Origin of the sequence: Streptomyces sp. NPDC088785 (assembly GCF_044750685.1) — a bacterium.
Classification (GTDB): domain Bacteria; phylum Actinomycetota; class Actinomycetes; order Streptomycetales; family Streptomycetaceae; genus Streptomyces.
The window spans coordinates 111,397-226,739 of sequence record NZ_JBIVKH010000011.1 but is presented as its reverse complement, the minus strand read 5'-3'; the positions used below and the strand labels follow the sequence as shown (position 1 = coordinate 226,739).

The 115,343-nt window shown below is 73.8% G+C and carries 81 protein-coding genes, 1 other RNA gene and 1 pseudogene (1 of these 83 running past the window's edge); 59 read left to right on the top strand and 24 right to left on the bottom strand.

The window, feature by feature from the left end; all coding sequences use genetic code 11:
* Positions 1-159 precede the first annotated feature (159 nt).
* The 3 genes from ACIP5K_RS26845 (at position 160) to ACIP5K_RS26835 (ending at position 2,944) form a co-directional block, all read left to right on the top strand.
* Positions 160-915 (top strand): ComF family protein, encoded by a 756-nt coding sequence (locus ACIP5K_RS26845; RefSeq protein WP_401413456.1) that lies wholly within the window; start codon positions 160-162, stop codon positions 913-915.
* 335 nt (positions 916-1,250) lie between these two features.
* Positions 1,251-1,946 (top strand): ribosome hibernation-promoting factor, HPF/YfiA family, encoded by a 696-nt coding sequence (hpf, locus tag ACIP5K_RS26840; RefSeq protein WP_401413454.1) that lies wholly within the window; start codon positions 1,251-1,253, stop codon positions 1,944-1,946.
* A 245-nt stretch (positions 1,947-2,191) separates the two neighbouring features.
* Positions 2,192-2,944 (top strand): response regulator, encoded by a 753-nt coding sequence (locus ACIP5K_RS26835; RefSeq protein ID WP_401413452.1) that lies wholly within the window; start codon positions 2,192-2,194, stop codon positions 2,942-2,944.
* Between the two features lie 76 nt (positions 2,945-3,020).
* Here the strand turns inward: ACIP5K_RS26835 and ACIP5K_RS26830 are convergent, their stop codons facing one another.
* Together ACIP5K_RS26830 and ACIP5K_RS26825 are read right to left on the bottom strand one after the other, a co-directional pair.
* Positions 3,021-4,202 carry a winged helix-turn-helix domain-containing protein gene (locus tag ACIP5K_RS26830; protein ID WP_401413450.1) on the bottom strand — a complete coding sequence of 394 codons (1,182 nt, stop codon included), beginning with the start codon at positions 4,200-4,202 and terminating at the stop codon, positions 3,021-3,023.
* A 69-nt stretch (positions 4,203-4,271) separates the two neighbouring features.
* Positions 4,272-4,844: a GNAT family N-acetyltransferase gene (locus ACIP5K_RS26825; RefSeq protein WP_401413448.1), complete on the bottom strand. Its 573-nt coding sequence runs from the start codon at positions 4,842-4,844 to the stop codon at positions 4,272-4,274.
* 198 nt (positions 4,845-5,042) lie between these two features.
* On the opposite strand from ACIP5K_RS26825, the gene secA reads away from it, so the two are divergent.
* Positions 5,043-7,847 (top strand): preprotein translocase subunit SecA, encoded by a 2,805-nt coding sequence (gene secA / locus ACIP5K_RS26820; RefSeq protein ID WP_401413446.1) that lies wholly within the window; start codon positions 5,043-5,045, stop codon positions 7,845-7,847.
* A gap of 48 nt (positions 7,848-7,895) precedes the next feature.
* Here the strand turns inward: secA and ACIP5K_RS26815 are convergent, their stop codons facing one another.
* The gene (locus tag ACIP5K_RS26815; protein ID WP_401413444.1) at positions 7,896-8,333 is read right to left on the bottom strand and encodes an Rv3235 family protein; all 438 of its coding nucleotides are present in this window, start codon (positions 8,331-8,333) and stop codon (positions 7,896-7,898) included.
* A gap of 306 nt (positions 8,334-8,639) precedes the next feature.
* Here ACIP5K_RS26815 and ACIP5K_RS26810 point away from each other — a divergent pair, with 306 nt between their 5' ends.
* The 6 genes from ACIP5K_RS26810 (at position 8,640) to ACIP5K_RS26785 (ending at position 20,520) form a co-directional block, all read left to right on the top strand.
* Positions 8,640-9,155 carry a DUF6912 family protein gene (locus ACIP5K_RS26810; protein WP_401413443.1) on the top strand — a complete coding sequence of 172 codons (516 nt, stop codon included), beginning with the start codon at positions 8,640-8,642 and terminating at the stop codon, positions 9,153-9,155.
* 34 nt (positions 9,156-9,189) lie between these two features.
* Positions 9,190-9,888, top strand: a complete 699-nt coding sequence (locus tag ACIP5K_RS26805; RefSeq protein ID WP_401413441.1) for an HAD family hydrolase — start codon at positions 9,190-9,192, stop codon at positions 9,886-9,888.
* A gap of 110 nt (positions 9,889-9,998) precedes the next feature.
* Positions 9,999-12,290, top strand: coding sequence for an ATP-binding protein (locus ACIP5K_RS26800; RefSeq protein WP_401413439.1), 2,292 nt, complete (start codon positions 9,999-10,001; stop codon positions 12,288-12,290).
* A gap of 717 nt (positions 12,291-13,007) precedes the next feature.
* Complete coding sequence (locus ACIP5K_RS26795; protein WP_401413437.1) at positions 13,008-17,939, top strand: NAD-glutamate dehydrogenase; 4,932 nt, start codon at positions 13,008-13,010, stop codon at positions 17,937-17,939.
* A gap of 260 nt (positions 17,940-18,199) precedes the next feature.
* Positions 18,200-19,003 carry a polyprenol monophosphomannose synthase gene (locus ACIP5K_RS26790; RefSeq protein ID WP_401413435.1) on the top strand — a complete coding sequence of 268 codons (804 nt, stop codon included), beginning with the start codon at positions 18,200-18,202 and terminating at the stop codon, positions 19,001-19,003.
* Entirely contained in the window at positions 19,000-20,520 is a 1,521-nt protein-coding gene (locus ACIP5K_RS26785) for a hypothetical protein (RefSeq protein ID WP_401413433.1), read from the top strand. Before ACIP5K_RS26790 ends, ACIP5K_RS26785 begins: the two co-directional genes overlap by 4 nt.
* 18 nt (positions 20,521-20,538) lie before the next feature.
* On the opposite strand, the gene ACIP5K_RS26780 is transcribed toward ACIP5K_RS26785, so the two are convergent.
* The 4 genes from ACIP5K_RS26780 to ACIP5K_RS26765 all read right to left on the bottom strand — a co-directional run bounded on the left by ACIP5K_RS26780 (position 20,539) and on the right by ACIP5K_RS26765 (position 26,344).
* Complete coding sequence (locus ACIP5K_RS26780; protein WP_401413432.1) at positions 20,539-22,215, bottom strand: glycosyltransferase family 2 protein; 1,677 nt, start codon at positions 22,213-22,215, stop codon at positions 20,539-20,541.
* Positions 22,215-24,434: a CDP-glycerol glycerophosphotransferase family protein gene (locus tag ACIP5K_RS26775; protein ID WP_401413430.1), complete on the bottom strand. Its 2,220-nt coding sequence runs from the start codon at positions 24,432-24,434 to the stop codon at positions 22,215-22,217. Before ACIP5K_RS26775 ends, ACIP5K_RS26780 begins: the two co-directional genes overlap by 1 nt.
* Positions 24,435-24,555: 121 nt before the next feature.
* On the bottom strand, positions 24,556-25,434 hold the full coding sequence (locus ACIP5K_RS26770; RefSeq protein WP_401413429.1) for an ABC transporter ATP-binding protein: 879 nt from the start codon (positions 25,432-25,434) through the stop codon (positions 24,556-24,558).
* Positions 25,427-26,344, bottom strand: a complete 918-nt coding sequence (locus ACIP5K_RS26765) for an ABC transporter permease (RefSeq protein WP_401413427.1) — start codon at positions 26,342-26,344, stop codon at positions 25,427-25,429. The genes ACIP5K_RS26770 and ACIP5K_RS26765 overlap by 8 nt, the downstream gene beginning before the upstream one ends.
* A gap of 156 nt (positions 26,345-26,500) precedes the next feature.
* On the opposite strand from ACIP5K_RS26765, the gene ACIP5K_RS26760 reads away from it, so the two are divergent.
* Positions 26,501-27,136, top strand: a complete 636-nt coding sequence (locus ACIP5K_RS26760; RefSeq protein ID WP_401413425.1) for a TetR/AcrR family transcriptional regulator — start codon at positions 26,501-26,503, stop codon at positions 27,134-27,136.
* A gap of 51 nt (positions 27,137-27,187) precedes the next feature.
* The gene (locus ACIP5K_RS26755; RefSeq protein ID WP_401413424.1) at positions 27,188-28,615 is read left to right on the top strand and encodes a threonine/serine exporter ThrE family protein; all 1,428 of its coding nucleotides are present in this window, start codon (positions 27,188-27,190) and stop codon (positions 28,613-28,615) included.
* A 61-nt stretch (positions 28,616-28,676) separates the two neighbouring features.
* Here ACIP5K_RS26755 and ACIP5K_RS26750 read toward each other — a convergent pair whose 3' ends face one another.
* The 3 genes from ACIP5K_RS26750 to ACIP5K_RS26740 all read right to left on the bottom strand — a co-directional run bounded on the left by ACIP5K_RS26750 (position 28,677) and on the right by ACIP5K_RS26740 (position 35,700).
* The gene (locus ACIP5K_RS26750; RefSeq protein ID WP_401413483.1) at positions 28,677-29,654 is read right to left on the bottom strand and encodes an ABC transporter ATP-binding protein; all 978 of its coding nucleotides are present in this window, start codon (positions 29,652-29,654) and stop codon (positions 28,677-28,679) included.
* A gap of 98 nt (positions 29,655-29,752) precedes the next feature.
* A complete protein-coding gene (locus ACIP5K_RS26745; protein WP_401413422.1) occupies positions 29,753-32,575 on the bottom strand; it encodes an FtsX-like permease family protein in 2,823 nt (940 codons plus the stop codon).
* Positions 32,572-35,700, bottom strand: a complete 3,129-nt coding sequence (locus ACIP5K_RS26740) for an FtsX-like permease family protein (protein WP_401413420.1) — start codon at positions 35,698-35,700, stop codon at positions 32,572-32,574. The genes ACIP5K_RS26745 and ACIP5K_RS26740 overlap by 4 nt, the downstream gene beginning before the upstream one ends.
* A gap of 244 nt (positions 35,701-35,944) precedes the next feature.
* On the opposite strand from ACIP5K_RS26740, the gene ACIP5K_RS26735 reads away from it, so the two are divergent.
* Positions 35,945-36,685 carry an ABC transporter ATP-binding protein gene (locus ACIP5K_RS26735; protein WP_401413419.1) on the top strand — a complete coding sequence of 247 codons (741 nt, stop codon included), beginning with the start codon at positions 35,945-35,947 and terminating at the stop codon, positions 36,683-36,685.
* Positions 36,686-36,788: 103 nt separating this feature from the next.
* Here the strand turns inward: ACIP5K_RS26735 and ACIP5K_RS26730 are convergent, their stop codons facing one another.
* Positions 36,789-36,953 (bottom strand): hypothetical protein, encoded by a 165-nt coding sequence (locus tag ACIP5K_RS26730; RefSeq protein WP_401413418.1) that lies wholly within the window; start codon positions 36,951-36,953, stop codon positions 36,789-36,791.
* 851 nt (positions 36,954-37,804) lie between these two features.
* Between ACIP5K_RS26730 and ACIP5K_RS26725 the strand changes: the two genes are divergently transcribed.
* Positions 37,805-38,245 carry a hypothetical protein gene (locus ACIP5K_RS26725; RefSeq protein ID WP_401413417.1) on the top strand — a complete coding sequence of 147 codons (441 nt, stop codon included), beginning with the start codon at positions 37,805-37,807 and terminating at the stop codon, positions 38,243-38,245.
* Positions 38,242-39,099 (top strand): helix-turn-helix domain-containing protein, encoded by an 858-nt coding sequence (locus tag ACIP5K_RS26720; RefSeq protein ID WP_401413416.1) that lies wholly within the window; start codon positions 38,242-38,244, stop codon positions 39,097-39,099. The genes ACIP5K_RS26725 and ACIP5K_RS26720 overlap by 4 nt, the downstream gene beginning before the upstream one ends.
* A gap of 263 nt (positions 39,100-39,362) precedes the next feature.
* Here ACIP5K_RS26720 and ACIP5K_RS26715 read toward each other — a convergent pair whose 3' ends face one another.
* Positions 39,363-42,017 carry a helix-turn-helix domain-containing protein gene (locus ACIP5K_RS26715; protein WP_401413415.1) on the bottom strand — a complete coding sequence of 885 codons (2,655 nt, stop codon included), beginning with the start codon at positions 42,015-42,017 and terminating at the stop codon, positions 39,363-39,365.
* 118 nt (positions 42,018-42,135) lie between these two features.
* Between ACIP5K_RS26715 and ACIP5K_RS26710 the strand changes: the two genes are divergently transcribed.
* On the top strand, positions 42,136-42,333 hold the full coding sequence (locus ACIP5K_RS26710) for a hypothetical protein (protein ID WP_401413413.1): 198 nt from the start codon (positions 42,136-42,138) through the stop codon (positions 42,331-42,333).
* 91 nt (positions 42,334-42,424) lie between these two features.
* Here ACIP5K_RS26710 and galE read toward each other — a convergent pair whose 3' ends face one another.
* From galE to ACIP5K_RS26695, 3 genes are all read right to left on the bottom strand, one after another.
* Positions 42,425-43,387, bottom strand: a complete 963-nt coding sequence (galE, locus tag ACIP5K_RS26705; protein WP_401413411.1) for a UDP-glucose 4-epimerase GalE — start codon at positions 43,385-43,387, stop codon at positions 42,425-42,427.
* Between the two features lie 84 nt (positions 43,388-43,471).
* The gene (locus tag ACIP5K_RS26700; RefSeq protein ID WP_401413409.1) at positions 43,472-45,067 is read right to left on the bottom strand and encodes a glycosyltransferase family 2 protein; all 1,596 of its coding nucleotides are present in this window, start codon (positions 45,065-45,067) and stop codon (positions 43,472-43,474) included.
* 95 nt (positions 45,068-45,162) lie between these two features.
* Positions 45,163-45,630, bottom strand: coding sequence for a MarR family winged helix-turn-helix transcriptional regulator (locus ACIP5K_RS26695; RefSeq protein WP_401413407.1), 468 nt, complete (start codon positions 45,628-45,630; stop codon positions 45,163-45,165).
* Between the two features lie 126 nt (positions 45,631-45,756).
* On the opposite strand from ACIP5K_RS26695, the gene ACIP5K_RS26690 reads away from it, so the two are divergent.
* The 6 genes from ACIP5K_RS26690 to ACIP5K_RS26665 all read left to right on the top strand — a co-directional run bounded on the left by ACIP5K_RS26690 (position 45,757) and on the right by ACIP5K_RS26665 (position 53,069).
* Positions 45,757-46,170, top strand: a complete 414-nt coding sequence (locus ACIP5K_RS26690; protein ID WP_401413406.1) for an organic hydroperoxide resistance protein — start codon at positions 45,757-45,759, stop codon at positions 46,168-46,170.
* 138 nt (positions 46,171-46,308) lie between these two features.
* Entirely contained in the window at positions 46,309-47,859 is a 1,551-nt protein-coding gene (locus tag ACIP5K_RS26685) for a glycosyltransferase family 39 protein (protein ID WP_401413404.1), read from the top strand.
* A 113-nt stretch (positions 47,860-47,972) separates the two neighbouring features.
* Entirely contained in the window at positions 47,973-49,064 is a 1,092-nt protein-coding gene (locus ACIP5K_RS26680) for a DegT/DnrJ/EryC1/StrS family aminotransferase (protein WP_401413403.1), read from the top strand.
* Positions 49,064-50,083 carry a Gfo/Idh/MocA family oxidoreductase gene (locus ACIP5K_RS26675; RefSeq protein ID WP_401413400.1) on the top strand — a complete coding sequence of 340 codons (1,020 nt, stop codon included), beginning with the start codon at positions 49,064-49,066 and terminating at the stop codon, positions 50,081-50,083. The genes ACIP5K_RS26680 and ACIP5K_RS26675 overlap by 1 nt, the downstream gene beginning before the upstream one ends.
* Positions 50,084-50,208: 125 nt before the next feature.
* Entirely contained in the window at positions 50,209-51,792 is a 1,584-nt protein-coding gene (locus ACIP5K_RS26670; RefSeq protein ID WP_401413398.1) for a glycosyltransferase family 4 protein, read from the top strand.
* Positions 51,774-53,069: a nucleotide sugar dehydrogenase gene (locus tag ACIP5K_RS26665; RefSeq protein ID WP_401413396.1), complete on the top strand. Its 1,296-nt coding sequence runs from the start codon at positions 51,774-51,776 to the stop codon at positions 53,067-53,069. The genes ACIP5K_RS26670 and ACIP5K_RS26665 overlap by 19 nt, the downstream gene beginning before the upstream one ends.
* A 43-nt stretch (positions 53,070-53,112) precedes the next feature.
* Here the strand turns inward: ACIP5K_RS26665 and ACIP5K_RS26660 are convergent, their stop codons facing one another.
* A complete protein-coding gene (locus tag ACIP5K_RS26660) occupies positions 53,113-53,730 on the bottom strand; it encodes an acyltransferase (protein ID WP_401413394.1) in 618 nt (205 codons plus the stop codon).
* A gap of 40 nt (positions 53,731-53,770) precedes the next feature.
* Here ACIP5K_RS26660 and ACIP5K_RS26655 point away from each other — a divergent pair, with 40 nt between their 5' ends.
* From ACIP5K_RS26655 to ACIP5K_RS26625, 7 genes and pseudogenes are all read left to right on the top strand, one after another.
* Positions 53,771-55,387 (top strand): glycosyltransferase family 2 protein, encoded by a 1,617-nt coding sequence (locus tag ACIP5K_RS26655; protein ID WP_401413392.1) that lies wholly within the window; start codon positions 53,771-53,773, stop codon positions 55,385-55,387.
* A 56-nt stretch (positions 55,388-55,443) separates the two neighbouring features.
* A complete protein-coding gene (locus ACIP5K_RS26650) occupies positions 55,444-57,315 on the top strand; it encodes a hypothetical protein (protein ID WP_401413390.1) in 1,872 nt (623 codons plus the stop codon).
* Positions 57,315-58,448 carry an acyltransferase family protein gene (locus ACIP5K_RS26645; protein WP_401413388.1) on the top strand — a complete coding sequence of 378 codons (1,134 nt, stop codon included), beginning with the start codon at positions 57,315-57,317 and terminating at the stop codon, positions 58,446-58,448. Before ACIP5K_RS26650 ends, ACIP5K_RS26645 begins: the two co-directional genes overlap by 1 nt.
* 59 nt (positions 58,449-58,507) lie before the next feature.
* Positions 58,508-59,314 carry a TylF/MycF/NovP-related O-methyltransferase gene (locus tag ACIP5K_RS26640; protein WP_401413386.1) on the top strand — a complete coding sequence of 269 codons (807 nt, stop codon included), beginning with the start codon at positions 58,508-58,510 and terminating at the stop codon, positions 59,312-59,314.
* A gap of 213 nt (positions 59,315-59,527) precedes the next feature.
* Complete coding sequence (locus ACIP5K_RS26635) at positions 59,528-63,037, top strand: CDP-glycerol glycerophosphotransferase family protein (RefSeq protein ID WP_401413385.1); 3,510 nt, start codon at positions 59,528-59,530, stop codon at positions 63,035-63,037.
* A complete protein-coding gene (locus ACIP5K_RS26630) occupies positions 63,034-65,757 on the top strand; it encodes a CDP-glycerol glycerophosphotransferase family protein (RefSeq protein ID WP_401413383.1) in 2,724 nt (907 codons plus the stop codon). The genes ACIP5K_RS26635 and ACIP5K_RS26630 overlap by 4 nt, the downstream gene beginning before the upstream one ends.
* A pseudogene (locus ACIP5K_RS26625) lies at positions 65,754-66,920 on the top strand (glycosyltransferase); the annotation flags it as partial. The gene ACIP5K_RS26630 and the pseudogene ACIP5K_RS26625, both read left to right, overlap by 4 nt.
* 110 nt (positions 66,921-67,030) lie before the next feature.
* On the opposite strand, the gene ACIP5K_RS26620 reads toward ACIP5K_RS26625, so the two are convergent.
* The 5 genes from ACIP5K_RS26620 to ACIP5K_RS26600 form a co-directional block, all read right to left on the bottom strand.
* On the bottom strand, positions 67,031-69,232 hold the full coding sequence (locus ACIP5K_RS26620) for a CDP-glycerol glycerophosphotransferase family protein (RefSeq protein ID WP_401413381.1): 2,202 nt from the start codon (positions 69,230-69,232) through the stop codon (positions 67,031-67,033).
* 160 nt (positions 69,233-69,392) lie between these two features.
* Positions 69,393-70,274 (bottom strand): carbohydrate ABC transporter permease, encoded by an 882-nt coding sequence (locus tag ACIP5K_RS26615; protein ID WP_401413379.1) that lies wholly within the window; start codon positions 70,272-70,274, stop codon positions 69,393-69,395.
* The gene (locus tag ACIP5K_RS26610; RefSeq protein WP_401413377.1) at positions 70,271-71,725 is read right to left on the bottom strand and encodes a carbohydrate ABC transporter permease; all 1,455 of its coding nucleotides are present in this window, start codon (positions 71,723-71,725) and stop codon (positions 70,271-70,273) included. Before ACIP5K_RS26610 ends, ACIP5K_RS26615 begins: the two co-directional genes overlap by 4 nt.
* Before the next feature lie 7 nt (positions 71,726-71,732).
* The gene (locus ACIP5K_RS26605) at positions 71,733-73,100 is read right to left on the bottom strand and encodes an ABC transporter substrate-binding protein (protein ID WP_401413375.1); all 1,368 of its coding nucleotides are present in this window, start codon (positions 73,098-73,100) and stop codon (positions 71,733-71,735) included.
* Positions 73,101-73,769: 669 nt separating this feature from the next.
* Entirely contained in the window at positions 73,770-76,934 is a 3,165-nt protein-coding gene (locus tag ACIP5K_RS26600; protein ID WP_401413373.1) for an FHA domain-containing protein, read from the bottom strand.
* A 410-nt stretch (positions 76,935-77,344) separates the two neighbouring features.
* On the opposite strand from ACIP5K_RS26600, the gene ACIP5K_RS26595 reads away from it, so the two are divergent.
* The 4 genes from ACIP5K_RS26595 (at position 77,345) to ACIP5K_RS26580 (ending at position 83,214) form a co-directional block, all read left to right on the top strand.
* Positions 77,345-78,988, top strand: coding sequence for a serine/threonine-protein kinase (locus ACIP5K_RS26595; RefSeq protein ID WP_401413371.1), 1,644 nt, complete (start codon positions 77,345-77,347; stop codon positions 78,986-78,988).
* Between the two features lie 130 nt (positions 78,989-79,118).
* Complete coding sequence (locus ACIP5K_RS26590; protein ID WP_401413369.1) at positions 79,119-80,354, top strand: serine/threonine-protein kinase; 1,236 nt, start codon at positions 79,119-79,121, stop codon at positions 80,352-80,354.
* A gap of 589 nt (positions 80,355-80,943) precedes the next feature.
* Positions 80,944-82,047: a peptide chain release factor 2 gene (prfB, locus tag ACIP5K_RS26585; RefSeq protein WP_401413367.1), complete on the top strand. Its 1,104-nt coding sequence runs from the start codon at positions 80,944-80,946 to the stop codon at positions 82,045-82,047.
* 315 nt (positions 82,048-82,362) lie between these two features.
* Positions 82,363-83,214: an LPXTG cell wall anchor domain-containing protein gene (locus tag ACIP5K_RS26580; protein ID WP_401413366.1), complete on the top strand. Its 852-nt coding sequence runs from the start codon at positions 82,363-82,365 to the stop codon at positions 83,212-83,214.
* A 122-nt stretch (positions 83,215-83,336) separates the two neighbouring features.
* Here the strand turns inward: ACIP5K_RS26580 and ACIP5K_RS26575 are convergent, their stop codons facing one another.
* Positions 83,337-83,528, bottom strand: coding sequence for a hypothetical protein (locus tag ACIP5K_RS26575; RefSeq protein ID WP_401413365.1), 192 nt, complete (start codon positions 83,526-83,528; stop codon positions 83,337-83,339).
* Between the two features lie 322 nt (positions 83,529-83,850).
* On the opposite strand from ACIP5K_RS26575, the gene ftsE reads away from it, so the two are divergent.
* The 6 genes from ftsE (at position 83,851) to dacB (ending at position 89,610) form a co-directional block, all read left to right on the top strand.
* Positions 83,851-84,540, top strand: a complete 690-nt coding sequence (gene ftsE, locus ACIP5K_RS26570; RefSeq protein ID WP_207829163.1) for a cell division ATP-binding protein FtsE — start codon at positions 83,851-83,853, stop codon at positions 84,538-84,540.
* A 39-nt stretch (positions 84,541-84,579) separates the two neighbouring features.
* Positions 84,580-85,497 carry a permease-like cell division protein FtsX gene (gene ftsX / locus ACIP5K_RS26565; protein ID WP_401413363.1) on the top strand — a complete coding sequence of 306 codons (918 nt, stop codon included), beginning with the start codon at positions 84,580-84,582 and terminating at the stop codon, positions 85,495-85,497.
* A 78-nt stretch (positions 85,498-85,575) separates the two neighbouring features.
* Entirely contained in the window at positions 85,576-86,829 is a 1,254-nt protein-coding gene (locus ACIP5K_RS26560; protein ID WP_401413361.1) for a S41 family peptidase, read from the top strand.
* A 31-nt stretch (positions 86,830-86,860) separates the two neighbouring features.
* Positions 86,861-87,400, top strand: a complete 540-nt coding sequence (gene smpB, locus ACIP5K_RS26555) for an SsrA-binding protein SmpB (protein WP_401413481.1) — start codon at positions 86,861-86,863, stop codon at positions 87,398-87,400.
* Between the two features lie 106 nt (positions 87,401-87,506).
* Positions 87,507-87,894, top strand: a transfer-messenger RNA (tmRNA) gene (gene ssrA / locus ACIP5K_RS26550).
* A gap of 102 nt (positions 87,895-87,996) precedes the next feature.
* A complete protein-coding gene (gene dacB, locus ACIP5K_RS26545; RefSeq protein WP_401413360.1) occupies positions 87,997-89,610 on the top strand; it encodes a D-alanyl-D-alanine carboxypeptidase/D-alanyl-D-alanine-endopeptidase in 1,614 nt (537 codons plus the stop codon).
* On the opposite strand, the gene ACIP5K_RS26540 is transcribed toward dacB, so the two are convergent.
* A complete protein-coding gene (locus ACIP5K_RS26540; protein ID WP_401413359.1) occupies positions 89,611-90,843 on the bottom strand; it encodes an MFS transporter in 1,233 nt (410 codons plus the stop codon).
* A gap of 83 nt (positions 90,844-90,926) precedes the next feature.
* Between ACIP5K_RS26540 and ACIP5K_RS26535 the strand changes: the two genes are divergently transcribed.
* The 14 genes from ACIP5K_RS26535 (at position 90,927) to ACIP5K_RS26470 (ending at position 108,429) form a co-directional block, all read left to right on the top strand.
* The gene (locus ACIP5K_RS26535) at positions 90,927-91,910 is read left to right on the top strand and encodes a LysR family transcriptional regulator (RefSeq protein WP_401413358.1); all 984 of its coding nucleotides are present in this window, start codon (positions 90,927-90,929) and stop codon (positions 91,908-91,910) included.
* A gap of 145 nt (positions 91,911-92,055) precedes the next feature.
* Positions 92,056-92,844, top strand: a complete 789-nt coding sequence (locus ACIP5K_RS26530; protein ID WP_401413357.1) for a hypothetical protein — start codon at positions 92,056-92,058, stop codon at positions 92,842-92,844.
* Positions 92,845-93,040: 196 nt separating this feature from the next.
* Entirely contained in the window at positions 93,041-95,245 is a 2,205-nt protein-coding gene (locus ACIP5K_RS26525; protein WP_401413355.1) for a glycosyltransferase, read from the top strand.
* Positions 95,242-96,681, top strand: coding sequence for an acyltransferase (locus ACIP5K_RS26520; protein ID WP_401413352.1), 1,440 nt, complete (start codon positions 95,242-95,244; stop codon positions 96,679-96,681). Before ACIP5K_RS26525 ends, ACIP5K_RS26520 begins: the two co-directional genes overlap by 4 nt.
* 102 nt (positions 96,682-96,783) lie before the next feature.
* Positions 96,784-97,626 (top strand): hypothetical protein, encoded by an 843-nt coding sequence (locus tag ACIP5K_RS26515; protein WP_401413350.1) that lies wholly within the window; start codon positions 96,784-96,786, stop codon positions 97,624-97,626.
* A 147-nt stretch (positions 97,627-97,773) separates the two neighbouring features.
* Positions 97,774-99,153: a nitrate/nitrite transporter gene (locus ACIP5K_RS26510; RefSeq protein WP_401413348.1), complete on the top strand. Its 1,380-nt coding sequence runs from the start codon at positions 97,774-97,776 to the stop codon at positions 99,151-99,153.
* A gap of 128 nt (positions 99,154-99,281) precedes the next feature.
* Positions 99,282-100,454, top strand: coding sequence for a uroporphyrinogen-III synthase (locus ACIP5K_RS26505; protein ID WP_401413346.1), 1,173 nt, complete (start codon positions 99,282-99,284; stop codon positions 100,452-100,454).
* Positions 100,455-100,889: 435 nt separating this feature from the next.
* Entirely contained in the window at positions 100,890-101,432 is a 543-nt protein-coding gene (locus ACIP5K_RS26500; RefSeq protein WP_401413344.1) for a GNAT family N-acetyltransferase, read from the top strand.
* Positions 101,433-101,457: 25 nt separating this feature from the next.
* A complete protein-coding gene (locus ACIP5K_RS26495) occupies positions 101,458-102,063 on the top strand; it encodes a CGNR zinc finger domain-containing protein (RefSeq protein WP_401413342.1) in 606 nt (201 codons plus the stop codon).
* Positions 102,064-102,163: 100 nt separating this feature from the next.
* Positions 102,164-102,769, top strand: coding sequence for a sigma-70 family RNA polymerase sigma factor (locus tag ACIP5K_RS26490; protein WP_401413341.1), 606 nt, complete (start codon positions 102,164-102,166; stop codon positions 102,767-102,769).
* A complete protein-coding gene (locus ACIP5K_RS26485) occupies positions 102,766-103,578 on the top strand; it encodes a zf-HC2 domain-containing protein (RefSeq protein ID WP_401413339.1) in 813 nt (270 codons plus the stop codon). The genes ACIP5K_RS26490 and ACIP5K_RS26485 overlap by 4 nt, the downstream gene beginning before the upstream one ends.
* Positions 103,579-103,652: 74 nt before the next feature.
* Complete coding sequence (locus ACIP5K_RS26480; RefSeq protein ID WP_401413338.1) at positions 103,653-106,079, top strand: HelD family protein; 2,427 nt, start codon at positions 103,653-103,655, stop codon at positions 106,077-106,079.
* 335 nt (positions 106,080-106,414) lie between these two features.
* Positions 106,415-107,848, top strand: a complete 1,434-nt coding sequence (locus tag ACIP5K_RS26475) for an NAD-dependent malic enzyme (protein WP_401413337.1) — start codon at positions 106,415-106,417, stop codon at positions 107,846-107,848.
* 299 nt (positions 107,849-108,147) lie between these two features.
* The gene (locus ACIP5K_RS26470) at positions 108,148-108,429 is read left to right on the top strand and encodes an HU family DNA-binding protein (RefSeq protein ID WP_016645140.1); all 282 of its coding nucleotides are present in this window, start codon (positions 108,148-108,150) and stop codon (positions 108,427-108,429) included.
* A 200-nt stretch (positions 108,430-108,629) separates the two neighbouring features.
* Here ACIP5K_RS26470 and murA read toward each other — a convergent pair whose 3' ends face one another.
* Positions 108,630-109,976, bottom strand: a complete 1,347-nt coding sequence (gene murA / locus ACIP5K_RS26465; protein WP_401413334.1) for a UDP-N-acetylglucosamine 1-carboxyvinyltransferase — start codon at positions 109,974-109,976, stop codon at positions 108,630-108,632.
* 253 nt (positions 109,977-110,229) lie between these two features.
* Between murA and ACIP5K_RS26460 the strand changes: the two genes are divergently transcribed.
* From ACIP5K_RS26460 to ACIP5K_RS26435, 6 genes are all read left to right on the top strand, one after another.
* Positions 110,230-110,799 carry a YqgE/AlgH family protein gene (locus tag ACIP5K_RS26460; RefSeq protein ID WP_401413332.1) on the top strand — a complete coding sequence of 190 codons (570 nt, stop codon included), beginning with the start codon at positions 110,230-110,232 and terminating at the stop codon, positions 110,797-110,799.
* A 52-nt stretch (positions 110,800-110,851) separates the two neighbouring features.
* Positions 110,852-111,145 (top strand): DUF3039 domain-containing protein, encoded by a 294-nt coding sequence (locus ACIP5K_RS26455; protein WP_401413330.1) that lies wholly within the window; start codon positions 110,852-110,854, stop codon positions 111,143-111,145.
* A gap of 172 nt (positions 111,146-111,317) precedes the next feature.
* Entirely contained in the window at positions 111,318-112,619 is a 1,302-nt protein-coding gene (locus ACIP5K_RS26450; RefSeq protein ID WP_401413329.1) for an extracellular solute-binding protein, read from the top strand.
* The gene (locus tag ACIP5K_RS26445; protein ID WP_401413327.1) at positions 112,616-113,509 is read left to right on the top strand and encodes a carbohydrate ABC transporter permease; all 894 of its coding nucleotides are present in this window, start codon (positions 112,616-112,618) and stop codon (positions 113,507-113,509) included. Before ACIP5K_RS26450 ends, ACIP5K_RS26445 begins: the two co-directional genes overlap by 4 nt.
* Positions 113,506-114,336 (top strand): carbohydrate ABC transporter permease, encoded by an 831-nt coding sequence (locus ACIP5K_RS26440; protein ID WP_401413326.1) that lies wholly within the window; start codon positions 113,506-113,508, stop codon positions 114,334-114,336. The genes ACIP5K_RS26445 and ACIP5K_RS26440 overlap by 4 nt, the downstream gene beginning before the upstream one ends.
* Positions 114,337-114,341: 5 nt before the next feature.
* Positions 114,342-115,343 carry the 5' portion of a beta-N-acetylhexosaminidase gene (locus tag ACIP5K_RS26435; protein WP_401413324.1) on the top strand. 624 nt of this gene lie beyond the right edge of the window, so only the first 1,002 of its 1,626 coding nucleotides appear in the window; the start codon lies at positions 114,342-114,344; its stop codon lies beyond the right edge, outside the window.

The window sequence follows — 115,343 nt, the reverse complement described above, 5'->3', positions numbered from 1 at the left end:
GGCGGGGTGGCGTGCTGCCCTGCAGTGCTGCTTCGTGGCCGGTCGAGCGGCGGGCGGGCGGTAGGTGCCGGTCGGTGGTGGCGCGTTCTCCACAAGGGTTTTCCACAGGGGTTTTCCACAGGGGTGGTCGCCGAGCGGGCGAGTGGGCACAGTGGAGGCATGCGGGGGTGGTGGCAGGACCTCTCCGACCTGGTGCTGCCCACCCAGTGCGCGGGCTGCGGCAGGTCGCGTACGCCGCTGTGCGCGAGGTGCGCACAGGCGGTGCGGGGCGCCGGGCCGGGACGGGTGCGGCCCACGCCGCCGCCGGCCGGGCTGCCCGTCGTGCACGCGGCGGCGCCCTACGACGGAGCGGTGCGGGCCGTGCTGCTCGCGCACAAGGAGCGTGGCGCGCTGGGGCTGGCCCGGCCGCTGGGCGAGGCGCTGGCCGGGGCCGTGCGGGCCGGGCTGCCCCGGGGCGGCGCGGGCGCCGTGGCGCTGGTGCCGGTGCCGTCCGCGCCCCGGGCGGTGCGGGCGCGCGGCCACGATCCGACGCGGCGGCTGGCGTACGCGGCGGCGGCCGGACTGCGCCGGGACGGCGTCGCGGTCCGGGTCCTCGCCGTGCTGCGGCAGCGGCGCGCCGTGGCCGACCAGTCGGGGCTCGACGCGCGCCAGCGCCGGGCTAACGTCTCGGGTGCGCTGGAGGTGCTGGGCGGCGCGGACGGGCTGCTCGCGGAAGTTGGCCGGATCGTGCTGGTCGACGACCTCATGACGACGGGGGCGTCCTTGGCGGAGGCGGCACGCGCAATACGCGCGGCGACCCGTCCCGCGACGGCACCGGGAGAAGGCGCGACGATCCCCGCAATGGCAGGAACGGTCACGGTGGGGGCAGCCGTGGTCTCCGCATCTCCGGATTCCTTCGAAATAAACCGGAACTGACCAAGGACCTGCATCGTTGCAGGTAGAGAGAGGGTTCATCCACCTGAATGGTGGTACGCGTCAGTAGAGGGTGACGACATCCGTCCGGGCGAGATATGTTCAGTTGTGAGGAACTCGGCAGGAATGACAGAAGCCGTACCTCGCATATCGGAATGCCGTGCGTGTGATTGCGCAGAGTTTTTGACAATCACCCGTCACGGTGGGGTGGAGATCTCGTCCACGGGGGAGGAGGAGGTGGAAGTCACCGAGTCCGAGGCTCCGGAAGTGGCCGGAGTCGTGTGCAAGAGGGAGATGCTCCGCCGAGCGAGCGGAGCTATCCGGGAACGGAGTTCTGCGTGGACATCGTCGTCAAGGGCCGCAAGACCGAGGTACCGGAGCGGTTCCGCAAGCACGTGGCCGACAAGCTGAACCTGGAGAAGATCCAGAAGCTCGACGGCAAGGTGATCAGCCTCGACGTCGAGGTGTCCAAGGAGCCCAACCCCCGACAGGCCGACCGCTGCGACCGCGTGGAGATCACGCTGCGTACGCGCGGTCCGGTGATCAGGGCCGAGGCATCGGCGAACGATCCGTACGCGGCGCTCGACCTCGCCACGGAGAAGCTCGACGCGCGGCTGCGCAAGCAGCACGACAAGCGCTCGTCGCGGCGCGGCACGAAGCGGATCTCGGCCGCCGAGGTCGCCGAGGTCGTCCCGGACGCCGCCACGCTCAACGGGGACGGCACGATCGCCAAGGACGACACCGAGGACGACGGCGTGCAGACCACCAGGATCGGCTCGCTGGAGGTGCAGGGCGAGGGCCCGCTCATCGTCCGCGAGAAGACCCACGTCGCGGCACCCATGACGCTCGATCAGGCGCTCTACGAGATGGAGCTGGTCGGGCACGACTTCTACCTATTCGTCGACTCCGACTCCAAGGAACCCAGCGTCGTCTACCGGCGCCACGCCTACGACTACGGCGTCATCCACCTCAACAGCGATCCCATGGTCGCCGACGTGCGCAGCGCCGACGCCGGGGACGCCATCGGCGGCTAGGCCGCCCGGTCCGTCCCGCCGGCGGCCCGTCCGCCGGCAGGCTGTCCGAAAACCGACTCGCCCGGTGCCCCTGGAGTGCGCGTGCGCCCCCGGGGGCACCCTTGTGCGACCCCTTCGTGCACCGCTCCGCCGACGCGCGGAGGCCGGGGCATGAAATCATGGCCGGACCGGGTCAACCGGTGGGCCGGCGCCTCGGGTTGGCCCGGTACAGGAAGACGGGGCCACGGCCTTCAGGGGGAGGAACGATGGCGGACAGCTTCGGACCGATGCGGGGCGAGGGGGTCGGCACGGCCGACGCCGGCCTCGGCACGGGCCCGGACGAGGGTTCACCGCGCAAGGAGCCGATCCGGGTCCTCGTGGTGGACGATCACGCTCTGTTCCGGCGCGGTCTGGAGATCGTCCTCGCGGCCGAGGAGGACATTCAGGTCGTCGGCGAGGCGGGCGACGGCGCCGAGGCGGTGGACAAGGCGGCCGACCTGCTGCCCGACATCGTCCTCATGGACGTGCGCATGCCCAAGCGCGGCGGCATCGAGGCGTGCACCTCCATCAAGGAGGTGGCACCCAGCGCCAAGATCATCATGCTCACGATCAGTGACGAGGAAGCCGATCTCTACGACGCGATCAAGGCGGGCGCGACGGGATATCTGCTGAAGGAGATCTCCACCGACGAGGTGGCCACGGCCATTCGCGCCGTCGCCGACGGGCAGTCGCAGATCAGCCCCTCCATGGCGTCGAAGCTGCTCACCGAATTCAAGTCGATGATCCAGCGCACCGACGAGCGCCGGCTGGTGCCCGCGCCCCGGCTCACCGACCGGGAGCTGGAAGTGCTCAAGCTGGTCGCCACCGGGATGAACAACCGGGATATCGCCAAGGAACTGTTCATCTCGGAGAACACCGTGAAGAACCATGTGCGCAACATCCTGGAGAAGTTGCAGCTGCACTCCAGGATGGAGGCCGTGGTGTACGCGATGCGGGAGAAGATCCTCGAGATCCGCTAGCTCTCCCGCCCGCGACCGCGTCTGCGTATGTCTGTGTCTGTGTCTGCGTCTGCGTCCGAGGGGTGTCGGACAGGCCCTAGGCGAGCGCGGCGACGAGGTCCCGCTTGAGGGCCGGGTCCGCCATGCGCTCCACCCGTACGCTGTCGCAGCCCACCCAGCTCGCCGCTTCGAGCAGCGCCTGAGCCACCCCGGGGACCGCCTTCGGGCCGTCCAGGGAGACCTGCCGGGCGACCAGGGTGGTGCCCTCGCGCGCCGGGTCGACCCGGCCCACCAGCCGGCCGCCCGCGAGCACCGGCATCGCGAAGTAGCCGTGGATCCGCTTCGGCTTGGGGACGTACGCCTCAAGGCGGTGCGTGAACCCGAAGATGCGCTCCGCCCGGGCCCGCTCCCAGACCAGCGAGTCGAACGGCGACAGCAGCGTCGTGCGGTGCCGGCCGCGCGGCGCCGACTCCAGCGCCGCCGGGTCGGCCCAGGCCTGCTTCCCGCCCCAGCCCTCGACCGTCACCGGGACCAGGCCGGTGCCCTCGATCACGGCGTCGAACTGCTCGCTCCGCAGCCGGTGGTAGTCGGCGATGTCCGAGCGGGTGCCCACGCCGAGCGCCCGGCCGGCCTGGAGGACCAGGCGGCGCACGCACTCCAGGTCGTGCAGGTCGTCGTGGAGCAGGTCGGCGGGGATCGCCCGCTCCGCCAGGTCGTAGACCCGCTTCCAGCCGCGGCGCTCGACGCAGACCACCTCGCCGAACATCAGTGCGCGCTCGACGGCGACCTTCGAGTCCGACCAGTCCCACCACTCGCCCTTGTTCTTCGCGCCGCCCAGCTCGGTGGCCGTCAGGGGGCCCTCGGCGCGCAGCTGCTCGATCACCTGGGTGTAGGCGCCGTCGGGGAGGTGGTGGTTCCAGTGCGGGCGGTTGCGGTAGGCGCGGCGGCGGAAGGCGAAGTGCGGCCACTCCTCGATGGGGAGGATGCACGCGGCGTGGGACCAGTACTCGAAGGCGTGGGTCTGCGTCCAGTACGCCTGCTCGACCTTCTTGCGGCCCACCGCGCCCAGCCGCGCGTACGGGATCAGTTCGTGCGAGCGGGCCAGGACCGAGATCGTGTCGAGCTGGACCGCGCCGAGGTGGCGCAGGACCCCGCGGACGCCCGCGGCGCGGTTCGGGGCGCCGAGGAAGCCCTGGGCGCGCAGGCTCAGGCGGCGGGCCTCCGCGGCGGACAGGGGCACGGGGTGCGGCGGGGTGGGGCGTGGGGCGGTCGTCGGCATGGTCGAACGATAGGCGGCGGGACTGACAATCCCGGAGCCGCTCCAGGAGTGTCCGGGGCGCGCCGGGGGTCAGGGGCGGGACGGGAGGTAGGGGAGGGGGGTGGGGAGGGTCAGGTCCGAGGGGAGGAGGGAGGCCACCCAGCAGTCGCGCAGCACGCCCTTGTTCGGCAGGCCCGCGCGCAGCACGCCCTCCAGGGTGAAACCGGCCTTCTCGGCGACGGTGCGCGACCCCTTGTTGCCCACCTCGGCCCGCCATTCCAGGCGGGTGCAGGCCAGCCCGGTGAACGCCCAGCCGGCCACCCCGAGGACCGCCTCCGTCATGTAGCCGCGACCGCGGAACTCCTCGGCCGTCCAGAAACCCACCTCCCACGCACCCGCGCGCGGGTGGTGGAGACCGACGGCGCCGGCGATCGGACCGTCGTCGGCGGTGCGCACCGCGAAGGAGTACTCGGTGTCGTCGCGCCAGCCGTCCGCGACCACCCGCTCGATGAAGTATTCGGCGTCCACGCGCGCGTACGGCGACGGAATCGTGGTCCAGCGCTGGATGTCGGGATCCTGGCAGGCGGCGTACACCTCGTCGGCGTCGGCCGGGACGAAGGTGCGCAGCCTCAGGCGGGGGGTGGTCAGCGTGACGGGTTCCATCACCCGATTCTGCGCGGGGCGGGAAGGGCGCACCATCACTTTTCGTGGGGTATACCGGCACCTTCCGAGGCGCCTGTGCGTTGGACCTGATGGCAGACCTCCCGGCGCGGTGGGGTCCTCGCATACGATGGCCGTTGCTCAGGCCGTCGCCCGAGTAACCGACCGTGCCAGGCCCGACCGGCAAGGAGACCAACCCTCGTGTCCGTCCTCCAGAAGATCATGCGTGCAGGCGAAGGCAAGATCCTGCGCAAGCTGCACCGCATCGCGGACCAGGTCAACTCCATCGAAGAGGACTTCGAGAGCCTCTCCGACGCCGAGCTGCGCGCGCTTACGGACGAGTACAAGCAGCGCTTCGAGGACGGCGAGACCCTCGACGACCTGCTGCCCGAGGCGTTCGCGACCGTTCGCGAGGCCGCCCGGCGCGTCCTGGGCCAGCGCCCCTACGACGTCCAGCTGATGGGTGGCGCCGCGCTCCACCTCGGATATGTCGCCGAGATGAAGACCGGTGAGGGCAAGACCCTCGTCGGCACCCTGCCGACGTATCTGAACGCGCTGTCCGGCAAGGGCGTCCACCTGATCACGGTGAACGACTACCTGGCCGAGCGCGACTCCGAGATGATGGGCCGCGTCCACAAGTTCCTCGGTCTCAGCGTCGGCTGCATCCTGGCGAACATGACGCCGGCCCAGCGCCGCGAGCAGTACAACTGCGACATCACCTACGGAACGAACAACGAGTTCGGCTTCGACTACCTCCGCGACAACATGGCGTGGTCCCAGGACGAGCTCGTCCAGCGCGGCCACAACTTCGCCGTGGTCGACGAGGTCGACTCCATCCTCGTGGACGAGGCCCGTACGCCGCTGATCATCTCCGGTCCCGCGGACCAGGCCACCAAGTGGTACGGCGACTTCGCCAAGCTGGTCACCCGCCTCACCAAGGGCGAGGCCGGCAACACGATGAAGGGCATCGAGGAGACCGGCGACTACGAGGTCGACGAGAAGAAGCGCACCGTCGCCATCCACGAGCCGGGCGTCTCCAAGGTCGAGGACTGGCTGGGCATCGACAACCTGTACGAGTCGGTGAACACCCCGCTCGTGGGTTACCTGAACAACGCCATCAAGGCCAAGGAACTGTTCAAGAAGGACAAGGACTACGTCGTCATCGACGGCGAAGTCATGATCGTCGACGAGCACACCGGCCGTATCCTCGCGGGCCGCCGCTACAACGAGGGCATGCACCAGGCGATCGAGGCGAAGGAAGGGGTGGACATCAAGGACGAGAACCAGACCCTGGCGACCATCACCCTCCAGAACTTCTTCCGCCTCTACGACAAGCTCTCCGGCATGACCGGTACGGCGATGACCGAGGCCGCCGAGTTCCACCAGATCTACAAGCTGGGCGTCGTCCCGATCCCGACGAACAAGCCGATGGTCCGCAAGGACCAGGCCGACCTGATCTACCGCACCGAGGTCGCCAAGTTCGACGCCGTCGTCGACGACATCGCGGAGAAGCACGAGAAGGGCCAGCCGATCCTCGTCGGCACGACGTCGGTCGAGAAGTCCGAGTACCTCTCGCAGCAGCTCTCCAAGCGCGGCATCCAGCACGAGGTGCTCAACGCGAAGCAGCACGACCGCGAGGCGCCGATCATCGCCCAGGCCGGCCGCAAGGGCGCCGTCACCGTCGCCACGAACATGGCGGGCCGCGGTACGGACATCAAGCTCGGCGGCAACCCCGACGACCTCGCCGAGGCCGAGCTGCGCCAGGCGGGCCTCGACCCCGTCGAGCACGTCGAGGAGTGGGCCGCGGCGCTGCCCGCCGCCCTGGAGAAGGCCGAGCAGGCCGTCAAGGCCGAGTTCGAAGAGGTCAAGGACCTCGGCGGGCTCTACGTGCTGGGCACCGAGCGGCACGAGTCGCGGCGCATCGACAACCAGCTGCGCGGTCGTTCCGGCCGTCAGGGCGACCCGGGCGAGTCCCGGTTCTACCTCTCGCTGGGCGATGACCTGATGCGCCTGTTCAAGGCCCAGATGGTCGAGCGCGTGATGTCGATGGCGAACGTGCCGGACGACGTCCCGATCGAGAACAAGATGGTCACGCGGGCCATCGCCTCCGCCCAGTCGCAGGTCGAGCAGCAGAACTTCGAGACGCGTAAGAACGTCCTGAAGTACGACGAGGTGCTCAACCGCCAGCGCGAGGTCATCTACGGCGAGCGCCGTCGCGTCCTGGAGGGCGAGGACCTGCACGAGCAGGTGCAGCACTTCATGAACGACACCATCGACGCGTACATCGACGCCGAGACCGCCGAGGGCTTCGCCGAGGACTGGGACCTCGACCGGCTGTGGGGCGCCTTCAAGCAGCTCTACCCGATCAAGGTGACGGTGGAGGAGCTGGAGGACGAGGCCGGGGACCGCGCCGGGCTCACCGCCGAGTTCATCGGCGACGCCGTCAAGGACGACATCCACGCGCAGTACGAGGAGCGCGAGGAGCAGCTCGGCTCCGAGATCATGCGTGAGCTGGAGCGCCGGGTCGTCCTCTCCGTGCTCGACCGCAAGTGGCGCGAGCACCTCTACGAGATGGACTACCTCCAGGAGGGCATCGGCCTGCGCGCCATGGCGCAGAAGGACCCCCTGGTCGAGTACCAGCGCGAGGGCTTCGACATGTTCACCGCCATGATGGAGGGCATCAAGGAGGAGTCCGTCGGCTACCTGTTCAACCTGGAGGTCCAGGTCGAGCAGCAGGTCGAGGAGGTGCCGGTGGAGGACGCCGCGCCCACCACGTCGCTCGACAAGGAGGACGCGGTGCCGGCGCAGGTCCGTCCGGAGATCCGGGCCAAGGGCCTCGACGCCCCGCAGCGGCCCGACCGCCTGCACTTCCAGGCGCCGAACGCCGAGGGCGGCGTCGACGAGGGCGACTTCGTCACCGAGGGCGGGCCCACCCGGTCCACCGCGGACGGTCTGACGCGGGCCGAGCGCCGCAAGCAGCAGAAGGGCCGTCGCCGCAAGAAGTGACGGCGACCAGGTGACGTGAGGTGAGGGGCCGGACGGGCGTCCGGCCCCTCACCCGTGCCCGGGCCAGTACGTCTCCCGCGGCGGGCGCGTGTCGAGCTCCACGGCCGTGCAGCGCCAGCGGAGGTCCTCGGCGCGGGTCAGGCGGAACGCCAGGGCGTGCAGGCGCGGGCCCACCGCGATGCGGGCGAACACCTCGAAGGTGCCGCTGTCCGGCTCGTAGTGGCCGATGTCGTGGACGCGGGGGCTCGGGCCCGAGCGGTCCAGCGGGCGGTGGGCCAGGAGCCACAGCAGGTCCTCGAAGGCGTGGCCCTGGGCGTGCCGGGCGAACCAGACCGCCGGGCGGCGGCCGGCCAGGACCAGCAGGAGCAGGTCCGTGAAGCGCTCCGCGGGGTGCGGCGGCGCCTGCGGCCGGACCCGGGGCGGGCGCCGGGTGTCCCGGCGCGCCGGGGGACGGCTGGTCCGACGGGGGCCTCGCCTGGAAAGCACCTTCTGCACGTCGCCTCCGGATTGATACCAGTCGGTAACTCTTCGTGATCACCTTCTACGAGGTGGGTGAGCGGCCCCGCAAGAGCCGATGCCGGGCGCCGGCGGCCGGCCGGGATTCACTTATCCGGGTGACGGCGGGGTGCGGGAGGCCGGTGCGGCGGGGGTGGACCCGGGTGACGGGGCGGATCGGGGGTGACCGGGGGGAGCGAGGTGGGCGGCAGCCCGAAGGGGGACTCCCGCACGTATCCTGAAAGCCTCCGGGACGATCATCGACACCTCCGAAGACGACTACGAAAGCGGACCGTCATGCGCGTGTACGTACCTCTCTCCCTGCCGCGACTCGCTCAGGCGTACCGGGCGGGCGAGCTGGGACCCGCGCCGCTCACGGCCTTCGCCGTCACGCCCGCGCTGCGCGAGTGGTACCTGTCGGACGACATCGAGGAGCTGGAGTACGCGGCCCTGAACCGGGCCGGGCTCGCCTCCCTGCGGATGCTCGCCGGGGAGCCGGACGCGGCGCGGCGCCGGGTCGTCGTCGCCGTCGACGTCGCGGACCGGATCGCCGTCGCCGATCCCGACCTGGGACTCGACCCGGCCTCGCTCGGCGAGGTCTCCGTGCGCGAGGCGGTCCCGCTGGCCAGGGCCGCCGCCGTGCACGTGGACGCCGACGACGCGCAGGCCGACGTCGCGGCCGCCGCCGACGCGCTGGGCGCGGCCGACCACGGGGACGACGACGCCCAGTTCGTCGTGGACGGCGCCGAGGACCACGAGCTGCTGTGGTTCGCCACGCAGGAGATCCCGAACCTGATCGGTCAGGGCGACTGAGTCGGGGTGCGGCCGTGCGGGGTACGTTTCCCGCATGGGGAAGCACATAGCCGGGGGGCCGTTCGGTCCGTCCGCCGGACACATCGTCTGGGACTGGAACGGGACGCTGTTCCACGACACCGACGCCGTCATCGAGGCCACCAACGCCGCGTTCGCCGAGCTGGGGCTCGCGCCGATCTCGCTGGAGAGGTACCGGGCGCTGTACTGCGTACCGGTGCCGAAGTTCTACGAGCGGCTGATGGGCCGCCTGCCCACCGAGCACGAGTGGCTCGTCATGGACGAGGTCTTCCATCGGCACTACGCGCGCCACTCCGTGGACTGCGGGCTCGCCGAGGGGGTGGAGCCGCTGCTCGCCGGGTGGCAGGACGCCGGGGGCAGCCAGTCCATCCTGAGCATGTTCGGGCACGAGGATCTGGTGCCGCTCGTGCGCAGGTTCGGGATCTCCGAGCGGTTCGTGCGGGTGGACGGGCGGGTGGGGCCGTCCGGGGGCAGCAAGGCCGAGCACATGGTGCGGCACCTGGGGGCGCTCGCGGAGTCGTCCGGGGTCGCGCCGGAGCAGGTCGTGGTCATCGGGGACGCGGCCGACGACGCCGTGGCGGCGATGGCCGCCGGGGCGCGGGCCGTGCTGTACACCGGGGGGTCGCACGGGCGGGCCAGCCTCGAAGGGGTGGGGGCTCCGGTGGTGGACTCGCTCGCGGACGCCGTCCGGATGGCCGCCTCGGGGGAGCGCTAGGCCCCCCGCGCCCCCGTGTCCCCGGGCTCATCGTCGCTTCTCGCTCACTCTCCGGTCGTCGCTGCGTACGCTTGGTGGCAGTGGTGGCCGGGACAGTGGGGGAGTGGGGCATGGGGTTCGGGTTCGGGCAGCGGCGCGGTGGGCAGCTTCCGGTCGAGGTGACCCCGTTCGTCGGGCGGGTGGCCGAGCTGGCGCAGCTGCGGGCCGCGTTCGCGAGCGCCAGACTGGTGACGCTCGTCGGGCCCGGGGGCGTGGGCAAGAGCCGCACGGCGCTGCGCGGCGCGGCGGACCTCGCTGAGGGGTTCGCGGACGGTGTGGTGCTCGTCGAGCTGAGCGCGCTGCGCGATCCCGAGCTGATTCCGGTGACGCTCGCCGCGGTGCTCGAACTGCCCGAACAGGTGGGGATGGAGCCGCTGGACGCGGTCGTCGCCCACCTTCAGGGCCGGCGGATGCTCGTCGTGCTGGACACCTGCGAGCACCTGGTCGACGCGTGCGCGATGCTCGCCGACGTCCTGCTGCGCGAGGCGGCCGGGGTGCAGGTGCTGGCCACCAGCCGGCAGCCGCTCGACGTACCGGGCGAGCACTGCGTGCCCGTCGCGCCGCTGGAGCCCGACGACGCCCTGGAGCTGTTCGTGCAGCGCGCCGCCGCCGTCGTCCCCGGGTTCGCCGTGCACGACGGCAACCGGGAGCAGCTGACCGCGCTGGCCCGGCGGCTGGACGGGATCCCGCTCGCCCTGGAGCTGGCGGCGGTGCGGCTGCGGGCGGTCTCCCTGGAGCAGCTGGTGGAGCGGCTCGGACAGCGGTTCGAGGTGCTGACCGGCGGGCGGCGCACCGCGCTGACCCGGCACCAGACGCTGCGTACGGCCATCGGCTGGTCCCACGAGTTGTGCACCCCGCGCGAGCGGCTGCTGTGGGCGCGGCTCTCGGTCTTCGCCGGGTCGTTCGAGCTGCGGGCCGCCGAGTCCGTGTGCGCGGGCGGCGAACTGACCGGCGGCGAGGTGCTGGAATGCCTCATCGGGCTCGTCGACAAGTCCGTCGTGCAGCGGCTCGGCGTCGACGGCAGCCGCTACCGGCTGCTCGACACCATCCGCGAGTACGGCGCCGAGTGGCTGACGGAGTCCGGCCGCGCCGACACCGTGCGGGCCCGGCACTTCGCGTACTACCGGGATCTAGGGCAGCGCTACTGGGACGAGTTCCTGACCCCGGCCCAGCCCGTGCTGCTGCGGGCGCTGCGCACCGAGAGCGCCGACGTGCGGTGCGCGCTGGAGCACGCGTACGGCTCGGCGGAGCTGGCGCCGCAGGGACTGTGGCTGGCCTCGCTGCTCGGCCCGTACTGGCGGGCGCTCGGCGCGCTCTCCGAGGGGCGGTACTGGATCGAGAAGGGGCTCGCGCTCCTCGACGAGGTGGGGGAGGAGCAGGCCTGGGGGCGGTTCATGACCTCCCTGTTCTCGGTGTGGACCGGGGACCTGCCGACCGCGCTCGAACTGTTCCACCGCGCGCTGCGGACCGCCCGCGAGGCCGGCAACGACCGCGTCGAGCTGTTCTGCGAGGCGTACCTCGGCGGGCTGGGCGCCCTGTGCGGCGAGCCGGACGGGCTGGTCGCGCTGGAGGACGCCCGGCGGCGGATCCTGGCGCGCGGCGACGGGCTCGGCACGGCCGTCATCCACTACGAGGGCGCGCTGGTGCTCGGCGTGCTCGGCGACGCGGAGGCCGCCCTGGAGTGGTGCCGCACCGGGCTCGCGTACCTGGAGGGCACCGGGGAGCGGCAGATGTACGCCTCGACGCTGACCGTGCAGGGGCTGATCCTGTGGCTGTCCGGCGAGCGCGCGGAGGCCGTCGGGCTTTTGGGGCGAGCCCTGGAGGCCGCCGCGGAGATCGACGAGGTCCTGGTCGCCGCCATGTGCTGCCTGATGCTCGCCTGGTCCGCGTCGGTGGAGGAGCGGCACGTGCGGGCCGCCTGGCTGCTCGGCTACGCGGAGAACGCGCGGCGGCTGGGCGGTGGCGACCCGGTCGGCATGCTGCCCTCGCTCTTCGACGAGCAGGAGGCCGTGCGGGGGATGCTGCGGCGGGCGCTGGGCGACGAGGACTACGAGCGGTGGCACGCCGTCGGGGCGCGGCTCTCCGGGACGCAGGTGCTGGCCGCCGTGCGGGAGGGGGCCGAGGTGCCGGGGGACCGGGTGCCCGCGGCGCGGGGGGCCGGGGTGGACGCGCTGACCCGGCGGGAGCGGGAGGTGGCCGCGCTGGTCGCGCAGGGGTTGTCCAACCGGGAGATCGCGGAGCAGCTGGTGATCTCCAAGCGGACCGCGGACGCGCATGTGGAGCACATTCTGGCGAAGTTGGGGGTGGGGTCGCGCACGGAGGTCGCCGCCATCGCCACCGGCGGGTCGCGGGGGCCCCTTTAGGTATACGGAGAGGTGTGCGGCGCCCCTATGGGTATACCGGTCTCCCCGGATACCGATGGCGTCGGGTGTGGGGCGGCGGTTAGCTGTGGGGGTGCCGTGATTCTTCGGGGGAACGGTGCGGCGGGGTGCCGGGCAGCAAGGGTCGACTCCCTACGGCTGTCGTGGCAACGGCCCTCCGCCGTGGCGCCCGGGAAGCGGCACGTGCCGGTGGCTGTCCTCGTCGGCGGGGCAGCCACCGCGCAGCCCCGCGGCCCGGGAGGATCCGAGTGCCGTCGGTCACATGCCCGCGCGCCCGGGCGGGCGGCGCGGAGCGGATCCGCGGCGGGCGTGACCCGCCGCCGCCCGTGCGGGCGGGCGCGGGGCGCCGTTCTGTGCAGAGTGTCAAAGTTCGGCCACCGGATTTGTACACATGCGGCTCATGACGGGCCCCCCGTCGGGAGCGATAGCCTGGGGTCGTGATCAGCGCGATATCTCGCGGGGGCATCGTCGCCCCCTGCCCGCGCCGGGAGAAGTCGGACCGCCACAGCGGCCGCCCCCGGCGCCCGGACGCTGATCATTTCCGGCGGATGGCCAGTTCGTTGAAAATGGCGCATTACCGTCCGCTCTTCTCCCAATCCGGCATAACGTCGAAGCTGACCGGACACCCCGCGTCACGGCGTTACGTCGAGCCAGACATGTCTACGTCACGCAACGGCGCGCGACAGGAGCCAGAGGACAATGCAGACCAAGCTGGACGAAGCCAAGGCCGAGCTGCTCGAACGGGCCGCCCGGGTAGCTGAGAACAGCCCGGTAGGGGGGCACCTACCGACGGGCGAGAGCACTCCTGACCAGGACACGGTGCTCACGTTCCTCCAGCGCTACTACCTGCACACCGCGCCCGAGGACCTCGCCGACCGCGACCCGGTCGACGTCTTCGGCGCCGCCTACTCGCACTACCGGCTCGCGGAGAACCGGCCGCAGGGCACGGCGAACGTGCGGGTGCACACCCCCACGGTCGAGGAGAACGGCTGGACGTGCAGCCACTCCGTCGTCGAGGTGGTCACCGACGACATGCCGTTCCTCGTGGACTCCGTGACCAACGAGCTGTCCCGTCAGGGCCGCGGCATCCACGTCGTCATCCACCCGCAGGTCGTCGTGCGGCGCGATGTCACCGGCAAGCTGCTGGAGGTGCTGCCGGCGGGGACCACGGCCGAGGGCCACGACGTGCTCACCGAGTCGTGGATCCACGTCGAGATGGACCGCGAGACCGACCGCGCCGACCTCAAGCAGATCACCGGCGACCTGCTGCGCGTCCTGTCCGACGTGCGCGAGTGCGTCGAGGACTGGGAGAAGATGCGCGACGCCGCGCTGCGCATCGCCGACGAGCTGCCGGGCGAGCCCACCGCGGGCGACCTGCCCGACCAGGAGGTCGAGGAGGCCCGGGAGCTGCTGCGCTGGCTCTCCGCCGACCACTTCACCTTCCTGGGCTTTCGCGAGTACACCCTCACCGACGACGACTCGCTCTCCGCCGTGCCGGGCACCGGCCTCGGCATCCTGCGCGCCGACCCGCAGCACGGCGACGACCACCACCCGGTGTCGCCGTCCTTCAACCGGCTGCCCGACGACGCCCGCGCCAAGGCCCGCGAGCACCGCATCCTGGTGCTGACCAAGGCCAACAGCCGCGCCACCGTGCACCGGCCGTCCTACCTCGACTACGTCGGCGTGAAGAAGTTCGACGCGCAGGGGAACGTGGTGGGCGAGCGCCGCTTCCTCGGCCTGTTCTCCTCGGCCGCGTACACCGAGTCCGTGCGCCGGGTCCCCGTCGTGCGGCGCAAGGTCGCCGAGGTCCTGAGGGGCGCGGGCTTCTCGCCCAACAGCCACGACGGCCGCGACCTGCTCCAGATCCTGGAGACGTACCCGCGCGACGAGCTGTTCCAGACCCCGGCCGACGAGCTGCGGTCCATCGTCACGTCCGTGCTGTACCTCCAGGAGCGGCGCCGGCTGCGCCTGTACCTGCGCAAGGACGAGTACGGGCGCTACTACTCCGCCCTCGTCTACCTGCCCCGCGACCGGTACACCACCGGCGTCCGGCTGCGGATCATCGACATCCTCAAGGAGGAGCTGGGCGGCACCAGCGTCGACTTCACCGCCTGGAACACCGAGTCGATCCTCTCCCGGCTGCACTTCGTCGTCCGGGTCGCGCCGGGCACCGAGCTGCCCGCGCTGACCGACGCCGACTCCGACCGGATCGAGGCCCGGCTGGTCGAGGCGGCCCGCTCCTGGGCGGACGGCTTCGCCGAGGCGCTGAACGCCGAGTGCGGCGAGGAGCGCGCCGCCGAACTGCTGCGCCGCTACGGCCAGGCCTTCCCCGAGGGCTACAAGGCCGACCACTCGCCGCGCGCCGCCGTCGCCGACCTGGTCCACCTGGAGCAGCTCACGCACGGCGACCGCGACGGCAAGGACTTCGCGCTCTCGCTGTACGAGCCCGTGGGCGCCGCCCCCGGCGAGCGCCGCTTCAAGATCTACCGCACCGGGTCGCCCGTCTCGCTCTCCGCCGTCCTGCCGGTGCTCCAGCGCCTGGGCGTCGAGGTGACCGACGAGCGCCCCTACGAGCTGCGCTGCGCCGACCGTCCCACCGCCTGGATCTACGACTTCGGGCTGCGCATGCCGATGCCGGGCAGCGGCGGCGGGGGCGGCGAGCTGGGCGCCGAAGGCCGCGAGCGGTTCCAGGAGGCGTTCGCCGCGACCTGGACCGGGCTCGCCGAGAACGACGGCTTCAACGCGCTGGTCCTGGGCGCCGGGCTGAACTGGCGGCAGGCGATGGTGCTGCGCGCCTACGCCAAGTACCTGCGCCAGGCCGGCTCCACCTTCAGCCAGGACTACATGGAGGACACCCTCCGCACCAACGTGCACACCACGCGCCTGCTGGTGTCGCTGTTCGAGGCGCGGATGTCGCCCGGCCGCCAGCGGGCCGGCACCGAGCTGACCGACGGGCTCCTGGAGGAGCTGGACGGCGCGCTCGACCAGGTGGCCTCGCTCGACGAGGACCGGATCCTGCGGTCCTTCCTGACCGTCATCAAGGCGACCCTGCGCACCAACTTCTTCCAGAAGACGTCGGACGGCACCCCGCACGCGTACGTCTCCATGAAGCTCGACCCGAAGGCCGTCCCGGACCTGCCCGAGCCGCGGCCCGCGTTCGAGATCTGGGTGTACTCGCCGCGCGTCGAGGGCGTCCACCTGCGCTTCGGCAAGGTCGCCCGCGGCGGCCTGCGCTGGTCCGACCGGCGCGAGGACTTCCGGACGGAGATCCTCGGCCTGGTCAAGGCGCAGATGGTGAAGAACACGGTCATCGTGCCGGTCGGCGCCAAGGGCGGCTTCGTCGCCAAGCAGCTGCCCGACCCGGGCGTGGACCGGGACGCCTGGATGGCCGAGGGCATCGCCAGCTACAAGACGTTCATCTCGGCGCTGCTCGACATCACCGACAACCTCGTCGCCGGTGAGGTCGTGCCCCCGGCCGACGTCGTGCGCCACGACGAGGACGACACCTACCTCGTCGTCGCCGCGGACAAGGGCACCGCGTCGTTCTCGGACATCGCCAACGGGGTCGCGCAGTCGTACGACTTCTGGCTGGGCGACGCCTTCGCGTCCGGCGGCTCGGCCGGGTACGACCACAAGGGCATGGGCATCACCGCGCGCGGCGCCTGGGAGTCCGTCAAGCGGCACTTCCGCGAACTGGGCGTCGACAGCCAGTCCGAGGACTTCACGGTCGTCGGCGTCGGCGACATGAGCGGTGACGTGTTCGGCAACGGCATGCTGCTGTCCGAGCACATCCGGCTGGTCGCGGCCTTCGACCACCGGCACATCTTCATCGACCCGACGCCGGACGCGGCCCCCTCGTACGCCGAGCGCCGCCGGATGTTCGAGCTGCCGCGGTCGAGCTGGGAGGACTACGACCGGTCCCTGATCTCGGCCGGCGGCGGCGTCTTCCCGCGCACCGCCAAGTCGATCCAGCTCAACGCCCACATCCGCGAGGCCCTCGGCATCGCGTCCGGCCAGGCCAAGATGACCCCGGCCGAGCTGATGAAGGCGATCCTCCAGGCGCCGGTCGACCTGCTGTGGAACGGCGGCATCGGTACCTACGTCAAGGCGGCCTCGGAGTCGAACGGGGACGTCGGCGACAAGGCCAACGACGCCATCCGCGTCGACGGCCAGGACGTCCGCGCCAAGGTCATCGGCGAGGGCGGCAACCTCGGCGCGACCCAGCTGGGCCGCATCGAGTTCGCCCGCACCGGCGGCAAGGTCAACACCGACGCCATCGACAACAGCGCGGGCGTGAACACCTCGGACGTCGAGGTCAACATCAAGATCCTGCTCAACGGCCTGGTCTCCGAGGGGGACATGACCGTCAAGCAGCGCAACAAGCTGCTCGCCGCGATGACCGACGAGGTCGGCCACCTGGTGCTGCGCAACAACTACGCGCAGAACACCGCGCTGGGCAACGCCGAGGCGCAGTCGTCGTCCCTGCTCCACGCCCACCAGCGCTTCATGCGCCGGCTCGGCAAGCAGGGCCACCTCGACCGCGGCCTGGAGTTCCTGCCCAACGACCGGCAGATCAAGGAACTCCTCAACACCGGCCGCGGCCTGAGCCAGCCCGAGCTGGCCGTCCTCCTCGCCTACACGAAGATCACGGCCGCCGACGAGCTGATCCAGACGACGCTGCCCGACGACGCGTACCTGCGCCGGCTGCTGCACGCGTACTTCCCGCAGGAGCTGCGCGACAAGTACGGCGAGGCGATCGACGGGCACGCGCTGCGCCGCGAGATCATCACGACGGTGCTGGTCAACGACACGGTGAACACCGGTGGTTCGACCTTCCTGCACCGGCTGCGCGAGGAGACCGGCGCCTCCCTGGAGGAGATCGTGCGGGCGCAGCTCGCCGCGCGCGAGATCTTCGGCCTGAGCAAGGTGTGGGACGCGGTGGAGGCGCTCGACAATGTCGTCGCCGCCGACGTCCAGACCCGGATCCGGCTGCACTCGCGGCGGCTCGTCGAGCGCGGCTCGCGGTGGCTGCTGAACAACCGGCCGCAGCCGCTCCAGCTCGCCGAGACCATCGGCTTCTTCCAGGACCGGGTCGCCGAGGTCTGGGCCGCGCTGCCCAAGATGCTGCGCGGCGCGGACGCCGAGTGGTATCAGTCGATCTTCGACGAGCTGACCGGCGCCGGGGTCCCGGAGGAGCTGGCGCGGCGGGTCGCCGGGTTCTCCTCGGCGTTCCCGGCGCTGGACATCGTGCAGATCGCGGACCGCACGGGCAAGGAGGCGCTGGCCGTCGCCGAGGTGTACTACGACCTCGCCGACCGGCTCGGCATCACCCAGCTCATGGACCGGATCATCGAACTCCCGCGGGCCGACCGCTGGCAGTCGATGGCCCGTGCCTCGATCCGCGAGGACCTGTACGCGGCGCACGCGGCCCTGACCGCCGACGTGCTCGCGGCGGGCGACGGCACCGCCACGCCGGAGCAGCGGTTCAAGGCGTGGGAGGAGAAGAACGCGGCGATCCTGGGCCGGGCGCGCACCACCCTGGAGGAGATCCAGGGCTCGGACGCCTTCGACCTGGCGAACCTGTCGGTCGCGATGCGCACCATGCGCACCCTGCTGCGCACGCACTCGTGACGCGCCGCCGGGCCTAGCCCGTACGCACACCGGGGGCGCCCCGGGCCACGACGGCCCGGGGCGCCCCCGCGTCGTGCCCGGAACCGGGCCGTCCGCCGGGCGCCGCCGTATTCTGCCCCTGTTCTTGACGTGCTCTTGCCTGCTTCCTGACGTCGTCCGGCTTGATGGACTCCCTGCCCCTGGGGCCACGTCTCGGGGCAATGCGGGACATAACGTCTAAAGTGGACGCCGATTGTCTGATGACCCCTCAGGGAGAGCCGATGCCGCCGTCGAAGCCAGCCGATCCGCCGACGTCGCCGCGGACGGCGGACCGCGCCCTCGCACTGCCCGACACCTGGGCCGCGACCCCGCTCACCGTCGTGATGCCCACCTACAACGAGGCCGGCAACCTGCCCGGCATGGCCGAGGCCCTGATGGACCTCGACCTGGCCGGCCTGCGGCTGCTCGTCGTCGACGACTCCAGCCCCGACGGCACCGGGGACATCGCCGAGGAGTACGCGCGCCGCTACGGCGCCGACCGGATCGGCGTGCTGCACCGCGCGGGCAAGGAGGGACTCGGCCGCGCCTACGCGGCCGGCATGGGCCGCGCCGTCGCCGAGGGCGCCCGCTACGTCCTCCAGATGGACGCCGACGGCAGCCACCCCGTCGCCAAGGTCCCCCAGATGCTGGGCGTCGCCCTGTCCACCGGCGCCGGGGTCACCATCGGCAGCCGCTACGTCCAGGGCGGCACCCTCTCCGACGCCTGGGGCGCGCACCGCAGGCTGCTCTCCCACTGGGCCAACACCTACGCGGGCACCATCCTCGGCACCCGGGTGCGCGACATCACCGGCGGCTTCAACCTGTGGCGCGAGGACACCCTGCGCGCCATCGACCTGGCCTCCGTCGACAGCGCCGGCTACAGCTTCCAGGTCGAGATGAAGTACCGGGCGGTGCGCCGCGGCCACGGCGTCGTCGAGGTCCCCATCCACTTCGAGGACCGCACCGTCGGCGAGTCGAAGATGAACCTGATGGTGCAGCTGGAGTCGGTGGCCATGCCGTGGAAGCTGCGCGCGAGGGCCCGTTGACCGCTGCGGAGGCCACCCGCGAGGACCCGCTGGCCGCCGCGCCCGCCCGCGCCGCTGCCTGGGCCGGGGCGGGCTGCGTCCTGGTGCTGCTGCTCGCCGTCGTGGTGCGGCTGCCCTGGGCGGGCGACCTCGGCATCCACGCCGCGACCGTGGAGCGCCTGCGCCACGACCTGCTCGACCCCGGCGACCCGCTGGTCGCGGCCGACGCCGACAGCCCGTACTACAGCCCCTGGACGCTGCTGCTCGGCTGCGTCGCGAAGGTGACCGGCCTCGGGGTGTTCGTCGTGCTCCGCGTCGGGGCGCTGGTCTCCCTCGCGCTGCTGGCCGGCGGGGTGTGGGCGTTCACCGGCACCTTCCTGGAACGCGCGGCCGGGCGGTCGCGGCGGGCGGCCGTGGCGGGCCTGGTCCTGCTCTGCCTGGTCCTGCTGTGGGGCACGACCCTGTTCGTCTGGAGCGGCTACCTCGGCCTCAGCTCCCTGGCGCTGTGCGTCGCCTACCCGAGCACGTTCGCGCTCGGCGCCTCGTTCTGGCTGTGGGCGCTGCTGCGCCGGGCCACCGGGTGGGCGCACTTCCTGGGCGCCGGGGTGCTGTGGGCGGTGATCCTGCTCAGCCACCAGTTCACCGGGGTCGTCGCCTCGCTCGGCGCCCTCGCCATGGTCGTCGGCGCCCGCCCGTGGCCGGACCGGTCCGGGTGGCTGCGGCTCGCGGGCGGGCTCGCCACCGGGCTGGTCCTGATCGCGCTGTGGCCGTACTACTCCTTCTTCGCGCTGTTCGGCGCGGGTGAGAACCTGGAGGCCATCCACCGCTCCCTGTACCGGGACCTGCCCGCCCGGCTGTGGCTGGTCGCGCTGGTCGGCGCCGTCGCGCTCGGCCTGCGGTGGCGGCGCGAGCGGCGCGACCCGCTGGTGCTGTTCTGCCTGGCGGGGCTGGTCGTGTTCACGGCGGGCGGCCTCACCGGGCACTGGTCCTGGGGGCGGGCGCTGCCGGCCGTGCTGATCCCCGCGCAGGTCGCGGTGGGCCTTGAGGTGTTCCGCACGCCGCGCGGCGCGGTGCGCACCGGCCTCGGCTGGGCGGTGACGGCGGCGCTGCTGCTGGGGGCGTGGACCCAGTCCGGCACGCTCGGCCACGTGCTGCCGCGCGCGGTGCTGCCGCCGCCCGTCGCCGCCAAGTACCGCGAGCCGTGGGTCGGCTACCACTGGATCACGCCCTGGGTGGCGTACGGCGACGTGGTGCTCGCCAAGACGTTCCCGGCCCGGCAGATCCCCGCCTACGGGCCGTACACGGTCGCCCCGGGCTACCCGGACTTCTTCCTCGACGACGAGCGGGCGCGCGAGGCCGCCGTCGCGACGTACTTCGCGGCCGGCACCCCGCGCCGCGACCGGCTCGGGGTGCTGCGCCGCTACCGCGTCGGGTGGGTGGTGGCCTATCGCAGCGACGGCGGGCTGCCGCCCGGGGACCCGGCCCTGGAGCGGGTGGCCGTGGGGCCCCGGGGGCAGCAGCTGTACCGGGTGCGCTGAGCGGGCGCCCGGCGCGGCTCAGCGGGTGAGGGCGGACACCAGCCGCACGGCCCGCCGCACCTTCCGCGCCATCGGGGCGCGGCCCACCTTCCGGGCCACCGGCCGCACGAGACGGGCCGTCATCCCGACCGCCGCCCAGCGCACCTGGAGCCGGCCCGCGCCGCGCCCCTCCGGCTCGACCGTGACCCGGTGGTGGTGGAACTCGGCCGTGAACGACGGGAAGTCCAGCGGGGCGAGCAGCAGCCCCGTGTTGCGCAGTCCGCCCGGCGCCTGGAGCTGGAGGAGCGGGTGGCGGGTGCCGTCGAAGCCCTGCGCGGGCAGCGCGACCTGCGTCAGGTCCAGGTCGACGCGGCCCTCGAAGACACCCGGGCGCACCGGGTCCAGGCGGAAGCGGACCGTCGTGCGGCGCCGCCCGGGGGAGAGCAGCAGCGCGGCGACCTGCGGGCCGACCGGGAGGCGCAGCGCCGGGTCGTGGGTGCGGATGTGCAGGGCGAGCGAGGCCGGCCCGGCGTTGCGCCCGACCGAGACGATCTCGTGCCGGAACTGGGCGCCCGGGAACGGCCGGGTGTCCAGGGCCAGGTCGTCGAGGGCCAGCTCGCGGCGGGCCTCGGGCGTGGCGGGGAGCGTGCCGCCCCAGTAGAGGCTGCCGGTGTCGTCGGTGACCGCCTCGCGCGGGGCGACGCCGTGGCCGAGGCCGCGCGCGGCGGTCCTGGCCTCGTCGAGGCGGCCGTCGCGGACCAGCTGGAGGACGACGCGCTCGGCGCGCGGCAGCCGGGCGTAGGCGCCGGGGGCCAGCACGGCCAGGTACGGGTCGACGATCTCGGCGAACCCCGCGAGCCAGTCGTCGGACCGGTAGGGCAGGTCGCCCGCGTACATCCGGAAGTCGTGCTTGAGGAACTTGTAGTCCTTGGCCTCGCGGACCGCGTCGCCGAAGCCGCCGCGCGCCAGGAAGTCGTCGATGAGCCGCTGGACGTGCACGCGGTCGCGGACGTTGGCCAGCTTGTGCCGCTGGTTGGAGATGGAGGCGGCGGACTCGGCCGCGTACGGCGCGATGTACCAGCGGTAGACGGTGTCGGGCACCACCGTGAAGGAGTTCGCCAGGCCGTACGCCTGCGCGGAGAACAGCTGGTCCTCGTAGTGGATGCCCTCGGGGAAGCGCAGGTGGTGGCGGTCGAGGAAGGCGCGCGCGTACATCTTGCTCGTCGACAGGTGCTCGAAGAGCAGGGCCGGTTCGGCCTCGATGCCGGCGACCGTGCGGCGCTCGGCGACCAGGTGGGCCATCCAGGTCGAGCGCTGGCCGGTGTCGACCCGGACCCGCTGGACGGCGCCCATCGCGAAGTCGATCGCCGGGTTCTCGCGGTGGGCGGCGAGCAGCACCTCGACGGCGCGCGGCGGCAGTTCGTCGTCGCTGTCCAGGAACATCACGTACGGGGCGGTGGTGATGTCGAGGGCGCGGTTGCGCGGGGCGGAGCAGCCGCCGCTGTTCTCCGGCAGCCGCAGGTACGTGATGCGGTCGTCCTGCGCGGCCAGTTCCCGGGCCACCTCGGGGGTGCGGTCGGTCGAGTGGTCGTCGCTGATGACGATCTCGATGTTCCGGTGGGTCTGCGCCCGCAGCGAGGCGACGGCGCGCGGCAGCCGCTCGGCGTCGTTGAAGACGATCACCGTGATGGTCACGTCGGGGGTCTGCGCGGGCATCAGCCGGTCGCCTCCTCGGGCGTGGGAGCGGGGGTGCGGGACTCGACGGGGAGCACGGGCGGCAGGTTCTCCTCCGGCTCGCCGAGGAAGACGCGGCGCACGACGCGCTCGGCTGCCCGCCCGTCGTCGAACTCGCAGAAGCGGCGCCGGAAGTGGGCGCGGCTCTTCGCGGACGCCTCGTCGCGCCAGGCGTTCGTCGCGAGGATCTCCGTCAGCTCCTCCTCGGTGCGCGCCACGTGGCCCGGCGGTTCGGCGAGCAGGTCGAAGTAGGTGCCGCGGGTGCGCGCGTACGTCTCCCAGTCGTCGGCGAAGCTGATGATCGGCCGGTCCAGGTTCGCGTAGTCGAACATGATGGAGGAGTAGTCCGTGACCAGTGCGTCGGCGGCCAGGGCCAGCTCCTCCACCGGGTCGTAGGCGGAGACGTCGATGACCCGGCCGGTGCGCCGCAGGCCCGCCAGCGGGGAGGCGCCGCCGCCGTAGAAGTAGTGGCCGCGCACCAGCAGGACCGTGTCGTCGCCGAGCCGCTCGGTCAGCGCGGCCAGGTCCAGGCGGGGGGTCCAGCTCGCCTCGTAGTCGCGGTGGGTCGGCGCGTACAGGACGGCGCGGCGGCCCGGCGCGATGCCGAGGCGGTCGCGCACGGCGCGGATGTCGGCGGCCGTCGCCCGGTAGTAGACGTCGTTGCGGGGATAGCCGTGGTCGAGCGACACGTAGTGCGACGGGTAGGCGTGCTCCCACATCCGGGTGGAGTGGCTGTTGGCGCTGACGCTGTAGTCCCACCTGTCGACGCGGGCGAGCAGCGCGTCGAAGTCGAGGCCGCGGGAGACCGTCGGGTAGGCGCGCTGGTCCAGGCCCATCTTCTTCAGCGGGGTGCCGTGGTGGGTCTGGAGGTGGATCGCGCCGGGGCGCTTGACCACGGCGTTCGGGAAGTTGACGTTGTTGGTGAGGTAGCGGGCGCGGGCCAGCACCTCCCAGTAGCGGCGGGTGCCGGGCACGATGTGGTCGGTGCCGGGCGGGACGAGCGGCTCGGCCGCCTTCGACACCACCCACACCGGGTGGACGTGCGGGGCGAGTTCGGCGAGCTTCGCGGCGATCGCGGCCGGGTTGCAGGCGATCCCTCGGTCCCAGTAGGCGGAGAAGACGGCGAGGTCCGGGTCGACGGGCTCGCGCAGCGCCTTGCGGTAGTGGTGGTCGAGGACCTTGGCGCCCAGCTGCCTCCTGCGGGTGCGCAGGGTGCCGCGCAGTCCGCGCCGCCGCTGGTTGGCGGCCTGGAAGGCCCGGTACTTGGTGTACGCGTCCTCCTCCAGGAGCCTACGCCGCATCCCCTCCATGCCGCCGGGGCGCCGGTAACCGGCGGGCTTCCAGCGCACGGCCGCCGCCGAGGCGCGGTGGAAGAACTCGCGGGCCACCGCGTCGGGCATCGTCTCGCGCGCCACGACCCGCATCGTCTCGGTGGCCATCAGGTCGTACAGGACCGCGCGCGGCCGGGGCGCGGAGCCGCACCGGTGCAGCAGGCGCTGGAGGCGGTCGTAGGTCTCGACGAGTCCGTAGCGCTGCTCGGCGGTCACCGGGGGCAGGCTCTCGCGCCGCAACTCCCGTACGTCGACCACGACCTGGTCCAGGCAGGCGATCCGGTCGGCGAGCGCGAGGCCGGCCCGGGCGGCGAACATCTCGTCGGGGTCGGCCAGTTCCTCCTCGTGCGCGCGCCAGAAGGCGGCGCGCACGGCGCGCTTGGCGAGCAGCGGGGTGACGCGGAGCAGGTCGGGGGCCTGGTCGAGGGTGACCTCGCGGCGGGCCACCCGGGCGAGCCGGCCGGCGTCGGTGCCGCGGGCGCCGGTGGCGCGCCAGGTGGTGCGGACGTGGTCGGCGACCAGCACGTCGACCGCCGGGTCCAGCTCGGCCAGCCGGTCGAGCAGGGCCCGCACCGCGCCCGCGGGCAGCCGGTCCTTGGCGGGCAGGAACCACAGCCAGGTGCCGTGCGCCCGCTCGGCGCCCGCCGCGCGGGCCGCCGCGTCGCCGGTGCCGGCGGGCAGTGGCAGCACCGTGCCGCCGGAGCGCACCGCCACGTCCTGCGCGTCGTCCCCGACGGCCGCCGTCACCAGCTCGGCCTCCGGCGGGAGCTGGGCGGCCACGCTGTCCAGGCACACGCCGAGCAGCCCCTGCACGTCCCGCCCGTACACGATGATGCTGAGCAACGGCTCGCCGGTCCGGGTTGTCTGCACAGGGACTCCTTGTCCTCTTCCGATCACCGCCCAGACGCCCATACTGGCATTAAGCAGACAAAAGGGTAAGCGCAGTTGTGCCCACGCTGGGCCTCATGGGGGAAGAGGTGGGCCGACGGGGTCAGGTTCCCTTTGCTCCGCCCTTGTCGGCTTTGGGGGTCCGGGTGTTCCGGGCGTTCTTCGCCGGGCCGGTGAACTCCTCGTACGCGGCGAGGACCTCCTCGGTCGGCCCGTCCATCCGCAGCTCGCCGCGCTCCAGCCAGAGCACCCGGTCGCAGGTGTCCCGGATCGACTTGTTGCTGTGGCTCACCAGGAAGACGGTGCCCGCGCGCTCGCGCAGCTCCTTGATCCGCTGCTCGGAACGCTTCTGGAAGGAGCGGTCGCCGGTGGCCAGCGCCTCGTCGACGAGGAGGACGTCGTGCTCCTTGGCGACCGCGATGGAGAAGCGGAGCCGCGCGCCCATGCCCGAGGAGTAGGTGCGCATCGGCAGGGTGATGAAGTCGCCCTTGTCGTTGATGCCGGAGAAGTCGACGATCTCGTCGTAGCGGTCGCGGACCTGCTCGCGGCTCATGCCCATCGCGAGACCGCCGAGCCGCACGTTCCGCTCGCCGGTGAGGTCGTTCATCAGGGCCGCGTTCACCCCGAGCAGGGAGGGCTGGCCGTCGGTGAAGATGCGGCCGTTCTCCGTGGGCAGCAGCCCGGCGACGGCCTTGAGCAGGGTCGACTTGCCCGAGCCGTTGGTGCCGATCAGGCCGATGGCCTCGCCGCGGTAGGCGGTGAACGACACGTTCCGCACGGCGTGCACGGTGCGTACGCCCGCGCGCCGCTCGACCTTCGCGCGGCCGCGGACGATGCGGCTCAGGGCGGCGGTCGCGGTGCCGCGGCCCGCGCCGGTGCCGTTGACCCGGTAGACGATGTCGACGCCGTCGACGATGACGGTGGGGACGCGCTCGTCCTCGGGCCGCGGGGTCTCCTCGCGGAGCAGGGTCGTCTCAGTCACGGCCGTACGTCTCCTCTGCCTTCCAGAAGTAGATGAACCCGCCGACGCCGGCGAGCAGCGCCCAGCCCAGGGCGACGGCCCAGACGTGCGGCGGGAGGTTGTCCGCGGTGAAGCTGTCGATCAGGGCGAAGCGCATCAGGTCGATGTAGACCGCGGCCGGATTGAGCTGCACGGCGTGCTGGAGCACCGTCGGCAGGTCGGTCTTCGGCAGCTTGTCGCTGAGGCTGAACATGACGCCCGACAGGTACATCCACACCCGCAGCACGAACGGCATCAGCTGGTTGAGGTCGGGGGTGCGGGCGCCGAGCCGCGCCATGACCAGGGCCAGGCCCGCGTTGAACACGGACTGGAGGGCGAGCACCGGCAGCAGCAGGATCCAGGACGGCCCCGGCGGCACGCCGAACGCGAGCAGGATCACGAGGAGCGCGACCATCGAGAACAGCAGTTGCTGGAGCTGCTGGAGGCAGTACGACAGCGGCAGCGAGGCGCGCGGGAAGTGCAGGGCGCGCACCAGGCCCATGCTGCCGGAGATGGCCCGCACCCCGGACATCGCCGAGCTCTGGGTGAACGTCCACACGAACACCCCGGTCACCAGGAACGGGATGTAGTCCGGCACGCCCCGGGAGTTGCCCAGGATGATGCCGAAGATCAAGTAGTAGACCGCCGCGTTCAGCAGCGGGGTCAGCACCTGCCACAGCTGGCCCAGGCTCGACCGGCTGTACTGCGCCGTCAGCTTGGCGGTGGCGAAGGCGGTGATGAAGTGCCGCCGGCCCCACAGCTGCCGCAGATAGAGGGGGAACGCGGGGCGGGCGCCGCTCACGCTCAGGCCGTACCGGGCGGCGAGGGCCGCGGCGTCCTCGGCGACGGCCGGGGGCGCCGGCGTGGGGGGCGTGTCCAGAACCTGACTCACGTCCGCTGCTTCCTTCGGTGAATGGAGGGCGACGAGCGTTCACCTCCCGTTTACGTCGGGACGGGTCCGTATCGTCGTCACGTGATGGCGATGACGATAGGGGCGATCGACGTCGCAACGCAACCGTTTCGTCGTCACGCCCCTATGCTTTGCCATATGACGACCAACGCCGACCCCGCCCGGCCGAAGGCCAAGCCGACGCCTCGCCGGGCCCCCGCCGGGGCCGCCGTCCTGCGCGAGGACGTGACGGACGCGATCCGGGCCGCCGTCTTCGAGGAGCTGGCCTCCGTCGGCTACGCCCGCATGTCCATCGAGGGCATCGCGCGCCGGGCCGGGGTCGGCAAGACGGCCGTCTACCGCCGCTGGCGCTCCAAGCTGCACCTCGTGCTCGACCTGGTCTCCGCGATAGCGGTGCAGGGGCTGCCCGCCCCCGACACCGGCTCCCTCCAGGAGGACCTGCTGCTGCTCTACCGGGTCACCGCCCGGGCGCTGCGGCACCCCGTGGCCGGCCAGATCATCCCCGACCTCCAGGCGGAGGCGGCCCGCAACCCCGACATCGCCGAGGCGATGCAGAAGGCGCTGCGCGAGGGCCAGCACGGGGTGGCGAGCGGGATCGTGCGGGCGGCCGTGGAGCGCGGTGAACTGCGCGCGGGCCTCGACGAGGAGCTGGCCCTCGACCTGATCTCCGGCCCGCTGTACTGGCGCTCGGTCGTGGTGCGCGCCCCCGACCTGCCCAAGGACCATCTGCGGCGGCTCGCGGCGGCGACCGCGGCGGCGCTCGGGACGCTGTGACCGAATCAGCCCGAATGGGCTAAATGTCCGTTACGCTCGTTTCGTATGCCCGTGACGACCGACACATCGGCCGGCGCCTCCAAGGCTGCCCGCCACCGCGTCCCCCGTACCGACACCCCCTGGCTGAACCGGGCCCTGCCGCGGCTGCGCGGCCTCGAACCCACCCGAAGTTACGGCTACGCGGGCGAGTTGTTGCAGGACGACGGGCGCGCCGACATGACGGCCTACGGGGTCCGCGTCGCCGACCTCGCGGTCCGGCTCGGCGAGGCGCTCCTGGCGCACGGCGGCTCGGCCGAGGAGGCCGTCGCCGGGATGCTCGTCACCGCCGAGACCTACGGGGTCAGCTACTGCGAGCCGAGCGTCATGCTCGCCGAGGTCTCGCTGTCCGGGTACGCGCCCGGCGAACTCACCCCGCTGCACGCCCGCCGCGTCATCCGCAAGCACGGCATCGACTACAGCGCGCTCGGCCGGGTGCACCGGCTCGTGGACCGCATCGGCGCGCGGGAGCTCTCGCTGGAGGAGGCGCGGGCCGAGGCCGGGCGGATCCTCGACGCCCCGGCGGGCGGCGGCCGCCGGGCGCTCTACCGGGTGCCGGTGCAGACCGGGATCGTGGCGGCCGGCGCCGCGCTGGTCTTCGGCGGCGGCCTGCGCTCGCCGCTGTGCGCGTTCGTCGCCGGGCTGCTCGGGGCGCTGCTGAGCGGCTGGCTCGGACGGCACGGGGTGCCCGCGTTCTACCGGTTCGCCGTCGCCTCGATGCCGGCCGCCGTGATCGCCCTCGCGGTGAGCCGGGTCGCGCCGCCGACCGCGGTGCCGGCCATCGTGGTCGCCGGGGTGCTCGGACTGCTGCCCACCGTCACGTTCGTCAGCGCCGTGCAGGACACGCTGACCGGGCACTACCTCACCGCGCTCGGGCGGCTGTGCGACGCCGTGCTGGTGTTCGCGGCCGTCGTCACCGGCGTGGTCGTCGTGCTCGGCGCCGGGGACCTGTTCGGGCTCGGGGTGGCGCTGGTGCCGACGGTCAGCCGCGCCGAGTACCTGGGCACCCCGGTGGTGGGCGTCGTCGTGTTCGCCGTCGCGGTGGCGGCGCGGGCGCGGACGCCCCGGCGGGACTGGCCGACGGCCGCGCTGCTCGGGGTCGTCGGGTTCGTGGTGTCCGTCGAGTTCCGCGCGCTGGGACTGTCCTCGCTGGTCGGCACGGCGCTGGTCGCCACGGTCGTCGGCTGCGCCGGGCACTGGGTGGCACGACGGCGCCGGGAGCCCGCGCTGCCGCTGGTCGTGCCCGGGATCGCGCCGTTGCTGCCGGGCGGGGTGCTGTACGTGTCCCTGACCGCGCTCGCCTCCGGGCGGACCACGCAGGGCCTCGGGGGCCTGGTGCACGTGGCGGCCGTGACGCTGGCGCTGGCCGTGGGGGTGGGGCTGTCCGGTGAGGTGGGGCAGCTGGTGCGCAGGGTGCGGGCGGCGGGGGCCGGTCCGGGGTGAGGGGGCGGGGGCCGGTCCGGGGCGAGGGAGCGGAGGCCGGGATGCTCCGACCCCCGCCCTGTCACGGCTGGGGTTCGTCCGGCCAGACGCCGATGTGGTCCTGTTCCAGCTGGAGCAGGACGCGGTGTTCCATCGACAGGGAGTCGACGTACTCCGACGGCAGCTGGAGGCGGCCCGCGCGGTCGAGCATCGCGTACTCGCGGGCCTCGACCGAGGTGCGGCCGCCCTCGTCGACGGTGGTGCGGCGCAGCGTCTCGGTGGAGGTGCGGCCGTCGCGGATGGCGACGGTGCGGCGGACCTCGTCGGCCACGGCCTGGTCGTGCGTCACCACCAGCACGGTCGTGCCCAGTTCGTCGTTGGCCCGGCGGAACGCGGCGAAGACGTCGGCGGCCGTCGCCGAGTCGAGCTCGCCGGTCGGCTCGTCGGCGAGGAGCAGCGACGGGTCGTTGGCGAGCGCGACCGCGATGGCGACCCGCTGCTGTTCGCCGCCGGAGAGCGCGGCGGGACGGCGGTCGGCGCGGTCGGCGACGCCGAGGAGGGCGAGCAGGTCGTGCGCGCGCCGGGCCGCGGCGGCCCGGGCCCTGCGGCCGCCGCGGCCCGCGAGCCGGATGGGCAGCGCGACGTTCTGTGCCGCGTCCAGGTACGGCACGAGGTTGCGGGAGGTGCGCTGCCACACGAAGCCGACGGTCGCGCGCCGGTAGGCGAGACGGTCGCGCGAGCCCATGGTCAGCAGGTCGCGCCCCGCGACCCGGGCCGCGCCCGCGGTCGGCACGTCGAGGCCCGCGAGGATGTTCATGAGCGTCGACTTGCCGCTGCCGGAGGCGCCCACCAGGGCGGTCAGCTCTCCCTCGCGGACCAGGAGATCGAGGCCCTGGAGGGCCTGGACCTCGACGCCGTCGGCGGTGAAGACCCGTACGAGACGGTCGCAGACGACGAGCGCGTCCTGGCCGTGGGCGGGACGCTCCCGCCCGGCCCGCGCCTCCAGCTCGGCCAGGCTGCTGGGGCCGCGGGTGCCGTCCGGGGGCGGTGGCACGGTCATGAGGGCTCCCCTCTCGTCTTCGGCGGTCATGGCGTCTCCGGTGGCCCCGGCGTCTCCGGTGGCCCCGGCGGCTTCGGGGGCTCCCGCGGTTCCCGGGTTCACGAGGGCCGCGATTCCGTGGGAGCGGGCGGGGGCGGCGCGGCCGTGCGTGGGCGGCGGGTGGGGCGGTCGGACGGGTGGCGGGTGTGGAGGTACGTCACCGCCGCGGCGAGCACCAGCACGGCGACGGCGGGCAGCGCCAGCGCGGCCGGGTCGGCCGGCAGGGCGGGCTGGAACGTCTCCGGGACGGCCGCGCCCTCCTGCCCGGCGCGGGCCGGGCCGAGCGCGAGCAGCCGCAGATCGACCGCCGGGCCCGCGAGCGCGATCGCGGCCCACCCCGTGACGGCGCCGCCGACCGCCGCGGTCGCCGCGAGCGGTGCCGCCTCCAGCAGCGCGAGCCACCGGCCCTGCCGCACCCCGAGCCCCAGCGTGCGCAGGCGGCCGAGGAACGCGGTGCGGGCGGCGGCGTCGTGCAGCAGGGACAGCGCGAGGGCGAGCGCGGCGAACGCGCCGGCGGCGGCGACCGCGGCGGCGTAGACCAGGACGCTGCCCTTCTGCAACGGCGAGGACGCGTACCGCGCCCGCACGTCGGAGCGGAGCACGGCGCGCACCGGCGCGGAGGATCCGGCGCGGGCCGCCCGTTCGAGGGCCTGCGCGTCGGCCGGGGCGCCGGTGACCAGCAGACTCGTCACCCCGGCCGGTGCCGCCAGGCGGCTGCGGTCCAGGACCAGGAACGCGCCGTCGGGCACGGCGGGGGTGGTCGTCCGGGCCGCGGTGACGCGCACGGTGACGGTCCTGCCGAACGCCTCGATCTCGTGCGGCCCCGTCCCCAGCCGCCGGGCGAGCCCGGCCGAGGCGACGGCGCCCACCGCACCCGGCCGGGCCCCGAGGGCGGCCGGGGCGAAGCCGCCGAGACCGGTGGTACGGGCCAGGCGGGCGTACGCGTCGGCGGGGACGGCGACGGCGGTGAACGCGGCGTCCCCCGACCGCGCGTCACGGTCGGCGCCGACCGCCGTGACCGCCCGTACGCCGGGCAGCCCGGCGACGGCCCGGGGCGCCCCGGCGGCCAGCCGGCCCCCGCCCAGGACGTCGACGCGGGCGTCGGAACCGGTGACGAGCACCGCGGCCCGGTCCCGGGCCGCGGTGGTGCCGGCCAGCACGGACCCGCCGAACGCGGCCGTCGTCAGGGCGATCACGAGGGCGCAGAGCGGGAAGGCGGTGGCGGCGGGCGCGCGCCCGGCCCTGGCCAGCGCGAGGAACACCACGGAGCCGCGCAGCCGGGCCGCGGACCGCGCCGCACGGCGCAGCAGCGGCGGCGTCAGGCGCAGCAGCAGCAGCGCCCCGAGCAGCGCCGTGAGCACCGGCGCGACGGCGATCGCGGCGGTCGAGCCGGCGCCCGCCGTGCGCAGCGCCGCGAGCGAACCGGCCGTGAGCAGCACGGCCGTCGCCTCGACGACCAGCCGGCGGCGGCCCGGCCGGACGGCGGCGAGGTCCTCCCGCTCGTCGTGCACGCGCGGCACCCGGTGGCCGGCGAGGACGAGCAGGGGCGGCACCGCGCAGACCAGGACGGCGGCGGCCGTCACGGCGAGCACGGCCGGGCCGTCGCGCCCCTCGGGCAGCGCCAGCCGGGCGAGCAGCAGCCCGAGGGCCGCCGCGGGCAGCGCGCACACGGCCGTCTCGGCGGCGGTGCGGGCGGCCAGCGCGGCCAGCCCGGCACCCCGGGCGCGCAGCAGCGCCAGTTCGGCGGCGCGGCGGCGGGTCAGCACGGCGGCCGCTGCGGTCAGGACGAGGGCGGCGACCGCGGCGGCTCCGGTGAGACCGGCCGTGACCAGCGGGCGCAGCGTGTCGCGCAGCTGGGTGTGGCCGGTGACGACGGCGCCGAGCCCGGTGGTGACGGCGGCGGTGGGCCCCGCGACCGAGCGCAGCCGCAGGGCGGCCGGGCCGTTCTGCATCGACGCGGTGGCGCGGACAAGACCGGCGGCGTCGGCGCCGGTCAGCCCGGCGGTGTCGGGGGCGAAGCGCCAGACCAGTTCCGGCTGGGTCTGGGTGCCGAGCAGCACGGGCGCGGCCTGCGCGGGCAGCAGCAGCGCGGCGGACCAGTACAGCGACGGCGGCTTGCCGCTGGTGGCGGCGAGGCCGGGGGTGCGCAGCTGCGGATCGGCCGACCAGTACGGGCTGTCCGGTCCGCGGGGGCGCAGGATCCCGCTGATGGTGAACACGGGGCCGGGGGCGCCGTTCGCGTGGGCGGTGTGCACGGTGCTGCCGACGCGCAGGTGCAGGGCGCGGGCGGTGGCCTCGGTGACGGCGGCCTCGGCGGTGCGGGTGTTCTCGGTGGCGTCCCGGGGCGCGCGCGGCAGCCGGCCCGACGCCGCCCGCGCGTGCGCGGCGAGGCCGCTCAGCGCGTGCACGCTGAACTGCGGCGGCACGGCCTCCGGCCGGGGCAGGCCGGGATCGGTGCCGACGAGCTGGTCGGTGGTGCGGACCTCGGTGACGGTGCCGCCCGGGTCGGCGGCCAGCGGCGCGGGGAACAGTCCGGCGGCCCGCCGCGTCACGCGGGCGAGCGCGGCCGGGGCGACGGCCGCCGCCCGGTCCCGCGGCGAGAGCGCCAGCGACGGCTGCGGCGCCGTCAGTTCGATCGCGGTGCGCGCCGGGCCCGCCGTGTCGAGGGTGGAGCGCAGCGCCCGCGCCGTCACCGTGTCGTCGGCGCGCGGCAGCGCCGCGGCGAGGAAGGCGACCACGCCGACGAGCGCGGCGAGCACGAGGGCGGCCCGGGGCGCGGCCCGCAGCCGGGTCCGCAGCCAGGGCGCGGGCACCCGGTGGCCGCGCGCCGGGCGCGGCGGCGGCGCGGTGGCGGCGGGTTCCGCCGCGCGGTGCACGGTCATGCGGGCTCCGTTCCGGCGCCCGCCGGGGTGCGGGAAGCGTGGCGGGCGAGCAGGGCGGTGACGACGACGGGGACCGCGGCCACGGCGGCGAGCAGGACGAGGACGTGGGCGACGGGCAGATCCGTGACCGCCGTCGGCACCGGCCGCGCGCCGGTGGCGGTCCGCACGGTGTACGGGACCACCGCGTGGACCAGCAGCACGCCGAGGACGGTGCCGGTGACCAGGCCGGTCACCAGGTGCGCGGCGTTCTCGGCGGCGACCAGCAGCAGGGGCAGCCGGCGCGGCGCGCCGAGGGCGCTCAGCACGGCGAACTCCGGGCGGCGGACCCGGGCGGTGCCCGCGCCGGCCGCCGCGAGGCCGAGCGCGGCGAGGACGACCGCGGCGGCGGCCGTGGCCCACAGGGCGCCCCGCACCCCGCCGCTGAGCGGATCGGCGAGCAGCCGCGCGGCGACCTCGTCGCGGACGGTCACGGTGGCGCCGGGGACGGCGGCCCGCAGGCTCGCCGCCGCCTGGGCCGTCCGTCCCGGCGCGGGCGCCGCCCACCACTCGGTCGGGGTGAGCGGGTCGCGGCCGTGGGCGGCCAGCCAGACCTCGGCGGCGGCGAGGTCGACGACGAGGGCGCCCCTGGCGCCGGTGGTCGGGAAGGTGGGCGCGGTGGCGGCGATCCTGACCCGCAGCGACTCGCCGGAGAACGCGACGTCGACGGTGTCCCCGGCGTGGGCGCCGGTGGCCCGCAGGTACGCGTCGGTGGCGAGGGCGGGCAGGGCGGCGGGGGCGTGCGGCCGGTCGCCGGGGCGCAGCCGCACCGTGAGGGTGGCCTCGCCGAGATCGTCCGAGCCGGTCGGGTGGGAGAGCGTCACCGCGTCCCCGGCGGAGCGCGGGCGCAGGGTGCGGGCCGGGTCGTCGAGCGTGCCGCGGGTCACGGTGGACTCGGCGCTCCAGCTCCGGCCCGCGGGCAGCCGCAGCGCGCGGGAGCCGCCGCCCGCGCCGGTGGTGCGCAGCGCGTCGACGCGCAGGACGGCGGTGCCGCCGCGCACCGGTACGGCGCTCTCGAATCCGATCTCGGTGACGGTCAGCGGGCCCGCGGGGGTGAAGCGGGCGGCGTCGGCGCTGGTGTCGAGCGCGGCGCGGAGCCGGTGGGTGCGGCCGTCGGCGGCCAGTGCGCCCGCGGCGAGCCGGTAGGCGGTGCCGTGCCGGTCGGTGACGAGCACGCTCACCCGCGCGGCCGGGCCCCGGGCCCCCCGCGCCCCGGTCCTGGCGTCGATCAGGAGCGTACGGGCGTCCTTCGGGAGGGTGACGCGGGGGCCGTCGGCGGCGGGCCGGGCCCGGGTGAGCGGGGCGAGCGCGGTGTCGGCGGAGCCGGGGCCCGGCAGGACGGTGGCGCGCAGGGCGGCGGTGTCCGCGGCGAGGACGGTGGCGCGGGCGCCGCCGGAGAGGTCGGTGTCGGCGCGGTGCACGGGCGCCGCCGCCCGCAGGTTCCGTACGCCGTCGACGCGGCCGCTCTGGCCCGGGCCGCCCGGGCGCGGGTCGTCCAGGCGCAGCGGCGCGCCGGCCGTCTGGTCGGCCTGGGCGTGCTGCGAGGTGCGCCACGAGGCGTTCTGCCCGGTGGCGAGCAGCCCGGTGGCGACGGCGAGGGCGAGCAGCAGGACGGGCGCGGTGGCGACGGCCGGGCGCCGGGCGAACTGCCGTCCGGCGAGGGCGGCCCCGGCACCGCGGCGCCGGGCCGCGAGGTGCTCGGCGGCGCGGGCCGCCCACGGCAGGAGCCGCAGCATGAGCACGGTCCCGGCGAGGAGGGTGAGGGCCGGGGCGAACGCGGCGACCGGGGTGAGCCGGTCGCCGGAGCGCAGCGGGAGCCAGGCCGCGGCGGCGAGGACGGCGAGGGCGACGTCCGCGCCGGCCCGCACCGGCCCGGGCAGGGCACGGGCCCGCCCGCTCGCGCTCTCGTCCCGGGCCGGGGTGGCGGTGCCGAGGACGACGGCCGCCCCGGCGAGCGCGGTCCCGGCCGCGACGAGGACCACGGGGACGGTGAGCGGCGCGTGCGCGGCGTCGGCGGCGAACAGCCCGGCCAGCGGGCGCGCGGCGAGCACGGCGACGGCCGCCGCGGGCAGCGCCAGGCACCCCGCCTCGACGGCGGCGACGGCGGCCAGCCGGCGGGTGGAGGCGCCCCGGGCGCGCAGCAGGACGGTCTCCGCGGTGCGCCGCTCGCGCAGCAGCCGGGCGACGAGCAGCAGCACGCCGAGCGCAAGCACGACGAGGTGCACGGCGGCGGTGAGCAGCGAGGTCGCGGCCACCGAACGGGCCGTCGCCGCCTGGTCGAGCAGCGCGGGCAGCCCGGTCGTGACCTGGGCGGCGCCGCCCAGCGCGGGCGCCGTGCGCAGCGCCGCGCGGGCCCGGGCCACCCGGGTGCGCAGGTCGTCCGCGGCGGCGACGGTCAGCCGGCGGGTGTCGGCGGTGACGCTCCACGCGGTGCTGTCGGTGCCGACCCGGCCCGCGCCGAAGGCGGCGGCGGGGGCCAGCAGGGGCCCGTACGTGGTGAAGGAGACGGTGGCCGCGCCGCGCCCGCCGAGCGGGTCGAGCCGCCAGTACGGATCGGCCGTGTCCCGCGCCTCGTACACGCCGGTGACGGTGACCCGCAGCGGGCGGGAGTCCAGGCGGCCGGTCAGGGTCAGGGTGTCGCCGGCGCGCACGCCGAGGCGTTCGGCGGCGATCCGGGGGACGGCCACGGGGACGTCGCGGCCGGTCCCGGCCGACGGCAGCCGGCCGGAGACCAGGCGCACCCGGTCGGTGTCGAGGGTGGCGAGCCGGGCGAGGTCCGGGTGGTCGCGGTCGCCGCCGGGCAGCGCGTACGTGCCGGAGCGCTCGCTCTCCCGGACGGTGGCGGGCAGTCCGGCGAACGCGGCGCGGGCCTGCCGGGCCACGGTGGCGCGGGCGGCGCCGCGCTCGCCGTCGGGGACGTCGGCGGTGATCGTCAGTGCGGTGTCGACGCGGTGGTCGGGTGCGGCGAGCGTACGGCGCAGGGCGACGTCACCGGCGGCGGTCGAGAAGGCGGCCAGGGCGGTGAGCACGGTGGCCGCGAGCGTCACCGCGAGCACGGCGGCCAGGATCGGCAGCCGATGCGCGAGCACGCGCCGCACTCCCCAGGCCAGCACGCGGACCGCCCCCGTCCAGTCGTCGCGCCGCCGACCACCGTTCCCCGGACGGCAGTTCGATACGGAGCGCGAGGATCATAACCCTGGCCCGTCCGGACGATCGGGCGGCCGGGGGGTGCGTTGTCCCGGGCGGCGTGTCCGCATAGGGTGACCGCCCGTCCGGTGACGGGCGCACGAGCGTCCTCCGGGCGGAGGGCGACGGCCGCGACGGGGTGGGGCGATGACGGAGCACGGGGCGGAAGAGGGAACGGTGCGGACGGCTGTCGGGTCCGACGCCGCGGAGCCGATGGTGCGGGTGGAGGACGTGCACCGCAGCTACGGGCGCGGCCGGTCCGAGGTGCACGCGCTGCGCGGGGTGTCGCTGACGGCCCGGCGCGGGCGGCTGACCGCGGTGCGGGGGCGCTCCGGCGCGGGCAAGACGACGCTGCTGAACATCGTCGGCGGGCTCGACCGGCCGGACCGGGGCCGGGTGCTCCTGGACGGGGCCGATCTCTCCGGGCTGCCGGAGGCGCGGCTGCGTGAGCTGCGCCGGGACCGGATCGGGTTCGTCTTCCAGGGCTTCGGGCTGCTTCCCGTGCTCACGGCCGCCGAGAACGTCGGGGTGCCGTTGCGGCTGCGCGGGCTGCCGCGCGAGGAGCGGGCCGAGCGGGTCCGGGTCCTGCTGGGTCTGGTCGGGCTGGCCGATCACGCCAAGCAGCGGCCGGACGAGCTGTCCGGCGGGCAGCAGCAGCGGGTGGCCGTGGCGCGGGCGCTCGCCAACCGGCCCGCACTCCTCATCGCCGACGAGCCGACCGGGCAGCTCGACGCGCATACCGGGGTGGCCGTCATGGAGTTGCTGCGGGCCGTGGTGGACAGCGAGGGCGTGACGGCTCTCGTCGCCACCCACGACACGCGCCTGCTGGACCTGGCCGACGACATCTGGAACCTCACCGACGGCAGGGCGGCCCCGCTCCGCCCCTAGGGCCCGCCCGGTGAGTCGGCAGGGCCACCTCGCCTGCCTTCCAGGCTGGTGCCACGGACACCGGGCTCGCTCACGAGGAACGTGCCTTCATCGATTTTCGCCGCTACGCCCCGGATCCGAAGGAGCACGGGTGCGGGAGTGGGCGGATCCGCTCGGGGACGTGCTGCCCACCGCGCTGGAGGCGGATCTGCGGCAGGAGGTGTTCGCCCGCCTCGCCGCGGCCGATGGCGTCTACCACCTCGGCGAGCCCGGTGACGATGCGATTCATGCACCTCATGCGCATACGCAGCGTGGCCGTTTCTCAGAACCGGCATAAGGGATCACACGGGCTCGTACGCTGGCGTTTCACCCATGGTTCCGACTACCGGTGAGCACCCCATGATCGCCTCGGGTGATGAGGGGCCCCGCATCTTACAGCGCGTAGCCGCTTTCGCAATCTCGGGTCGGTGAACCGTTTGATCCCGCTTCGTCCAAATATTCGAAACGCGTGAGCGGGCCGGGCCGCAAGTGAGCGGTTGCTCAGCATCCGGACGAGCCGGGTGAATGCCCCTCGCGGGCCGGGTGCGGATTTCGTTGCCGCCCTCTGTCGTGAGCTGCGTATACGCCCGAGGCCCCGCCGATGGCGGGGCCTCTTTGACGATCCACATCAGGCCCCCGAAGGGGGCCAACCCCCCGGGTACGGCCCGATGGCGCTGAGCGAAGGCCAGTCCAGGGCCCGTTGTCCAGCACGGAGTATGTAACCGAAGTTCGCGGCCGGTTATGCCTTATCCAGAGGGATTTCCCGTGCAGTCGCCTCAGAAGCCGTACGTATAAGGCTTTCTTGACGGAGGGTTACCTCCCGAAGTGCCGGGCCCGACCCGTTATCGGACGTCTTGGCGCTCCCGAATTCCCTATCCCGAAGCGTTAGTTGGGCAGCCCCCAGCGGTTCGGTATCGTCCTGCGTCAACCGGTCAAGGATGCCCGAGTGGTGCCCGAACCCGGCTGCATGTTGAGCGAAGAACAGTCCAGTGGTTCCGGCACGTGTGCCGGGCTCGTTCTCCCTCCGGCTCGCCACCGGAGGGACCCGAGCAGCAGCCGCAGCCCCTGCGTCATCCGTCCGGCACCCCGGGAGCACAGCTCGTGTCCAACACGGCCCCGCTATTCGCCCTTTTGGCGATCTTCCTCATCGTCTTCGGGACGATCGTATTCGTCGTCCGGCGCTTCGAGTCCAGGCCGGTCCGCGTCGCCGCGCTCATCTCGGCGATCGCCGCCCTCATCACAGCCCTGGTGCCCATCACCCGGATCCTGATGGAGCGCCCGCCCGAGGCCGAGGCCCAGCAGGCGCTCGTGCGCCTCGTCGTCATCGTGGCGATCTACACGATCGTCTTCGGGACCATCGCCTACGTCGTCGACCGGCTGAAGTCCCGGCCGGCCCGCGTGGTCGCGGTCATCGTGGGCATCGGCACTCTCGTCGGTTCGCTGGTACCCATCGTGCGGATCATGAACGAGCCCATGATGCGGCCCGCCGTCCTCCACACCGTCGCCGCCCCGGCGCCCGTCGTGAAGGGGCACGCGCGATGAACGGCACCCGGCCGCCGGGCGAGGACCCCCAGCCGGTCGACGACGGCGTCCTTCCGGGCGGCAGGTCGTGGAGCCGTCCCTGGCGCGACTTCCCCGGGCCCGAGCCGCTGGCCGCCACCACGATGGTGGAGCCCCGCAACGGTCCCGGTGCGCGCGTCCTGAGCCACTACTACCTGCAACAGGGCCTCTCCCAGGACGTCGCCGACTCGCTGGCCCGCGTCAGCTCCCTGGTGCGCCACCAGCGCTCCTCCGGGCCCGAGCCGATCAGCTCCCAGTACATCGAGTTCGTACTGTTCGGCACCGTGCTGGTCAACGGCCGCATCTGGGGCGGCAACTACATACTGGGCAACCTCGACCTGTTCACCGACGTGCCTTCCCTCAACCGCCTGGAACAGATCGAGTTCCTGTCCGCGACCCGCACCGTCCGCATCGCGCGCGGCGCCCTGCGCTCCATCGCGGTGCGCAACCTCTCGGTCGTCCGCATGATTCACCGGCGGCTCATGAACTACGTCCAGGACTTCGAGGACCTGTACGGCATGGACCACATCAAGCCGATCCACCGCGTGGCCCGGCTCCTGCTCCACCTCGCCTACCAGCAGGACCTCGGCGCCGAGATCGTCATAGGAGCCCTCGACCCGAGCCTCGTCTCCGGCCCCACCCAGCGCCACTTCGCCCAGGCACTGGGCCTTGGCGTGTCCACCGTCGAGAAGGCGCTCAGGGAACTGCGCGCCCACGAAATCCTCGCCGAGACCAGCGCCGGCAGGCTCAACCGCAGCTACCGCGTCGTCGACTCCGCCCGGCTGCGCGCCGTCGGCAACGGAGCGAACCTTCCGCCGCTGGACACCGACGACTAGGCACCGGCGGCCGCGCCCGTTCGCTCCTGCGCTCCTGCGCTCCTGCGCTCCCGCGGGGGAACCGCGCGGCCGCCTCCGCCCGCGGAGGTTCACCCGCACCAGGGGACGGCGGGCGGCCCGGGAAGCGGGCGGGGTACGGGTAGGCGTCCCCTCCTCGCAGCCCTGGTGGCTCTCCCGGCCCTGAGCGCCGTCGGCTGCGAGACCGGCGACGGATCTCACTTCAGACCGGCCCCACGACCCAACACCGTTTCGACCGGTCGGGGTTATCGCTCAGCGACGGGCGGAGACGGTTGCCATGGACGTGTTGCTGTGCCGTCGGGGTCCAGGCCGTACGGCCACAGCACCTTCAAGCCGGGCCCGGCCCGGTGCACCTCGCCGGCTTCACCGAAGTCGGCGACTTGCCGGTAGAGGTCCCTGGCGCCGTCGTGGTCCCCGGCCTCCAGCCGCATCTGGGCCAGAACGTACAGGGCGTTGGTGTTGCCGAGGTCGGCGGTGCGCTGGGCCAGGTCCTCGGCCCCGTCACGGTCCCCGGCCTCCTCCCGCATGACGGCCAGGAGGTGCAGGGCGCCAGTGGCGCCGAGGTCTGCGGCGCGCCGGGCCAGGTCCTCGGCCCCGTCACGGTCCCCGGCCTCCTCCCGCCTCACGGCCAGGAGGTGCAGGGCGCCGGCGGCGCCGAGGTCGGCGGCGCGCCGGTAGAGGTCCTCGGCCCCCTCACGGTCCCCGGCCTTCTCCCGCGTCAGGGCCAGGGCGTACAGGGGGTCGGTGTTGCCGAGGTCGGCGGCGCGCCGGGCCAGGTCTTCGGCCCCGTCACGGTCCCCGGCCTCCTCCCGCATCACGGCCAGGAGGTGCAGGGGGCCGGGTTTGCCGAGGGCGGCGGTGCGCCGGGCCAGGTCTTCGGCCCCGTCACGGTCCCCGGCCTTCTCCCGCCTCACGGCCAGGTCGTGCAGGGCGAGGGTGCTGCCGAGGTCGGCGGCGCGCTGGTGGAGGTCCTCGGCTGCGTCACGGTCCCCGGCCGTCTCCCGTCTCATGGCCAGGATGTACAGGGCGTCGGTGCTGCCGAGGTCGGCGGCGCGCCGGGCCAGGTCCTCGGCCCCGTCGTGCTCCCCGGCCGTCTCCCGCCTCATGGCCAGGAGGTGCAGGGCGTCGGTGTTGCCGAGGTCGGCGGCGCGCCAGTAGAGGTCCTCGGCCCCCTCACGGTCCCCGGCCTCCTCCCACATCACGGCCAGGACGTACAGGGGGTGGGTGTTGCCGAGGTCGGCGGCGCGCCGGGCCAGGTCTTCGGCCCCGTCACGGTCCCCGGCCTCCTCCCGCATCACGGCCAGGATGTACAGAGGGCGGGTGCTGCCGAGGTCGGCGGCGCGCTGGTAGAGGTCCTCGGCCCCCTCACGGTCCCCGGCCTCCTCCCGCCTCATGGCCAGGACGTACAGGGCGTCAGTGCTGCCGAGGGCGGCAGCGCGCCGGCGGAGGTGGTGGCTCCATTCCAGGCGATAGTGATCTTGTGCCGCGCGGGCGAGGTTGTTGAGGTCGTCGGCGCGGGTGAGTTGAGTGTGGGCGGCATGCCAGAACGTTGCGGGTGGGCAGAAGCGGCGGCGGGCGGTGCGGCCGTGTTGTTCGAGGTAGTCGGCGAGGCGGAACACCGGTCCTGTGGGCTCGGGTGCGGGGGAGCCGGCGGTGGGGGCGGGTGGGCGTCGCGCGGGGCGCAGGGCGGTGCGGCGCAGGGGTGCTTGTTTGCCGTGGACCGGTTCGGCGAGTTCGGCGTAGGCCTGCACGTCCCAGTCCTCGGTGAGCTGGTCGTAGTCGGGTTCGCTGAGGTAGCCGGGGGCGGCGGCGGTCAGGAAGGACTGTGCGAGATGGAGGCCGACACCGAGTCGGCGCGCGTCCATCGCCGCTTCCAACAGGGCTCGCGCGGCGGGGCGGCCGGGTTGTTCGTAGCGGCGCAGGAGTTCGGGGGCTCCGGCCAGGTCCTGGGTGATCCGGCCGCTGTCCCGGCTGCGGGCGAGGGCGTCGGCCAACAGCAGGTCGCCCTGTTCGGCCAGGGTCGCGGCTGCGGCCGTGGCCGCGGCGTCGAAGTGGTCGGGGACGCTCACGGTCGCGCCGGCCAGCAGCTCCCGCACCTGGCTGAACCGGTCGGCTTCGCCGGACTTGGGCAAGGCGGTGTAGTCGTGGGCGTACTCGGGCCACAGCGTGCCCAGGACCAGGACCGGTCCGCGCTGCTCGTCGAGCAGAAGGTGGTGCACGGCGGCCACGATCCGTTCACCGAAGTCCCGGTCACCGAGGTAGTGCTGGGCCTCGTTCAGCCACACCACCGTCCGCGGCCCCACACGGCGCAGGTTCTCCAGGGCCGCTTCGGCACGGGTCGGATCGAAGGGATGCCACAACCGCCACCCCTCGGGCAGCCGCTGTACGGCCTGCCAGCACGCCCGGGTCTTGCCTGTCGAGGACGACCCCACCAGGAGCACGATCCTGCTGTGTCCCGCCGCTGCGGCCGCTACAGCGTCGTCGAGGATCCGGTCGTGCTCGCGCCGCACGTAGGCGGGCAGCACTCGTAGGCCGCGGGAAGCCGATCCGATCGGCTCGGGTCCGGCGGGGTGGATCTCCAGATCGTGCGGATCCCACTGCCCGACCGGTCGTCCTGGGCCCGCCGCCTCGGGCGAGGCCGTGCCCGACTCCTCGGCCGCGGCACGCCGCATCTCCAGCAGTTCGCCGACCGGTAGACGCAGCGCATGGGCCAGCCGGGACACCGTGTCCTTCGAGGGCACGCCCCCCTTCGCGGTGAGTGCCTTCGACACCGTCGACCGCCCCAGGACCGCTTTCGTGGCGAGCTGCTGCTGGTTGAGGCGGCTCCGGGCCCGACCCTCTTCGAGCCTCGTGCGCAGCACGTCCAGCGCGGACCGCCGATCGTCCGGCTCTTCAGGCATGCGGTCGTCCCCCGACGTGGTGAGTGTCCGTGTTCATCATCGTGCGCGGAGCCCATGGCACACAGAGATTCGGCGAACTTGTCCCTGCCAGCACCCCACCGTGTTCAGGGAGTCCACCGTGACCGTCGCTCTGGTTCTGCTCACCTCCGCGTTCGTGCTCCTCATCGCGCTGCTGTCCTGCGTCGGAGCCGGAACGCTCGCCCGGATCGACGGCGCCACCTGGCCGGCAGCAGTCCTCCGCGCCGCCCGCTGCTTCGCCGCCGTCCTCGCCCTCGCCGCAGGTATCACCGCGGCCGTCGCGCCCTTCCTCACCTGACAGACAGCCGGCTTCGAAGCACCCCGGCAGGTTGCCGGCACGGCGCCTCCGACACGGCCGACCACGACGTCCGAGGTTCGAAGACGGGTTCTCAGGAGCGCGGCCGAGCAGCCCAGGCCGAGGTGACCATGTCGGCGACGTCCCGCTTCGCCGACCACCCCAACTCCGCCCCCACCCGCCCCGCGGCAGCGACCACCCGCGCCGGATCACCCGCCCGCCGCCCCTGCACGACCGCCGGGACGTCGAGCCCCGTCTCCCGTCCGATCACGTCGATCATCTCGCGGACCGACACCCCCACCCCGCGCCCGATGTTGAGCGTGAGATCGGTCCCCGGCGCCGCCCCGGCGAGCCGCTGGGCGGTGGCGACGTGCGCCTCGGCCAGATCGGCGACGTGGATGTAGTCGCGGACGCAGGTGCCGTCCGGCGTCGGATAGTCGTCCCCGAAGATGCGCGGCGCGTCCCCCGACGCCAGCCGTTCGAAGACCATCGGGACGAGGTTGGAGACGCCGGTGTCGGCGAGCGCGGGCGCGCCGGCGCCCGCGACGTTGAAGTAGCGCAGGGAGGCGGTGGCGAGGCCCGTGGCCCGGCCCGTCGCCCGGACCAGCCACTCGCCGGCGAGCTTGGTCTCGCCGTAGGGGGACATCGGCACGCACGGGGTGTCCTCGGTGACCAGGTCGACGTCCGGCATCCCGTACACGGCGGCGGAGGAGGAGAACACGAAGGCGCGGACCCCGGCCCGGGTCACCGCGTCGAGCAGCACCCGCAGCCCCTCCACGTTCTCCCGGTAGTAGTGCAGCGGCCGCTCCACCGACTCCGCGACCTGCTTCTTCGCGGCGAGGTGGACGACCCCGGTGACGGGGCGCCCGGCGAGGGTGCGCTCCAGGAGGGCGCCGTCCAGGGTCGAGCCGACGACCAGTTCCACGTCGGACGGCAGCCGGCCGGGGACCCCGGTGGACAGGTCGTCGTAGACGAGCGCCCGCTCGCCCGCCGCGCGCAGCGCGTGCACCACGTGGGCACCGATGTAACCGGCCCCGCCGGTGATCAGCCAGGTCATGTCGGAGAGATCCCCTCGCGCAGAGAACAGGAACGAAGACAGGAGCCCCAGGAGAAGCAGAGGGAGGAGCGGGCGCCGTCGCCGTCAGTGAAGCAGGCGGCGTACCCGGCGCCGAAGCACCGACACCGCCCCGCGCAGACCCGGCGCGGTGCGCAGGGCGAGCGCGCCGGAGTGCGTGGCGTACGGCTGGGCGAGCAGCACGCCGTGGCGGCGGCTCGGGACGGCGACGCGGCGCAGCAGCCCCGGGCCGTGCACGGCGTGGGCGGTGGTGTCGCGGGCCCGGCCGTCGGCGAAGTGCAGCCGCAGCCGGATGTCCCAGGTGCCGGAGCGGCCGAGCGCGGACAGGTCGAGCAGGACGGTCGTCGTCCACAGCCCGCCGGGCAGCGCGGTGACGGCGCCGCCGCGGCGCTGGACGACGCGGCCGGAGCGCCGGTCGACCAGCTCCACGTCCATCGCGCGCGGCCCGGCCTCGGCGACCCGCCCGTACAGCTCGTGCAGGCGCAGGGTGAGCCGGGTGCCGCGGGCGCCGGGCCGCAGCTCGCCCTCGACGGCGACCGGGAGCAGGTGCACCGGCCGGTGCAGCAGATGGCCGAGCGTGACCTGGGGGAGCCGCGCGGACCAGGCGGGGGTGCCGTCGGGCGCGTACGCGTACGGCGGCAGGAGCCGGGCCGGGCGCGCGGCGAGTTCCTTGACCCGGGGCAGGTCGCACGGTTCCGCGGTGGCCTCGACGATCCGGCCGACGACCCGGCCCGGCGCGGGCGCCAGCTCGAAGTCGGCGGTCTCGAAGGTCTTCAGGTAGGCGCGGGTCCTGGTCCACCACTCGGTGCGGTACCCGGGCGTGCGCAGATCGAGTTCACGCGCGTACATGCGCAGCGAGTGGTCGAGGAAGTGGGCCCGCGCCGCCCGCGCGAGCCCCTTCTGCTCCGCGCCGAGCAGGATGTCGACGGCCGTGCGGTGCGCGTCGAGGCGGGCCTGCCAGTTGTCGATGCGGTCGCGGTCGAGGGAGAGGGAGAGCCGGTCGGCGGCGCGGCGCACGTGCCACACGTAGACCGGGTCGGGGACCAGGGCCAGGCGCGGGGCGGCGGCGAGCACCCGGGCGGTGAACACGAAGTCCTCGTAGACGTGGCGGCCGTCGGGGAAGCGGATGCCGTGCCCGCGCAGGAAGTCCGTCCGGTACAGCTTGTTGACGCACAGCGTGTCCTGGACCAGGCGCCTGCGCCGCGCGGGATGCGTGACGACGGCGGGCCGCGCGTACAGCTCCGGCTGCCAGGGGACCTCGCGGCCGGACGGCAGCTCGCGCCGCACGCACAGCCCGGCGGCGACCTCCGTGCTGTGCCGCTCGGCCGCGCCGAGCAGCGCGTCCACCGCGCCCGGCGGCAGTTCGTCGTCGCTGTCGAGGAACATCACGTACGGGCGGGTGACGCGGGCCAGGCCGTCGTTGCGCGGGGTGCCGCAGCCGCCGCTGTTGTGCGGGCGGTGCACGACCGTCAGCCGGGGCTCCCCGGCGGCCAGTTCGTCGAGGAGGGCGCCGCTGCCGTCCGTCGAGCAGTCGTCGACGGCGATGACCTCGGCCACGGCGGGCCCCTGGGCGAGGGCCGAGCGCACCGCGCCGGCGACATGGGCGGCGTCGTCGAAGCCGATCACGACGACCGCGGCGGCGGGAGGTGGCGAGATCTTCACAGCTGAATCTTAGGTGTTATTGGTAAATATCCGGTAAGCCGGAAGTTTTACCTTTCCGTTCCGTTGCGGAGGGAACGGAGTGCCGCGGAAATCCCTCACTCGCCCAGGGGCTGGAGCTCGGCGCCGTCCAGGGCCTCGGTCAGCCGGTTGAGCCGGGCCCGCAGGTCGTCCAGCTCCGCCAGGTCGAACCCGGTGGCGGCGCCGATCGCGCGCGGCACCCCGGCCGCCCGCTCCTTCAGGGTGACGCCCGCCGCGGTGAGCGTGACGACCACCGACCGCTCGTCGCGCGCGCTGCGCTCCCGGCGCACCAGGCCGTTCGCCTCCAGGCGCTTGAGCAGCGGCGAGAGGGTGCCCGAGTCGAGCCGCAGCCGCTCGCCCAGCCCCTTGACGGGCAGGCCCGCGCCGTCGGTCTCCCAGAGCGCGAGCATCACCAGGTACTGCGGATAGGTGAGGCCCAGGTCCTTGAGGAGGACGCGGTAGACGCCGCCGAACGCACGCGACGCGGCGTTCAGCGAGAAGCAGATCTGCCGGTCGAGGCGGAGGTACTCGTCGCGCTGGGTCATGGCACCAGGGTAATCCCTCGGGCGATTCAGTTGTGCACAATTGAATTGCGTGCTCTACTTGGGGTCGTAAGAAGGCGGCGCCCGCCGCCGCCGGACACGCATCAGCTCTCGAAGGGCAGGCCCCTCATGGACGCCATCTACACCGCTGTCGCCACCGCCACCCACGGCCGCGACGGCCGTGCCGTCTCCTCGGACGGCGTCATCGACCTCCAGCTCGGCATCCCCACCGCGATGGGCGGCAACGGCCAGGGGTCGAACCCGGAGCAGCTCTTCGCCGCCGGTTACGCCGCCTGCTTCGGCAGCGCGCTCGGGCTCGTCGGCCGCGGCGCCCAGGTGGACGTCACCGACGCCGCCGTCACCGCCGAGGTCTCCATCGGCAAGCAGGGCGAGGGCTTCGGCCTCGCGGTCGTGCTCCGCGTGGAGCTGCCGGACAGCGTGGACGCCGAGACGGGCCGCAAGCTCGTCGAGCAGGCCCACCAGGTCTGCCCCTACTCGAACGCGACCCGGGGCAACATCGACGTCCAGCTCGTCGTCGAGTAGCCCCCCGGGCCGGGCGGCCCGCGCGGGCGGCGGCCGAGTAGACGCCGACCGGGTCATCCCGCGTAGGAACGGGTGACGTTGTGCGGCGCGTGCCGCACGCTCGGCGGGATGCGCGGGCCCGTCGTACAGGCTCGGCACATGTCGCTGATCACGCACCCCGGGCCGGCGCGCGCCCGCGCCCTGGCCGTCGCCGTCCCCGGTGCCGTGGCCCTCGCCCTCGGACTCTGGGGGCTCGACCGGGGCACGATGTGGCGCGACGAGGCGGCCACCGTCATGGCCGCGTCCCGGTCCCTGCCGCAGCTGTGGCACCTGCTGGGCACGATCGACGCCGTGCACGGCCTCTACTACCTGCTCATGCACGTCCTGCTGCCGGCGCACCCGGGCGAGGTGCCGCTCCGGCTGCCCTCCGTGTGCGGCGCCGCCGCGGCCGCCTCGCTGGTCGCCGCCACCGCCACCCGTCTGGCCCGCCCCCGGACGGGCCTGTGGGCCGGACTGCTGTACGCCGTCGCGCCGTTCACCCAGTACTACGCGCAGGAGGGCCGCTCCTACGCGCTCGTCGCGGCCGGCGCCGCCGCCGCGACGCTCCTGTGCGTACGGGCCGTGCGGGAGCCGACGGGCCGGAACTGGGCCGGGTACGCCGTGGCCGTCGCGCTGACCGCCTGGCTGCACGAGTTCGCGGTCCTCGTGCTCCCCGCGCACGCCGTGACCCTGGCCGTCAGCCGCGTGCCGGGGCGCGTGTGGCGCGGCTGGGCCGCGGCCGCCGCGGCCGCCGCCGTCTCGCTGCTGCCGCTGGTCCTGGTGACCCACGCGCAGAGCGCGCAGGTCGGCTGGATCCGCCGGCCCGACCGCGCCGACGCCGAGGCGCTGCTGCGCACGGCGGCCGGCGGGCACGGGCTGCTGTTCGCGGCGACGCTCACCCTCGTCGCGGTCGCCGTCTCCCGCCCGCCGGCCCGCACCGCGCGGGGCGGCTGCGGCCTGGTCGCGACCGCGCTGCCGCTCGCCCTGCTGCCGCCGCTGACCCTGCTGACGCTCTCCCAGTGGCATCCGCTGTACGCGCCGCGCTACGCGTTCTTCGCCTTCGCCGGAGTGCCGCTGCTGGTGGCGGCGGGCGCCGAGGCGCTCGTGGCGCGGCTGCCGCGCCCGGCCCCCGCCGCGACCCTCCCCGCGCTCGCCGGCCTGGGCCTGATCGCGGCCGCCTTCCTCGCCCAGCTCCCGCTCCAGGAGCAGCAGCGCTCGGCGCACGCCCGCCGCGACGACCTCGGCTCGGTCGCCCGCATGCTCACCGCCCGGCTGCGGCCGGGCGACCCGCTGCTGTACGTCCCCAAGACCGGACGCAAGTACGCCGCCGCCTACCCGGCCTCCGTCGCCGGGACCCGCGACGTGTCGCTGCTCGCCTCGGGCGCCCGCTCCGGCACCCTCTACGGCCGCGACGTCGACGCCGCCGCCCTGCGCGCCCGCATGGCCTGCCTGCCCCGGCTGTGGGTCTACTTCGACGCCGAGGCCGCCCGCCCCGGCTGGCACCCGCGCACCCGCACCGACGCGGCCAAACTCGACGTGCTGCGCGAGGACTTCAGGCCGGTGCGCCAGGACGGGCGGCGCAGCGGCGCCGTCCGGCTGTACGAGCGGGTGGGCGGCGCCGCGCCGGAGTGCTCGGCGGCCGCGGGCGCGCCCGGCCGTCCCCGGAAGTAGCCTTATCCGACACATCAGCCGATGGGGTGATTGCGGCAAGCGCCGGAAAACTCCGGTCTGTCCGTCGGAGTTGACCTCGCGCCACGTTGTCACCTCCGGACGGAGTGATGTCCATGAGCGGGATTCCCGCACCGATCCCGCCCGCGCGCCCCGTCATCGGGGAGGCCGAGATCGAGGCGGCCGTGCGCGTCCTGCGCAGCGGCCGTGTCGTCCAGGGCCCCGAAGTGGCCGCGTTCGAGGAGGAGTTCTCCGCGCTCGTCGACGGGCGGGCCTGCGTCGCGGTCAACTCCGGCACCTCCGCACTCCAGTTGACGCTGCTCGCGCTCGGCATCGGCGGCGGCGACGAGGTGATCGTCCCCTCCTTCTCCTTCGCCGCGACCGCCAACGCGGTCCGCCTGGCCGGGGCCGAACCCGTCTTCGCCGACATCGACCCGCGTACGTACTGCGTGGACCCGGACGCGGTCGCCGCGCTGGTCGGCCCGCGCACCGCGGCGATCATGCCGGTCCACCTCTACGGGCACCCCGCCGCCATGGACCGGCTGACCCCGCTCGCCCGGCGGCACGGCCTCGCCCTCGTCGAGGACGCCTGCCAGGCGCACGGCGCGACCCTGCACGCCCGCCCGGCCGGCGCGCACGGCGTCGCGGGCTGCTTCAGCTTCTACCCGACCAAGAACATGCACGCGCTGGAGGGCGGCATGGTCACCACGGCCGACCCCGACCTCGCCCGCACCCTGCGCCTGCTGCGCAACCAGGGCATGGAGCGGCAGTACGTCAACGAGATCGTCGGCGCCAACATGCGCATGACCGACGTGAACGCCGCCGTCGGCCGGGTCCAGCTCGGCCGGCTCGACGAGTGGACCGAACGCCGCCGCGCCAACGCCAAGCGGCTCGACGCCCTCATCGGCGCCCCCGCCGTGACCACCCCGTACGTCGCCGACGGCGCCCGGCACGTCTACCACCAGTACACGCTGCGGGTGCCCGGGCGGGACCGGTTCAGGGCGGAGCTGGCCGCGCGGGGCGTGGGCAGCGCCGCCTACTACCCGACGCCCATCCACCGCCTCGCCCCCTTCAGCAGCGGCGACCGGCTGCCCGAGACGGACCGGGCCGCCGCCGAGGTGCTGTCGCTGCCGGTGCACCCGTCGGTCACCGACTCCGAGATCGAGCGGATCGCGGACGCCGTCGACACCGTCGCCGGGACCCTGTGATGGGCGGCGCCCGGCTGCGCGCCGGCCTCATCGGGCTCGGCGCCATGGGCCGCAACCACGCCCGCGTCCTCGGCCTCCTCGACGGGGTCGACCTCGTCGGCGTGGCCGACCCGGCGGGCGGCACCCTCGCCGACGGCACCCCGGTCGTCCCGACACTCGGCGAACTCCTCGCGCTGCGCCCGCACTACGCCGTCGTCGCCTGTCCGACGGCCCTGCACGAGGAGACCGGCATGGCGCTGGCCGCGCACGGCGTCTGCGCCCTGATCGAGAAACCGCTGGCGCACTCGGTGGTCGCCGCCCGCCGGCTGGTCGACGCGTTCGAGGCCCGGGGCCTGGTCGCGGCCGTCGGGCACATCGAGCGCTTCAACCCCGCGCTCCAGAGCCTGCGGTCCCGCCTGGAGGCCGGCGAACTCGGCGAGGTCTTCCAGGTCGTCACCCGCCGCCAGGGCCCCTTCCCGCACCGCATCGCCGACGTCGGCGTGGTCAAGGACCTCGCCACCCACGACATCGACCTCACCGGCTGGGTGACCGGGCAGGAGTACGCCTCGGTGTCCGCCCGCACCCTCAGCAAGAGCGGCCGCGCCCACGAGGACATGGTCACCGTCACCGGCGACCTCACCGACGGCACCCTCGTCAGCCACCTCGTCAACTGGCTCAGCCCGCTCAAGGAGCGCTTCACCGCGGTGACCGGGGAGCGCGGCTGCCTCGTCGCGGACACCCTCACCGCCGACCTGACCTCCTACGCCAACGGCGCCGTCACCACCGAGTGGGAGGCGCTGCGCGCGTTCCGCGGGGTCAGCGAGGGCGACATGATCCGCTACGCGATCCCCAAGCGGGAGCCGCTCCTCGTGGAGCACGAACGCTTCCGCGACGCCGTGGCGGACCGGGACACCACCGGCGTCGTCACCCTGCGGGAGGGCCTGCGGACGGTGGAGGTCGCCACGGCCGTCCTGGAATCGGCCCGCGACCACCGCTCGGTACGCCTCCCCGCGGCCCGCAGGGCACCGGCCCGCCCCTGACCGCTGCCGGACCGGGCACCCGGGACTGCTCCACCCGGGTGACGCCGCACCCGTCCGCGTAGCGGCACCGTGGCGGCGTCGTTGGAACGAGCGGCCCCGCCCCAGCGAGGAAACAAGGACTGAGCGTGCGACACGACACGGCCCCCGGACCGGCCGGGCACACCGAGGGCGGCGGCCGCCGCGTGGTGATGCTCGTCGACAATGCCGTCGACGGGGACTCCCGGGTACAGAAGGCGGCCCGTTCCATGGCCGACGCGGGCTGGCGGGTGACGCTGCTCGGGCAGTCCCCGGACCGCAGGCCCCGCCAGTGGCGGCTCGGCGACGCCGAGGTCCGCCTGCTCCCGCTGGAGCGGCACCTGGGGCGCCGCCGCCACGAGTTCCGCCGCCCCTCCCCGCGCCACCCGCTGGCCTACCGCCCCGGCGGCATCGGCGCCTACCGCGAGCAGCAGGCCCGCGCCTGGCGCGCCGACCTGCTGGTGCGCCGCACCGTCGAGGGCCGCGGCCTGCTCCTGCGCCGGCTCGCCGCCCGGCTGCTGGTGCGCTGGACCGGACTGCGGCACGGCCAGCTCAAGCGCGCGCAGGCCCGCCGCAAGCACCTCGACACCCTCGGCGACCGGCTGTGGACCGCCGCCGTGCGCGCGGTGATGCGCGACCGCTGCTGGCGGCGGCTCGAACCGTACCTGTGGGACTACGAGTTCACGTTCGGGCCGGAGATCGACCGGCTGCGCCCCGACCTGATCCACGCCAACGACTTCCGGATGATCGGGGTCGGCGCCCGCGCCGCGGCCCGCGCCCGCGGCCGGGGCCGCACCGTGAAACTGGTGTGGGACGCCCACGAGTACCTGCCCGGCATCAAGCCCCGCGGACAGCACCACCGCTGGCTGCCCGCGCACTGCGCGCACGAGCGGGAGTACGCCGGCCGCGCCGACGCGGTCGTCACCGTCTCCGGACCGCTGGCCGAGCTGCTGCGGCGCGAGCACCGGCTGCCCGAGCTGCCCGCCGTCGTCCTCAACGCGCCCGGCGGCGAGGGCCCCGCCGACGCGCCGGACGAGCCCGCGCCGGACCTGCGCGCCCGGTGCGGGATCGGCGCCGACGTCCCGCTGATCGTCTACAGCGGGGCCCCGGCGGAACAGCGCGGCCTGCGCACCGTCATCGAGGCGCTGCCCCGGCTGCCCGGCGTGCACGCCGCGTTCGTGGTGCTCACGCCGCGCGGCGCGTACATGAAGGGACTGCTCGCCCGGGCCGCCGAGCTGGACGTCGCCGACCGGGTCCACGTCCTGCCGTACGTGCCGCACTGGCAGGTCGTCGGCTTCCTGTCCGGCGCGGACGTCGGACTCATCCCCATCCACCACTGGCCCAACCACGAGCTGGCGCTCATCACCAAGTTCATGGAGTACGCGCACGCCCGGCTGCCCATCGTCGTCAGCGACGTGCGGACCATGGCCGACACGGTCCGCGCGAGCGGCCAGGGCGAGGTGTTCCGCGCCGAGGACACCGGCGACTTCGTGCGCGCGGTGCGCGCCGTCCTCGCGGCGCCGGACCGCTACCGGGCCGCGTACGACACCCCGGGCCTGCTCGACGCCTGGACCTGGCGGGCCCAGGCCGAGGTGCTCGACGCCGTGTACCGGAGCGTGCTGGGCGCCGCCGCGCCCGCCGCGCTCCCCACCTCCCCGATCGGAGTCAACCAGTCATGCGTATCTGCGTCGTAGCCCTCGGCAAGATCGGCCTCCCGCTGGCCGTCCAGTTCGCCGCCAAGGGGCACGAGGTCCTCGGCACGGACGTCGACGAGCGGGTGGTGACCCTCGTCAACGACGGGGTGGAGCCCTTCCCCGGCGAGCACGAGCTCGGTGCCCGGCTGAAAAGGGCGGTGGTCGACGGCCGGCTGAGCGCCACCACGGACACCGTGTCGGCCGTCGCCGTCTCCGAGGCCGTCGTCATCGTCGTGCCGCTGTACGTCGACGCCGACGGCACCCCCGACTTCGGCTGGATGGACGCCGCCACCCGCGACGTCGCCGAGGGGCTGCGGCCCGGCACCCTGGTCAGCTACGAGACCACCCTGCCCGTCGGCACCACCCGCACCCGCTGGGCGGCGCTCCTCGAAGAGGTCTCCGGGCTGCGCGCGGGCCGCGACTTCAGCCTGGTCTTCAGCCCCGAACGGGTCCTGACCGGACGGGTGTTCAGCGATCTGCGGCGCTATCCCAAGCTGGTCGGCGGCGTCGACGTGGCCTCCGCCCGGGCGGGCGTCGAGTTCTACGAGTCCGTCCTCGACTTCGACGTCCGCGACGACCTGCCCCGCCCCAACGGCGTGTGGGACCTCGGCTCGGCCGAGGCCGCCGAACTGGCCAAGCTCGCCGAGACGACGTACCGCGACGTGAACATCGGCCTCGCCAACCAGTTCGCGCGGTTCGCGGACGGCGCCGGGATCGACGTCCTGAAGGTCATCGAGGCCTGCAACTCCCAGCCCTACAGCCACCTCCACCAGCCCGGCATCGCCGTCGGCGGGCACTGCATCCCCGTCTATCCGCGGATGTACCTGTGGAACGACCCCGGGGCGAGCGTCGTCCGCGCCGCGCGCGAGGCCAACGCCGCGATGCCCGGATACGCCGTCACCCGGCTCGCGGAGGCGTACGGCGACCTGGCGGGCGCCGAGGTCCTGGTGCTCGGCGCGGCCTACCGGGGCGGCGTCAAGGAGACCGCGTTCTCCGGGGTGTTCGGCGTCGTCGGCGCGCTCCGCTCGGCCGGGGCCGTGCCCTGCGTCAGCGACCCGCTGTACTCCGCCGAGGAGCTGGCCGCCCTCGGCCTCACCCCGTACGCGGGCCAGGAGGTGACGGCCGCCGTCGTCCAGGCCGACCACGCCGAGTACCGCGAGACGGGCGTCGCCGACTTCCCCGGCGTGCGGGTCCTGGTCGACGGCCGCCGCGTCACCGACCCGGCCCGCTGGCCCGGCGTGCGCCGCGTCGTCCTGGGCGCCCCCGCGCCGGTCTGACCGCGCCGGGCCGCCCGGCCCGGCGCGCGCGGCACCCCCGGGCTCAGGCCTCGGTCAGCCGGCCCGGGGCCGGTTCCTCGTAGCGGGCGCCCGTGCGCGGGCACTGCCAGGTGCCGGGCGCGACCTCGTCGAGGCGCTCCCCGGCCCGGCCCACCCAGCCGGCCCACCGCGCGGGCACCCCGGCCACGAGCGCGAAGTCCGGGACGTCGCGGGTCACGACGGCGCCCGCCGCGACCATCGCCCAGCGCCCGATCCGCACCGGCGCCACGCACACCGCGCGCGCCCCCAGCGACGCGCCCTCGGCCACCGTCACCCCGACCGGCTCCCAGTCGGCGGCGCCCTTCGCCCGCCCGTGCGGATCGACGGCGCGGGGCGTGCGGTCGTTGGTGAGGACCGCGGCGGGCCCGACGAACACCCCGTCGGCCAGCGTCGCCGGCTCGTACACCAGGGCATAGTTCTGGATCTTGACGTGCGCGCCGACCCGGACGCCCGTCCCGAGATAGGCGCCGCGGCCCACCACGCAGCCCGCGCCGAGCCGCGCACCCTCGCGGATCTGCGCCAACTCCCATACCCGGGTGCCGGATCCGAGGGTCACCGACTCGTGCACCTGGGCGCCGTCGGCGATGCGGACAGGTGGGGTGGGAACGTTCGTGGTCGTCATGGACTGTGCAACGAGTGACCCACGCCGTCGTTTGCACCACATGCAGAACATTCCCGGCCGTGCGCCGGACGCCCCGCAGCCCCCGGGCGTCCCGGACGTCAGCGTCGTCGTCGCCGTCTACAACACGATGCCGTACCTCACCCGCTGCCTGACCTCGCTGGTGCGGCAGACCATCGGCACCGGCCGCATCGAGATCGTCGCCGTGGACGACGGGTCGGACGACGGCAGCGGCGCGGAGCTCGAACGGTTCGCCCGGCTCCACCCGGACGTCCTCACCGTCGTCCACCAGGCCAACTCGGGCGGCCCCGCCGCCCCCAGCAACCGGGCGCTGGGCCTCGCCCGCGGCCGGTACGTGCTGTTCGTCGGCGCCGACGACCACCTGGGCCCCGAGGCCCTGGAACGGATGGTGGCCGCCGCCGACCGGCTGGGCTCCGACATCGTGCTCGGCCGGATGGTCGGCGTGAACGGCCGCTGGGTGTCGCAGGCCGTGTACGGCGAGAGCCGGGACGAGGTGACCCTGTACGCGTCCGCGCTGCCCTGGGCGCTGTCCAACACCAAGCTGTTCCGGCGGTCGCTGATCGAGGAGCACGGGCTGCGCTTCCCCGAGGACCTGCCGGTCCTGAGCGACCAGCCGTTCACCCTGGAGGCCTGCTTCCGGGCCGGGCGGATCACCGTACTCGCCGACTACGACTACTACTTCGCGGTGCGCCGCGACGACGAGACCAACGCCACCGTCTCCTTCCGCGCCCTGGACCGGCTGGCCGGCACCCGCCGGCTGTTCGAGCTGACCCGGCGGCTGGCGGAGCCCGGGCGCGGCCGCGAGTGGATCCACCAGCGCCACTTCACCTGGGAGGTGGCGCGGCTGATCGGCGCCGAGTTCCTCGACCTCGGCGCCGACGAGCAGCGGCAGGTGTGCGAGGGGGTCGGCGCGCTGCACCGCGCGTACGCGAGCCCCTACGCGCTGAAGAAGCTCTCCGCCGAACAGCGGCTGCTGCTGCGGCTCGCCGACGCGGGCCACCTCGCGGCCCTGAAGGGCGTCCTGGCGTGCGCGGCGGCCGGCGGCCCGCCGGTCGTCGTCGACGCGGAGCGGGCCTACGCGGGCTATCCGTGCTTCCGCGACCCGGGACTCGGCCTGCCCGACGCCTGGTTTGACATCACCGAGGCCAGCCGCGGCCGGTTCGCGGAGCAGGAGTTCACCCCGGCCCTGACCCGGCTGACCGGCACCGGCGCCGAGGCCGGCCTGGAGATCGTCGCGCACAGCTCGCTGGCCGGCCTCGCGGACTTCGGACCCGGCACGGTGCGCGCCGAGACCACGCTGGAGCGCGGCGGCGAGCGGGTGGTGAAGTCCTACGCCGCGACGGTGGCCGCCGACGCCGACGGGGACGGCAGCGTCGTGCGGTGCACGCTGCCGCTGAGCGAACTGTTCCCGCACAAGGACGCGCCCTGGGAGCGGTGGAGCGTCCGGCTGGTCGCCAGCGCCCTCGGCGAGAGCCCGCACGTGCCGCTCGCCCCGCTGCCCACCGAGACCCGGGTGCCCCGCCCGCGCCGGCACCGGATGCGGCCCTACGACGTCGGCGTCGCCACCCCCGGGACGAGCGAGCTGCGGATCACCGTGCGCCGGCTCCCGGTGCGCGAGCTGCTGCGCGCCCGGGCCTGATCACCCGGGTGGTCCAGTACAAGTGACCGAACGGGCCCCGCGGTGTTGGTCAGTGGATGAAGATCTTGCTGCGCCCTCCCACGGCGACCGCCCTGACCGCCTGGACGGCCCTGGTCCGTCCCGCCACCCCCCGGGTGCCCGCCGCCCGCCGGCCCGGCGCCCCGCCCGGCGGCGGGCCCGCGCGCTGGGCCGTGCCCGCCGCCGTCCTCGCCGGCACCGCGCTCGTCGGACTGCGCGCCGCCTCGCTCGGCCAGTGGGTGGTCGACGACGCCGCCGTCACCTTCGCCTACGTCCGCAGCGTCGGCGAGGGCCTCGGACCGGTCCAGCAGGCCGGGGCCGCCCCCGTCGAGGGGTACTCCAACCCGGCCTGGCTGCTCCTGCTCCTCATCGGCCGGACGCTGCGCCTCTTCGACCGGGGCGGCTGGGCGGGCGTCAGCGACCTCGCCCTCTTCCCCAAGGCGCTCGCCCTGCTGTGCGTCGCGGGCACCCTCGCCTGCGTCGCGGGCGTGGCCCGCACGGCGCTCCCGCGGCGCGCCTGGCTCGTCGTCCTGGGCACCGGCGCGCTGCTCGCCGCCAACTTCAGCTATGTGGTGTGGTGCTTCTCCGGCCTGGAGAACTCCCTGTACGGGCTGTGCGCCGCCGGACTCGCCCTGGTCCTGGTGCGCGGCAGCGGACCCCGGGGCGCCTGCGCCGCCGCCGCGCTCACCCTGCTCGCCGCGCTCACCCGCCCCGACGGCGCCGTCCTCGCCGCCGCCTGGCCGGCCGCCGTCCTGCTGCTGCGCCGCCCGCGCGCACTGCGCGACGCGGCCCTCAACTGCGCGCTGTTCGGCGCCGGTTACGGCACCTTCCTGCTGTGGCGGCACGCCGTCTTCGGCCTGTGGGTGCCCAACACCGCCGTCGCCAAGGCCCAGCGGCCCCCGGAGCTCGCGGACCTGGCGAAGGTGGGGGAGCTGGTCGGGTACGCGGGCTGGGCGCTCGTCCTGGTCTGCGCTGGCTGCGCCGGGCTCGTCCTCGGCCGCCCCGGGCCCGCCCGCCGCGCCCTCGGCCTGCTCTGCCTGCCGCTCGCGCTCACCCTCCTCGCCTACGGGGCGCTCGCCCCCGACTGGATGCCGCTCCACCGGTTCGCGACCCCGGTGTGGGTGCTCGGCTCGGCCGTCGCCGCGCTCGCCGTCACCACCGCCTGCGACGCCGCGCCGGTGCGGGCCCGCGCCCTGGTCTGCTGCGCGCTCGGCGGGGCGCTCACCCTGTCGCTGGCCGGACAGGAGTCGCGCGACCGGGAGTTCACCGCCGAACCGACCCTGTCCATGTGCTGGGTCGCCGACCGCTACGGCCGCCTCTTCGACGCGTACGCCGACCGGCTCGGGCTGCGCCCCGGCGCCACCGTCGCCCTGCCCGACCTCGGCGGCACCCTCCTCACCAGCCGGCTGCGGGTCGTCGACGTCGCCGGGCTCACCGACCGGCGGATCGCCGACGCCTACGCCGCCCACGACCGGGCCGCCCTCACCGGCTACCTGCTGGACGAGGTGCGCCCCGAGCTGCTGCACGCCCACGCCGCCTGGCCGGGCCGCTCCGGACTCACCGCCCAGCGGCTGACCGACGCCGGATACGTGCGCCTGTACCGCGAGGGCGACGGCGGCGACTGGGTCCGGGCCACCGCCGTCCCCGGCGGGATCGCCCGCATCGCCGCCGTCCGGGCCTGGGCGGAGCCCCGCGTCGACCGCATGCGGCACGCCAAGCACCAGCGGCGCGGCGAACTCGGCGACTGCGGCGCCCGGCTGGTGCCCGGCCGGTCCGCCCGGGCCGCCGTCGCGGAGGTCCCGCCGCCGCGGCCCGGCCCGCCCGGCCCGCTGGTCCCCGCCCGGCCGATCCCGTTGGCCCCGCCGCACGCCCCGGCCGCGCCCGCCCCGGCCTCGGCCCGGGGGGTCTGATGACCAGCGCCCTGCTGCCGCGCCCGTCCGGGCTGCGGCCGCGCGCCGCCGTGCCGCGCGCCGACCGCCTCGACTCGCTCACCGGGCTGCGCTTCCTCGCCGCGCTCGCCGTGTTCACCCACCACTTCACCGGCGCCGGCCCGTCCGGCGGCGTCGCCCACACCCCCGCGCTGTTCCCGTACTCGACGATGGGCGTCAACGGCGTCGGCTTCTTCTTCGTGCTGTCCGGGTTCCTGCTGGCGTGGGGGCACCGCGCCGGGACCCCCGCCAGGACCTTCTACTGGCGGCGGGCCGGCCGGGTGCTGCCGCTGCACCTCGCGGCCACCCTGCCGTGCCTGTGGGTGTTCCACCTGTGGGGCGGGGTGCCGTGGGACCTGCCCAGCTTCCTCGCCTCGCTCGTCCTCGTGCAGACCTGGTTCCCCGGCGTCGTCCCGATGTTCCCGGGCAACGGGGTGTCCTGGACGCTCAGCGTCGAGGCCTTCTTCTACCTGCTGTTCCCGTTCGCGATCCGCGCCGCCTACCGGCTGCGCACCCGCACCCTGTTCGCGCTGTGCGCCGCCGGACTCCTCGCCATGTGGGGCGTCGGCCTGTGGGCCGCGACGCACCTGTCGCCCTTCCACGCCGCGTGGCTGATGCGGCTGCCGCCGGCGCGGCTGCCGGAGTTCGCGCTCGGGACCAGCCTGGCCCTCGCGATGGGGCGCGGGGTGCGCATCCCGGTGCGGCCCGGCCCGCTGATCGCCGCCTTCGCCGCGTACACGGTCGTCCACGCCCATCGCGGCGACTGGTTCGGGCCGGGCGTCGTCCAGCAACTCGACTGCGCGGTGCGGCCGTTGGTCGCCCTGTTCTCCGGACTGCTGATCGTCGCCTGCGCGCGGCGCGAGCGCTCCGGGGTGCGCGGCTGGCTGTGCGCGCCGCCGATGGTGCGCCTCGGCGCCTGGTCGTACGCCTTCTACCTGCTGCACCAGACGGTGAACCGGTTCATCCTCGACCACTGGGGCCGCGCCGCGCCGGGCGACCAGAACGCGTTCACCCTCGTCGGGGTCGCCACGGTCGTCGTCGGCCTGTCCTGGGCCGCGTACACCTACGTCGAGGAACCCGCCCGGCGCTGGTGGTACCGCCGTCAACCTACGTAGAGTGACGAGAGAGCACGCACTGTGACAGTGTGGGTGAATTGCGCGTAGTGTCCCGCCCCATGGCATGGAAGAACGCAGTCAACGGCGCCCTGCGCACCCTGACCGGATACCAGCTGACCCGCCCCGCGGTGCCGGCCCCGCGCCCCGCCGCGCAGCCCGCACCGGCCGCCCCCGCGCGGACCGGGGCGCTCAGACTTCCCGCCGACTACGACGACGAGGCCAAGGAGATCATCCGCGCGGTGAAGCCGTGGACGATGACCTCCCCGGAGCGGCTGAACGCGTTCGTCCTCGCCACCCGGCACGTCGTCCGGCACGACATCCCCGGCGCCGTCGTCGAGTGCGGGGTGTGGCGCGGCGGCTCCATGCAGGCCTGCGCCAGGGCGCTGCTCGGCTGCGGCGCCACCGACCGCGACCTCTACCTCTTCGACACCTACGACGGGATGACCCCGCCCACCGTCGAGGACCTGCGGCGCGACGGCACGCCCGCCGCCGACATCCTCGCCCGCAACTCCAAGGACAAGGCCGTCTGGGCGTACGCCACCCTCGACGACGTCCGGGCCGGCTTCCAGCAGGTGCCCTACCCCGCCGAGCGCATCCACTTCGTGCGGGGAAAGGTCGAGGAGACCGTGCCCGACCGGGCCCCGGAGCGGATCGCCGTGCTGCGCCTCGACACCGACTGGTACGCCTCCACCCGGCACGAACTGGAGCACCTGTACGACCGGTTGGTCCCCGGGGGCGTCCTGCTCATCGACGACTACGGCTACTGGCAGGGCTCCCGCCAGGCCGTCGACGAGTTCCTGGAGAAGACCGGCGCACGGCTGCTCCTGCTCCGCATGGACGAGGGACGCATCGCCGTCAAACCCTGACCAGGACCCCGCCCGGGCAGCCCCGGATCCCGGCCCCCGCGCCCCGTGGCGCGGGGGCCGGCCCCGTGCTCACCCGAATGGCGCAGGCCGGGTGACCGGCGGCGACGTCGCCGGTTGTTAACGAGTGAGCCACCTCCAGCACACCCGGCTCAGCACAGCGGTCCGCTGCTGTCCCCGTCGTCCCCTGTCGTCCGGAAGGAATGTGCGCCGCGCATGACACCCCGACTCACCGTCGTCGTCCCCATCTACAACGTCGAGGAGTACCTCGCCGACTGCCTGGAGTCGCTGTCGGCGCAGACGCTGCGCGACCTCGAGGTCGTCATGGTCGACGACGGCTCCACCGACGGCAGCGGGACCATCGCGCGCGCCCACGCCGAGCGGGACACCCGGTTCCGCCTCGTCGAACAGCCCAACGCCGGGCTCGGCGCCGCCCGCAACACCGGCGTCCGGCACGCCACCGGCAGCCACCTCGCCTTCGTGGACAGCGACGACGTGATCCCCGAGGGCGCCTACGCGCTGATGCTCGACACCCTCGCCTCCTCCGGGTCCGACTTCGTCACCGGCAACGTCTTCCGGCTGCGCGCCGACGGCTCCACCACCCAGTCCCCGATGTTCCGCAGGACCATGGCGACCACCCGCACCGCCACCCACGTCACCCGCGACTGGGACCTGCTCGCCGACCGCATCGCCTGCAACAAGGTCTTCCGCCGCGACTTCTGGGACGAGCACGCCCTGGCCTTCCCCGAGGGCGTGCTCTTCGAGGACATCCCCCTGGTGCTCCCCGCCCACTTCCGGGCACGCGCCGTCGACGTGCTGTCCGACACCGTCTACCTGTGGCGCGACCGCGACGGCTCCATCTCCAACAGGCGCGCCGTCCCGCGCGCCATCCGGGACCGCACCGCCTCCTGCGCCGCCGCCAGCCGCTCGCTCGCCGAGCGCGCCGAGTGGCGCGAGGGCAAGCGCCGCTACGACGCCGGTGTCGTCGCCGGCGACCTGTGGATGTTCATGCAGGCGCTGCCCGACGGCGACGCCGCCTACCACGAGGCCTTCCTCGACCACGTCAACTCCTTCGCGGACAGCGTCGACCCGGGCATCTTCGACGAACTCCCGCTCGGCCTGCGGGTGCGCTGGCAGCTGATCCGGCAGCGCCGCATGGCCGAACTCCTCGCCTACATGGCCTACGAGAAGAGCAACCCCGGCGCCTTCACCGCCCGCCGCGGACTGCGCGGCCGCCGCGCCGACTACCCCGTCCTCGGCGCCCGGCTGCCGCGCTCCGTCGTCGGCCTCGCCCGCACGGACCTGCCCCTCGACGCCCGCATCACCCAGGCCGCCTGGGACGACGACGGCAAGCTGCGCCTCAAGGGCTTCGCCTACGTCCGCAACCTGCCCGCCGGACGGCTCACCGCCCGCGCCCGCGTCGCCTGGCTGCGCGCGGGCAAGCGGCGGGCCGTGCCGCTGCGGCTGCGCACCGTCCGCTCCCGCGAGGCGACCCTCGCCTCCAAACAGGGCCTGCACGACTACGACCGGGCCGGCTTCGAGACCGTCGTCGACCCCGCCCGGCTGGTCACCGCCCGGGCCAGCACCACCTGGAACCTGGAACTCGGCACCTGGGCGGGCGGCCTCCTGCCGCGCACCGGACCGGTCCGGGTGAGCGGCTCCGGCACCGTCCCGCTGCGCCACCTCGACGACGACCTGCGCATCGTGCCCACCCTCAGCGACGGCCGGCTGCGGCTGCGCGTGGAGCGGCTGCGGGCCCGCCTCGCCGAGCACGGCCGCGACGGCGAAACCATCCGCCTGACCGGCACCCTGGCCGCCGGCGGCCCCGGCACCCCGCTCGCCGTCCGCGTCGAGAACTGGCGCACCAAGGAATCCCACGACCTGCCGGTCACCACCGACGGCCGCGTCTTCACCGCCCGGGTCCCGCTCGCCCTGTTCGGCGGCGCCGAGGCCCCGGCCGACCCGTGGGGCGTCGCCCTGGTCCCCGCGGACGGCAAGCCGGTCCCGCTGCCGGTGCGCCCCGACATCGCCCCCGGCCGCTACGGCCTCGGCGGCGGCCGCGAACTGATGGTGCTCGCCAACCCCTCCGGCAACACCGAACTGCGCGACCAGGTCGTGCGCCCCGTCGTCGACACCGTCCGCTGGGAGGACTGCGGCGCGGACACCGCCTGCCGGGACTGCGCCGACGGCCGCGAACCCGGCCACCTGCTCCTCGCGGGCAGCTACCCGCCCGGTGGCCGGCGCGAACTGGTCCTCGCCCACGACGGCCACGGCGAACAGGCCGTCACCCCCGTCACCGGCGCCGACGGCCGCTTCGAGGCGGTGCTGCGCCCGCACGCCCTCCCCGGCCCGGCCGGCGTCCTGCCGCTCGCCGAGGGCACCTGGCAGCTGTACCTGCGCGCGCCCGGCGACAGCGACCCCGACCGCCGCGTGCCGCTGCTGCTCGCCCCCGCCCAGCACGCCGCCCTGCCGCTGCCGCGCGCCCTGCGTGGCCGGACCTTCACCGTGCAGCGCCGCCACCACGACCAGCTCGTCCTGCACTCCGGCTCCGCCCTGCCCGAGCGGGACCGCGGCCGGGCCGCGCAGAGCGCCCTGCGCGAGCGCTACGCCGTCCAGCGCACCCTGCCCCGCCGCGACGCCGTCCTGCACATCAGCTTCGACGGCCGCCAGTACTCGGACTCACCGCGCGCCGTCCACACCGAGCTCACCGCCCGCGACGCCGGACTCGACCACCTGTGGGTGGTCCGCGACCAGCAGGTCGACCTGCCGCCGGACGCCGTCCCGGTCGCCCTGTGGAGCGCCGACTGGTACGAGGCGCTGGCCCGCTGCCGCTACCTCGTCACCAACACCCACCTGCCCGAGTGGTTCGAGCGCGCCGACGGCCAGTACGTCGTCCAGACCTGGCACGGCACCCCGCTCAAGCGCATCGGACGCGGCCTGCTGGGCAGCGCGAGCGCCGACCCGAAGTACATCGCCACACTGCCCGCCCGCGCCGACCAGTGGTCGCTGCTCGTCTCCCCGAACAGCTTCTCCACCCCGGTGCTGCGCGAGGCGTTCGGCTACACCGGCGACGTGCTCGCCTCCGGCTACCCGCGCAACGACCTGCTGCACGCCCCCGACCGCGACAAGCTCGCCGCCGCCGTGCGCGAACGGCTCGGGGTGCCCGACGGCAAGCGCGTCATCCTCTACGCGCCGACCTGGCGCGAGAACCAGCCCCGCACCGGCGGCCGGTACGGCCTCGACCTCCAGCTCGACCTCGCCGCCGCCGAGGCGGCCCTCGGCGACGACCACGTGCTCCTCGTGCGCCGCCACTACCTCGTCGGCGGCGCCGTCCCCGCCACCGACTTCGTCCGGGACGTCTCCCGCCACCCCGACGCCACCGAACTCCTGCTGATCGCCGACGTGCTGGTGACCGACTACTCCTCCATGATGTTCGACTTCGCGCAGACGGGTCGGCCGATGCTCTTCCACACCTACGACCTCGACCACTACCGCGACACCCTGCGCGGCTTCACCTTCGACTTCGCCGCGCAGGCGCCGGGACCGCTGCTGCGCACCAGCGACGAGGTGATCGCCGCCCTGCTCGACGCGGACGCCGCCGTCGCCGGGCACCGGGGCGCCTACCAGCGGTTCCGCGAGGCGTTCTGCGACCTCGACGACGGCACCGCCGCCGCCCGGGTGGCCGACGCGATGCTCGCCCACGACACGTGCGGGGGGACCCGATGAGCAGCACGGCCCCCCTCGACGTCAGCGTCGTCCTCGACTGCCCGCCGGGCACCGGCCCGGCCGCCCTGCGCGACAGCGTCCGCTCCGTCCTCGACCAGACGCTCGCCGCCACCGAAGCGGTCCTCACCGGGGCGGGCGCCGCCGAGGCCGGTGCCGCCCTCGCCGCCGACCACCCCGGCCGGGTGCGCACCGGCGACCCGCGCGGCGCCTACGTCCTGCCCCTCGCCCCCGGCGAACTCCTGGAGCGCAACGCCTGCCGCAACCTCCTCGCCGCCGCCCACCGCACCGACGCCGACCTCGTCGCGGGCCGCTGGACCCGGCGCACCGGGCACGGCGCCAAGGAACAGGCCCCCGCCTGGCAGCGGGAGCTGTACGGGCGCTCGCGCGTCGTCACCGACCTGCGCGACGCCCCCGCACTCGCCGCCCGGGACGCCCTCACCGCCGGCTGCGCGGTCCGCCGCTCCCGCTGGGCCGACGGCGGCACCGGCTTCGACCACGCGCTCACCGCCCGCCGGATCGCCCTCGTCCCCAACCTGATCACCACCCGGCGCCCCGCCCCCGACCCGCTCGGCGGCCTGCCCGCCGCCGCCGCGGCCCAGCGGCACGCCCTCGCCCTGCTCACCGACCCCGCGCTGCGCGCCGCCCGCGCCCACGCCTTCCTCACCGACCACGTCGTGCCGTGCGCCCGCGCCTTCCTCGCCGCCGACCCCGCCCGCCGCACCGAACTCGCCGCCGCCTACGCGCCGCTGCTCGACGGACTGGTCGACGACACCGCGCTGCGCGACCTGCCGCCCCTGGAGCGGGTCGCCGCCGCCCTGCTCGCCGACGGCGACGCCCCCGGGGTGCACACCGCCGCGTACGCGCTGGCCCGCCCCGGCACCGTCGTCTCCGCGCAGGTCCGCCACGCCGGCCGCTCCTACTGGAGTCCGGCACACCTGCACCCCTCGTACGACCTCACCGAACTCGGCGACCAGCACCGGCCGGTGAGCGGACTCAAGGTGCTCAACCGGGTCACCCGGTGCGCCCGCGAGGACGGCCGCCTGGTGATCGAGGGCGCCGCCGTGCTCCCGCCCGTCCTCCGCGACACCGAGCGCACCCACGTGCTCACCGCGAGCCTCGAACTCGTCGCCCGCGGCGGCGCCGCCCGGACCGTCAGCGTGCCGCTCGACGACGTCCGGCTGCGCGGCGACGCCATCACCTGGCGCGTCACCGTCCCGCTCACCGGTGTGCTGCGCCCGCGCGGCGTCGGCGACCGGGTCTGGGACCCGCGCCTGCTGCTCGGCATCGACGGCGAACGGCTCGCGCCGCTCGACCTGTTCGCCGAGAAGGGCTCCGTCGGCGCCGGAGCCACCGCGCTCCCGGCCCGCCCCCGCCTGGGCCGCCTCACTGCCGACACCTGGCAGCCCTACGTCACCGCCGGGCACCACTTGGCGGTCTGCCTGCTGCCCCGCCGCCGCCCGGCCCGCACGGCCAACGCCCTGGCCCACTACGCCACGAACTTCCGCCCCGCCCGCATCCTCAAGCAGCGCTGGAAGAAGCTCCGCAAGCGGGCCGCCGTCCTGCACACCCGGCGCACCAAGACCGCCGTCTACCGCCACCTGCTGCGCCGGCTGCCCGTCAGCCGCGGCACCGTCGTCTTCGAGAGCCACATGGGCGCCTGCTACGGCGACAGCCCGCGCGCCGTCCACGAGGAGCTGGTCGCGCGCCGCCGGGGCGCCCGCGTCGTGTGGTCCTACGCCGACGACCCCACCGGCTTCCCCGCGGACGCCACGCTGGTGCGCCGCTGGTCCTGGCGGTACCTGTGGGCGCTCGCCCGCGCCGAGTGGTGGGTCGACAACCAGGGCTTCCCGCACGCCCTCGACAAGCCCCGGCACACCACCTACCTCCAGACCTGGCACGGCTCCGCGTACAAGCGGATGGGCTACGACGAGATCCGCCACAAGATGCGCAACGCCCCCCAGCGCGAGCAACTGATGCGCGCCGTCGCCCGGTTCGACCGGTTCCTGGTCCGCTCCGAGCACGACGTGACGACCCTGGCCCGCGCCTACCGCATCCCCGAGGAGCGGCTGATGCGCGTCGGCTACCCGCGCAACGACCGGCTCGTCGCCGCCCGCGAACGCGACGAGCGCGAGGGCCGCTTCCCGCGCCCGGACCTCGCCGCCGCCCTCGGCATCCCCGACCACCGCACCGTCGTGCTGTACGCGCCGACCTTCCGCGGCACACCGGAGAACAAACAGGCCCGACTGCTGCTGGACGTACGGGAGTTCGCCGAGCGGTTCGGCGACACCCACACGCTGCTCGTGCGCGCCCACTACATGGAGGTGGCGACGCTGCCCGTCACCCCGCCCGGCACCGTCCTCGACGTCTCCCGCCACCACGACGTCAGCGAGCTCCTCTGCCTCGCCGACGTGCTGGTCACCGACTACTCGTCGATCATGTTCGACTACGCCCTCCTGGACCGCCCGATCGTGCACTTCGCCCCCGACCTCGACGCGTACACCGCCGAGCGCGGCAGCTACTTCGACCTGCGGGCCCGCTCCGGCGGCCCGGTCGTCGACACCCAGGAGGAGCTGCACCGCACCCTCGCCCGCATCAAGGAGGCGGACGGCGACTGGCAGCAGGCGCGGCGCGCGTTCGCCGCCGAGTTCGGCACCTACGACGACGGGGGCGCCGCCCGCGCCGTCGTCGACGCCCTCTTCACGCGAAAGGCGGGCCAGTGACGACCACGCCCGTACGGACGGCGGCCGCTCCCCGGGAGCGGGACCTCTTCCTCGTCGCCAACAGCACCGACGAACTGGGCGGGGTCACCGCCTGGACCCACCAGATGGCCCGGCTCTTCCAGTCGGCCGGGCACCGCGTGCACGTCATCGGCGTGCACCGCGCCGACCTGAAGATGGCGGTGCCCGAAGCCCCCGACTACCCGGTCACCGCCCTCTACCCGGAGCATCCGCTCACCGCCCGCCCGCTGCGCGGCCGGCGCCGCTTCAGCGTGCCCGCGCGCCGCCGCGAGGCCCGCAGGCTCGCCGCGAAGAAGCGGGCCCTCGCCGAGCTGGACGCCATCCTGGGGCGGGCGCGGCCCGGCTCCGTCCTCGTCGTCACCCAGGTGTGGCCGATGGAGTGGCTGCGCGAGACGGACACCTCGCACCTCACGGTCATCGGCATGAGCCACGAGTCGTTCGCCTATTCGCGGGCCTGCCACCGCTACCACTGGGTGAAGCGGCACTACCCGCACGTCGACCGCTGGCTCGCCCTCACCCAGGAGGACGCCGACACCTGGACCGCCGAGGGCCTCGACAACGTCGACTTCATGCCCAACGCCCTCGCCCACCTCCCCGCCGTGCCCTCCCCGCGCACCGACAAGGTCGTCTGCTCCATCGGCCGCCTCGCCGACCAGAAGGGCATCGACATGCTCCTCGACACCTGGGCGAAGGTCGCGCCGCACCGCCCGGACTGGCAGCTGCACCTGTACGGGGCGGGCACCGACGAGCCGGAGCTGCGCCGGCAGGCCACCGAGCTGGGCATCGACGGCTCGGTGCGCTGGCAGGGCCGCACGGACGACGTGCCGGGCGCCCTCGCCGCGTCGTCCGTGTTCGTGCAGTCCTCACGCGGCGAGGGTTTCCCGCTCGCCCTGATGGAGGCGATGGCCAGCGGCGTGCCGTGCGCCGCGTTCGACTGCGCGCCCGGGGTGCGGGAGATCGTCCGGGACGGCGAGGACGGGCTGCTGGCCCCCGCCGGCGACCTCGACGCGCTCGCCGACCGGCTCCTGCGCCTGACCGGCAACCCGCGGCTGCGCGACGCGATGGGGGACCGGGCCCGGACCAACGTCCAGCGCTTCTCCGAGCAGCGCGTCCTCGCCCGCTGGGAGTCCGTGCCCCCCCTGCTGCACCCCTCCCCCCTTCCGGCACCCGCGCCCCCCGGCCCCCCGGCCCCGCCCAACACCGGGGCCCCCGCCCGGGGGGGGCCCCGGGGCGGGGCCCACGGTTCTTCGCCGTGTCAGGCCCGGGGGGCCGGAGCGGGCAGGGCCGGCTGGCGCGGGACCGCGACCGCGCCGGCCGGCTCCTCGCCGAACACCACCCGCCGCACCACCCGCTCACCGGCCCGCCCGTCCTCGTACGGGCAGAACCGCTCCCGGAACGCGGCCCGCAGCTGCGCGGAGCGCGACCCCCGCCAGTGACCGGTCGCGAAGATGTCGACCAGCTCGTCCTCGGACCGGGCGATCGCGCCCGGCGGGAAGGAGCGCAGGTCGAAATAGGTGCCGCGGGCGGCTTCGTACGCCTCCCAGTCGTCGGCGTGGATGACGATCGGCCGGTCGAGGGCCGCGTAGTCGAACATCAGGGACGAGTAGTCCGTGACCAGCGCGTCCGAGGCGAGGCACAGCGACTCGACGCCGGGCCGGTCCGACACGTCGATCAGGCGGGCGCCCGCCCCGCCGGCCAGCGGCGCCGCGTACCGGTGGTGCGCGCGCGTCAGCAGCGTGAACCGCGGGCCCAGCGTGCGCAGCATCCGCTCCAGGTCCAGCGGCAGCCGCTGGGAGATCCGGTAGTCCCGGTGCGTGGGCGCGTAGAGGATCGCGATCGAGTCGCGCGGGATGCCGAGCGCGTCGCGCAGCCGCACGATCTCCTCCCGCGTCGCCGACCGGAAGCGGTCGTTGCGCGGATAGCCGTATTCGAGGGTCGTGTACGCGGCCGGGTACGCCCGCTCCCAGACCAGCGTGGAGTGCCGGTTGCTGGACAGGACGTAGTCCCACTTGTCGGCGTTGGCGAGCAGCTGCGCGAAGTCGGTGCCGCGGGCGGCCGCCGGATGGTCCTGGAGGTCGAGGCCCATCTTCTTCAGCGGGGTGCCGTGCTGGGTCTGCACGAAGACCTGACCGGGCCGCTTGACCAGGCGTCGGTCGAAGTTGACGTTGTTGACGAGGTACTTGGAGCGGGCGAGCGCCGTCCAGTACGCGGCCGTGCCCGGCGCGAGCCGCCGGGTGGCGGCCGGGATCGTGGCGTGGTGCTCCGGCGCCGCGATCCAGGAGGTGCGCACGTGCGGGGCGTGCACGCGGAAGGCCTCCTCCAGGGCGCCGGGGTTGCAGCCGTGGCCGCGGCCCCAGTAGGAGGCGAACACGGCCTCGTCCGCGCGCACCGGCAGGCGCAGCTGGACGCGGTAGTGGAGCTGGAGCGCGGCGGCCCGCAGGGTGCGGCGGGCCGCCGCGAGGGAGCGGGACACGCGCCGTCCGACCGCCATCGCCGTCCACAGGGCGCGGTAGGTGCGGTGGCTGCCGAGCCGGACCAGGGCGTGCCGCAGCCGGGTGCGGCGGCTCACGCGGGCGCCCGGGGTGCGGTAGCGGCCGTAGTGGCCGCGGGCCCTGCGCAGGAACTCGGCGCGGCTGCGGCGCGGCAGCCGGCCGCGCTTGGTGAACAGCGTGCCGAGGTGGTCGACCATCCTGCGGAACATCGCCGGGCGCCACTGCGCGTCGAGGTCGGGGTGCTGGTCGAGGAACTCGAAGACGCGCTCGTACTGCTCGAAGATGTCGAAGTGGCGGCGCGAGGTGGTGCCGAGGATGTTGCCGCCGCGCCGCTGGCGGTAGTGCACGCAGACCCGGTCCAGGGTGGCCAGCGACTCGGCCGCCATCAGGACCGGGTACGTCCAGGGCGTGTCCTCGTAGTAGCCGGGCGGGAAGGTGAAGCCCTCGCGCTCGATGAACTCCCGGCTGTACGCCTTGTTCCAGACCACCATCAGCACCTTCAGCAGCCCCGGCCGGTCGGCGAGGGTGAAGGGCGCGGGGCCGTCCTGGGCGAGCAGGTGCGCGAACTGGTTGCGGACCTCGCGGCCGTCCCAGAAGGTGCGGGCGTAGTCGAAGAGCAGCACGTCGGGGGAGCCGGTCTCCTTGACGCGGTCCGCGATCGCGCGCAGCGAGCCCGGGGTGAGGGTGTCGTCGCCGTCCAGGAAGAGGACGTAGTCGCCGGTGGCGTGCCGCAGGCCGGCGTTGCGGGCGCGGCCCAGGCCCGCGTTCTCGTCGAGGTGGACGGCCCGGACGCGGGCGTCGCGCGCCGCGAACTCGTCGATGATCTCCCCGCAGGCGTCCGGCGAGCAGTCGTCCACCGCGATCACTTCGAGGTCCGTGAACCCCTGCTCCAGCACCGAGGCGAGGCACGCGTGCAGATACGCCTGCACTTTGTACGCGGGGACGATGACACTGAACCGGGGCAAGGGGGCACATCCAGGGAGTCGGCGCGGGCATTCTGCCCGGGAACGGCCGACACGCAGGGAAGTTACGCGAGATGCGGCATGTGGGGGAATCGCCCCTATTACGGCCGCAGGGGCGGCCCGGAAGATTCCGGTCCGCCCCTCGGCCCCGCCCGGCGCGCCCCTACTTCACGGCGCCCGCCATCACGCCCGAGACGAAGTGGCGCTGGAAGGCGAAGAACACCGCGAGCGGAATGATCATCGAGATGAACGCGCCGGGGCCGAGCACGTCGACGTTGTTGCCGAACTGGCGTACCTGGGTCTGGAGCGCGACCGTGATCGGCTGGCTGCCGGCGTCCGTGAACACCAGCGCGACCAGCATGTCGTTCCACACCCACAGGAACTGGAAGATGCCGAGCGAGGCGATCGCCGGCGCGGCCAGCGGCATCACCACCCGCACGAACAGGCGCAGTTCCCCCGCCCCGTCGAGGCGCGCCGCCTCCAGCAGCTCGCGCGGGATCTCCGCGAAGAAGTTCCGCAGCAGGAACACCGCGAACGGCAGGCCGAACGCGACGTGGAAGAGGACCACGCCGAGCACCGAACCGAAGATGCCGATGTCGCCGAAGAGCTTGGCGATCGGTACGAGCGCCAGCTGCACCGGCACCACCAGCAGCCCCACCACGACCAGGAACCACCAGTCGCGGCCGGGGAACCTCATCCACGCGAACGCGTAGCCCGCCAGCGAGCCGATCACGATGACCAGCAGCGTCGCCGGGACCGTGATCAGGACGGTGTTCAGCAGCGACGTGGTGATGTCGGAGTTCTCCAGCAGCTTGCTGTAGCTGTCGAAGGTGAGCTGCGACGGCTTGGAGAACACCTTCCACCAGCCGCTCGCCGCCATCTCGTCGGGGGAGCGCAGCGAGGACAGCAGCAGTCCGACGGTCGGCACCAGCCAGAGCGCGCCGACCACGAGCAGCACGAACTGCACGAGCCCGCCGCTGAGCTTCTCGCCGATCCGCCCCGCGACCGACCGCTTGCCCCGCACCGTGTCGTCGATCGCCGTCATCGCCGCGCCTCCTGCCTGAGCCGACGCATGTTGAACCACATCACCGGGATCACGAGGAGGAGCAGCAGCACCGCGATGGCGCTGGCCAGGCCCTCGTTGTTCTCGTTGAACGCCGACAGGTACAGCTGGAGGGCCAGGACGTTGGCGTCGTCCTGGCTCGATCCCGGCGCGATGATGTACACGAGGTCGAAGATCTTCAGGACGTTGATCATGAGGGTGACGAGGACGACCGCCAGGACCGGTGCGAGCAGCGGCACCGTGACCCGCCGGAACACCTGCCACTCGGTGGCCCCGTCCACCCGGGCCGCCTCCAGGAGTTCGCGGGGGATGCCGGCCAGTCCGGCGCCGATGAGGACCATCGCGAACCCCGCCCACATCCACACGTACGCGACCATGATCGAGGTCGTCACGATGTTGAGGTAGAGGTCGAAGCCGCCCAGGTGGACGGTGAAGTACTTCTTGTCGCCGAGCCAGTCGACGCCGTTGTACGCCTCCTTGAAGTTCGAGGCGGGCAGCCGCAGTTTCGCCCCGTCGGCCGCGGCGGGCAGGGTGAAGGTGCCGTCGGCGGCGGCCGTGGTGGACGCCACCACCGCGCCGTTCTTCACGGCCTCGACCCGCATGCCGGGATAGCCGGCCTCGGAGGGGTCGACGGCCTTCGCGGTGCCCGCGCCCTTGCCGAGCGTGAAGTCCTGCCAGAGCGTGCCGGTGACCTTGCCCGGCGCGGGAGTTGCCGCCTTCGCCGGTTTCGCGCCGTCCGGCATCTGGTCGGCGGCGACCCCGACCAGCGGCAGCAGGTACGCGGTGCCCGTCCGTACCGGCTGCTTGGTCAGGTACGGGCCGCCCGCCCTGCCCGCGAGCGGGTCGTCGGCCCGCGGATGCGCCTTGGGGAACGCGGACGACGAGCTGAACGTGTCGTGGACCGAGGTCCACACCGCGTTCACCGCGCCCTTGCCCGGATCCTGGTCGTACACCAGCCGGAAGATGATGCCCGCGGCCAGCATCGAGATCGCCATCGGCATGAAGACGATCAGCTTGAACGCCGTGCCCCAGCGGATCCGCTCGGTCATCACGGCGAAGATCAGGCCCAGCGCGGTGGCGACCGTCGGAGCGAGCACCACCCACCAGATGTTGTTGTTGATCGCCGCCTTGGTGTCGGAACGGGTGAACAGCGTCTGGTAGTTGTCGAACCCGATGAACGAGCCGCCCGAGGCGTCGAAGAAGCTGCGCACGACGGAGTACCCGATCGGGTACACGACGAGCGCGCCGAGCAGCACGAGCGCGGGCAGCAGGAAGAAGAACGCGACGGAGCGGCGGGTGCCGGTCACGCTCCGGGAGCGGCGGGGGGCGGGGGCGGGCCCGGGTGCCCCCGCCGACGCGGCCTGGACGGCCGGTGCGTCGGCGGGGGCACCCGGGCCGCCGTCCTTGTCGGATCCGGCGGCCGGGATGGTCATCGGCCGATCAGTCCTTGTACGCCTTGGCCGCGTCGGCCTCCAGCGTCCTCTGGGTGCCGGCGACGTCCTTGGGGTTGGCCAGGAAGTCCTGGAGCGCCTTCCACTCGCCCTTGCCGGGCGTGCCGCCGAACGCCTGCGGGGTCTGGTCCGACATGTCGAAGCGGAAGCTGTCGCCGGAGTCGACGAGCGCCTTGGCGATCGTGCGCTGCACCTCGTTCGGGTACGCGGACAGCTCGACGTTCTTGTTCGGCGAGAGGTAACCGCCCAGCTTGGCCTGGATGGTGGCCGCGTCGGGGGAGGCCAGGAACTTCACCAGGGCCTGCGCCGCCGGCGAGTCCTTGAAGATCACCGCGGCGTCGCCGCCGCTGACCACGGGCGCCTTGTCGCCGACCGCGGGGAACGGGAAGACCTTCGCGTCCGTGCCGACCTTCGCCTTGGTCTGCTGGATGTTGACCTGCACGAAGTCGCCCTCGTAGACCATGGCGCCCTTGGGCTGGTCGCCGCCGGTGAAGGTCTGCTCGACGGACTTCGTGAACTCGGTCTGCAACGCCTGCTTGTTGCCGCCCGCCAGATAGTCGCTCTTGCCCCACAGCTGGGCCAGCGTCGTCAGGGCCCGCTCGACCGACGGATCCGTCCACTTGATCTTGTGCGCGGCGAGCTGGTCGTACTTCTCCGGGCCGGCCTGCGAGAGGTAGATGTTCTCGAACCAGTCGGTGAGCGGCCAGCCGTCGGCGCCGCCGACCGACACCGGCGTCACCCCGGAGTCGTAGACGGCCTGGCAGGTGGCCAGGAAGTCCTTCCAGGTCTTCGGCTCCTTCGCCGCCGCGTTCTGGAAGACCGCCGTGTTGTACCAGATCAGCGACTTGTTGGCGGCCTTGTAGTACGCGCCGTAGTTCTTGCCGTCGACCTTGCCGAGGTCCTGCCAGCCCTGGCTGTAGTTCTTGGCCAGCTCGGCCTGCACGTCCTTGTCGAGCGGCTTCGCCCACTTCTTGTCGACGGCCTGCTTGATGGCGCCCGGCTGCGGCAGCATCGCCACGTCGGGCGGGGAGCCGCCCGCGACCTTCGACCCGATGAAGTTGATGATCGGATCCTGCGCAGGTACGAACGTGACCTTGGCGCCCGTCCGTTTCTCGAACTCCGCCAGCACCTGCTTGAAGTTCTTCTGCTCGTCACCGGTCCACACGGCGGCGATCTCCAGCGACTTGCCGTCCAGCTTGGGCAGTTGGAGGGAGGAGCCGGAGGAGGTGTCCTTCCCGCTCGGCTCGTCGTCGCTCTTGTCGTCGCCCCCGCAGGAGGTGAGCGCGAGGGTGAGAGAGCCCACGGCCAAGGCCACGGCTGCTCGGCGGAAAGTGGGTGTCCGAAGGGTGCTGCGCATCACTGCCCCGTTCTCGTCCTGAAGGCTGAACGTCCGTACTGAGCGCTGTACTTGTGTCGTGTCGTGCGCTCTGGTCTACGCCCGGCCAGGGAGAACCGGCAAGGGTGCCCGCCCGTTCCCACCGGTGATCGTGACGGGGTCGTGATGCGTCGACGCCGCGACGGGGCGCGTGGCCCGGCCCCGCCCCACCCCTGGGTGGTCTTTCGTGCGCGGCTTTCGTCGTGGCTGGTGGCGCAGTTCCCCGCGCCCCTGGGGTCGTCTTTCGGGTGCGCCGCCGTCGTGGCTGGTGGCGCAGTTCCTCGCGCCCCTGGGGTCGTCTTTCGGGTGCGCCGCCGTCGTGGCTGGTCGCGCAGTTCCTCGCGCCCCTGGGGTCGTCTTTCGGGTGCGCCGCCGTCGTGGCTGGTCGCGCAGTTCCCCGCGCCCCTGAGACGCGCACTGCGTGCGCCGTCTCATCGCCGCGAGGATCAGCGCCCCGTCAGGGGCGCGGGGAACTGCGCGAGACGCGGCCACCGGCCGGTGGGTGGCGACGGGGCCCGTGGGGCAGGCGCGGGTCTTTCAGGGGCGCGGGGAACTGCGCGAGACGCGGCCACCGGGCCGTGCCCGAAAGACCACCCAGGGGCGCGGGGAACTGCGCGAACAGCCCCCGCCGGGCGGCACGTGGTGACGGGGTCAGAGGAGGGAGGGGACCTCGCGGGCCGAGACCGAGCGGGCGGCCCGCTCCAGGGCGCTGGCGAGGAGGGCCAGATCCGTCGGCCCGTTGCCCAGCTCCCGTACCGGCCGCCGATCCGGAGGATCCCCCATCCGCGCCCAGTCCAGCACGACGACGGTCGGCCGGAGCGTGGCGGTGCGCGGAATGCGCCCGGTGACCCGCCCGGCCTGCACCCCCACCTCCCGCCCGTCGGCCCCGAGGAGCCGCCCCCGCCCCGGCGCCGGCTCCTCGGCACCGCCTCCGCGCACGGCGTCGAGCACCACGCGCGGCCGAGCCGTCCACCCCGGCGCCCCGCCGGAGGCGAACGCGGCGACGAGATGCACCCCGAGCCGCTCCCCGTCCCGCGCGACACCCTCCAGCGCCCGCACCACGGACCCGGCGGCCGGCCGCCCCGGCGACCCCAGCGGCGGCGCCAGCAGCGCGTCCAGATCGTCGACGACCACCACGAGCCGCGGCAGCGGAGGCGCCGCCTCCGCCTTCTCCCGCGCCGCGCCGGGCCGCAGCCGCATCGTGGGCATCGTGGTGCTCGGCGGCGTGTCGAGGTCCCCCGTGTCGGCGCCGGAGGCGGGCGCGCCGCGCTGCGAGACGAGCCGCCCCGCCACGGTGCGCTGGGTGTGCCACTCGGTGAAGTGCGTACGCCCTATCAACTCGGCCCGCCGCTTCAGCTCGGTGCTCAGCGACTGGGCGAACTCCCGCATCCGCACCGGGTCGTTGGCCGCGAGGTGGGTCGTGACGTGCGGCAGGTCGGTACAGACCCGCAACCCGTCCGAGGCCCCGGAGGCCCCGCCCGACCCGCCGGTGCCGCCCTGCCCGTCGATGAGGACGAGACTGAGCCGGTCCGGCCGCTCGGCGGCGGCGAGCGACGCGGCGACCGAGCGCAGCAGCTCCGTGCGACCGCTGCCCGCCGGCCCCTCGACCAGCAGGTGCGGCCCGTCCGCGGCGAGATCGACCCCGACCGGACCGCGCGGCCCGGCGCCGAGCACCGCCCACACCCGGCCGCCCAGGGACTCCGGATCGTCCGAGGCCGCCGCCCAGCGCGCCATCAGCGACGCCGGGGTGGCCCGGGCGAGCCCCAGCTCGTCCAGCAGCCGGGCGGCCGGCGGCAGGGGCGCCGACACGCGCGTGTGCGGCGCGCCCGAGGTGCCCGTGCCCTCCGTGCGCAACGGCGCGAGGGCCCGCGCGAACCGCTCCGCCCACGCCAGCGACACGGCGTCCACGGTGGCGACGGTGCCGTGTCCGACGGGCCGGCCCTGCGCGGCCCGGTGCAGCCGCAGCGAGGTCGCCACGTCCCCGCTGAGCAGCGCCACGGCGCCGCACGCGCGGAAGGCCGGGCTCTGCGCGCAGGCCGCCTCGTAGGTCAGGTCGACGGGGGAGGCCGGGGTGGTGGCCGCCGTCTCGGACAGGCACACCACGTGGATCCCGGCGGCGCCCCCTTCGGCGGCGAGCCGCACGGTCGCCTCCCGCAGGGTCGCCGAGCCCGGGTCGCCGTCGACGACGACCACGGCGGCGGCGTCCGGACGCAGACCCGCGGCGTGGTCGTCGAGGCGGCGCAGCAGCTCACCGGTGCGGGCGGCCGCCTGCTCCCGGTCGTACGCGAGCAGCAGCCGGCAGTCCTGCCCGTGGGCCGGGCGCACATGGGGCAGCCAGCCGAGCCAGGACCACTCCGCGATCCGCTCCGCCTCGGGCCGCGCCCGGTCGGTGCTGATCAGCACGATCTCCAGGCGGTCCGGCGCGTGCAGCGCCGCGAGCTGGGCCACGACCGCGCGGGCCAGCCCGGCGAGCCGGGCGCGCGGCCCCGCGAGCCCGAGCGCCCCCGCCTCGGCGAGCCCCACGGTCACCGGGACCGCGGGCAGCACCCCGGCCCCGCCGGGGCCCGGCCGGTCGACGGCGCCGAGCCGCACGGCCAGCGCCTCCGGGTGCCCGGCGCCCCGCTCCCACAGCCGCGGCCCGGGACCGAGCGCGGTGAGCAGCAGAGTGGCGGCGTCCGGCCAGGTCTCGGCGGCGGGCGCGGCGGGCACGGCGGGCGCCGCCCCGGAGGCGGTCCGGGGCGCGGGCACGCCGGGCTGCTGCGGGGCGCGCAGCGTGTACGGCTCGTGGATCGCGTGCTCCGCGTCGAGGTCCTCGGCGCTCTGCGCGTACCGCCCGTGCTCGGCCTCCGGATACCGCTCGTCGCGGCCCGGGCCGCGCCGCAGCAGCCGCCCGAAACCGCCGCGCCGGCGCGGGGCGCGGGGCAGCTCGGTGCCGCGCGGCGGGGTGCCGGACCCGGTCCGCTCCAGGTCGGGCGCGGAGCCCTGTCCCGGCACGACGGGCTGCGTGTCCCCGGCCGCCGCGTCACCGGCGGCGCCCCAGGACGCGTCCCCGTACGTGTGCCGGGTCTCGTCGGACGGGACCACCGAGGTCAGCGGCGCTCCGGAAGCCGCACCCGGTGCCGGGGTCGGCCGGGCGGGGGTGTCGGCGGCGGGCGGTCGCCGGACGTCCGCCGTGCCGAGGGCCACCCGCACCTGCCCCTCGCCGTCGGGCGCGGTCGCCAGCGGTGCCGTGCGGGCCGTGTCGCCCCCGGCGGTGACCCGCAGCGCCGACTCGCCGAGGCGCAGCAGCGTGCCGGGGGCCAGGCGCACGGGGCGCTCGTCCAGGGGGCGGCCCTCCAGCGTCGTCCCGTTCGTCGAGCCCAGGTCCGCCACCGTGACCCGGCCGTCGGGGGCGAGGGTCACCGCGCAGTGCAGCCGGGAGACGTCCGGGTCGTCCAGGCAGACGTCGGCGTCGGCGGAGCGGCCGATGCGGATCTGGCCGCCGTGCAGCAGGTGCACGCCGCCCGCGTCGGGGCCCGCCACCACGTGCAGCTGGGCCGTCGCCGCGTCCGGGTCGGGGCCGGGGTCGGCGGGGCCGCCCAGCGAGAGGACCGCGCCGTCGGTCAGCGGCGGCTCGCCCAGCAGGCAGCGCTGCGGATCGAGCCGCTCATGGCCCGCGTAGAGCACGGAGGACGGCGCGTCGCTGCCCGCGACGGCCGTGACCAGGGGGGAGAGGACGGAGGCGAGCGCGGTGCCCGCGGGCGCTGTGACCAGGAGGTCGCAGACCGGGGATGCTGCGGCCTCGACGGAGGCCATGACGGTAAGCCGGATCTGCATCGCCGTCAGCGGTCCCTTCTGCGCGGGCGCCCGGGCCGGGGGACGCCCGCGGTCGCCACCGCAGATTCCCCCGCCGTCACGGGCACGTCAGCCAGTGCTGAGAGGCATCCTCGCACCTGCCACTGACACTTCGCCCGCCCCCCACCCGTAAATGATCTTGATTGGTCGGCTCTGCCCGTAAAAGTGCCTGCTCTGTCCGCCGCTCGGCAACCACGCGGCCCGGCGCTGCGTCTTTCCGTCGAACACGGGTGTGGCCGGTCGGCGAAGATCGACAGCCTGTACCTCGTACGGCGCCACTACAGTGGGTCGGAACACCCGCTGAACCCGCGGACACCCGGCACGGGACAGACCGAGCAAGACAGACCAGGCAAGTACGCGACAGTACGCAAGCCAAGCAGGGAGCGCATGACGTGCGGCCGGTAGGCAGCAAGTACCTGCTCGAGGAGCCGCTCGGACGCGGCGCCACGGGCACCGTCTGGCGGGCCCGCCAGCGCGAGACCGCGGGCGCCGAGGCGGCCGTCGCCGGGCAGCCCGGCGAGACCGTTGCGATCAAGGTCCTCAAGGAGGAGCTGGCCAACGACGCGGACGTGGTGATGCGCTTCCTCAGGGAGCGCTCCGTCCTGCTCAGGCTCACGCACCCGAACATCGTGCGCACGCGCGACCTGGTCGTCGAGGGCGAGATGCTCGCCCTCGTCATGGACCTGATCGACGGTCCCGACCTGCACCGCTATCTGCGCGAGAACGGCCCGTTCTCGCCGGTCGCCGCCGCGCTGCTGACCGCGCAGGTCGCCGACGCGCTCGCCGCGAGCCACGCCGACGGCGTCGTGCACCGCGACCTGAAGCCGGCGAACGTGCTGCTCAAGTGGGACCGGGACGAGGGCGCGGGCATGCACCCGATGCTCACCGACTTCGGCATCGCACGTCTGGCCGACTCCCCGGGCCTGACCCGCACCCACGAGTTCGTCGGCACGCCCGCGTACGTCGCGCCCGAGTCCGCCGAGGGCCGCCCGCAGACCAGCGCCGTCGACATCTACGGCGCGGGCATCATGCTGTACGAGCTGGTGACCGGCCGCCCGCCGTTCTCCGGCGGGTCCGCCCTCGAAGTGCTGCACCAGCACCTCTCCGCCGAGCCGCGCCGCCCCTCCACCGTGCCCGACCCGCTGTGGACGGTCATCGAGCGCTGCCTGCGCAAGAACCCGGACGAGCGGCCCAGCGCGGAGAACCTCGCGCGCGGGCTGCGCACCGTCGCCGAGGGCATCGGCGTGCACGCGAACAGCGCGCAGATCGCCGCCGCCGACGGGGTGGGCGCGCTGCTGACGCCGGACCCGGACCCGGCGCAGGTCCCGGACGTGCCCGGCGCCGCCGACCCCACCCAGGTGCTGCCGCACCACGCGTCCCCGTTCGGCCAGGTCGACCCGAACGCGGCGACGAGCGTCATGCAGCAGCAGGGCAACCAGGCGGGCCCCTACGGCGCCGCCGACCCGACCGCCGTCATGCCGCCGGTCCCGCCGAACCCGCCGGGCACGGGCGACCCCGACGACCCGCACCCCTGGCAGAACCAGCTGCGCGCGGCCCGCGACCGCAACGAGCAGACGCAGGTCCAGTACCTCGACCCGAACGAGGACCCGCTGCGCCGGCGCCCGCAGCGCCAGGTCCAGCAGCCGCAGCAGCAGCCGCGCCAGCAGAACTACGCGCCCCGGCAGCAGCGCCAGGCGCCGCGCTCGACCCCGCAGCCGCAGCAGCCCGCGCAGCAGCCGCGCCAGCAGCCGCAGCCGCAGCACTACGCGCCCCCGCAGCAGCCGCCCCAGCAGTCCCGGCCGCCGCGCGAGCCGCGCCGGCGCGGCGCCAACCCGATGAAGATCCCCGGTCTCGGCTGCCTCAAGGGCTGCCTGTTCATGATCGTCATCCTCTTCGTGGTGAGCTGGCTCGTCTGGGAGTTCACCCCGCTCCAGGACTGGATCGGCACCGGCCGCGGCTACTGGGACCAGCTGTCGACCTGGTTCGACGACGTGACCGGGTGGATCGGCGACCTGAGCGGCGGTTCGGGCAACTGACACAAGTCGTACGTCTCGTGCGTGACGTTGGAGATTTGTCGACATCCAGCGGGTGATTTCTCCCTCTGATGCGCTGGTTGGCGCCCGGGCCGCGTAGCTTGGGCGCCAACACGCGTCTGTAGGAGCAGTCTTGGCACGGAAAATCGGCAGCCGGTACACCGCACACCAGATCCTGGGGCGCGGCAGTGCGGGCACCGTGTGGCTGGGCGAGGGGCCGGACGGTCCCGTCGCCATCAAACTGCTGCGCGAGGACCTCGCCTCCGACCAGGAGCTGGTCGGCCGCTTCGTCCAGGAGCGCACCGCCCTGCTGAGCCTGGACCACCCGCGCGTGGTCGGCGTCCACGACCTGGTGGTCGACGGCAACGACCTGGCGCTGGTGATGGACCTCGTCCGCGGCACCGACCTGCGCACCCGGCTGGAGCGCGAGCGGCGCCTGGCCCCCGAGGCCGCCGTCGCGATCGCCGCCGACGTGGCCGACGCGCTGGCCGCCGCGCACGCCGCCGGCATCGTGCACCGCGACGTGAAGCCCGAGAACATCCTGCTCGACATGCAGGGCGCGCTCGGCCCCGGCGGCTCGCACCCCGCGCTGCTCACCGACTTCGGCGTCGCCAAGCTGATCGACACCCCGCGCCGCACCAGGGCGACGAAGATCATCGGGACGCCGGACTATCTCGCCCCCGAGATCGTCGAGGGCCTGCCGCCGCGCGCCGCCGTCGACATATACGCCCTCGCCACGGTCCTGTACGAGCTGCTGGCGGGCTTCACCCCGTTCGGCGGCGGGCATCCCGGGGCGATCCTGCGCCGGCACGTCACCGAGACGGTGGTGCCGCTGCCCGGCATCCCCGACGAGCTGTGGCAGCTGCTCATCCAGTGCCTCGCCAAGGCGCCGGCCTCCCGGCTGCGGGCCTCGGAGATGGCCGCCGGGCTGCGCGAGCTCCAGCCGTTCCTGGCCGGGATGGCGCCGCTCGACGTCGACGAGCCCGACGCGGAGCAGGACACCGACGAGCCGCAGGCGCCGGACGAGGTGCCGGTGGCGGTGGAGCGGCCCCGGCGCGGGGCGGTGCCGCTGGTGCCGGGGACGGCCTCGGCCGACTCCAACCGCGACACCCATACGTCGATGAGGGTGCCGGCGCCGGACGAGCTGGCCGGCGGTGCCCGTGGTACGGCCCGGGCGCCCCGGGCCGCGGGGGCGCCTCGGCCCGGGTCGGCGCGCAATCGGCACTCCGCGCGGCGGCGGCGGGTCACGCTCGGGGTGGTCGGTGCCGTTCTCGCTGCCGCGCTGGCCGCCGGTATCTGGACCCTCACCTCGGACGAGCCCCCCTCTCCCCCCCAGGACACCCAGACCTCGGCCCCACCGGCCCCCTGACCGAGGGCTGGTCGCGCAGTTCCCCGCGCCCCTGGGTGGTCTTTCGGGTGCGCCACCGTCGTGGCTGGTCGCGCAGTTCCCCGCGCCCCTGGGTGTGTTTTTCGGGTGCGCCACCGTCGTGGCTGGTCGCGCAGTTCCCCGCGCCCCTGAGATGCGCACTGCGTGCGGCATCTCATCAGAGAGGCGCGCCACCGTCCCGCCTCCCAGGAGAGGCGCACCAGCGTCCCGCGCCCGGGAGAGGCGCGCGGAGCGCAGCCTCTGGGGGAGGCTGCGCGTCAGCGCATGCCTCAGGGGCGCGGGGAACTGCGCGAGAAGCGGCCACCGGGCCGCAGGCGAAGTGCAACCCAGGGGCGCGGGGAACTGCGCGAGAAGCGGTCACCGGCCCGCGGGCGAAAGACCACCCGGGGGCGCGGGGAACTGCGCGAGAAGCGGTCACCGGCCCGCGGGCGAAAGACCACCCGGGGGCGCGGGGAACTGCGCGAGAAGCCGAACCCGGTCAAGGGGGTCGCGGCGCAGGTGGGAGGTGGGGCGGGGTGGCGGTGGGCGGTGCTCGGCGGAAGGCGCTTGCGGTAGACGTTAGGCTGGTGACGTGGCAGTCGTCGATGTATCCGAAGAGCTGAAGTCCCTCTCCTCGACCATGGAGTCGATCGAGGCCGTCCTGGACCTCGACAAGCTGAGGGCAGATATCGCCGTGCTCGAGGAGCAGGCGGCCGCGCCGTCCCTGTGGGACGACCCGGACGAGGCACAGAAGATCACCAGCAAGCTGAGCCACCTCCAGGCGGAGGTGCGCAGGGCCGAGGCGCTGCGCGGTCGCATCGACGACCTCTCGATCCTCTTCGAGATGGCCGAGGAGGAGAACGACCCGGACACCCGCGCCGAGGCGGAGTCCGAGCTGACCTCCGTGAAGAAGGCGCTGGACGAGATGGAGGTCCGTACCCTCCTGTCCGGCGAGTACGACTCCCGCGAGGCGATCGTCAACATCCGCGCGGAGGCCGGCGGCGTCGACGCGGCGGACTTCGCCGAGCAGCTCCAGCGCATGTACCTGCGCTGGGCGGAGCGCCACAACTACAAGACGGAGATCTACGAGACCTCGTACGCGGAAGAGGCCGGCATCAAGTCGACCAGCTTCCAGGTCAAGGTGCCGTACGCGTACGGCACCCTCTCCGTCGAGCAGGGCACCCACCGCCTGGTCCGCATCTCCCCGTTCGACAACCAGGGCCGCCGCCAGACGTCCTTCGCCGGCGTCGAGGTCCTCCCGGTCGTCGAGACGACCGACCACATCGACATCGACGAGTCCGAGCTGCGCGTCGACGTCTACCGCTCCTCGGGCCCCGGCGGCCAGGGCGTGAACACGACGGACTCCGCGGTCCGGCTGACCCACCTGCCCACCGGCATCGTGGTCTCCTGCCAGAACGAGCGGTCGCAGATCCAGAACAAGGCCACGGCCATGAACGTCCTCCAGGCGAAGCTCCTCGAGCGTCAGCGCCAGGAGGAGCGGGCCAAGATGGACGCCCTCAAGGACGCCGGCAGCTCGTGGGGCAACCAGATGCGGTCCTACGTCCTGCACCCGTACCAGATGGTCAAGGACCTCCGTACGGAATTCGAGGTCGGTAACCCGCAGTCGGTGCTCGACGGTGAGATCGACGGATTCCTGGAGGCCGGCATTCGCTGGCGCAAGCAGCAGGAGAAGTAAGCCAAACAGCTTTATCGACAAGGCAACTACCGCTCGCGGAGCGGTAGTTGCCTTGTTTTGTGGGCGAGATGTGAAGGGCTTTCTGCCTTTTACATCACAGTCACATGTCCGTAGGCCGGTCATATCCCCTGGACCGGGACATTGGGCGCGCAACGGCCTTGACGCTGATTCGAAAACTGGGAAGGGTGGCGCGCGGCATGCGTATCAGTGGGACGCGTGTGAACGGGGGACGGGTCGGACGAGACCTCTGCTGCTCCTGTATCGCGGTCCCTGGCGCTGCTCCATCGACGATTGGCTACTGGGGGTAGCAGACTGATGACCAACAAGACGCGGATCCGTGTCGCGCGGATAGCTGCCGGCGCGGTGATCGCCGCCGGTGCGTCGCTGACCGCCGCGGGGGCCGCCTCGGCCGCCGACGGCTCCGCCGGCGACGACTGTGGGCTGATCTCCGTCGTGCTGGGCTGCGACGACGGCGGCTCCTCCGACGGCGGCTCGTCCGACGGGGGCACCTCCGACGGGGGTACCTCCGACGGCGGCTCGTCCGACGGTGGCGCGACCGACGGCGGCTCCATCATCGGCGGTACCGACATCGGCGGCACCGACGACGGGGGCACCTCCGACGGCGGCGCCTCCGACGGTGGCGCGTCCGACGGTGGCACCGACATCGGCGGCACCGACGACGGCGGTGCGTCCGACGGCGGCGCCTCCGACGGCGGTGCGTCCGACGGTGGCACCGACATCGGCGGCGGCTCCGGCGACGGCGGCTCGTCCGACGGCGGTACCGACATCGGCGGCGGCTCCGGCGACGGCGGCTCGTCCGACGGCGGTTCGGGCAACGGCGGCGGTTCGAGCAACGGCGGCTCGTCCGACGGCGGTTCCGGCAACGGCGGCGGCTCCGGCAACGGTGGCGGCTCCAGCAGCGGTGGCGGCGACAACACCAACCCCGACGGCAACAACAACCCCGTCGAGCAGGGCCAGGGCAAGGACAGCCTCCAGGACACCGGCTCCGACGCCACGGAGGCCGGGTCGACGAAGAACGGCGAGCTGGCCGAGACCGGTTCCTCCGGCACCACGTTCCTGCTGATCGGCGCCGCGACCATGATCGCGGGCGGTGTGGGCTTCCGCCTGCTGCCGCGCCTCGCGGGCGGTCGCAACACCGCGGTGTGACGCGACCCGACAGTGATGTGACCCGGGGCTGACCCGGACCACGCGAAGGCCCGGAGCCGATCGGCTCCGGGCCTTCGCACATCCGCTGCGCGGCCGCCGCCGCGAAGACCGTGCCGCGGGCGCTACGCCGTCTGGTGCGCGAGCAGTGCCATGGCCGCCACGAGCACCACCACCAGCGCGATCAACGCCATCGGGTTCAGCCCGGACAGCGGATTCTGCTGCTGCATCCGCTCGCGGTTCGCCCGGCAGACCGGACAGCGGCCCTCGCTCACGGGCGCCGCGCAGTTCGCGCACACCAACCTGTCGTAGGTCATGCGCCTCTCCTCCTCCCGCGCGGCGGAGCCGGCCACCGACTACCCACTGGTTCTCTCCGCTCAACGCTCCGGGAAACGCAACCGTTCCCCCCTCCACTGTGCCAGCTTCGCGGAATTTCGGCGCGTTCCCCTCACAGGACCGTCCCTGACCAGGCACGGGACGGACAAAACCGGCACCGCTTCGCGTCCCGCACCGGGACAAAACGCTCAAGCTGGGGCGGCGCCTGATATCCGCGAGCCGGTTCGCGTAGGGTCACGCTCACCTACGGGGTGTCCGCAGACACCCCCGCCCCCTACGCCCCCGACGCCCCGAGGCGCACCCGTGATCCGATTCGACAACGTCTCCAAGGTCTACCCGAAGCAGACCCGGCCCGCGCTCCGGGATGTCTCCCTGGAGGTCGAGCGCGGCGAGTTCGTCTTCCTGGTCGGCTCGTCCGGCTCCGGCAAGTCGACGTTCCTCCGGCTCATCCTGCGTGAGGAGCGGTGCAGCCACGGCCAGGTGCACGTGCTGGGCAAGGACCTGGGCCGGGTCTCCAACTGGAAGGTCCCGCAGATCCGCCGCCAGCTCGGCACGGTCTTCCAGGACTTCCGGCTCCTGCCCAACAAGACCGTCGGTGAGAACGTCGCGTTCGCGCAGGAGGTCATCGGCAAGTCCCGCGGCGAGATCCGCAAGTCCGTGCCCCAGGTGCTCGACCTCGTCGGCCTCGGCGGCAAGGAGGACCGGATGCCCGGCGAGCTGTCCGGCGGTGAGCAGCAGCGCGTGGCCATCGCCCGCGCCTTCGTCAACCGCCCCAAGCTGCTGATCGCGGACGAGCCCACGGGCAACCTCGACCCGCAGACGTCGGTCGGCATCATGAAGCTGCTCGACCGGATCAACCGCACGGGCACCACCGTGGTGATGGCCACCCACGACCAGAACATCGTGGACCAGATGCGCAAGCGCGTCATCGAGCTGGAGAAGGGCCGCCTCGTCCGCGACCAGGCACGCGGCGTCTACGGCTACCAGCACTGAGAAGTACCGAGTGAAGCTGCGAAAGGCTCAGTAAGCGCTATGCGTGCCCAATTCGTTCTGTCGGAGATCGGCGTCGGTCTGCGGCGCAATCTGACGATGACCTTCGCCGTCGTCATCTCGGTGGCCCTCTCGCTCGCCCTGTTCGGCGCCTCGCTGCTCATGAGCGATCAGGTCAACCAGATGAAGGGCTACTGGTACGACAAGGTCAACGTCTCGATCTTCCTGTGCAACAAGGGCGACTCCGAGTCCGACCCGAACTGCGCCAAGGGCCCGATCACGGCCGAGCAGAAGAAGCAGATCCTCGGCGACCTGCGGAAGATGCCGGTCGTCGACAAGGTGGCGTACGAGTCCCAGGACCAGGCGTACAAGCACTACAAGGAGCAGTTCGGCGACTCGCCGCTGGCCAGTTCGCTCACCCCGGACCAGCTCCAGGAGTCGTACCGGATCAAGCTCAAGGACCCGGAGAAGTACGAGGTCATCGCGACCGCGTTCAACGGCCGGCCGGGCGTGCAGTCGGTGCAGGACCAGAAGGGCGTGCTCGACAACCTCTTCAAGCTGCTCGGCTACCTGAACTACGCGGCGGGCGCGGTGATGGCGGTGATGCTCGTCGTGGCGCTGCTGCTGATCGTCAACACCGTGCGCGTGTCCGCGTTCAGCCGCCGCCGCGAGACCGGCATCATGCGGCTCGTCGGGGCCTCCGGGTTCTACATCCAGGCGCCGTTCATCATGGAGGCGGCGGTCGCCGGGCTCATCGGCGGCGGCATCGCCTGCATGTTCCTCGCGGGCGGCCAGTATTTCGTGATCGACAACGGTGTGGCGCTCTCCGACAAGCTCCAGCTCATCAACTTCATCGGCTGGGACGCCGTGTTGACGAAGCTGCCGCTCATCCTCGCCGTCAGTGTGCTGATGCCCGCGCTGGCCGCGTTCGTGGCGCTGCGCAAGTACCTGAAGGTGTGACGAGAGTCCCCCGGACCGCGGGGCGCCGCACGGTTCAACGAGCCGTGCGGCGCCCCGCCTTGTCCTAGACTCACCGGCATGTCAGGCCCGGATCGGTTCTCGGTGGTGTCGGTGGTGTCGGCGTTCTCGGCCCTGTCGGCGGTCACCGCGTCCTCCGCGACCCGGCGCATCGGCCGCGGAGCGGCCCTGACCGTCGTCTTCGGCTGCGTCCTCGCGGCCGGCGCCGCCACCGGCACCCTGCCCGGCGAGACGCCACCGGCGCCCGTGCGGCAGGACCCGACGGCCGTCGCCGCCCGGCCGGGCGCGCCCGCCGGCGCGGGCCGCGACCGGGCCTCCGAGAAGGCGGCCGCGGCGGCCTCCGCGGCGATGTCCGACGGCAAGTCCCCCGAGCAGTCCGCGCAGGCCGCCGAGGAGGCCGTCAGCCGCAGCGGCGACCGCTGGGGCGCCGTCTACTCCCAGGGCGAGTACCACGCGTTCGAACAGGCCCTCGACGGCGAGTACACCGGCGTCGGCCTGTGGGCCCGGCGCACCGCCGACGGCCGGGTCCAGGTCACGAAGGTGCGCTCCGGTTCGCCCGCCGCGCGCGCCGGCATCCGGCACGGCGACCGGATCGCCGCCGTCGACGGCAGGCCGGTCAGCGGCCGGCCCGTCACCGAGGTGCTGACCCTCCTGCGGGGCGAGCGCGCCGGCACCTCCGTCCACGTCGGGCTCCGGCGCGGCGCGCGCGCGTGGAGCGAGACCCTGCGCCGGGCCAACCTGCCCACCGACTCCGTCTCCGTCAGCCGCCTCGGCGGCGGGGCGACGGTCGTCCGGGTCACCGCCTTCACCAGGGGCTCCGGCGCCGAGGTGCGCGCGGCGGTGCGCGCGGTGCCCGCCCGTGGCGGCGTCGTCCTCGACCTGCGGGGCAACTCCGGCGGCCTGATCGACGAGGCGGTCGACGCGGCCTCCGCCTTCCTCGACGGCGGCCTCGTCGCCACCTACGACGTCCGCGGCAGCCAGCGCGCCCTGCACGCGCGGGGCGGCGGCGACACCGCCCGGCCGCTGGTCGTGCTCGTCGACAGCGGCACGATGAGCGCCGCCGAACTGCTCACCGGCGCCCTCCAGGACCGCGGCCGGGCCGTGGTCGTGGGCAGCCGCACCTTCGGCAAGGGCTCGGTCCAGATGCCGAGCCGGCTGCCCGACGGCTCCGTGGCGGAACTGACCGTCGGCCACTACCGCACCCCCTCGGGCCACCGGGTCGACGGCCGGGGCATCACGCCCGACCTGGAGGCGGACGACGGGGCGCTGCGGCGGGCCCGCACAGTATTGACTGGCCTCGGCACCCCCTCGTAGTGCGAAAATGGCCAGCACTATGGCCAAGGGAATGTACGTACCGAAGGAGTCCCAGCCCAAGCAGGGCAAGGGCAAGGCGTCCGAGCAGAAGGACGGCAAGCGCAAGATCGTCGCGCAGAACAAGAAGGCGCGGCACGACTACCTGATCATGGACACCTACGAGGCGGGCATCGTGCTGTCCGGCACCGAGGTCAAGTCGCTGCGCCAGGGGCGGACCTCGCTGGCCGACGCGTTCGTCCAGATCGACGGGGGCGAGGCGTGGCTGCACAACGCCCACATCCCCGAGTACAGCCAGGGCACCTGGACCAACCACGCCGTGCGGCGCAAGCGCAAGCTGCTGCTGCACCGCGAGGAGATCGACAAGCTGGAGTCGAAGTCCCAGGAGTCGGGGCACACGATCGTGACCCTCGCGCTCTACTTCAAGGACGGCCGGGCCAAGGCGGAGATCGCGCTCGCCAAGGGCAAGAAGGAGTACGACAAGCGGCAGACGCTGCGCGAGCAGCAGGACCGGCGGGACTCGGACCGGGCGATCGCGGCGGCCAAGCGGCGCCAGCGCGCCCGCGAGCGCTGACACCCGCCGGGAATTGGCTGGCATCGTCGTGCGTTGGTCACGTACGATGGGACTGTTCCTCACGCAGGGACGCCGGATCGAAAGATCCATTTTGAAAAATCAACATGGGGATGATCGGTTTCGACAGCGGATGTCGAAGCAGGTGAAGCGTGTCGAGGAAGCGGCAATGATCTCGTAAACCACATGTCGCAACCAATAATCGCCAACACCAAGAGCGATTCCCAGTCCTTCGCCCTCGCTGCCTAATAACAGCGACTGAAGGACCCTAAAAGGGTGTCAGCCCGGGAGTGTTCCCGACCCGGATCCTGGCATAATCTAGGGGACTAAACCATCGAGCCCGGTCACGGGGCCCGATGGGAAATCAAACAGTGACTGGGCCCGTCGGCGACTTGTTCGCGTGATCACCGGGGCCGAGAAAATCGAAGCGAACTGCACACGGAGAAGCCCTGCTGCTGCACCGTTGGACGCGGGTTCGATTCCCGCCATCTCCACCACCCCATGTGACGAGGCCCGGCTGTGAACACAGCCGGGCCTTTGTCGTGGGCGCTGTCGTGGGGTCTTGGCCCGGCCCCGTTCCTCCGGGATGCTCCTGAGGCATGAGCAGACCTGACGGACCTGTGAGGGCTCCCTTCCGTACGACCGCGCGACGCTGGGCGCTGCCCGCCGTCGTCGCCGTCACCGCCGCCACCCTGTCCTGGGGCGGGCCGGCCGGCGCCGACTCCGGCCCCGCCGGGCTGAGCGGGGCGATCGACACGATCCTCGGGGACCCGCGGACGGAGGGCGGCGCGGCGAGTGTCGTCGTCGCCGACGCGCGGACCGGCGAGACGCTGTACCAGCACGACCCGACCGGGCGGCTCACCCCGGCGTCCAACACCAAGCTCGCCACCTCGGCCGCCGCCATGGGACTGCTCGGCCCCGGCTACACCTTCTCCACCGACGTGCTCGCCGACGGCCGGGTGCGGGGCGGCACCCTGCGCGGCGATCTGTACCTGCGCGGCACCGGCGACCCCACGACGCTCGCCGCCGACTACGACGAGCTGGCCGCCGGGGTCGCCGCCGCCGGGGTGCGGCGGGTCGACGGCCGCCTGGTCGCCGACGACACCCGCTTCGACGACCAGCGCATCGGCGACACCTGGGGCGGCGACGACGAGTCCTCCTACTACGCCGCCCAGATCTCCGCGCTGACCGTGGCCCCGGACACCGACTACGACGCCGGGACCGTGATCGTCGAGGTGGCGCCCGGGGCGGAGCCGGGGGACCGGCCCGTCGTCAGCGTCACGCCGAAGACCTCGTACGTGCGGCTCGACGTGCGGGCGCGGACCGGCGCGGCGGGCGGCGAGGACACCGTGGCCGTCGAGCGGCGGCACGGCACCAACACCGTCACCGTCACCGGCTCCGTGCCCGCCGGGGCGGACCCCGACCGGCAGTGGGCCACCGTGTGGGAGCCGACCGGGTACGCGGCCTCCGTCTTCCGGGCCGCGCTCGCCGCGCACGGGGTGCGGGTCAACGGCGCCACCCGGCTCGGGCGGGCCGCCCCGGCGGGCGCCACCGCGCTGGCCGCGCACCGGTCCATGCCCCTCAAGGACCTGCTGGTCCCCTTCATGAAGCTGTCCAACAACATGCACGCCGAGGCGCTGACCAAGGCGATGGGGTACCGGGCGACCGGGAAGCCCGGCAGCTGGAGCGCCGGGACCGCCGCCATCGCCACCTACCTGAAGGGCGCAGGCGTCGACGCGGACAGGATCCGGCAGGCCGACGGCTCGGGCCTGTCGCGCAAGAACGGCTTCGCCGCGCGCCAGCTCGCCGATCTCCTCCTCAAGGTGCGCGGCGCACCCTGGTACGCCGACTGGTACGCGTCGCTGCCGGTGGCCTGCGATCCGGACCGGTTCGTCGGCGGGACCCTCAGGTCGCGGATGTGCGGCACCCCGGCCGCGCGCAACGCCCGCGGCAAGACCGGCTCGCTGACCGGCGCCTCGGCCCTGTCCGGCTACGTCAAGGACGCCGACGGGCGCGAGCTGGTCTACAGCGTCGTGCAGAACAACTACCTCGTGGACTCGGTGAAGCCGCTGGAGGACGCCATCGTCGTGACGCTCGCGACGTCCACGGCGGACCGGACGACGGCGGTGGCGCCCCGCTCCGCCCGCGCCGTGCCCGCCGCCGAGCGCGACGGCGCGCTGGAGTGCTCGTGGCGCAAGCCCGCCCCCTGCTGATCACGCCCCGCCGGCCCGGCCCCCGGCCCCGCGCACCCGGCCGGACAGGGACAGCAGCAGCGCCGTCGCGGCCGCCGCGACCGGGACCGCGTACGCCGCGGTGGGACCCCCGTGCTCCACCGCGGCGCCGCCCGCCGCCGACCCGGCCGCGATCCCGCCGAGCAGCCCGGTCACCGCGAGGGTCATGCCCTCGTTCAGCCGCCCCGCCGGAGTGCGCCGCTGGACGAGCGTCATGCCGGTCACCATCGTCGGCGCCGTCGCCGTCCCGGCGACGAGCAGCGCGCCGCCCAGCAGGTACAGGGAGCCGGTGAGCGCCGCCGCGAGCAGCGGCAGCGTCATCAGCACCGCCATGGCCGCCACGCACCGCGGGTGGCGGCGCTCGGCCGGGCCGGCCGGTCTCAGCGCGCCGAGGACCAGCCCGGCCGCGCACGAGCCCGCCGCCTGGAGCGCGAGCACCCCGCCCGCCCACGCCCGGTGGCCCCGGGCGTCGGCGAAGGCGACCGTGACGACCTCCAGGGAGCCGAAGACCGCGCCCGTCGCGAGGAACACGCACAGCAGGGGCGGCATGCCCGGCGCCCGCAGCGGCGAGCGGGTCGGCCCGGCCGGCCGGCGCACCGGGGGTTCCGTGGCCCGCTGCGCGGTGAACACCAGCACCCCGCCCACCATCAGCACCGCGCCGGCCAGCGTGCCCGCCTCCGGGAAGAACGAGCCGCACAGGAACGCGGCGGTCACCGGGCCCAGCAGGTAGCAGAGCTCGTCGGCCGCCTGCTCGAAGGAGTTCGCGGTGTGCAGCAACTCCGGTGCGTCCCGCAGCAGATGCGCCCAGCGGGCCCGGGACATGCCGCCCGTGTTGGGCGTCGTCGCCGACGCCGGGCAGACGGCGAACAGCGTCCAGTCCGGGGCGCCGGTGCGCACGCACAGCACCAGCGCCAGCGAGCCGCACGCGGAGACCACGGCCGCCGGGACCGCGATCCTCGCCTGCCCGTGCCGGTCGATCAGCCGGGCCGTCCACGGCCCGACGACCGCGGTGGCGACCAGGCCCGTCGCGGTGACGGCGCCCGCGAGCGCGTACGAACCCCGCGCGCCGGAGATCATGAGGACCGCGCTGATGCCGAACATGCCCTGGGGGAAGCGGGCGATGAGGCCGCCGAGGGTGAAGGCGCGGGCGCCGGGCACCGAGAACAGCCGGAGACAGCCGCGCCCCCGGCCCCGAACGATCGTCGTGTCAGCCATGGCACGAGCGTCGCCGCAGGTCGCGTACGCGGTCCAACACCTGATCGGCGCCCTTTCACGCGCCTGTGTTGTAAGTTCGCCGGATGCCGAACTCCGCGCACGGGGTCGAGCCCCGGCTGCTGCGCGCCTTCCTCGCCGTCGCCGACGAACTCCACTTCACCCGCGCCGCCGCCCGCCTCTACGTCGCCCAGCAGGCGCTCAGCCGCGACATCCGCCGCCTGGAACGGGAGCTGGGCGCCGAGCTGTTCGGCCGGACCACCCGGCAGGTGACGCTCACCGCCGAGGGGGCGCGGCTGCTGCCGTACGCGCGGCGGGCGATGGCGGCGCAGGACGACCTGCTCGCCGCGTTCACCCGGCCCGCCGCCGGGCACCGGCCGCTGCTCGTGGACGTCAACAGCCCCGGGCTCGCGGCCGAACGGGTCCTGGCCCGGGCCCGCGAACTCGCCCCGGACTGCGAGCTGATGGCCCGCTACGAGAGCGGGCTGACCGGCGCCGCCGCCGAGCTGCTCGCCGGGCGGCTCGACCTGTCCTTCGGGCGGTTCGCCGGGCTCGACCCCGCGGTGCGCGAGCGGCTCGCCCAGCAGCCGGTGCGCTACGAGCCGATGGCGATCGTGCTGCCCGCCGACCACCCGCTCGCCGCGCTGGACGCGGTGCCGCTGGACCGGCTCGCGGGGGAGACCGTCTACGCCGGTGCGGGCAATCCCCGTACTCCCGAATGGACCGACCTGGCGCGGCGGCTGTTCGCCGGGCGGGACATCGCCGTCGCGCCGCCCGCGCCGCTCGCCGTGGGCCGGGAGGAGTTCCGGCGCCTCATGACCAAGTACCGGCATCCGGTGCTGGCCGGGGTGGACTTCCCGGCCATGCCCGGCTCGGTGCTCAGGCCCCTGGTCGACCCGGTCCCGCTGTCGCCGGTCTCGCTGGTGTGGCGCAAGGGGCGGGAGCACCCCGGGATCGCCGCGGTGCGCGCCGCCGCCCGGGAGCTGGCCCGCGCCCACGCATGGCTGACCCGGCCGCCGCAGGCGTGGATACCGGCCGCCGATGCACTCGTCATGATGAGCCAGGACTGACACGTGGACACGGCTGTCACCGGCGTGCGCTACATTCATGGGGCGGGCGCAGTGTGATAAGGGGGGCGCCCGGTTCGGGTGGGGGCCCGGTCCGGGGCGACAGGTGCCCGTCCGTCGCACGCCCGCTCGTGAACATGAGGAAGACATGTCCTGGGGGGATGTGCGTACGGTGGAGAACTGGCGAGAAGATGCCCTGCCCGGGCACACCCATGATCCCCATGAGGTGACGATCCAGCTCGACGGCGCGGGCCGCCTGCTGAGCGAGATGATCGCCGCGGGCCGGCGCCCCGGCGAGGAGATACCCGGCCGCGAGCCGGCGGGCGACAAAGAAGTCCCCGTGTTCGTGGACGACTCCGGCAGACGCGGCCGCACCTTCCGGCGCGTCGGCGTGGCCCTCGGCCTGGCCTGCGCGGTCTACGCGGTCGTCATCGTGGTCACCCTGTTCTCCGGGAGTTCGGCCGCGCCGGTGCTGCCGGGATTCGCCGAGGACAAGAAGTCCGCGGACCAGGTCGACACCTCCCCGCGGCTGCCCGCCGACTCCGCGACGCCCACCGCGCCGGCCGGCACCACCCCCGACCCGAGCGCCTCCGGCTCCGCGACCGACGCCCCGGAAGGGTCCGCCGACGGCGCCGCGCCCTCCGCCGGCGCGAGCGGCACCGGCCGGCAGGCCCCCGACACCGCCACCACCGGACCGGGCAGACCGACCGGCCGCGCGACCACGAAGCCGGCCGGCCCGTCGATCCCCGCGGACGACGACGTGACGACCACCGGCCCGTCGGCCACCGCCGACCCGCCGCCGGTGAGCTCCCCGACCGCCGAACAGCCCGTGGACGACGGTCCGGGCGGCACCGACGCCGTCGCGTACCGGACCGCCACGAGAACCTCCGGTCCACGGCCGGGCACCGCACCGACGGAGCCGACGCGCGCGTCCTAGCGCGCACGGCGCCCTCCCGCCCCCGGGCGGACGCGCTTCCCCCCGGCCCCCGGGCCCCCGCGGCCTTCGCGCCGCACCGTCCCCCGCCGTGTGCCCGCCCGCGACCCCCTCGCACCCACGGCTCTTGACCCCCCGCCGCGCTCCAGCCCGTGTCCCCGCACAGCGGCGTCCCGTAAGAGAAGAGCGACCAGTACAGATGTCCGACCGCTCCCGTCCCCGGCACTCCCGGGGCTCCCGGCGGGCCCCGGCCGCCCGCAGGCGCCGGCTCCCGCTGCGCTATCTCCTGCCCTCGCTGCTGCTCGTGGCCATGATCGCGATGCTGATGCTGCGCGGCTACGTGCACAGCGAGATCATGGCCGACCACCGCATCCAGCCGGAGGCCGCCACCGACAAGGTCCCCGAGAAGGTCCTCGACGGCGGCCCGGTCATCGACACCCGCGCCGGCCAGGAGTCCAGCCGCTCCATAGCCGACCACAAGCTGGTGCTCACCTTCGACGACGGGCCCGACCCGCAGTGGACGCCCAAGGTCCTCGACGTCCTGAAGAAGCACCACGCGCACGCCGTCTTCTTCGTCACCGGCACCATGGCCTCGCGCTACCCCGACCTGGTGCAGCGCATGGTCGCCGAGGGCCACGAGGTCGGCCTGCACACCTTCAACCACCCCGACCTGTCCTACCAGTCGGCCAAGCGCATCGACTGGGAGCTGTCCACGAACCAGCTGGCGCTCGAAGGCGCGGCGGGCGTGCGCACCTCGCTGTTCCGGCCGCCGTACTCGTCGTTCGCCGACGCCATGGACGACAAGTCGTGGCCGGTCACGAAGTACATCGGCTCGCGCGGCTACCTCACGGTCGTCAACAACACCGACAGCGAGGACTGGAAGCGCCCCGGCGTCGACGAGATCATCCGCCGGGCCACCCCGCACGGCGGCAAGGGCGCCATCGTCCTGATGCACGACTCGGGCGGCGACCGCTCGCAGACCGTCGCCGCGCTCGACCGCTTCCTGCCCGGACTCCAGCACGAGGGCTACCGGTTCCAGAACCTCACCGAGGCGCTGGGCATGCCCAGCGCCCACACCCCCGTCACCGGCCTCGAACTGTGGAAGGGCAAGGCGTGGACGTACGCGGTCGGGGCGTCGGAGGACGTCACGGGCGTCCTCGTCGTCGGGCTCGCCGTCATCGGCGTCCTGGTGATGGGCCGCTTCGGCCTCATGCTGATCCTGTCCGCCGCCCACGCGCGGCGCGTGCGCCGCAAGGGCTTCGCCTGGGGGCCGCCGGTCACCGAGCCGGTCTCGGTCCTCGTCCCGGCGTACAACGAGGCCAAGTGCATCGAGAACACCGTGCGTTCGCTGATGCTCAGTGAGCACCCCGTCGAGATCATCGTCATCGACGACGGCTCGACGGACGGCACGGCCCGCATCGTGGAGAACCTGCGGCTGCCGAACGTCCGGGTGGTGCGCCAGCTCAACGCGGGCAAGCCCGCCGCGCTCAACAGGGGCCTGGCGAACGCCCGGCACGACCTCGTCGTGATGATGGACGGCGACACCGTCTTCGAGCCGGCGACCGTGCGCGAACTGGTCCAGCCCTTCGGCGACCGGCGCGTGGGCGCCGTCGCGGGCAACGCCAAGGTGGGCAACCGCGACTCCCTCATCGGCGCCTGGCAGCACATCGAGTACGTGATGGGCTTCAACCTCGACCGCCGCATGTACGACCTGCTGCGCTGCATGCCGACGATCCCCGGCGCGGTCGGCGCGTTCCGCCGCAGCGCCCTGGACCGGATCGGCGGCATGAGCGACGACACGCTCGCCGAGGACACCGACGTCACCATGGCGCTGCACCGCGACGGCTGGCGCGTCGTCTACGCGGAGAAGGCCCGCGCCTGGACCGAGGCCCCCGAATCCGTCCAGCAGCTGTGGTCGCAGCGCTACCGCTGGTCGTACGGCACCATGCAGGCCATCTGGAAGCACCGCCGCGCGGTGGTCGAGCGCGGCCCCTCCGGCCGCTTCGGCCGCGTCGGCCTGCCCCTGGTCTCGCTCTTCATGGTGCTCGCCCCCCTGCTCGCCCCGCTCATCGACGTCTTCCTGCTGTACGGGGTCGTGTTCGGCCCCACCCAGAAGACGGTCATCGCGTGGCTCGGCGTGCTCGCGCTCCAGGCGGTCTGCGCGGCGTACGCCTTCCGGCTCGACAAGGAGAAGATGACGCACCTCATCTCGCTCCCGCTGCAACAGCTTCTCTACCGGCAGTTGATGTACGTGGTGCTGCTCCAGTCCTGGATCACCGCGCTCACCGGCGGCCGCCTCAGGTGGCAGAAGCTGCGCCGCACCGGCGCGCTCGGCTCCGCGCCGGGCACCCCGGCACGGCAGCGCACGACCACGGTGTCCGGCGACAGGAGGCCGGTGGCATGACGTATCCCCAAGAACCCACGGGACAGGGCGACTTCTTCGACGGGGCCGAGCGGCCCCTGCGCCGGGAGTCCGAGTGGCGGCGCGCGGTCCGCGAACCGGTGGCCGCCGCCGACCCGGCACCGGCCTGGCCGGCCGCCGGGCCCGCCGGACCGTTCCCCGGGGCCGCGGCCCCCGGGACCCACCCCCTGCCGCGGACCGCGCCGATCCCCGCGCCCGCGCCGATCCCCGCGCCCGCGCCGATCCCCGTGCCCCCTGCGGCTCCGGCGCCGGATCCGGTCGCGCCGGCCGGGCCGAAGCGGCCCGGCCGGGACCGCTACCTCGACCTGCTGCGCTCCCTGGCGCTGATCCGCGTCGTCGTCTACCACCTCTTCGGGTGGGCGTGGCTGACGGTGCTGTTCCCGTCCATGGGCGTGATGTTCGCGCTCGCCGGATCGCTGATGGCGCGCTCGCTGAGCCGCCCCGCGCTCGGCGTCGTCCGCGGCCGCGTCCGCCGGCTGCTGCCGCCCATGTGGGCGTTCGGCGCGACGGTGCTCGTGCTGCTCTTCCTCGCCGGCTGGAACCCCGGCAAGGACCCGGACAACGGCGGCACCTGGGGCTGGGTCAGCCTGTTCAACTACCTGGTGCCGATCGGTGCGCCCTCCTTCCCCTGGCACCTCGGCGCCAAGACGGGCCTCCTGGAGGACACCTGGCCCGCGCAGGCGGCCGGCCCGCTCTGGTACATCCGCGCCTACCTGTGGTTCGTGATCGCCTCGCCGCTGCTGCTGTGGGCGTTCCGCAAGGTGCCGTGGGCGACGCTGCTCGCGCCGCTCGCGCTGACCGCGATCGTCGGCACCGGCCTGGTCACCATCCCGGGAGAGACGGGCAACGCGGTCACCGACTTCGCCGTCTACGGCAGCTGCTGGGTGCTCGGCTTCGCGCACCAGGAGGGCAGGCTGGCGCAGATCCCGCGCTATGTCGCGGTGTCCTGTTCGGCGCTCGTCATGGCCTTCGGCCTGTGGTGGGCCTCCGGGCACCTCGGCCCGGACGGCTGGGACCTCAACGACATCCCGCTGGCCCAGGCCGCCTGGTCCTTCGGCTTCGTCGTGATCCTGCTCCAGTACTCGCCGTCGTGGAAGGAACTGCCCGGCAGGCTCGCCCGGTGGGACTGGTTCGTCACGCTCTCCAACAACCGGGCCGTGACGATCTATCTCTGGCACAACATGCTGATCATGGCCACGGTCCCGATCATCGACCTCGCGTACGACCTGCCGCTCATGGAGAACGCGCGGTGGAGCGGCGCCCTCGACACGACGTACAACCTCTGGATGTTCGTCCTCGTGTGGCCGCTGATCGGGCTGTCGATCGTCGGCGTCGGCTGGATCGAGGACCTGGCCGCGAAGCGCTCCCCGCGCCTGTGGCCGACCGGTTCCCCGAAGCGCGGGCGCGGGCGCCACTAGGCGGTCCCGGGGGCGGCCCCGCGAGGACTTGTGCCCGCGGGACGCCTCCGGGTTGACTGGTGCGCACGGGGACAGGGGCAACGGGGAACGGGGAAGCGCACCATGACACAGCCGCCGCAGGACGGCCAGGGGCAGGGCCAGGGGTACGGATACGGGTACGGCGGGCCCCAGCAGCCCTACCCGGGCCAGCCGCCCCAGCAGCCCGGGCAGCCCCCGGCGCAGCCGCCCGCGGGCCCGTACGGCGCACCGCAGGGCCCCTACGGCCCGCCGCCCGGGCAGGCCCCGGCCCCCGGCCCGTACGGCTACGGCCCGCCGCAGCAGCCGCCGTACGGCCAGCAGCCCGGGTACGGCCCGTTGCCGCCGCCCGGACCGCCTGCGGGCGGCGGCAGGAAGAAGACCGTCCTGGTCGTCGTGGCCGTCGTGGTCGTCGCCGCGCTGGCGGGCGGCGGCGTCCTGCTGGCCACCAGCGGTGACGACGACAAGGACACACCGGCCGCCACGGGGAGCAGCGTCGTCGCGACGACCGGCACCGGCCGTCCCACGCCGTCGGACACGCCCGTGAGCGAGGAGCCGACGGGCACGCCCGGCGACGACCCGCTCACCGGCGAGAGCGACGCACCGGGCGGGCTCCCGGGCGACAGCGGCTACCAGGGGCAGTGGCAGAACGACGAGGCACAGACCCTCACCGTCGCCTCGAAGCTCACCACGGGCACCGCCAAGGGCAAGTACGCCGTGTCGTACATCGACGCGCGCGGCAAGGGCATCTGTAGCGGCATCGGCCAGACGCGGAGCGGCGACCGCTTCCGGATCGCGGTGTCCTGCACCGGGAAGGACACCGGCAAGCAGGTGCTGGCGGCGGACCTGACGCTCTCCGGCGACGTCGTGACCCTCACCTGGGAGAAGGGCGGCACGGTGAAGCTGCCCCGGGTGGGTGGCGGCGGCTGATCCCGGCGGGCCCGGCGCCGCCCTCACCGCGGGGCGCCGGGCCGGGTGAGAGCAACGTTCCCGGCCGGTCACCCCGCGCCACAGCGCGGAAATCCGCCGTGCCTACCGTCGGGCGCAGCAGCCGTACCCGTGACCTGGAGGCGTGAGATGGCCGGCCCTGAGGACCCCAAGGCGCAATCCCGAGGCGGGAGCTGGATCGAGCGGTGGGACCCCGAGGACGAGACGTTCTGGGCCCGGACCGGCGCCCGGGTCGCCCGGCGCAACCTCGCCTTCTCCGTGCTGTCCGAGCACATCGGCTTCTCCGTCTGGAGCATGTGGTCGGTGCTGGTCCTGTTCATGGGGCCGGAGTACGGCGTCGACCCGGCCGGGAAGTTCTTCCTCGTCTCCGTGGCCACCCTCGTCGGCGCGTTCGCCCGGGTGCCCTACACCTTCGCCGTCGCCGTCCTCGGCGGCCGGAACTGGACGGTCGTCGCGGCGGCCCTGCTGCTCGTGCCGTCCGTCGCCGCCTTCGCCGTGATGGAGCCCGGCACCCCGTACGGCACGCTCATGGTCTGCGCCGCGCTCACCGGCGTCGGCGGCGGCAACTTCGCCTCCTCCATGACGAACATCAACTCCTTCTACCCGCTGCGCAAGAAGGGCTGGGCGCTGGGCCTGAACGCGGGCGGCGGCAACATCGGCGTCCCCGTCGTCCAGCTCGCCGCGCTCGCCGTCATCGGCGCGGGCGGCGGGCCGCGCGTGCTGCTCGGCGTGTACATCCCGCTGATCGTCGTCGCGGCGGTCCTCTCGGCGCTGTTCATGGACAACCTGGCGACGGTCAGGAACGACACCGGCGCCGCCGCGGAGGCCGTCGGGGACGGGCACACCTGGATCATGGCGTTCCTCTACGTCGGCACGTTCGGCTCGTTCATCGGCTACTCCTTCGCGTTCGGGCTCGTGCTCCAGACCCAGTTCGGCCGGACCCCGCTGCAAGCCGCCTCGATCACCTTCGTCGGCCCGCTGCTCGGTTCGCTGATCCGCCCGGTCGGCGGCCGGCTCGCGGACCGCTTCGGCGGCGCCCGCATCACCCTGTGGACCTTCGCGGCGATGGCGCTCGCCACGGGCGTGGTCGCGCTCGCGTCGGTGGCGACGTCGCTGCCGCTGTTCACCGTCGCCTTCATCCTGGTGTTCGTGCTCAGCGGGCTCGGCAACGGGTCCACGTACAAGATGATTCCGGGCATCTTCCAGGCCAGGGCGGAGCGCGACGGCCTCACGGGCGAGGCGGCGGCGGCCTACGGGCGGCGGCTGTCCGGCGCCTCGATGGGGCTGATCGGCGCGGTCGGCGCGCTCGGCGGCCTCGGCATCAACCTGGCCTTCCGGCAGTCCTTCCAGACGGCGGGCACCGGCACCGCCGCCTTCGTGGCGTTCCTCGTCTTCTACGCGGTGTGCTTCGCCGTGACGTGGGCCGTATACCTTCGCCGGCCCGCCGGCCGCGCGGGGACGGCTCCCACCGCGGGGACGACGCCGCGGCCCGGTTACGCCGAGGTGTGAGGAACGCGCCCGTAACACGTACGCAATCATGACGATCCGGGTCTGTCACGGAGCGTTGGCAGGCTCGGACGACGCCGCAGGGTGACCGGGCGCGCACGGGACGACCGTCGAGCGGGACGAGAACCAGCATGTACGACGAACAGCAGGCGGCCGGAGCCGACCGGGCGGCGGCCCACGGGCCGCTCGCGGGCTTCACCGTCGGAGTGACCGCCGCGCGCCGGGCCGACGAACTGGGCGCACTGCTCCAGCGGCGCGGGGCCACCGTGCTGCACGCGCCCGCCCTGCGGATCGTGCCGCTCGCCGACGACAGCGAACTCCTCGCCACCACGCGGGCGTTGATCGACCACGTGCCCGACGTGGTGGTCGCGACGACCGCGATCGGGTTCCGCGGGTGGGTGGAGGCGGCGGACGGCTGGGGGATCGGCGAGGCGCTGCTCGCCGCGCTCGCCCGGGCCGAACTCCTCGCGCGGGGGCCCAAGGTGAAGGGCGCGATCCGCGCCGCGGGGCTCACCGAGGAGTGGTCGCCGTCCTCGGAGTCCATGGCCGAGGTGCTCGAACGGCTCCTCGCCGAAGGGGTCGAGGGCCGCCGCGTCGCCCTCCAGCTGCACGGGGAGCCGCTGCCCGGGTTCGTCGAGGCGCTGCGGGCGGCGGGTGCCGAGGTGATCGGCGTGCCCGTGTACCGGTGGATGCCGCCCGAGGACATCGGGCCCGTGGACCGGCTCCTCGACGCCACGGTCGCGCGGAGCCTGGACGCGCTGACGTTCACCTCGGCGCCGGCCGCCGCCGCGCTGCTGCGCCGGGCCGAGGAGCGCGGGCTGCTGTCCGGGCTGCTGTCCGCCCTCGACCACGGGGTGCTGCCCGCCTGTGTGGGGCCGGTGACCGCGTTGCCCTTGCAGGCGCGCGGGGTGGAGACGGTGCAGCCGGCGCAGCGGTTCCGGCTCGGGCCGCTGGTGCAGCTGCTCTGCGTCGAACTGCCCGGGCGGGCGCGGGTGTTGCCGGTCGCCGGGTGCCGGATGGAGTTGCGGGGGCACGCCGTGGTGGTCGACGGGGGGCTGCGGCCGGTGCCGCCCGCCGGGATGTCGCTGCTGCGGGCTCTCGCGCGGCGGCCCGGGTGGGTGGTGTCGCGGGCCGATCTGTTGCGGGTGCTGCCCGGGGCCGGGCGCGACGAGCACGCCGTGGAGACGGCCATGGCCCGTCTCCGGGTGTCCCTGGGGGCGCCGCGGTTGATCCAGACCGTGGTGAAGCGCGGGTACCGGCTGGCTCTGGACCCGGTGGCGGACACCAAGTACGCAGCCACCTGACCCTCCGGCCCGCTCCGTGGTTCCTGATCGCGCAGTTCCCCGCGCCCCTGGGTGGTTCTTCGGGTGCGCCACCGTCGTGGCTGGTCGCGCAGTTCCCCGCGCCCCTGAGATGCGCACTGCGTGCGCCATCTCATCGCCAGGCGCGCCGCCGGCCCCGCCGGCCGGGGGAGGCTGCGCGCCAGCGCATGCCTCAGGGGCGCGGGGAACTGCGCGACCGGCCACGACGGTGGCGCGCGGGGCAGACGGCCTAGGGGCGCGGGGAACTGCGCGACCGGCCACGGCGGTGGCGCGCGGGGCAGACGGCCTAGGGGCGCGGGGAACTGCGCGACCGGCCACGGCGGGGGCGCGCGGGGAAGATGGCCCCAGGGGGCAGGGCCGGTGGGGGCGCGGGACCCCCGTCGAAGGGTGTCCGCGACGGGCTCGTACCGTACGGACATGCTGATCGCCCCCGACATCGAGATGCGTCGCGCCACGGTCGACGACGCCCAGGCCCTCGCCGAGGCGCAGGTGCGCAACAAGGAGCACCTGCGCTCCACCGAACCGCACCGCGAGGCGGAGTTCTACACCGCCGAGGGGCAGGTGGAACGGATCACCGGCGCGGGCAGCGACACCTGGCTGCTGGTCGACAGGGCGGCCGACGGGATCGTGGTGGGCCGGCTCATGCTGAACGGCATCGTCATGGGCCCGCTGTGCGGCGCCAGCCTCGGCTACTGGGTCGACGGCGGCTACGCGGGCCGCGGCCTGACCACGGCCGCCGTCGAGGAGATCATCCGCATCTGCCGCGACGAGATCGGCCTGCACCGCATCGAGGCGGGCACGCTCACCGACAACTTCGCCTCCCAGCGGGTGCTCACCAAGTGCGGCTTCGAGCGGTACGGGCTGTCGGCCAAGTACCTCCATATCAACGGCGCGTGGCGCGACCACATCCGCTTCGAGCGGCTGCTGCACGACGACCCGCCCCCGCACGTTCCCAAGTAGGCCCGGGGCGGGCACTGTAGAGGGCATGGCAGCAGTACCCACAGGGTCCCCCCACCCCTCTCGCCCCGCGCTCTGGGATCTGCGGTTCGACTCCGGACGCCTCTGCCTGGATCTGGTCGCCACCGCGCACCCCGTCGAACGCCTCACCTCCCCCGACAGCCTGCGGGCCTGGCTGGCCGGCGCCGCCCTGCTCCCGCCGGGCACCGACCTCGCCCCGGCCCCCTCCTGGCTCGCCGCCTTCCACGAACTGCGGCGCCACATCGGCCTGCTGGTCCGCGGCGAGCTCGCCGGCCGGCCCGTGCCGCTCGCCCTGGACCGGGTCAACCTGCTGGCCCGCACCGCCCCGCCGGCCCCCTGCGCGGTGCGCACCGCCGACGGCGCCCTGGTCCGCTCCCTGCACGCCGCACCCGGCTGCCCGGCCCTGCTCGCGGCCGTCGCCCGGGACGCCGTGGAACTGCTCACCGACCCCTCCGCGCGCGGCGCGCTGCGCCAGTGCGAGGGCGACAACTGCCCGATCATCTACCTCGACACCTCGCGCGGGCGCCGCCGCCGCTGGTGCTCCAGCGAGGTGTGCGGCAACCGGGAGCGGGTGGCCCGGCACCGGCGCCGGGCGGCCCTGTCCCGGGCCTGACCCCGGCCCGCCCCCCACCCGTCCCGCCGGCCCGCCCCAACTCGCTTTGAACACCGGGGCGTTCGGCTGCGTATCACCGTCGTGAGCCCAGCCGCAGGACATGGCAGAACCGGGGACACCGGAGGTAGGCGTGCGCAAGGATTCCGCCGTGGCCGATGAACGCCCGCGCCGGGCCCGACATCGAGCGCCGCGGCCCCCGGAGCCGGACGAGGAGCTGATGCGCGCGCTCTACGCCGAGCACGCGCGTCCTCTGCTGGTCTATGTGCTGCGGCTGGTGGCGGGGGACCGGCAGCGCGCCGAGGACGTCGTGCAGGAGACGCTCATCCGGGCCTGGAAGAACGCCGGTCAGCTCAACCGTGCGACCGGTTCGGTACGCCCCTGGCTGGTGACGGTCGCCCGGCGCATCGTCATCGACGCCCACCGCAGCCGGCAGGCCCGGCCGCAGGAGGTCGATCCGTCGCCGCTGGAGGTCATTCCCGCGGAGGACGAGATCGACAAGGCGCTGTGGCTGATGACGCTGTCCGATGCCCTGGAGGACCTGACCCCCGCCCACCGGGAAGTACTCGTGGAGACGTACTTCAAGGGGCGTACCGTCAATGAGGCGGCCGAGACGCTCGGCATCCCCAGCGGCACGGTGCGCTCACGGGTGTTCTACGCCCTGCGCTCGATGAAGCTGGCGCTGGAGGAGCGGGGGGTGACGGCATGACGTTCGCACACGGGGGCTTCGAGGGCGACGACGGCTACGGCGGGCAGCCGCCGGCCGACGTGCACGAGACGGTCGCCGCCTACGCGCTGGGGGTCCTCGACGACGCCGAGGCGACCGCGTTCGAGGTCCATCTGGCGGGCTGCGAGCGGTGCGGGCGGCAGCTGGAGGAGTTCGCGGGCATGGGCCCGGTGCTGGCCGCCCTCGCCGACGTGCCGCCCGGCCGCGCCACCCCGGTCGTCGGGGAGTCGCTCGCGGCCCGGCCGGGCCCGCGGCTGGCGGAGACCCTGGTCGGCGAGGTGGCCCGGCGGCGCTCCCGGAAGCGCCGGCGCGGCCTGTACCTGGTGGCGGCCGCCGCGGCCCTGATCGTCGGCGGCCCGCTGACGGTGCTGGCGGCGACCGGTGACGGCGGCGACGGCGGGCAGGTCGCCGCGCACTCCACCGGCCCCGCCGAGGAGGCCTTCCGCCGCATCTCCGACAAGGTGGAGGCCACCGATGCCACGACGAACGTGAGCGCGACCGTCGGCATGGAGAAGAAGGCGTGGGGCACGCACACCGTCCTGGAGCTGGAGAACGTCAAGGGCCCCCTGAAGTGCTCCCTCGTCGCCGTCGGCAGGAACGGCGCACGCGAGACGGTCACCACCTGGGCCGTCCCGAAGTGGGGTTACGGCATCGCGGACAGCACCCACGGCGGCGCCCGGTACCCGCTGTACGTGCACGGCGGCGCGGCCTTCACCCGCGATCAGATCGACCACTTCGAGGTCGAGACGCTCGACGGGAAGCGGCTCGTCGAGGTGGACGCCCGGCCGTGACCTTCTCCGCGTAGCTTCAGCGGCCCCCCTTCGCGTACCTTTGACGGCTGCCCAGCACGTCAGAAGGGGGCCCGGTGGCCGCTCAGGCTCAGCACGAATCAGCGGTGGACCGCAGCACGATGGACTCCAGGACAGACTCCGCGACGGACGGCGGCGCGGACTCCGTCCGCGACCGTGAGATCGGCGTCGAACAGGACCATCTTGACGCCGTCTACCGCCGCCTGGAGGAGAAGATCCACGAGGCGGAGTTCCTCATGGACGACGCCGCCAAGCGCGGCCAGGTCGGCACCCCCGGCGCGCTCGCCGAGCGCGACGCGCAGGTCTTCCGGGCGGGGATCCACCTCAACCGGCTCAACAACGAGTTCGAGGACTTCCTCTTCGGCCGCATCGACCTGCTGCCCGGCAAGGACGGCAAGAAGGGGCCCGACGGCGCCTACACGGCGATCGAGCCGGCCGAGGGCGCGATCCGCGCCGACGGCGCCCGGCAGGTCGCCGACATCGCCGAGACCCTGCACATCGGCCGGATCGGCGTGCTCGACGCGGACTACTCGCCGCTGGTGATCGACTGGCGGGCCCCGGCGGCCGCGCCGTTCTACCGCTCGACGCCCGTGGACCCGGGCCGGGTGGTGCGCCGCCGGGTCATCCGGTCCAAGGGGCGCCGGGTGCTGGGCGTCGAGGACGACCTGATGCGCCCGGAGGTCACCGCCTTCCTCGACGGCCGCGAGCTGCCCGCGATCGGCGACGGCGCCCTGATGGCGGCGCTCGGCCAGGCCCGCAGCCACTCCATGCGGGACATCGTCGCCTCCATCCAGGCCGAGCAGGACCTCGTCATCCGCGCCCCCGCCGCCTCGGTGACGTACGTGGAGGGCGGGCCGGGCACCGGCAAGACGGCGGTCGCCCTGCACCGCGCCGCCTACCTGCTGTACCAGGACCGGCGCCGGTACGCGGGCGGCATCCTCATCGTGTCCCCGACCCCGCTGCTCGTGGCGTACACCGAGGGCGTGCTGCCCTCGCTGGGCGAGGAGGGCCAGGTCGCCATCCGCGCGGTCGGCTCCCTGTACGACGGTCCCGGCGGCGCCGAGGCCACCGAGTACGACAGCCCGGCCGTCGCCCGCGTGAAGGGCTCGTCGCGGATGCTGAAGGTGCTGCGCAAGGCCGCGCGCGGCGCCCTGGAGTCGGGCCGCCCGGCGGCGCCCGCCCGCCAGGAGCAGCTGGCCCTCGGCGAGGAGGAGGAGCCCGCGACCCCGGCCGTGGGCACTCCCGGCCGGCTCCGCGTCGTCGCCTTCGGGCGCCGCCTGGAGCTGGACGCGGAGCAGCTCGACCGGATCCGGCAGGCGGCGCTCAGCGGCACCGCGCCGGTCAACCACCTGCGCCCGCGCGCCCGCAAGCTGCTCCTCGACGCGCTGTGGTCGCAGTCCGGCGCGGGCGGCCGGCACACCGACCCCGAGCTGGCGGCGGAGCTGCGCTCGTCCTTCGACGAGGACATCACCGGCGAGGACGACTTCGTGCGCTTCCTGGACGCCTGGTGGCCGGAGCTGACGCCGCGCGCCGTGCTGTCCGCGATGTCCGACGAGCGCCGCCTGGGCCGCTGGGCCCGCCGGATCCTCAACCCGGGCGAGGTCCGCAAGCTGGCCAGGTCGCTGCGCCGCGAGGCGTACTCGGTGCACGACGTCGCCCTGCTCGACGAGCTGAACGCGGTGCTCGGCGCCCCGGCCCGCCCCAGGCGCAGGCGCGAGTACGACCCGCTGGACCAGCTCACCGGCCTGGAGGAGCTGATGCCCGTACGGGAGGAGACGCAGTACGAGCGGGCCGAGCGGCTGGCGCAGGAGCGGACCGAGTACGCGCACGTCATCGTCGACGAGGCGCAGGACCTGACCCCGATGCAGTGGCGGATGGTCGGCCGCCGGGGCCGGCACGCCACCTGGACGATCGTCGGCGACCCGGCGCAGTCCTCGTGGTCGGACCCGGACGAGGCGGCGGCCGCCCGCGACGAGGCGCTGGGCAGCCGGCCGCGGCGCCGCTTCGAGCTGACGGTCAACTACCGCAACCCGTCCGAGATCGCGGACCTGGCGGCGAAGGTCCTCGCGCTCGCCATGCCCGGGGCGACGTCCCCGGCGGCGGTCCGCTCCACCGGGGTCCGGCCGCGCTTCGTGGCCGTCGGCGACCGGACGGCGGACACCGTCCGGCAGGAGGCCGCGCGGCTGCTCGGACAGGTCGACGGCACGGTGGGCGTCGTCGTGGCGATGAACCGCCGCAAGGAGGCCGCGCGCTGGCTGGCCGGGCTCGGCGACCGGGTCGTCGCCCTCGGCTCGCTGGAGGCCAAGGGCCTGGAGTACGACGCGACGGTCGTGGTCTCGCCGGCGGAGATCGCCGACGAGTCCCCGGCCGGGCTGCGGGTGCTGTACGTGGCCCTGACCCGGGCGACGCAGCAGCTCACGGTGGTCTCCGCCGAGCGCGACGAACCGGACGCGCGGGGGGTTCCGGACCTGCTGCGCGACTGATCCCGACGGGCCCTTGTGTCTCGGGTCGGCGGTGTTACCGTTGATGACGGCACCGGTTCGATCCAAGCCCCCGGGCCCAACCTTCGTCCCTCAGAGGGACCACTTGCCGCGAGGCGAGCATGGCGGGCCGGTGTCGCAGACGTACGAAAGAGGCCCACGTCACGGAAGTGACGTGGGCCTCTTTCTGTTTGCGGCCACTTCTCGTATGGTGGAAGTCAGTTTCCGAAAGCGGCGTGAACGTAAGGTTCACCATCCGATGCGACTACCACGTACCCGGTGGTAGGTGCGACGATCGGACAGCAACAGCTACACGGTGAAAGCAGAGGAAGTCGGCCATGGCAACGGCGCCCAGCGTCTCCTACTCGATGACGGTCCGGCTGGAGGTGCCCGCGAGCGGAACCGCCGTATCGCAGCTCACCACGGCCGTGGAGTCCTCCGGCGGCTCGGTGACCGGCCTCGACGTCACCGCCTCCGGTCACGAGAAGCTCCGGATCGACGTCACGATCGCGGCCTCCTCGACCTCCCACGCGGACGAGATCGTCGAGGAACTGCGCGGCATCGAGGGCGTGACGCTCGGCAAGGTCTCCGACCGTACGTTCCTCATGCACCTCGGCGGCAAGATCGAGATGCAGTCCAAGCACCCCATCCGCAACCGTGACGACCTCTCCATGGTCTACACGCCGGGTGTGGCCCGGGTCTGCATGGCGATCGCCGAGAACCCCGAGGACGCCCGCCGGCTGACCATCAAGCGCAACACCGTTGCGGTCGTGACGGACGGTTCCGCGGTGCTCGGCCTCGGCAACATCGGCCCGATGGCCGCCATGCCGGTCATGGAGGGCAAGGCGGCCCTCTTCAAGCGCTTCGCCGACATCGACGCCTGGCCGATCTGCCTGGACACCCAGGACACCGACGCCATCGTCGAGATCGTCAAGGCGATCGCCCCCGGCTTCGCGGGCATCAACCTGGAGGACATCTCCGCGCCGCGCTGCTTCGAGATCGAGGCCCGGCTGCGCGAGGCCCTCGACATCCCCGTCTTCCACGACGACCAGCACGGCACCGCGATCGTCGTGCTCGCCGCGCTGACGAACGCGCTCCGCGTCACGAACAAGGCGATCGGCGACATCCGCGTCGTCATGTCGGGCGCCGGCGCGGCCGGTACCGCCATCCTGAAGCTGCTGCTGGCGGCCGGGGTGAAGAACGCGGTGGTGGCCGACATCCACGGGGTCGTGCACGCCGACCGCGAGGACCTCAAGGGCGCCGACAGCGACTCGCCGCTGCGCTGGATCGCGGACAACACCAACCCCGAGGGCCTGGTCGGCACGCTGAAGGAAGCGGTCGTCGGCGCGGACGTCTTCATCGGCGTCTCGGCGCCGAACGTGCTGGGGGGCGACGACGTCGCCGCCATGGCCGACGACGCCATCGTGTTCGCGCTCGCGAACCCGGACCCCGAGGTCGACCCCGCGATCGCCCGGCAGACGGCGGCCGTGGTGGCCACGGGACGCTCCGACTTCCCGAACCAGATCAACAACGTGCTGGTCTTCCCCGGCGTCTTCCGCGGCCTGCTCGACGCCCAGTCGCGCACGGTGAACACGGACATGATGCTGGCCGCGGCGACGGCCCTCGCGAACGTCGTCGGCGAGGACGAGCTGAACCCGAACTACATCATCCCGAGCGTCTTCAACGACAAGGTCGCGGGTGCCGTGGCGGGTGCCGTCCGGGACGCCGCGAAGGCGGCCGGGGCGGCTGTGACGGGCGCCACGACCGCCTGAGGACCGGCGCGTCGCGGAATGCGGGGCCCTCATGGGCCCTCTAGGGTGGCCGGGAAGCAGGCCCCCGGCCCGCCCCGGCCACGGGCGACGGCGCTTTCCGTGTGACCCCCACGGGTGCCGGATTGGCTTTACCGCCGCTGGTGGGGGCAGGATGCGTCTTCGGGCGCGAGGGTTCGGACGACGGACCCGGGTCCTGGGCCTGACCGAGACCCTGGCAGCATCGGATTCGTTGTTGCCCAACATGCGGCCTTGCGCCGCGTGGCACGCCTCAACGGCAAGAAGAACACGGGAGTACAAACATGAACCGCAGTGAGCTGGTGGCCGCGCTGGCCGACCGCGCCGAGGTGACTCGCAAGGACGCCGACGCCGTGCTGGCCGCGTTCGCCGAGACCGTCGGCGAGATCGTTGCCAAGGGCGACGAGAAGGTCACCATCCCCGGCTTCCTGACCTTCGAGCGCACGCACCGTGCCGCTCGCACCGCGCGCAACCCGCAGACCGGCGAGCCGATCAACATTCCGGCCGGTTACAGCGTCAAGGTTTCCGCGGGCTCCAAGCTCAAGGAAGCCGCCAAGGGCAAGTAGTCCTCGGCGATCTTCGGCGGGCGGTCATCCGGGGTTCCGGATGACCGCCCGCCGGTTTCTGCCGGGCCGCCCGGCCGTGGACGGCCCGTGGACGGCCGGGAGGGCCCCTGTGGGAGCCTCTGAGCCGCCCGTACGCCGATGGGGCCCACCCGGAAGATCCGGGTGGGCCCCATCGGCGTACGGGCGGGCAGGGGCGGCGGCTAGCCGAGCGCCTTGCCCGGGAGCTCGACCTTGGCGCCGAGCTCCACGAGCTTCTCCATGAAGTTCTCGTAGCCGCGGTTGATGAGGTCGATGCCGTGGACCCGGGAGGTGCCCTGGGCGGCCAGCGCCGCGATCAGGTACGAGAAGCCGCCGCGCAGGTCGGGGATGACCAGGTCGGCGCCCTCCAGCTTGGTGGGCCCGGAGACGACGGCGGAGTGCAGGAAGTTGCGCTGGCCGAAGCGGCAGTCCGAGCCGCCCAGGCACTCGCGGTAGAGCTGGATGTGCGCGCCCATCTGGTTGAGCGCGGAGGTGAACCCGAGCCGCGACTCGTAGACCGTCTCGTGGACGATCGACAGGCCCGTGGCCTGCGTGAGGGCCACGACGAGCGGCTGCTGCCAGTCGGTCTGGAAGCCGGGGTGGACGTCCGTCTCCAGGGCGATCGACTTGAGCTGGCCGCCGGGGTGCCAGAAGCGGATGCCCTCGTCGTCGATCTCGAAGGCGCCGCCGACCTTGCGGTAGGTGTTCAGGAACGTCATCATCGAGCGCTGCTGGGCGCCGCGGACGTAGATGTCGCCCTCGGTGGCGAGCGCCGCGGAGGCCCAGGAGGCGGCTTCCAGGCGGTCGGAGAGCGCGCGGTGCGTGTAGCCGCCGAGCGTGTCGACACCCGTGATGCGGATGGTGCGGTCGGTGTCCATCGCGATGATTGCGCCCATTTTCTGCAGGACGCAGATCAGGTCCTCGATCTCCGGCTCCACCGCCGCGTTCGACAGCTCGGTGACGCCCTCGGCGAGGACGGCCGTGAGCAGGACCTGCTCGGTGGCGCCCACGGAGGGGTAGGGGAGGCGGATCTTGGTGCCGCGCAGCCGCTGTGGGGCCTCCAGGTACTGGCCGTCGGCGCGCTTCTCGATGGTGGCGCCGAACTGCCGCAGCACCTCGAAGTGGAAGTCGATCGGCCGGCCGCCGATGTCGCAGCCGCCCAGGCCCGGGATGAACGCGTGGCCGAGGCGGTGCAGCAGCGGGCCGCACAGCAGGATCGGGATGCGCGACGAGCCCGCGTGCGCGTCGATGTCGGCGACGTTGGCCGACTCCACGTGCGAGGGGTCCATCACCAGCTCGCCCGGCTCCTCACCGGGGCGGACCGTCACGCCGTGCAGCTGGAGCAGCCCGCGTACGACACGCACGTCGCGGATGTCGGGGACATTGCGCAGCCGGCTCGGAGCGCTGCCGAGCAGCGCCGCGACCATGGCCTTGGGCACGAGGTTCTTCGCGCCGCGGACACGGATCTCGCCCTCCAGCGGGGTTCCGCCGTGGACAAGCAGTACGTCGTCAATGCCGGTGACGGTCATGAATCTCGCGTTCCGATGAGGGTGGGCAGGGGACCAAGGGACAAGCGTAAGGGCCGCTCGCCCCTGTTCCGTATGCCCGCTGCGGGGCGGAAGCGTCATGACTTCGCTACAACACGAAAAGTTCTTAAACGGACACAAGGGGTGACGGGCGCCGCCGACGCACCCCCTCCGCCTCCCCGCGCGCCGACCTGCGCGCATACGGGAGTTGCGGACGCCTCCCCCTACGGCGCGAAGATGCGGGATCATGTCTGGCATGACCGAGGTGTCCTCGCTCACAGGGCGGCTGCTCGTGGCCACACCCGCCCTCGCGGACCCGAATTTCGACCGGGCGGTCGTGCTGCTTCTCGACCACGACGAGAAGGGCTCGCTCGGTGTCGTCCTGAACCGGCCGACGCCGGTGGACGTCGGCGACATCCTGGAGGGCTGGGGCGAGCTGGCCGGCGAGCCGGGCGTCGTCTTCCAGGGCGGTCCGGTCTCCCTCGACTCGGCGCTCGGCGTCGCGGTGATCCCCGGTGGCCCGGCGGCGGACGGCCCGCTCGGCTGGCGCCGGGTGCACGGCGCGATCGGCCTCGTCGACCTGGAGACGCCGCCGGAGCTGCTCGCGGCGGCGCTCGGCTCGCTGCGGATCTTCGCGGGGTACGCGGGCTGGGGGCCCGGCCAGTTGCAGGACGAGCTGACCGAGGGCGCCTGGTACGTCGTCGAGTCGGAGCCCGGGGACGTCTCCGCCACCCGCCCGCAGGGGCTGTGGCGGGCGGTGCTGCGGCGCCAGCGCAGCGAGCTGGCGATGGTGGCGACCTATCCCGACGATCCCTCGCTCAACTGACCGCTCCGCCGGCTCTTCGTCGACGGCGCGCGCTTCAGTACCCTTGGCGGTTATGAGCACTCTTGAGCCCGAGCGCGGGACAGGTACGGGGACCCTCGTAGAGCCGACGCCGCAGACGTCGCACGGCGACGGCGACCACGAGCGCTTCGCCCACTACGTCCAGAAGGACAAGATCATGGCGAGCGCGCTGGAAGGCACGCCCGTCGTGGCCCTCTGCGGCAAGGTGTGGGTGCCGGGCCGGGACCCCAAGAAGTACCCCGTGTGCCCCATGTGCAAGGAGATCTACGAGTCCATGGGCGCGGGCGGCGACAAGGACAAGGGCAAGGACGGCGGCGGCAAGAACTAGCTCCTCCCTCCTCCGTCGGCGAGGCCCCCGGTGTGCGGTGACGCACGCCGGGGGCCTCTGTGTTGCCCGTAAACCATTGCGCTCAATGGTCCAGTCCTTCTAGCCTCCGTCCTGTTGTGCACAGCGAAACAACCATTGCGTATGTTGCAACGACACTTCGGAGGCGTTTCCGATGAAGCCCCTTGCCCGAACAGCCCTTCCGCTCACCGCCCTCGTGCTCGCCGCCACCGCCGCGTGCGCCCCCGGCACGTCCGGCGGCGGCGACTCCGCGCAGGACGACAAGAGCGGCACGCTGCGCGTCTGGCTCTTCCAGGAGGTCAACAACGGCCCCAAGAAGAAAGTCATGGACGCGGCCGTCGACACCTTCGAGAAGGCGCACGACGGCGCGAAGGTGAAGATCGAGTACATCCCCGTCGAGACCCGCGCCGAGAAGATCAAGGCCGCCTTCAACGACCCGAAGAGCGCCCCCGACGTCATCGAGTACGGCAACACGGACACCGCCGGATACGTGAAGGACGGCGGACTCGCCGACGTGACGAAGGAGTTCGGGGCCTGGCGGGAGGCTGCCGACACCGACCCGACCGCCAAGGAGTCGGTGACCGTCGACGGGAAGATCTACGGCGCCCCCTACTTCGTCGGCGTCCGCGCGCTGTACTACCGCACCGACGTCTTCAAGGACCTCGGCGTCGACGTCCCCAAGACCCAGGCCGAACTCGTCGCCACCGCCAAGAAGATCCACAAGGCGAAGCCCGACCTCTACGGGCTCGCGGTCGGCGGCGCCTACACCTACGGCGCGATGCCGTTCATCTGGGCCAACGGCGGCGAACTCGCCGAGAAGAAGGGCGGCGCCTACACCGCGGCCATCGACAGCCCGGCCGCGCGCAAGGGCATCAAGGCGTACACCTCGCTCTTCGGCGACACCAACTGCCCCGCCGCCAAGTGCGCCGCGATGGGCGGCAACGACACCGTCACCGCCTTCGCCTCCGGCAAGGCCGCCATGGCGATCGGCGGCGACTTCAGCCACCAGGCCATGGAGGACGGCGCGGTGAAGGGCAAGTACGCCGTCGTGCCGCTGCCGGGCGTGCGGCGGGGCACCGTCGCGCCCGCCTTCGCCGGCGGCAACAACATCGGCGTCCTGAAGAGCACCTCGCACCGCACGCTCGCCGTCGACCTCATGAAGCGGCTCGCGGGCAAGGACGCCCAGCGCGCCCTCTTCTCCGGGATGGGCTTCCTGCCCACCTACACCGACGTACGCCAGGACATCGCCGAGGAGGAGCCGTTCGTCGCGCCCTTCGTGAAGACCCTCGGCGCGGGCGCGAAGTTCGTGCCCGCCTCGCCCGGCTGGGCGCAGATCGACGCCTCCCAGGTCCTGCCCACCATGTTCCAGGAGATCGTCAGCGGCCGTAAGGACGTCGCGGCGGCCTCCGGGGACGCCGCGAAGAAGATGGACGCCGCGTTCGGGGCCGCCGGGTGAGCTCCCTGCACGCGCGGGGCGGGCGGTGGACGCCCTGGCTCTATCTCGCCCCCGCCCTGGTCCTGCTGGGCGCACTGCTCGTCTACCCGATCTACCAGCTCGGCCTGATCTCCTTCCTGGAGTACACCCAGGCCCAGGTCAGCGGCGGCGCCCCCACCACCTTCCGGGGCCTCGGCAACTACCAGGAGCTCTTCGCCGACCGCCAGTTCTGGCAGGTGCTGCTCGCCACCGTGCTGTTCGCCGCGGCCTGCGTCGTCTCCACCCTGCTGGTGGGCTGCGCGCTGGCCGTGCTGCTCACCCGGGTGCGGGCCGTGCCCCGGCTCGCGCTGATGCTGGCCGCGCTCGGCGCCTGGGCCACCCCGGCGATCACCGGGTCCACCGTCTGGATGTTCCTCTTCGACGCCGACTTCGGCCCGGTCAACAAGGTCCTCGGGCTCGGCGACTTCTCGTGGACGTACGGCCGCTACAGCGCCTTCGCGCTGGTCCTGCTCGAAGTGGTCTGGTGCTCCTTCCCGTTCGTCATGGTCACCGTGTACGCCGGTATCCGCGCCATCCCGGGGGAGGTGCTGGAGGCGGCCTCCCTCGACGGCGCCTCCCAGTGGCGGACCTGGCGCTCCGTCACCGCGCCGATGCTGCGCCCGATCCTCGTCGTCGTCACCATCCAGTCCGTCATCTGGGACTTCAAGGTCTTCACCCAGATCTACGTGATGACGGGCGGCGGCGGCATCGCGGGCCAGAACCTCGTCCTGAACGTGTACGCGTACCAGAAGGCGTTCGCCGGCAGCGAGTACAGCCTCGGCTCGGCCATCGGCGTCGTGATGCTCGTCATCCTGCTCGTGGTCACGCTCGTCTATCTGCGGCTGATGCGCCGGGAGGGCAGGGAACTGTGAGAATCCGACGGCCCTGGCGGCTCGCCGCCGAGACGTCCGCGCTGCTGATCGCGCTCGTCGTCGCCTTCCCCCTCTATTGGATGGTGCTCAGCGCCCTCAAACCGGCCGGGGAGATCGAATCGACCCGGCCGCGCCCCTGGACGCTCGATCCGTCGCTCGACTCCTTCCGCCGCGTGTTCCAACAGCAGGAATTCGGCCGCTACTTCGTCAACAGCCTGATCGTGGCGGGCACGGTCGTGGTGATCTCGGCGCTCGTCGCGTTTCTCGCCGCGACGGCGGTGACCCGTTTCCGATTCCGGTTCCGCACGACGCTGCTCATCATGTTCCTCGTCGCGCAGATGGTGCCGGTCGAGGCCCTGACCATTCCGCTGTTCTTCCTCATGCGGGACTTCGGGCAGCTCAACACGCTCGGCTCGCTGATCCTGCCGCACCTCGCGTTCTCGCTGCCGTTCGCGATCTGGATGCTGCGCGGATTCGTGAAAGCCGTGCCCGAGGCGCTGGAGGAGGCCGCCCACCTGGACGGCGCGAGCCGTTCCCGCTTCCTGTGGCAGATCCTTTTCCCCCTGGTCTTCCCCGGCCTGGTGGCGACGAGCGTCTTCTCCTTCATCTCCACCTGGAACGACTTCCTGTTCGCGAAGTCGTTCATCATCAGCGACACCTCCCAGTCGACGCTTCCGATGGCCCTGCTCGTCTTCTTCAAACCGGACGAGAACGACTGGGGCGGAATCATGGCAGCGTCGACCGTGATGACCATTCCGGTACTGGTCTTCTTCGTACTCGTACAGCGGCGCCTGGTGTCCGGGCTCGGCGGCGCGGTTAAGGACTGAGTTTCATGGATCTGATTCCGGCCCCCCGAGCGGTGGCCAGCTACGGCGACCAGTACCTCGCCGTCGGCGACGGCACCGGGATCGCCGCCGGGGCGGGCACCGAGGACACCGCCCGCTGGCTGCGCGCCACGGTCGGCGCCGCGACCGGCCTGTCCCTGCCCGCCCGGGACCCCGGCGACGGCGCCGGTGACGGCGACCTCATCCGGCTGTCCGTCGACGGCGCACTCCCGGCGGAGGGCTACCGGCTCGCGGTCACCCCGCGCGGCGTCGACCTGCGGGGCGGCTCGCCCGCCGGGGTGTTCTGGGGCGCCCAGACCCTGCGCCAGCTGCTCGGCCCGGACGCCTTCCGGCGCGCGCCGCTGCCGGGCCGCGTCTGGCGGCTGCCGCTGACCGACATCGAGGACGCGCCCCGCTTCGGCTGGCGCGGCGCGATGCTCGACGTGGCCCGCCACTTCATGCCCAAGGACGGCGTCCTGCGCTTCCTCGACCTGCTGGCCGCGCACAAGCTGAACGTCTTCCACTTCCACCTCAGCGACGACCAGGGCTGGCGCGTCGAGATCAAGCGCCACCCCCGGCTCACCGAGGACGGCTCCTGGCGGACCCGGACCAAGTACGGCCACCGGGCCTCGGAGCTGTGGGAGGACAAGCCGCACGGCGGGTTCTACACCCAGGACGACATCCGCGAGATCGTCGCCTACGCGCACGCCCGGCACATCGCCGTCGTGCCGGAGATCGACATCCCGGGGCACTCGCAGGCCGCCATCCACGCCTATCCCGAACTCGGCAACACCGACGTCGTCGACACGGCCGCCCTGCCCGTCTGGGACACCTGGGGCGTCAACCCCAACGTCCTGGCCCCGACCGAGCGGACCCTGCGCTTCTACGAGGGCGTCTTCGAGGAGATCCTGGAGCTGTTCCCCTCCACCTTCGTCCACGTCGGCGGCGACGAGTGCCCCAAGGAGCAGTGGAAGGCCTCGCCCGCCGCGCAGGCCCGGATCGCCGAACTC

What these genes read in the sequence shown, in the direction of transcription:
- ACIP5K_RS26845 (WP_401413456.1), top strand. Translation starts at nt 160, where the DNA reads ATGCGGGGGTGGTGGCAGGACCTCTCCGACCTGGTGCTGCCCACCCAG.
- ACIP5K_RS26835 (WP_401413452.1), top strand. Translation starts at nt 2,192, where the DNA reads ATGGCGGACAGCTTCGGACCGATGCGGGGCGAGGGGGTCGGCACGGCC.
- ACIP5K_RS26830 (WP_401413450.1), bottom strand. Translation starts at nt 4,202, where the DNA reads ATGCCGACGACCGCCCCACGCCCCACCCCGCCGCACCCCGTGCCCCTG.
- ACIP5K_RS26825 (WP_401413448.1), bottom strand. Translation starts at nt 4,844, where the DNA reads ATGGAACCCGTCACGCTGACCACCCCCCGCCTGAGGCTGCGCACCTTC.
- ACIP5K_RS26810 (WP_401413443.1), top strand. Translation starts at nt 8,640, where the DNA reads ATGCGCGTGTACGTACCTCTCTCCCTGCCGCGACTCGCTCAGGCGTAC.
- ACIP5K_RS26805 (WP_401413441.1), top strand. Translation starts at nt 9,190, where the DNA reads ATGGGGAAGCACATAGCCGGGGGGCCGTTCGGTCCGTCCGCCGGACAC.
- ACIP5K_RS26800 (WP_401413439.1), top strand. Translation starts at nt 9,999, where the DNA reads ATGGGGTTCGGGTTCGGGCAGCGGCGCGGTGGGCAGCTTCCGGTCGAG.
- ACIP5K_RS26795 (WP_401413437.1), top strand. Translation starts at nt 13,008, where the DNA reads ATGCAGACCAAGCTGGACGAAGCCAAGGCCGAGCTGCTCGAACGGGCC.
- ACIP5K_RS26790 (WP_401413435.1), top strand. Translation starts at nt 18,200, where the DNA reads ATGCCGCCGTCGAAGCCAGCCGATCCGCCGACGTCGCCGCGGACGGCG.
- ACIP5K_RS26780 (WP_401413432.1), bottom strand. Translation starts at nt 22,215, where the DNA reads ATGCCCGCGCAGACCCCCGACGTGACCATCACGGTGATCGTCTTCAAC.
- ACIP5K_RS26760 (WP_401413425.1), top strand. Translation starts at nt 26,501, where the DNA reads ATGACGACCAACGCCGACCCCGCCCGGCCGAAGGCCAAGCCGACGCCT.
- ACIP5K_RS26750 (WP_401413483.1), bottom strand. Translation starts at nt 29,654, where the DNA reads ATGACCGTGCCACCGCCCCCGGACGGCACCCGCGGCCCCAGCAGCCTG.
- ACIP5K_RS26745 (WP_401413422.1), bottom strand. Translation starts at nt 32,575, where the DNA reads ATGACCGTGCACCGCGCGGCGGAACCCGCCGCCACCGCGCCGCCGCCG.
- ACIP5K_RS26735 (WP_401413419.1), top strand. Translation starts at nt 35,945, where the DNA reads ATGACGGAGCACGGGGCGGAAGAGGGAACGGTGCGGACGGCTGTCGGG.
- ACIP5K_RS26730 (WP_401413418.1), bottom strand. Translation starts at nt 36,953, where the DNA reads ATGAATCGCATCGTCACCGGGCTCGCCGAGGTGGTAGACGCCATCGGC.
- ACIP5K_RS26720 (WP_401413416.1), top strand. Translation starts at nt 38,242, where the DNA reads ATGAACGGCACCCGGCCGCCGGGCGAGGACCCCCAGCCGGTCGACGAC.
- ACIP5K_RS26715 (WP_401413415.1), bottom strand. Translation starts at nt 42,017, where the DNA reads ATGCCTGAAGAGCCGGACGATCGGCGGTCCGCGCTGGACGTGCTGCGC.
- galE (WP_401413411.1), bottom strand. Translation starts at nt 43,387, where the DNA reads ATGACCTGGCTGATCACCGGCGGGGCCGGTTACATCGGTGCCCACGTG.
- ACIP5K_RS26695 (WP_401413407.1), bottom strand. Translation starts at nt 45,630, where the DNA reads ATGACCCAGCGCGACGAGTACCTCCGCCTCGACCGGCAGATCTGCTTC.
- ACIP5K_RS26690 (WP_401413406.1), top strand. Translation starts at nt 45,757, where the DNA reads ATGGACGCCATCTACACCGCTGTCGCCACCGCCACCCACGGCCGCGAC.
- ACIP5K_RS26685 (WP_401413404.1), top strand. Translation starts at nt 46,309, where the DNA reads ATGTCGCTGATCACGCACCCCGGGCCGGCGCGCGCCCGCGCCCTGGCC.
- ACIP5K_RS26680 (WP_401413403.1), top strand. Translation starts at nt 47,973, where the DNA reads ATGAGCGGGATTCCCGCACCGATCCCGCCCGCGCGCCCCGTCATCGGG.
- ACIP5K_RS26675 (WP_401413400.1), top strand. Translation starts at nt 49,064, where the DNA reads ATGGGCGGCGCCCGGCTGCGCGCCGGCCTCATCGGGCTCGGCGCCATG.
- ACIP5K_RS26665 (WP_401413396.1), top strand. Translation starts at nt 51,774, where the DNA reads ATGCGTATCTGCGTCGTAGCCCTCGGCAAGATCGGCCTCCCGCTGGCC.
- ACIP5K_RS26660 (WP_401413394.1), bottom strand. Translation starts at nt 53,730, where the DNA reads ATGACGACCACGAACGTTCCCACCCCACCTGTCCGCATCGCCGACGGC.
- ACIP5K_RS26655 (WP_401413392.1), top strand. Translation starts at nt 53,771, where the DNA reads ATGCAGAACATTCCCGGCCGTGCGCCGGACGCCCCGCAGCCCCCGGGC.
- ACIP5K_RS26650 (WP_401413390.1), top strand. Translation starts at nt 55,444, where the DNA reads ATGAAGATCTTGCTGCGCCCTCCCACGGCGACCGCCCTGACCGCCTGG.
- ACIP5K_RS26645 (WP_401413388.1), top strand. Translation starts at nt 57,315, where the DNA reads ATGACCAGCGCCCTGCTGCCGCGCCCGTCCGGGCTGCGGCCGCGCGCC.
- ACIP5K_RS26640 (WP_401413386.1), top strand. Translation starts at nt 58,508, where the DNA reads ATGGCATGGAAGAACGCAGTCAACGGCGCCCTGCGCACCCTGACCGGA.
- ACIP5K_RS26635 (WP_401413385.1), top strand. Translation starts at nt 59,528, where the DNA reads ATGACACCCCGACTCACCGTCGTCGTCCCCATCTACAACGTCGAGGAG.
- ACIP5K_RS26630 (WP_401413383.1), top strand. Translation starts at nt 63,034, where the DNA reads ATGAGCAGCACGGCCCCCCTCGACGTCAGCGTCGTCCTCGACTGCCCG.
- ACIP5K_RS26615 (WP_401413379.1), bottom strand. Translation starts at nt 70,274, where the DNA reads ATGACGGCGATCGACGACACGGTGCGGGGCAAGCGGTCGGTCGCGGGG.
- ACIP5K_RS26610 (WP_401413377.1), bottom strand. Translation starts at nt 71,725, where the DNA reads ATGACCATCCCGGCCGCCGGATCCGACAAGGACGGCGGCCCGGGTGCC.
- ACIP5K_RS26605 (WP_401413375.1), bottom strand. Translation starts at nt 73,100, where the DNA reads ATGCGCAGCACCCTTCGGACACCCACTTTCCGCCGAGCAGCCGTGGCC.
- ACIP5K_RS26600 (WP_401413373.1), bottom strand. Translation starts at nt 76,934, where the DNA reads ATGCAGATCCGGCTTACCGTCATGGCCTCCGTCGAGGCCGCAGCATCC.
- ACIP5K_RS26580 (WP_401413366.1), top strand. Translation starts at nt 82,363, where the DNA reads ATGACCAACAAGACGCGGATCCGTGTCGCGCGGATAGCTGCCGGCGCG.
- ACIP5K_RS26575 (WP_401413365.1), bottom strand. Translation starts at nt 83,528, where the DNA reads ATGACCTACGACAGGTTGGTGTGCGCGAACTGCGCGGCGCCCGTGAGC.
- ftsX (WP_401413363.1), top strand. Translation starts at nt 84,580, where the DNA reads ATGCGTGCCCAATTCGTTCTGTCGGAGATCGGCGTCGGTCTGCGGCGC.
- ACIP5K_RS26560 (WP_401413361.1), top strand. Translation starts at nt 85,576, where the DNA reads ATGTCAGGCCCGGATCGGTTCTCGGTGGTGTCGGTGGTGTCGGCGTTC.
- smpB (WP_401413481.1), top strand. Translation starts at nt 86,861, where the DNA reads ATGTACGTACCGAAGGAGTCCCAGCCCAAGCAGGGCAAGGGCAAGGCG.
- dacB (WP_401413360.1), top strand. Translation starts at nt 87,997, where the DNA reads ATGAGCAGACCTGACGGACCTGTGAGGGCTCCCTTCCGTACGACCGCG.
- ACIP5K_RS26540 (WP_401413359.1), bottom strand. Translation starts at nt 90,843, where the DNA reads ATGGCTGACACGACGATCGTTCGGGGCCGGGGGCGCGGCTGTCTCCGG.
- ACIP5K_RS26535 (WP_401413358.1), top strand. Translation starts at nt 90,927, where the DNA reads ATGCCGAACTCCGCGCACGGGGTCGAGCCCCGGCTGCTGCGCGCCTTC.
- ACIP5K_RS26530 (WP_401413357.1), top strand. Translation starts at nt 92,056, where the DNA reads ATGTCCTGGGGGGATGTGCGTACGGTGGAGAACTGGCGAGAAGATGCC.
- ACIP5K_RS26525 (WP_401413355.1), top strand. Translation starts at nt 93,041, where the DNA reads ATGTCCGACCGCTCCCGTCCCCGGCACTCCCGGGGCTCCCGGCGGGCC.
- ACIP5K_RS26520 (WP_401413352.1), top strand. Translation starts at nt 95,242, where the DNA reads ATGACGTATCCCCAAGAACCCACGGGACAGGGCGACTTCTTCGACGGG.
- ACIP5K_RS26515 (WP_401413350.1), top strand. Translation starts at nt 96,784, where the DNA reads ATGACACAGCCGCCGCAGGACGGCCAGGGGCAGGGCCAGGGGTACGGA.
- ACIP5K_RS26510 (WP_401413348.1), top strand. Translation starts at nt 97,774, where the DNA reads ATGGCCGGCCCTGAGGACCCCAAGGCGCAATCCCGAGGCGGGAGCTGG.
- ACIP5K_RS26505 (WP_401413346.1), top strand. Translation starts at nt 99,282, where the DNA reads ATGTACGACGAACAGCAGGCGGCCGGAGCCGACCGGGCGGCGGCCCAC.
- ACIP5K_RS26500 (WP_401413344.1), top strand. Translation starts at nt 100,890, where the DNA reads ATGCTGATCGCCCCCGACATCGAGATGCGTCGCGCCACGGTCGACGAC.
- ACIP5K_RS26495 (WP_401413342.1), top strand. Translation starts at nt 101,458, where the DNA reads ATGGCAGCAGTACCCACAGGGTCCCCCCACCCCTCTCGCCCCGCGCTC.
- ACIP5K_RS26490 (WP_401413341.1), top strand. Translation starts at nt 102,164, where the DNA reads ATGGCAGAACCGGGGACACCGGAGGTAGGCGTGCGCAAGGATTCCGCC.
- ACIP5K_RS26485 (WP_401413339.1), top strand. Translation starts at nt 102,766, where the DNA reads ATGACGTTCGCACACGGGGGCTTCGAGGGCGACGACGGCTACGGCGGG.
- ACIP5K_RS26475 (WP_401413337.1), top strand. Translation starts at nt 106,415, where the DNA reads ATGGCAACGGCGCCCAGCGTCTCCTACTCGATGACGGTCCGGCTGGAG.
- ACIP5K_RS26470 (WP_016645140.1), top strand. Translation starts at nt 108,148, where the DNA reads ATGAACCGCAGTGAGCTGGTGGCCGCGCTGGCCGACCGCGCCGAGGTG.
- murA (WP_401413334.1), bottom strand. Translation starts at nt 109,976, where the DNA reads ATGACCGTCACCGGCATTGACGACGTACTGCTTGTCCACGGCGGAACC.
- ACIP5K_RS26460 (WP_401413332.1), top strand. Translation starts at nt 110,230, where the DNA reads ATGACCGAGGTGTCCTCGCTCACAGGGCGGCTGCTCGTGGCCACACCC.
- ACIP5K_RS26455 (WP_401413330.1), top strand. Translation starts at nt 110,852, where the DNA reads ATGAGCACTCTTGAGCCCGAGCGCGGGACAGGTACGGGGACCCTCGTA.
- ACIP5K_RS26450 (WP_401413329.1), top strand. Translation starts at nt 111,318, where the DNA reads ATGAAGCCCCTTGCCCGAACAGCCCTTCCGCTCACCGCCCTCGTGCTC.